The organism is Pedobacter terrae (genome assembly GCF_900100705.1).
GTDB classification, from domain to species: domain Bacteria; phylum Bacteroidota; class Bacteroidia; order Sphingobacteriales; family Sphingobacteriaceae; genus Pedobacter; species Pedobacter terrae.
In genome coordinates this window covers 115,344-230,686 of sequence record NZ_FNCH01000007.1, presented here as the reverse complement: position 1 = coordinate 230,686, position 115,343 = coordinate 115,344, and the positions used below count along the sequence as shown (strand labels likewise).

Genomic DNA, 115,343 nt, shown 5'->3' with positions numbered 1-115,343 from the left:
ACTAACGCCTGATTAGCCAATAAATTTTTGTGGTTTAATATGTTATGAAAAATTTCTGCTTTTGGCTGCCCCAGTTCTTCAACAAAGTAAACGGTAAGATATTGCTCCAGTCCGTTCCACTCGGTTTGCTTAATTTTGTTAAGTTGTTGCTCGGGATTACCAGCGGTTACAATTACAATTTTTTTACGGTCTACCACCAGTGTCTGCATAAATTCGAGCATATTTTTATAAAGCAAAAGCTTTAAGGGCAAACGGGCATTTTGATGCAGGAGGTTGAAATTATATTCATACTTAGTATCGATACCGAACTGGTTCGCTGTTTTTTCAAACAGCTTCTTTGCGCCATTATTTTCGTATTCGTTACGCATAAACTCCAGAATGGGCTGTGCGTTTTTTTGCTCGGTATACTCTATAAACTGGGCAAACAGATAATAAACCTGCAGCAGATAATCTTTCTCTGGAAATAAAACATCATCCAGCTCAAAAATTACCAGCTGTTTATCTTTAATGTATTCACTTGCATCCATATTAAATCGTAAAAAGTTTGAGGTCATCATCGGCAATGTTATACCCGAACACACCGTTTAATTTTTCATCAGTTCTGACAAAAATTTCCTTTCCGCTGGCAAATACACATTCGCCTGCCACAAAAACAGCAAAATTTTGATAAGTATTTTGTTCGGTGGGCAGATATCCGGCTATTAAACTGGCATCTGGCAATAAAACCTGGATGCCATATTCGCCAAAAAGCACAGCCGATTTAGCGATTGGCTCTACTTCATATTGGTGAAGCGGGACAATGCAATCGATGCCCTCTGTAATGCTAAAATTTAATAAAATATGGGCTATGCTATCTTTACTGAGCGGCCCGAGCGATGAAAAGGCATAATTTTCAGTAACTATCCCCGGTACATCACCATAATCGGCCAACAGCACAAAATGAGTAGGAAACGCTTTCATCAGCTTTAAAGCTTTCGCATTATTGCCGCCTGTAATGAGTATTTTCAAAACTTAATAATTGAATGAATGAATTAGTGAATGATGGAGTTATTGAATGTCTGGATTATTGAATGACTGAATGAAGGAATGGTTATAATTTTATACAATCAAACCATCTTTCATGCTCACCACCCTGTCGCTGGTTTTGGCAAGGTGTTCGTTGTGCGTAACAATTACAAACGTTTGGTGAAAATTATCGCGCAAACTCACAAACAGTTGGTGTAATCCGGCCGCATTTTCAGAATCTAAATTTCCCGAAGGTTCATCAGCCAAGATAATAGAAGGGTTATTGATTAATGCCCTTGCAATGGATACGCGTTGTTGTTCACCGCCAGACAACTGATTGGGTTTATGCTGCGCCCTATCTTTAAGTCCGAAGAGATCTAATAGTTCAAGCGCTCTTGTTTCAGCCTGTTTTTTACTGGTTTTCGCTATAAATGCAGGGATACAAATATTTTCGATGGCACTAAATTCGGGCAATAAATGATGGAATTGAAACACAAAACCTATATTCTGATTCCTGAAAGTACTCAGCAAATCGCCATTTAACTTGTTTATCACGGTACTTTTTAACTCTACAGATCCCTGATCAGGCTTATCCAATGTGCCTAAGATATGTAACAAAGTACTTTTACCTGCACCAGATGGCCCAATAATACTTACAATCTCCCCTTTTTGCACTTCAAAATTTACACCTTTTAAAATTTGCAGATTTCCGTACGATTTTCTTATTCCAGTGGCTTTTAGCATGGTTCAAATTTAATAAAAAAGCGGAAAGACCAAAGCAGAAAGACTAATGACTAAAGCGGAAAGAGGAAAGACTAAAGCGGAAAGACCAAAGCAGAAAGGCCAAAGCACAAAAGAAAAAACTAAAGTGGGATGATTACGACCAAGGCAAAAAGCTGAAGGCATAGCAGAAATCAGAAACCAATCCCAAAAGTTAAAAATTTAAATCTGTGCAATCCCCCCGGAGGAAAAAACAAAAAAGATTTGGAGGAATCAATTTTATATTTAACTTTGAAAAACAAAGCACTTTTAAAATGAACACTCCAGAAGAACAATTAAATACCTTAAAAGATATCAGAAATATGATGGATAGGTCATCGAGATTTATTTCTTTGAGTGGTTTATCGGGTATTTTTGCGGGTGCGATTGCCTTAATAGGTGCTTATTTTGCAAACGATGAAATTGACAAATTCATCAATAAAAGGGGTTATGGTTATGGTGTAGATGGAGAAATGGACCTTGAATTTAACCTGATCAAACTGGGCATCATTGTTTTGGTGATTGCTTTGGCTGGCGGTGTTTTATTTACTTACAGAAAGAGTCAGAAAAACAATCTTCCCATCTGGGATAAAACTTCCAAATCACTTCTAATTAACTTATTTATTCCTTTGTTTGCCGGAGGATTATTTATTATCGCTTTATTGATTAATCATCCAAATACCTATAGTATTATTGCGCCCAGCTGCCTGATTTTTTATGGTTTAGCACTAATTAACGCCAGCAAATTTACCTATAGTGATATCCGTTATTTAGGCTTTTGCGAAGTAATATTAGGCCTAATCTGTATGTTTTACGTGGGTTATGGATTAATTTTCTGGGCTTTGGGCTTTGGCTTGCTACACATTGTTTATGGTCTTTTGATGTATTTTAAATATGAGAGAGGCCAGTAAGGATGAAAAACCCGATAGCAGATTTAAACAAAATATTCGATAGCCGGATCAGGTTAGGCGTTATGTCTGTCCTGGTGGTAAACAACGAAATTGGTTTTAACGATCTCAAACAAATGCTCGAATTAACTGATGGCAACCTGGCCTCACACCTGAATACTTTGGAGCAGGCTGAATTTATTAAAGTACACAAAGGCTTTATCGGCCGCAAAACCAGCACCACCTATTCCATTACGGCGTTGGGCAAACAAGCCTTTAAGGCACATTTAGATGCACTCGAAAAAATGATCAGGAAGCTCTAAGCATTTTTTTTAGACTATTACTTTGAAATTCAAAGCACTTTTAAAAACATGAAAACGGAAATATACCAGAACCTCAGATGAATTACGTAGGCAAAACACTCGCTTACTATTCTGCGCTTATTGGCACATTGATATTTATAACCTACCTGATATCAGGATCTTTTTTCCTATTAATCACCGGAGCTGTTTTTACGCTAAGTGCAGCACTTATAAATATCACGGTAATCGCATTAATCATAATAGAACTGATTAGTTACCAAAAACATTGGAGAAACGCCGTGGTCACGATTATCTGGATGCTCTTAAACATCCCTTTAGCCATTAGCTACATGCTTATATTAAGTTATTTCCACGCTTAAATTTAAATCAAATGAAAAATAAATCGAACCTTTTGCTACTATCTGTCCTACTGGGCGGCCTGCTGTTTACTTTTCTCTTTTGGAAAGAAAGATTAGCAATCAATCTGCTTATTTACAGTATATATCTGTTGGCAATTACTTTTATTAACCCTGATGTGGTTAAGAGTACCAAGCTGAAAATTTACGGTTTGGCTCATCTGCTCGCAGCAGTACTGGTGGTGATTAATAATTCCGATTTATCTTTGGCAACTTATTACATCAGCTTACTGCTATTTATTGGTTTTGGTCATCAGCAACAAATCAGGACCATTTTTACCGCATTTTTAGCAGCCATTCTACAGATGGTCACCGTGCCCTTTAATGCCATTAAACAACTGAGCCAAATCAGTATTGGTAACGTCAGCCTTAAACCGTTTTTTAGGCTGATTAAATATCTCTTCATACCCATTATCATTGTTACTTTGTTTTCATGCCTGTATGCAGCCGCAAGTAGTGTTTTTGCGCATTATGCAGAAACCATCTTGACCAACATTGGCAACTTTTTAGATAATGTACTGCACTTCTTTTTTAAAGACTTGAGTTTTGAGCGCATCATGCATTTTTGCTTTGGATTGGTTTTAACAGGCGGTTTATTACTGGCATTTTTTGATAAAAGCCTTGAAAAAGCAGAGCTGAAAGGTAAAGAACAATTGGTAAGGATCAGAAGAAGTATAGGACAGAAAACGATATGGTATAATATCGCAGAAACATTTACCGGTAACCTGTTAACACGGAAAATGGCCTTAAAAACAGAATACATTGTGGGCATTATTTCTTTCGCTGCACTTAACCTGTTATTACTCATGTTAAATGCCATTGATATTACTACGCTTTGGTTTGGCTACGAACCTTCGGGCAATTTTTCAGGAGAACTGCACCAGGGTACAAATTCATTGATTTTTAGTATTATAATGGCCATGGCCGTCATCCTCTATTATTTTAGGGGGAACTTAAACTTTTACCACAAAAGCAAAACGTTAAGGGCGTTGGCTTATGCCTGGATGATTCAAAATTTCATCCTGATTATATCAGTATTGATCCGCGATGGCTATTACATCGAATTTCATGGTTTAACCCATAAAAGAATCGGCGTGTTGGTATTTGCCACCCTTTGCATTATTGGTTTGGCAACGGTTTATGTTAAAGTGGCCAAACAGAAAACCATATTTTATCTTTTTAAAGTGAACGGCAATATCTGGTTTGCCCTCCTGCTTACGTTTACCCTTATCAATTGGGATGTTTTGATTGTGAAATATAACCTCAATCACGTCGATGCTGTTTCTATCGATCCTTACTACCTCACTTCTCTATCAGAAAAGACATTACCTATTTTAGATAAAAACAGGTCAAAAATACATCCTTCAACCAATAACGATTCGGAAATTGCCAAGGTATACCGGCCAGAAGAAGATTTAATGCGGAAACTGGATCAACGGATAGGTTATTTTAAAGAACGTTATGAACAGGAAAGCTGGTTATCGTGGAATTTACAGGACTGGAACACGGCAAAATATTTTGGGGTTAATAAATAAAAAATGGAAAAGAATCGTAGCGCGATGTATTATTTATTTGGCATCTTATTATTTGCGTGTTTTAAGTTAGCCTATACTACAATGGATGCTGAAAGGTTATCATTTTTACTTAGTCCAACTGATTACCTTGTTTCAAAATTAAATAACTCTAATGGCAGGTTGATTGAGCATTTAGGTTATTATCATCAGGATCTTAACATTACAATAGAGAAATCGTGTTCAGGCTTTAATTTCTTTTCGCTAAGTTTTTTAATTACTTATTGCCTATCTATCAGCTATTTGAAATGTTTAAAATTAAAATGGATCGCATTAACCAGTTCCCTGCTATTCAGCTGGATATTAACCATATTCGTTAACACCTCGCGGATAAGCTCTTCCATTTTTATAGCTAATAGCATTAATATTCCAAAACAGCATCAAGCGCTTGTTCATCAGGCAGAAGGCACATTTATCTACCTATTCTTTTTGATATTATCCTACAAACTAATCGATCATTTACTAAAAACATACGCTGTTCAATATGAAAACCCTGCTTAATCCGAGATGGCTTATCGTAATTAGCATTATTCCATCAATAATACTGCTGCTGCTTTTCTACGGCCAATTCAGTATTATTAAAAGTTTGCTAAAAACAGAAACCGCAGAAATATGGTTAAATTTTTCATTAATACTTACACTGTTGACCTCTGCACAGTTGGCTTACATCCTACTTGGTATATACAAAAAGTACAACATATCTATATTTTATGCTTTTTTTAGTTTATTGGTCTATACCATTTTTCTATACGCTTATGCGCAATATGCCGATATATTAATTCCGTTCTCAATTCCGCAATGGATGATTAATGTGGATGTAATTTTATATCCAGGTAGCTTTTTAATGCCCACATTAATTCATGCACTTTTCATCCTGGTTGTGTTTTCAAGCCAGAAAAGCAGATTATCTTCGGCATGGCTAAGTTTTTATATGGAATTTCGATACCGATACTAGGGTACGCATTTTTACAGATTGTTCTTCCCTTATGGAAAAAAACCGAAAGTAGTTTTGATACGAACGCATTAGTGATATTATTAATTATTGCCGCTATACTATTTCTCTTCTTTATTTGTCGTGGTTTTTATATTGTTACCCAATTAAACACTCAGAAATTCTCTAAATACAGCATTTACCTCAAAATATTAATTGCCATTATTTTGCCCATTATCGGATTATTAATGAATAACGGGGGACTTCGGCTTACAAGTGGTTTTAGTTCATCGATATTTGGAAATTTTAGCAGTATTTGGTTTTATATCATTGCTTTAATAAATGGCATATTGGTATGTCTGCCCAATTTTAAAAATCCACGTTTACGCCTGCTCCGTTTTTTGGGCCTCGTGATCTGTTTTCCTTATACCCTTTACTTTTTTCTGGTATTCCTACCCTATCTACCTTTGTCTGTGGTGGCGGTTATTGCTATTGGCGCAGGGTTTCTGATGCTATCACCTTTATTCCTATTCATTTTACAGATTAACGGGCTACACAAAGATTTTACAGCGCTCCGCACAGCCTATTCCACTTTCAGACTAAGTATCTTTGCTGGCTTAGCCCTAATGCTTATACCTGCTTTGATTACGGTGTCCTACCTACGCGATAAATACATATTGCATGAGGCATTGGCATATGTGTACAGCCCTGATTATGGGAAAGATTATAATATCGACAGGAAGTCATTAGCTAAAACATTAGCAGTAGTACAACAAAATAAGGGTAGAAATAACTTTTTCGAGAAAGAGAAATCGCCATTCTTAACACCGTATTATAATTGGCTGGTACTTGATAACCTGGTTTTATCCGGAAGCAAGATTAATACTTTAAGGAGCATTTTTTTTGGTGAAAGTAACGATGAGAAAGAACCTGTTCCTATTATTCAAACCACCGGTAAAGTAAAAATATCAAAAATTGGTAGTATCAGTAAATTTGATCAGGCTCAAAAGGCATGGATCAGTACCATCGATCTTGAACTCACAAACCCCGAACATACAGATTTAGAAAGCTACGAAACAGCATTTACTTTACCCGAGGGCTGCTGGATCAGCAACTTCTATTTAAATATTGGCAATAGAAAAGAGTATGGAATATTGGCGGAGAAAAAAGCAGCCCTTTGGGTTTTTTCTCAGATCATAAACGAAAACCGCGATCCTGGCATTTTATATTACTTAACCGGAAACAAAATTGCATTTAAGATATTTCCTTTTTCGGCTAAAGAAACCCGGAAAAGTGGGATAACATTTATCCATAAAGCTCCTGTAAATCTTAAAATAGATGGCAAAACCATTTTGCTTGGCGACAGCATAAACCACAACGATAAAATCGAATCCATTAATGAAACAATTTACCTACCGGTGGCCGAGAAAGCAAAGCTAAAACTGATTAAAAGAAAACCAGAATATCATTTTATTATTGATGTTTCCAAAGGTAACTCAACAGAAAAAGCCGAATATGTTAGTCGCATCAATAATTTTGTAAGCAAAAATCAAATCAATCCGCATAACATCAGATTAAATTTTGTAAGTACTTTTAATGAGGAAATTGCCTATACAACTGATTGGAAAACTAAACTCTATCAACACAGCTTCGATGGCGGTTTTTATCTGGAAGGGGCTATCAAAAAAATATTAATAAAGAATTATACCACCAATAGTAATGCTTACCCGATTATGGTAGTGGTGAGCGACACTTTAGCGAATAGCATATTACAGAATGATTTTGCCAATTTTAAAATAACTTATCCAGAAAGTGATGATTTTTATGAGCTCGATCGGTTGGGCAAACTGTATAGCCATTCGCTAGTGAATGCCCCCCAACAGCGGTTGGATATCGTACAAACCATAAAAAACCAAGGGGTTTATTGCTGGCCCAATCCAATAAAACCTAAAGCCTATCTGGCAAATAATGGCCAGCCTTCCATCATCATCGATCGCACGATGAAAGCCAGTAACCTAGGTGTTGCTGATAAAAGGAATTGGTTATCGGGCCTAAATCTGCATGGAATGTGGCTCAAAAGTCTGGCAAATGGAGATCGATATAACCAGTCACAACTTAATCTTATCAAAAAGAGCATGTTAACTGGCATTTTATCCCAATCAACATCCTACATAGTTGTAGAAAATGAAGCTCAGAAACAGATATTAAAGAAAAAACAAGATCAAATTTTATCCGGCAATAAAAACTTAGATCCCGATGAAGAAACGCAAAGGATGGACGAACCAAATTTATATATTCTCATTACCTTATTAATAATGCTTTCCTTTTACCGTTTCAGAAATAAACTGAGTTTTCTTCAAAAATCAACAAAATCAGATCACCCTCATAATTAAGCGCTCCACTCTACCAACTTCAGTTGGAATTTTCCCCTGATGCAAATGACATCGGGGGAAACAAAAAACTAATTAATCGGTATTAAAACTTTAAAAATCATGAAAAATCTACAATCAACATTTAGCTCGCCAACAACCCGGATTGCAATTATACTTGGTGTTGCGGCATTAATTTTAAGCATTCCGCTTATCGCCATGCAATTTACTACTGAAGTAAAGTGGGATTTAACCGATTTTATGGTAGCTGGTGCCTTATTATTCAGTACCGGCCTGGCCATAGAACTCGTTATTAGAAACCTAAAAACCGGCACATTAAGAACCATCATTTTAGTGGTTATTTTATTAGCCTTATTCCTGATCTGGGCAGAACTGGCCGTTGGTATATTTGGAACTCCATTTGAAGGAAGTTAAAAAAAACGATCAACAGTTTTGTATCCGCAGATTTAAGATAATCAACACAGAGGAAGATATTTTTTGCATTTGTTAGGAACCAAATTGTTTTTAAGCCTGATTAGAGCGGAAAGCCCGGAACGCAGTGAGGACTTATAGCGGAAAGCAGGGCCTCCAGCCGCCATGAAGAACTGCCCGCTCACTTTCAAATAAAAAATCTCTGCTTGTATCTGCAAAATCAGCAGCACACCATAAACTAGCGCACATTACAGGCGCTGATTTCATGATTAACATAAAACGTTCATTTTCTGAAAAAATCGGTAATTGCTATTTGTTTAAAGGGTTTGAAATTGTAGCTTTGGGCAAATTTTGTAGCAAATGAACCCGCTGCTGTTAAAATGATTATTTTAATGACAAAAGGCCCATCTGACAGATAAAGACAAAAATATAAACAGATGAATATTCACGAATACCAGGGTAAACAAATATTAAAAAGTTTCGGTGTTAACGTTCAAGAAGGAATAGTTGCCGACACTCCTGAGCAAGCTGTTGAGGCTGCTAAGCAACTGAAAACTGATTATAATTCTGACTGGGTTGTAATTAAAGCGCAGATCCACGCTGGTGGTCGTGGTAAAGGTGGTGGTGTTAAATTGGCCAAAAACCTTGACGAGGTTAAACAGCGTGCTACCGATATCATCGGCATGCAATTGGTAACCCCTCAAACCGGACCAGAAGGTAAAAAAGTGAACAAGATTTTAGTGGCCCAGGATGTATACTATCCAGGTGCTTCTGAAACAAAAGAATTTTACATCTCTGTATTGTTAGATCGTGCAAAAGGCCGTAATATCATCATGTACAGTACCGAAGGCGGTATGGATATCGAAGAAGTTGCGGAACATACCCCACACTTAATCTTTAAAGAAGAAATAGATCCTAAAGTTGGCTTGCAAGGCTTCCAGGCACGCAAAATTGCTTTCAACTTAGGTGTTAGCGGTAACGCTTTCAAAGAAATGGTAAAATTCGTTACTGCTTTATACAAAGCTTACGAAGCCACCGATTCTTCCATGTTCGAAATTAACCCGGTATTAAAAACTTCTGATGATAAAGTAATTGCCGTAGATGCTAAAGTAAATCTGGACGAGAACGGTTTATTCCGTCACCCTGATTATGCTGCCATGCGCGATGTTACCGAAGAAGATCCAATGGAAGTTGAAGCGAGTGCAAGTAACCTGAACTTCGTTAACCTTGATGGTAACGTAGGTTGTATGGTTAACGGTGCCGGTTTAGCAATGGCTACCATGGATATCATTAAATTAGCCGGTGGTGAGCCTGCTAACTTCCTTGACGTAGGTGGAACTGCAAATGCACAAACCGTTAAAGCGGCTTTCAACATTATCTTGAAAGATCCAAACGTTAAAGCGATCCTGATCAACATTTTCGGTGGTATTGTTCGTTGCGACCGTGTTGCTCAGGGTGTAATTGATGCCTACAAAGAAATCGGAAACATTCCTGTGCCAATTATCTGCCGTTTACAAGGTACAAATGCTGAAGAAGCTAAAAAATTAATCGATGAGTCTGGCTTACAGGTTTACTCGGCAATCGCTTTAAAAGAAGCCGCTGATCTGGTAACTAAAGTATTGGCTGAACAAGCGTAATAAACTTAAAGCAAAAAGACTAAAGCTTAAAGCGAAACATATTTTAAAACCTTTCAGTGTAAACTGGAAGGTTTTTTTATTACCATCTTTCCCAAAACCATCGGAAAAATCGTCATCTCGACTGTAGCGCAGCGGACAGGAGAGATCTATCTGGACAGTTTTTTTTGAAAATCAAGGTTCTGTTCTTTTCGGCACCGTAAGTCCTGCTATCTCCTCAAGCCCTTCTATCAGGAGGTTTACTTAACATCGGTTCGCCGTATTTCGGAAAAAGAATCAACGTTAAACTTCCGAAGTCTAGCTCCTTGCTGCCACGTTAGACTTCAGAAGTTACTCTACGCGGAATTCCAAAATGTCGCCTGGCTGGCAATCCAGAACGGCACAAATCGCTTCTAAAGTCTCTAAACGGATTGCCTTCGCCTTACCGGTTTTTAATATCGATAAATTAGACATCGTAATGCCCACACGTTCACTCAATTCGGTTAGCGACATTTTGCGACGGGCAAGCATGACATCTAAGTTGATTATTATTGGCATTTTGGATCGGTAAAGTTAAAATGTTAAACGGGAATTTGTTTATATTGTTAAATTATTTTCCTTTTGAATTTCTATCCCTTTTTTTATAAGCTGTGTAATTAAAAAAAGTATAACTGCCATAAATAACCATACATCAGCTCCGTCAATATTTAACGATTGGAGATTAGCTGTAATAAGTCCTTTTTCTGTTAACCAGGTAATATACCTATAGCCTAAATGAGCAAAAAAACCTATCCCCAAAGCTAAAACAGCCTGCTTTGAAATAAAATTCTTTAATTCTATACCGAAAGGCTGAGAAATACTGATCTTTTTTTCGGCAAACAATTTTATAATTAAATAGAACATGATGGCTTTTAGTATCGCTACAATAATCACGACTACATCAATAACCAGAAAATATCCATGATCTAATCTGTAAACACTAGTTAAATACGCTGCACCATCCCAAAAATTCCGTACATCATGTGCATTGATAAACAAGGTAATAATTGTATTCACCAGCACTCCACCCGCTTCAACACATAGGCCAACAAAAATGATCCAACAAAGTATTTGTAATACTTTTAAAAGCTGATTGGTAGTTATTTTAATTTCCATAATTACATTTTTTTTAAAACGTTTGCTATGAGATTCAATTTATGAATCAATTAATTTAAGTCTATTACTATTTTATTTTAAATTGACAATGATTCACATTCATTAGATTTCGCAAACTATTGTGAATTTCAGTAAAGTCATATTTATTTAATTATTTATAATGCAAACATAAAAATTAAATTATTACAAATCAAAATATATTTATTGGTTGACAATAAATAATAGTCGAAATACAACTATAACCAGATGAGTTGATCAAAACATGTCAAAAACTTTATTGGAATGATTTTTGTTGTAAGTAAAAGTATAAAAAACGTGTGCAAACGGTAACATTTTCAGCATTTTATCCTTTTGGATTGCCGTACAATTTCGTAACTTTGCACACTTCAATAATTAAAGAGCACACAAAACGTATAAATGAGACAACTCAAGATAACGCAATCCATAACCAACCGTGAAAGTCAGTCGTTAGATAAATACTTACACGAAATTGGTAAAGTAGATTTAATAACAGCAGAAGAGGAAGTAATTTTAGCAAGGAAGATTCGTGAAGGCGATCAGGCTGCATTAGAGCGCTTAACTAAAACCAACTTGCGTTTTGTTGTGTCTGTTGCAAAACAATATCAAAATCAAGGTTTAACTTTAGGAGACTTAATTAATGAGGGTAACTTAGGTTTAATTAAAGCGGCAAAACGTTTTGATGAGACCAAAGGTTTCAAATTCATTTCATATGCCGTTTGGTGGATCCGTCAGTCTATCTTGCAGGCTATTGCCGAGCAAAGCCGTATTGTACGTTTGCCTTTAAACCAGGTAGGTTCGTTGAGTAAAATCAGCAAAGCTTTCTCTAAACTAGAGCAAGAATACGAACGTGAGCCTTCTCCTGAAGAATTAGCAGATATTTTAGAAACTACGGTTGATAAAATCTCTGATACATTAAGTAATTCTGGCCGTCACGTATCGATGGATGCACCTTTTGTTCAAGGTGAAGAAAATACATTACTGGATGTATTGGAAAACCATGAGCCAAATACAGATAGCTCATTAATCAATGAATCTTTATCGGAAGAAATTAAACGTTCTTTATCTACTTTAACTGAAAGAGAAAGAGAGATTATTGTTTTATTCTTCGGCTTGGGTTCTAACCATCCACTTTCTTTAGAGGAAATTGGTGAGAAATTTAATTTAACACGTGAGCGTGTTCGTCAGATTAAAGATAAAGCGCTACAACGTTTACGTCACACTTCAAGAAGTAAAATCTTAAAATCTTATTTAGGATAAGGAATTAGATTCAAACAGATACAAAAAGATCGGCAAACGCCGGTCTTTTTTTGCTTATAGATTTCTCCCCACCTGTACGGGCAGGCGCTACGGTCAAAATGACGATACCCTTGCCAATCTTTTTTGTTTACTACAACTAATTTTATCGTTATGATTTTATATCTTTAAATCATGTCGATTGCCTTACTCAAAAAATCCATCACTATATATAAACCCATCTTTTTATGGAATATACTCGTTAGTCTTTTAACCGTGGTATTCTTCATTTTAAACGGTTTCTCGCAATCTGGCATTTATTCTTTCGCCATATTCATCAAACTTATCGGCTGGTCATTCTCTGCCGGCATATACTTTATGTTTTATCAATCTACCGCCTACTTTTTCAAAAATCAAGGCATAGGCTTTAAAAAAATCATGGCAAACATGGTTTTATATGATTTAATCATCTTAATCGGAATCTTAATGATATCAACAATATGCAGGGACTTTTTATCGACAGTGTTAATCAATCTTTTGCAGATAGAGAAGTATTAAGCAGCGTTTATCTAAACTGCAATGTTGGAGAAGTAGTGGGCTTGTTAGGCAGAAATGGTTCAGGTAAATCTACACTGTTAAAAATTATTTTTGGAAGTATAAAAGCTAAATTTAAATACCTTAATATTAACAATAAGGTTTACAGTAAAGGCTACTTATCAAAAAACCTCTCTTACCTGCCGCAAGATAAGTTTATCCCGGATCAGATTAACGTTTTGCAGGCAATCAATATTTTCTGCAAGAAACACGCTACTGAATTGCACCGGATTGAATTTGTTGCTAAACATTTAAAATCAAAGTTTTATGATTTATCAGGCAGCGAGTGTAGATTTTTAGAATGCCTGCTCATGATTTACAGTGACGCTGATTATGTACTGCTCGATGAGCCATTTTCGCAACTCTCACCGTTGTTGGTTGACGAAATTAAAAGACATGTAAATTTAGCGAAAGTCTATAAAGGCTTTATTATTACCGATCATTATTACAAGTCTATTTTAGCTGTTTCTGACCGTATTGTATTGCTGCATAATAAGTGCAACTATACAATAAATAATGAAGATGACCTGGTGACGTATGGCTACCTTCCAGGCTTTACAGCATAAATTAAAAGACTACGCCATGCTGATCCGATGGATATAGGATTTATCCAGCATCTATCTTATCTTTCAATAACTCAAATTAAAAGATCCTGAAACAAGTTCAGGATGACGATCACACTAATCCAATGGGTGATGCTGAACCGATGGATATCAGATTTATCCAGCATCTATCTTATCTTTCAATAACTCAAATTAAAAGATCCTGAAACAAGTTCGGGATGATAAAAACACATTCAATGCATGATCTGATCAGATAGCTTCTTCCATCCTTTAAATAGAATAAAGATCCTGAAACAAGTTCAGGGTGGCGATCACACTAATCCAATGCGTGATGCTGAACCGATGGATATCAGATTTAGTTCCGCATCTGATACGCAAACTCAAGTTGAAAGATCCCAAACAAGTTAGGGATGATAAAACACATTCAATACATGATCTGATCAGATAGCTTCTTCCATCCTTAAAATAGAATAAAGACCCTGAAACAAGTTCAGGGTGACGATCATTCCGGATAACGATTTTTTAATGTTTAAAACAACAGGTGTTTAACGGTTAATCCGTTATTGATCAGTTGTTTTAATGAATCAATACCAATACGCAGATGCGTTTCTACATATTTTTCGGTTACAGAGCTGTCACTTTCTGCTGTTTTAACACCTTCAGGGATCATTGGTTGATCGGAAACTAAAAGTAATGCGCCAGCGGGAATTTTATTCGCAAAGGCCGTAGTAAAAATCGTTGCTGTTTCCATATCTACAGCCATTGCCCTTAAGGTTTTCAAGTACTTTTTAAATTCCTTGTCATGCTCCCAAACCCTGCGATTGGTGGTATAACAGGTCCCGGTCCAATAATCACGACCATGATCACGGATAGTTGTAGAAATTGCTTTCTGTAAGGCGAAAGCCGGCAAGGCAGGCACTTCTGCAGGCAGATAATCATTTGAGGTACCTTCTCCCCTAATGGCTGCAATTGGTAAAATTAAATCACCCAGTTGGTTTTTCTTTTTTAAACCACCACATTTACCCAAAAACAGTACTGCTTTAGGTTTAATGGCCGTTAGTAAATCCATCATGGTTGCTGCCAACGGACTTCCCATACCAAAGTTGATAATGGTGATGCCATTTGCAGTAACACTTTGCATAGGCTTATCCAAACCCATAATCGGCGCATTATCATTCCACTCCGAAAACATGCTCACATATTTACTGAAATTGGTTAACAGGATATAATCGCCGAATTGATCTAATGGTCTGCCCGTATAACGCGGCAACCAGTTTTTAACAATTTCATCTTTCGATTTTAATCCTGACTTAACAGGACTTTCTACCTCTTTTACTTTTTTCGATTTCTCTACAATTCCCTCGTCTTTTTTTACGTCTTTTTCTTCGTTCATAACAATTAGTTTAGCGCTATGCGCCATGCGCTAAGCGCATTACAAAAAATCCCTCCCGATGCTCGGGAAGGATTTGAATTTTTATGCGGCTTGCAGCTTTTTAAAGTCAGCCTTTTCAAACTTCTCAATCGCATAATCGAGGTTGATGTGCAATTCCCTGACATCCGTCTGTGTGGGTGTATCAAACATCGCATCCAACATGATCGCTTCGCAAATTGACCTTAAGCCCCTGGCACCAAGTTTATACTCCATTGCTTTATCCACAATAAAATCCAAAACTTCATCATCGAAAGCCAAATTTACATCTTCATAAGCAAAAAGCTTCACATACTGTTTAATCAATGAGTTTTTAGGCGCTGTTAAAATGTTTCTTAACGATGCTTTATCCAATGGATTTAAATGAGAAAGAACTGGTATACGACCAATCAATTCCGGAATTAATCCAAAAGATTTTAAATCCTGAGGGGTAATATACTTATAAAGATTTTTAAGATCTAAAACAACCTCATCTTTCTTTACTTTATAACCTACGGCCTGGGTACGTAAACGATTGGCAATTTTACGTTCAATACCATCGAATGCACCACCACAGATAAATAGAATATTATTGGTGTTTACCGGAATCATTTTCTGATCTGGATGTTTACGTCCGCCCTGAGGTGGAACGTTTACCACCGTACCTTCTAAAATTTTAAGCAAAGCCTGCTGAACACCTTCGCCTGACACATCACGTGTAATAGAAGGATTATCACTTTTACGCGCTACCTTATCTACCTCGTCAATATAAACAATACCGCGTTCGGCAGCAGTAACATCATAATCTGCAGCCTGGAGCAGTCGTGTTAAAATACTTTCAACGTCTTCACCAACATAACCTGCCTCAGTTAAAACTGTAGCATCGCAGATACAAAATGGCACATGCAAAATTTTAGCAATGGTTTTAGCCAGTAAGGTTTTTCCGGTACCTGTTTCGCCAACCAACATGATATTCGATTTCTCGATCTCAATCTCGTCTTTATCAACCTTTTGGTTTAAACGTTTATAGTGGTTGTAAACAGCAACAGATAATACTTTTTTTGCATCATCCTGACCAATAACATATTGATCCAGATGTTGTTTAATCTCAAGAGGCTTTAACAAGTTTATTGCCTCTTGAATATTTTTTGTGCCCTTAGTACCTAATTCCTGCGCAAGCAATTGATTGGCCTGGGTAACGCATTTATCGCAGATAAATGCATCCATACCTTCAATCAACATCAACGTTTCATGCTTGCCAGAATGGCAGAATGAGCAACGGGATTCTTTATTTTGTTTCGCCATCTTTTTTTGCGTTTCTCGATAACACTTCATCAACCATACCAAATCCTTTTGCCTCATCGGCTGTCATCCAGTAATCGCGGTCTGAAGCTTTCTCTACCCAATCATAAGTTTGGCCAGAGTGCTGTGAAATAATATCATATAATTCTTTTTTCAATTTCAACATCTCTCTTAAGTTGATCTCCATATCAGATGCCACACCTTGTGCGCCTCCTGATGGTTGGTGAATCATTACTCTGGAGTGAGGTAATGCAGCACGTTTACCTTTGGCACCAGCTACCAACAAAACAGCGCCCATTGATGCTGCCATACCGGTACAAATTGTAGCTACATCTGGCTGGATATATTGCATGGTATCATAAATACCTAAACCTGCATAAACTGAACCACCTGGCGAGTTAATGTAGATCTGAATATCTCTGTCAGCATCTGTTGATTGCAAAAACAACAACTGCGCCTGGATAATATTTGCATTCTGATCATAAATTGCATCACCTAAAAAGATAATACGGTCCATCATCAATCTTGAAAAAACATCCATTTGTGCTACATTCAGCTGGCGTTCTTCAATAATATATGGCGTCATGTTCTGAGGGTTCAGATTAGCCTGTGCAATAAATTTATCTACGTGTAAACCGCCAATTCCCTGATGTTTAACGGCAAATTTCCTGAATTCTTGTGAGTCTATGTTCATGATTATAGAGTTTGGCGTTTTGCGGTGAGAGTTAAACCCCTCCAAAAACGCTTGTTACTTTAATAAATATTTTCTGAAGTTGGTTAATTTCCGTGCCAATTTATCTAATTCTTCCAGATAATCATTCAACTCTGTGTCAGAAATATATTTTCTCCGCGCTAAAACTACTAAAATATTTGCATTCTCAAACGCAGAACGATGCGCAACATTCAGATAATGAGCAAATTCCTTATTTGAAACCGATCCAGAGCCTTCGGCAATATTGTTAGATATGCTAAGAGCAGCCCCATTGAGCTGCTCTGCAAATCTATATTTTTTATCAACTGACAATCGGTCAGCTATATCCAATAATTTATCAGTTAATACAATCGATAACTGCCAAACTTCGAGCGATTGAAATTTAAATTGAGCCATAAATAAATATAGTAACAGCACAATTATTTTCAAAACGTTTTAAGCATTATGGCAACGCTTGGCGCCATACGCCAGTCGCTTTTACTTTTTCTCCTCTAAAGCCACAAACTTATCGTAATCAATATCTTTTTGCTCTAACGTAACAACAGATTTAATTTGTTCAAAAGTTTTCAATGCTTTTACCTCTTCGAAAACACGGTTTGCATTTTCTTTTTCCTGTAAAAATTGAACTGCATACTGAGCCAATTGATCTTCAGGAAGTGGGCTTGGACTGTACATTCTGAACTGTGCATCTAATTTAGCTTTAGCCGCTTGTACTACATCCTCGTATTTAATTTCGATGCTGTTATCTTTAATGATTTTATTTTCGATTAAAGTCCATTTAAGATTTTTCGCAAAATCGTCATAACCTTCAGCTAATTCTTCGTCTGTTAATTTTTCGTTTGTAGCTTTTAACCAACGACGTAAAAATTCATCAGGCAATTCAAAAGTGTGTTTAGCTAAAAGTGCTTCATAAATATCGTTCGATAATTTACGCTCTGAATCCTGCTTAAACATACCTTCTACTTCTTCGGTAATTTTAGCTCTGAAACCTGCTTCGTCAGTTACGGTACCGTCACCAAATAATTTATCAAAAAACTCCTGGTTTAAGTCTGATTCTTCTAAACGGTTTACATTTTTAACATGAAGTTTGAAATTTGCTTTCAATTCAGCTGCTTCTTCTTCCGGAATGTTTAAAGCTTTAGCAATTACAGCAGCATCTTCAAACGCTTTTTGGATATCGATGGTTACTTCATCGTCTTTCTTTACACCAATTAGCGATTTAAGGATTTTTTTATCTTTAATCTGATCTAAACGAACACTGGCAGTACTGGTAATACCACCTTCAACAGCAGAACCATCTTCAGTTACCTGTGTTAACTCAGCATAAAGCACATCTCCATCAGCAGAAACTTCAGGATTAGTCATTTTACCGTAGCTGCGACGGATATTTTTGATACGGGTTTCTAATGTTTCCTGATCAGCTTTGATTACGTATTCTGTAAATTTATCTTTAGATGAAAGATTTACGTCAAAAGCCGGTGCTAAACCTAACTCGTAGTCAAACTCAAAATCATCTGTATTATCCCATTTAAATTCGCGCTCATCATCTGTTTTAGGAAGTGGTTGACCTAAAATTTCTAATTTTTGCTCAGCAATATAGTTAGATAGGGTATCATTTAACAAATTGTTTACCTCTTCTACCAAGATACTTTTGCCATACATTTTTTTAATGTGGGCAGCAGGAACCATTCCTTTACGGAAACCAGGTAATTGTGCTTTTTTAGCTTGATCTTTAATGGCTTTCTCTACTTTTCCAGTGTAATCAGCAGGGGCAATCTTGATTTTTACAACAGCATTTAAGTTGCCGGTTTTTTCCTGTGTAATATTCATTTTTTCTGAGATATGAGTATTCAGATGTGCGATTAGATTTGAGTGTCGAGATATGAGATTTGAGACAAACAGCACATATCGCTTCAATTAAAACAGCACATCAATTTTTATTAATCAATGTTTTTAAAAACAAAACCGTTCCGATGTTTAAATCGGAACGGCCTTTATCTTGTTGTGCGGAAGAAGGGACTCGAACCCCCACGCCGTGAAGCGCCAGATCCTAAGTCTGGTGCGGCTACCAATTACGCCACTTCCGCAGTTAGGATGTTGTAAGGACTGCAAAGATAGAAACAAGATTGGATAATCAAAAGGTATTGACCATATTTTGGCTATTATTATTTAAAACAATTGCTAACTCATTAATTTTTAAGGAGAAAATTTTACGAGTAGAAGCATTTTCCAGCCGATAGGAAAATAACTTTTTAATTTTGACCTAAATATTGGTGTCCCACCAACCACCTTTCACATACATGGAATATCAGCGTTCCTACGGAACGAAACGCCAATTTTGCAATTGGCTACCAAGGAGTCGTCCCTCTGGGACGGAAAGGAAGTATTATTTATCCTCCAGCATATCAAGGCAGGAGTAAAACATCAATGACTAGTGATAAAAAGAATGCACACAGATATAAATTCTGTGTTTATCTGCCTGCATCTGTGGTTAAAAACAGCTAAGGTAATACTGATTACAAAAACTGATGTGCTCTGAAATAAAAAAACCGTTCTGATTTTTAAATCGGAACGGTTGAACTTATGGTGCGGAAGAAGGGACTCGAACCCCCACGCCGTGAAGCGCCAGATCCTAAGTCTGGTGCGGCTACCAATTACGCCACTTCCGCAGTTAGGATGTTTTAAGGATTGCAAAGATAGGAACTAAATTGAAAAATCAAATTTTATGACTTATAAAAATTTGATTTAGATGATCTGTGAGACACAGCCCGTGTGGTGGAGAAAAAAATCGTCATTGTAAGATGAGCCTGTATCAGAAATGATTTTGGAGATTTTTGGCAGAATAATATTTTGAAATGGCGTCATTCCCGTGAAAACGGGAATCTTAATGCGATAGAACGGCAACCAAATAAGTCCATGCCAAAGCATTAAGATGCCCAGTCAAGCTGAGCATGACGACCATCGCCAAATTTAATTCTCTTGCTATTACTGAATCTGTTATTTCGAGACAGGCTTGGCTTCATCCAATCAAAAATTGGCTTCGCAATGACGACTTCTTTTGTCATGCGATCTCACCTAAAGCTTTACCGATGTTACATCAACCAGTTCCGGACCGCCATCAACTGGATAACCTGCAACCTTTTTCCCTTTAATCGTAACCTTTTTATCTACATACGTATCAAGATTTATGGTTTCACTTTTTAAGGCATATGTTTTATTGTCTGCTTTTAATAAATGAGTTCCATATTGGAAAGTGGTCATCCCTAACTTTTCAATTGTTCCGCTTGCAGTCAGCGTACCGGTTTTTTCTGCATTTTTCATTGAGCTGCAGCCAGAAACTGCCGCTACAAATAAGGCCAACACTACTATTTTTTTCATCAGATTATGTTTTATTGTTAATCAGACATCAAGGCTATTTAAAAATGATGTTTTGTAACATGATAACGGATTAACTTAAAGATATGCTACAATTATCAAAAATTTCCGCTTAAAGGTTCACAATCTGCTTTTGGAACTCAAAGAAATACTGAACTGCTTTGACCAAACGACTTCCATACCAGCTAAACATTTCGCCGTCAACCAAACTGATTTTAGCATGTGGAATTGCGGCCTTGATTTCTGCTATATGTTTTTCTCTAAAAGGATAAGGTTCTGATGAAAGTAGAATCAGTTCGCAATTTAAAGTTTTCAGTTCCTCGAGTGTTATTTCCGGGTAGCGTTCCTGATTGATCATGTTAGTCATACCGTTGGTTAGCAAAACATCATTAATAAATGTATTTTTTCCGGCCGCCATATAAGGCTTTCGCCAGATGAGATAGGCGACCTTTTTATCAATTTTGTTTTGAAGCGCAAGTGTTCTGAGGTCATTAAATCCAGCTGATATTAAGTGGTTGAGATAACTGGCTTCTGGCTGGCGGTTTACCAGCTCCCCTATCTGCCCGATTGTTTTCATGGCATCATCCAAAGTAAAGATATCACTCATCCATACCGGAAAATATTCAGCTAATTCTTCTATATCGCTTTGCGTATTTTCTTCTTTATTGCCAATAATAAGATCAGGCTTTAAATCTTTAATTAAATCAATATTCAGTTTTTTTGTTCCGCCTACTTTGATACGTGCAGCAAACTTTTCTATCGGATGAATGCAAAATTTAGTTAAACCGATAATTTCTGCGTCAAGACCCAGATCAAACAGCAGCTCGGTCTGCGAAGGAACAACAGAAATGATCCGTTTGGGTGGAAAATTAATGACAATTTCCCTGCCCATTTGATCGGTAAACGTTTTTTGCATAACGCAAAGGTAATTAACCACAGCTAAAAAGGATTAATACCTGTGCAAATAATGTTAAGCTACAACCGCCATATCTTCCTTTATAAGCCCATCGGCAATGTGTAATATACGGCTGCCATATTGTGCATTCTTTTCTGAATGGGTAACCTGGATAATGGTAATCCCCTCTTCTTCATTGAGTTTTTTAAACAGGCTCATAATTTCTTCGGCCTGGGCCGACTGCAGATTTCCCGTTGGCTCATCAGCCAAAATAATAGAAGGCTGTGCTGCTAAAGCCCTGGCGATGCCCACCAACTGCTGCTGACCGCCTGATAATTGATTCGGGAACAGATCTTTTTTAGCCACCATGTTAAAACGGTCTAACAGATCGGCAATTCTACTGGCGCGCTCGGCGCTGCCCACTTTTTTATACAAAAGCGGTGCTTCGATGTTTTCGTAAACCGTCATTTCATCAATTAAGTGGTAGGCCTGAAACACAAAACCAATGTGGTTACGATATAATTCTATCCTTTTGCGCTCGTTCAAATTGGTTACATCTTCTCCCAGAAAATTATAAATACCATAAGTCGGTTCTTCCAGCATACCAATAATATTAAGCAAGGTCGATTTTCCGGCACCTGAAGGTCCCATAATGGAGACAAATTCGCCCTGGTTGATGGTCGTGGTGACTAAGCGCAACACATAATTTTTAACACCCTTATTGGCGTAGTACTTTTCGATATTGGTGAGTTGTATCATGTTTAAGGTTTAGGGTATGAGATTTAAGGTGTAGGGTTAGCGATAAGTTAGAAAGTTACGCTATACGCCAGTATTATTCATATTTAAGTGCATTTACCGGATCAGTTACAGCGGCTTTCCTTGCCTGTATGCTTACCGTAAGTACGGCGATAATCAGAGAAATCAACGTAGCAGTAACAAAAGGTACCAAAGGCATTTCTATGCGATAAGCAAAGCCCTCGAGCCACTTTTTTATAATAATATATGCGATAGGCCAACTGACTAAGTTTGCTATGATAACCAGGATTAAAAATGATTTATTGAGCAGGCTTACAATCTGGATGTTTGATGCACCAAGTACTTTTCTTACCGCAATCTCCCTGGTTTTCCGCTTAGCAACAAATGTAGACAGGGCAAATAAACCAAGTAATGAAAGGGAAACAGAAACCAGGCTGAACAGGATAATCATATTCATAAATCGCCTGTTCTCTTCCAGGCTTTTTGAAAAAGCATCTTCAAGGGAAGTGTACGCCATTGGGAAGTTCGGATACATCATTTTCCATTCCTTTTCAATTTTGCTGATGATCTCTTTATATTGAGCTGTATTGAAACGTACCAGTAAATTGTTAGTATTGGAAGTCCCGCCAAGTTTAGTCACCTTATAAACCGTCGGCAACACCGTTTTGTCAAAACCTTCGTTATGGTAGTTTTTAATAATACCTACCACCTGAAAAATATTGTTTTTGCCTTGCCAATCGGTTTTTTGGTAGGTCTGCCCGATAAGATTTTTTCCAAATAAATTTGCCGCTGCCTCATTTAAGACCACAGTATTAACGGTATCGCGTTTATATTCTTTTGAAAAAATCCTGCCTTGCAATACTTTCACACCAAGCGCAGGCAATGCATCCATTGTAACAGTTACGGTATTTAATTTTATGGGCTTCCCCTGGTATTGAATTTCTTCAGGCACATTAAAACTATTTCCCAATACCTGGGTAGTCGTCGCGACATATTGAACCCCGGGAATTTTTTTCAGCCTCTCGGCAAATTTATCTTCATAACCGGTTTCTATATTGATTAGATTTCCTCTTTCAAAGCCTAAATCTTTATTGCTCATAAACCTGGACTGCATTTCCATTACACCTATGGATATAATGAAAGTTACGGAAATGACGAACTGAAAAACAACCAACACATTCCGAAGTGCTATACCACGCAAACCATTTTCATAATTCCCTTTTAACACAGCTACAGGATTATAGTTAGATAAAATCCAGGCCGGGTATAAACCAGCAAGTAATGTTACCAAGATAAACAGGCCTAATAGCTGAGCAATCAGGACAAATAATTCGGCATTGTGCCAAAAACTTAAGGTCACATTAAACTGCTGGTTGAAAGTGGGTAATACCATTTCGATTAAAACGATACAGAGGAAAAGTGAAATCAGGCTCTGCAACCCGGATTCGATTAGAAATTGAGCGGTCAACTGCCTTTTGTAAGAACCAAGTACTTTCTTAACGCCTACTTCCTTGGCCCGCTGAACAGACTGTGCCGTGGCCAGGTTGATGAAGTTAATGATGGAAACCAGGAGCAAAAATGCCGATATGGCCATTACTGGTTTCAACTTTTCGAACCAGCTAAGGGTATACGGCGGATTGGAATGCACATTTTCTAACGGGATAACTTTTAAGCCAGGTACTTTTTCAGGTTTGTGGATATCTTCATCATCCTGTTTCTGCCCTTTTAATAAGTTTTTCTTGAAATCAACATATAATTTCTGCAGCGTCTGGTTTAACACCAATGTATCGCTGGCTTTGTTAAGTTTTGCATACATTTGACAGTAATTATTATTTGTCGGTTCATCTGGATCTTTATCTTTATTTCCAGTTCGCACAATAGCGCTAAAACCGACACTTTGCGGCGATTTGGGTTCACTTACTATACCAGTAACGGTTAATAAATTGCCCTTGTCATCCCTCCAGCGTATCATTCTGATTGTTTTACCCAAAGCTCTTGTGGTACCGAAAAGCTTTAAGGCCAGGTCTTCCTTCAGAACGATAGTATTCTTATTTTCAAGCGCTTTATCAGCACTGCCCTGCACGAACTGATAGTCGAAAACCTTAAAGAAACTGCTATCTGAATCTTTTATGTTGTTAACCATTACCGGATCGGCGTTGTCCGTTTTAACCGAGTAGCCACTGCCAAAATCCCAGTCGTTATCTACTTTGGTTACTGCAACTGCCTGTGGTAATTTGGTTCTGATCAGATTCGCAATGCGGCTATTCGAAACTTCATTCCAGTGCTCCATATTATCAGGAGTAAAAAAATCGTGTTTTTCCCTTATTTGATAGACATTTTTTAACTCCGGAGACCATTTATCATAACTTTCTTCATGATTGATATACAAAATCATGAGTACAAAAGCAGTTAGGCCAAGTGCCAGTCCGACAATATTAATGGCGGCATAAACCTTGTTTTTCCAAAGGTTGCGCCAGGCTATTTTGAGGTTAAGTTTAAACATTGTTTTAAGGTTTAGGGCAAAGCGTTTGGAGGTTAGCGAGAATTTATCGCCTGGCGCCAAACGCTAACCGCATTTCGTTATTCATATTTAAGTGCATCAACAGCATTAGCTTTAGCTACTTTAAAAGTTTGCATGCTTACGGTAACAAGTGCAATTAGTACCGACGTGAAAAGCGCCAGCAAAAAAGGCCATGGGTTTATTGAAATTTTATAATCATATTTTTCGAGCCATTTAGCCACAAGAATATAGGCAATGGGGATAGCGATCACATTAGAAATGACTACCAGTTTCATAAAATCCTTGTTCAAAAGAACCAGGATATCAGAAAGATTGGCGCCTAATACTTTACGGATACTGATTTCTTTGCTACGCTGTTCAGCAGTATACAAAGCCAGGCCAAGCAGACCCAGGCAGGATATAAAAATTGCAAAACTGCCAAACAGGTTAGAAAGCACACTGAGTAATTTTTCGCTCTGGAGTTTTTCGGCCATTCCCTGACTAATCATTTTTACTTCCACCGGATAAGCAGGGTTTAACCGAGTGCTTACCGATTTGATCGCTTCAACCGAAGTACTTAATGATTGGGCGGGACTTAATTTCAGTAATAAAACCCGACTGGTTTTGATGTTGTAATAGTAAACGGTGGGCTGTATTTTTGACGCGAGCGACTCATTCGAATAATCCTGCACCACCCCTATCACTTTAAGCGGCGGATTATCCCCCCAATGAATTACGGTACCTACCGGATTTTTTAAGCCCATGGCTTTAACAGCTGTTTGGTTGAGCAAAAGCGAGGTAGCAGTATCTGCAGGAAACCTGGGGTCCAAATCCCTGCCAGCTACAATTTTCACGCCTGTAGTTTTGGCGAAATCGAAACCGGTGCTTCTATAATGAATGATAGAAACATCGTTTTTTGGCTTGCCTGGCCAGGAAATGTCACTGGTAATAGAGCCGCCACCGGTAAAAGAACCGGCGTATTCGGTAGCGGCCATAATGGCTCCTGACCGTTGTAATTCATTTTTAAACAATGCCAGTTTTTCTGGCTTAGTCCATTCGCCTTCCAGATCGATCTGAGCCAGTGCAGTTTGATCGAAACCTAACGGCTTATTTTTGAGGTGCTGGATCTGGCTGTAAATTACAATGGCAGAAATAATCATACAAATGGAAAGACTAAATTGTAGCACCACCAATGTTTTACGGATAGATAGAGAGCCCGTTGAACTTTTAAAACCTTTAAGCACTTTTACCGGAATAAAAGAAGAAAGGTAAAATGCCGGGTAGCTTCCGGCAAGCAAGCCTGTAATCAATATCATCGATAGCAACAGCACCCAAAATGGGTAAGAACTGTAATCAATCTTAATGGAAATATTAAGCAGGTTATTAAAATAGGGCAATGAAAGTTCGAGTGTGATGAAAGCAATGGCCATAGCTATAACTGACAATAATAGCGATTCGATCATAAACTGCCCCATAATGGTGTTTCGGGTAGAGCCCAAAGCTTTGCGCACACCAACCTCCCTGGCCCGTTTTTCTGATTTGGCAGTAGAGAGGTTCATGTAATTGATGCAGGCAATAAATAATACGCAAATAGCCAGAAAAACGAATAACCGTAATTGATCTATTTTACCTCCAGCCGATTTCCCATTCTCAAAATGATCGTATAAATGGAATTTAGCTAAAGGAAAAAGAAAAAGCTGGTAAGTCATCTCTTTCAGATCAGATTCTTTATTAACAATAAAGTTTTTAATGGCTGCGTTAGTTGCTGTAAAATCGGCATTATCTTTTAGCTGTAATAAAGTTAAACAGGTAATAGCGCCCCATCCATATCCTTTCTCGGCCGGGTTCTCCTGCTCATAAAATGCCCATGGCTGCAGCACATCAAACCTGATGGTCTGGTTTTTAGGGAGGTCTTCAATTACTGCACTTACCTTCAAACTAACTTTATTATCGTAAGTAATAAGCTGGCCCAGCGGATTTTGATTGCCAAACAACTTTTTAGCTGTAGAGGCATTGATCAACACATTATTCGGTTCAGCCAGTGCTGTTTCTGGATTACCATAAATAAATTTCTGACCAAGTATTTGCAGAAAGCTGGGATCCGCACTCAATGCTTCCAGTTTAAAATGATTCTGATCATGACTAAAAAGCCTGAAGTTACCAGGCATACTGATGCGTGCAGCATTTTTAATCCCTGGCAGTTCTATCATGGCAGCATTGGCCAATTTATTCGGCACCGCCATGGTTGTAGCCAGTTTGCCGTTATATTTTAGGTTTAAAGTTGCGAAATAAACCTTATCTGCATTTTTATACTGTTTATCGAAACTCCATTCGTAATTTACATATAGCAACAACATTAAGCAACAAGCCATACCAATGGCTAGGCCGCCAACATTAATTAATGTAAAGCCTTTGTGTTTCCAGAGGTTGCGTAAAGCGATTTTTAGATTTAATTTGAACATATTTTTGAGGTTGAGGGTAAAAAGGTTGAGGGTTGAGGATTGGGCGTTTAAACCTTCCACCTTATTACCTTGTACCTTTCCACCTTATATTATTCGTATTTTAATGCATCAACAGGGTTAGCCTTAGCCGTTTTGTAAGCCTGAAAGCTCACCGTAATTAATGCCATCATCAAAGTTCCAAATCCGGCCAGCGGCATAATCCACCACGATATTTCGGTATGAAATTCGAATTTAATCAGCCATTTATTCATTAAAAAATAACTTAAAGGAATAGCAATAATCATGGATACCACAATCATTTTCATGAAAGAGAGCGACAACAACTGCATCAGATTGAACAGTGAAGCACCCAATACTTTGCGCACGCCAAATTCTTTTGTTCGTTGCTCGGCACTATAAGTAACCAGTCCAAACAATCCTAAACACGAAACGAAAATGGCCAGTCCGCCAAAAAGGTTAGATAAGATACCCAAAGTTTTTTCGGCATTGTACTTTTCAGCATATACATTATTTAAAAAATTAATTTCTAAAGGGTAAGCCGGGTTTAAAGCCTTTGTAATCCTGCTGATGGTTTCTATATTACTTTGAAGGCTGTTACTTTCATTCAGGCGCATCGTGATATTTCCGGTTTGTTTCTGATCAAAAAATACCACCATAGGGTTATTCGATTTATATGGCGAATCCCAAACATAATCATCGAAAACACCTATAATGTTAAATTTATCACCAAAAATGGTAATTGTTTTCCCCACCGGGTTTTTATAACCAAAAATTTTAACAGCAGAGGCACTTACCATCACCGCACTGGTATCTGAAGCAAAGTTTTCTGAAAAATCTCTTCCATCGGTTAATTTGATGCCATTTGTTTTGATAAAATCGTAAGTGGTAATTACCCGGTTGAACAATTGGTTGTTTGTGGCTTTTAACATTCCTTCCCATGCGATACCCGAAAAATTGCGGCCATGATGCGATAAACTTACGGACGATTGAAACATTGATGTAACTGCTCCGGATTTTAACAACTCCGACCGCAGCAAATCATATTTTGTTTTTAGTTCGCCATCTTGCGGCATTTCTACCAGGGCGTTTACATCAAAACCTACAGGCCTGTTTTTAATGTACTGGATCTGTTTGTAAATCACCAATGTGGAAATAATAAGAATAATGGCAAAACAAAACTGTCCGACCACCAAAACCTGTCTTAAACTCACCGAAAAAAAACCTTTTGATTTAATTTTTCTCTTTAACGTTTGGATTGGGTTAAAAGAGGAAAGATAAAATGCCGGATAACTCCCTGCAATTAGACCTGTTACGATTACGATACCTAAAATACCAAACCAACTGCTGCTGTTAAAATAAGATATATCCAATTTTATGCTTAGTAGGTTGTTAAAGGTGGGTAAAAAGAGCTCGAGAAGGGCGATGGAGAAAACAACTGCAATAAAAGTGAGCATCATCGATTCAGTTAAGAACTGTATAATCAGCGAAGACCTGTTGGCACCAATGGTTTTTTTGATGCCCACCTCTTTTGCACGCTTTTCTGATTTGGCTGTAGCCATGTTCATAAAATTGATACAGGCAATCAATAAGATGCCAAAGGCCAGGCCTACAAATAAATAAATCTGCTCTATTGCACCGCCCACACTTTTGCCATCATCAAACTGGCCGTATAAATGTAATTTTGCCAATGGAAACAATACCTGCGATTGTTGATTATCAGTATTATTTTTTTTCTCTATCTGCGCTATTTTCTGATTCACCAAATCTAAATTTGCGCCATTTTTTAACATTATAAGTGTAATAAAGCTGTAATTGCTCCAGTTAAGGTCTTTGGCACTTTCGTCGACCGTTTCATATAAACTCCAAGGCATTAAATAATCAAATTTGTTTGAGCTGTTATCCGGCTGATCTTTAATTACTCCTGTAATGTTCAGGTCAAACTGATCTTTGAAACGCACAATTTTATTCAGCACATCGGTCGTCCCGAATAATAGTTTAGCAGTTGATTCGGTCACAATAACCGAATTTGGAGAATTTAAGGCGGTGTTGGGATTGCCCTGAATAAATTGATAATCATACATTTTAAGGATGTCCGGCTCAGCAAATTTAGATTTACACTTAAAGGCATTTTGGCCGTTGGCAATTAAATTTTTGCCGCCGTAATCCATTCTGGCTACGTACTTCAGTTTGGGCAGGCCCTGCTTAATTGCAGGACCGAAAGCGGTGGTAGAACCTTCGAAAGTCACTGCAGTTTTACCGTTGTCGCCAAAAATATTAGTCATGGTGGTAAAAACGTTAGCTGATTCTTTTCCTTGCTTATCAAAGTTCCATTCATAGGTAACATACAGGAGCAACATTAAACAGGCAGCAAGGCCAATAGCTAAACCAATTACGTTGATAAAGGAAGAAGTTTTATTCTTCCAAAGGTTCCGCAACGCGATTTTTAGATTTAATTTGAACATATTTTTGAGGTTGAGGGTAAAAAGGTTGAGGGTTGAGGGATTGGGCGTTTAAACCTTCCACCTTATTACCTTGTACCTTTCCACCTTGTATTATTCATATTTTAAAGCATCAACAGGATTTGCTTTGACAGCTTTTCTAGCTTGAATGCTCACGGTAATTACCGTTAATAAAATGGTTATTAAAGCGCTGCTTATAAATGGTAAAATTGGCAGATCAATTCTGTAGGCGAAGGTTTCAAGCCACCTTTTTGTGATGACATATGCTAAAGGCCAAGAGATTACATTAGCTATGAGCACCATTATAAAAAATGAACTATTAATTAAACTGAAAATCTGAATATCGCTGGCACCTAAAATTTTGCGCACTGCGATCTCTTTGATACGTCCATTGGTGATGTATTTTGCGAAGGCAAACAAGCCCAGAACAGCAATAAAAATGGTGAGTAAAGCTGCTCCAAAAAACACCGACTGTAATTGCTCTTGTTTTTTGAAAAGCTTGCCATAAAGATCATCTAAAAATTCGTACCTGAAATCTTCCCCATCTTTCGGGTTTATCTGAAGCCATTGCGCTTTCAAAGCAGCTAGCGCGGAAGACATTTTGTTACCCTCAATTTTTACCATTATTTGCGTTTTATAATTGCCGCAAGGGTTTTTAATCGAGTAAATGGTTGGCTTAACGGCACTTTCAAATCCCTGAGCCTTAAAATCTTTAACTACACCAACAATTTTGTAATCAATATTACAGCCTCTGATTGTTTTACCAACAGGGTTTTTCATGCCATATTTAGCAACTGTACTTTCATTTACCACGGCACCATTCGTCGTATCAGCAGGGAATGACTTTGAGAAAAAACGCCCCTCTTTTAATTTGATATCCAGCGTTTCAAAGTAATCAAAATCTACATCTATAAAATCCAGGCTGGATTTTACACCTTCGAAAGTGTAACCATTAGCTCCACCTTCTGCACCGTCCGGAATATCTGTGGCTACGGTGGCCGATTTTATTCCAGGAATTTTTAGAATTTTATCTCTAACGGGAGCGAATGTTTCTGGCTTATTAAACATGCTGATGTTCTTAATGTACACAACCTGATTTGCCGTAAAACCTAAATCCTCACTTCGCATATATTTAAGCTGTGAGTTAATAATAAACAAACCAATAATAAAAATTACGGCGATACTGAACTGAAAAACCAATAATCCATTTCTCAACCAGGAACTTTGTTTACTTGTAGAAAAATTACCCTTTAGTACCAACGCTGGCTTAAAACCGGATAATACTAAAGCCGGATAAGTGCCGGCAATTAAGGTAATCACACATAAAATCAAGGGTAATTGCCAACATAGATCATTTTCAGTAGTCCAGATGGATAAATTAACTTGAAAAAGATTGTTGAAGTATGGTAATGACAGCTCAGCCAGCGTTAGACCTAAAATTGTAGCTACAAAACACTGAATAAATATTTCAACAAGAAATTGAGCGGTTAACTGAAAACGGTAAGCACCCATTACTTTTTTGATACCGACTTCTTTGGCTCTTTTGGTTGCTTGTGCTATGCTTAGATTAGTGAAATTAATACAAGCGATTACCAGAATTAAAATTCCCAGTATTGAAAGGGCTATTAATATTTTGTAGGGCGCATCATTACCTGCTTTCGGTCTTAAATGCAAATTGGCCAGTGGATCTAAAAACGTGGAAACACCTTTTATTTCGGCTATTGTTTTTTGGTCTGTTTCACCTTTCAATAATTCTTTTCGGTATAAGTCTGTAATTTTCTGTTCTAGGTTTGCAACATCAGTTCCTGGTTTTACCTGGATGTAGGTCGTGTAATTGTTATATCCATAATTTTCGCCCTTGCCTATTTCATTGCCGATTGAAATGCCGTCGAAAGTAATATTTGAATGCAAATTGTTGGTAATTGAACCATTAATTTTACTGGTAATGCCTGAATTGCTTGCGCCCATGCCCACTATTTCCGGTTTGTTATCCGTTTTGTCTGGAAAGAGTGCTCTCATATTTTCCTTACTCAGGTAAGAAAGCCTTTCAACATTTCCTGGAGGTTTTTCCAAACCACCTGTAGGTTTTAGATCGAGAATTTTAGCGGCATTGTAATCAGCCTGCATAAAGTTTTTGGCAAATAACGTGTTCTTGCCATTCTTCATGGAAAATTCAAAAAAACCACGTTTGGTAATTCCCGCATTTTCTACCTCCGGTAAATGCTGTTTTATTGCTTTTGCAAAAGGCGGTGAAGTATAGTTCGTTTTAAAATCAGGTTCAATCCGTCCAACCACATAAATGTTATTGTAATTTGGATTAGTTTTATCGAAACTGGTTTCGTAAGTAAAATAAAGTATCACCAAAATAAATGCAGCCAAAGCGATCGCTAATCCACCAACGTTAATTGAAGTGATGCCTCTATTTCGCCACAGGTTCCGCAATGCGATTTTTAAGTTTAATCTGAACATATTTTTTAGGTTTGAAGGTTGAAAGGTTAAAGGTTGGAAGGGTTAGGGTGCTTAGCCTTCTTACCCTCTTCCTTCCGACCTTTATTCATATTTCAATGCATCAATCGGATTGGCCTTCGCTACTTTTACCGATTGCAAACTGACCGTTAAAACTGCAATTAAAACGGATATTACGATGGCAAGTAAAAAGGGTATGAACGAGATAGACACACGATACTCAAAAGCAGAAAGCCATTTATTGATAATGATATAGGCTAAAGGAAATGCGATGATATTGGCAATGGCCACTAGCTTTATAAAATCTTTATTTAGCAATACGAGGATATTGCCCGTACTGGCGCCTAAAACCTTACGGATACTGATTTCCTTTTTGCGTTGCTCGGCCATAAAAAGTGCCAGGCCTAATAAGCCTAAACAGGAAATGAAAATGGCGAAACCGCCAAACCAGTTGGAAAGTGAGCCTAAAAGTTTTTCGTTTTTAAATTTAACTTCAAAAGATTCGTTTACAAATTTGCGGTTGACAGGATAATTAGGTTCCATTTGCTTTACTAATTCATCAATTTTAGACAGTGATGAACTGATGTTCTGATTTGGATTTAAACGTACAATGATCACCCTTGCATCATGATTTCCACTTTTTCTAAAAATCATCGGGGCTACTCTTTGGTAAGCACTTTCTACTACAAAATCTTTTACTATGCCAACAGTAGTTAGTTTGTTACCCCAAAAAGTAATTACCTTCCCAATTGGATTCTTTAACCCCATCATTCTCACAGCCGCCTCATTTAACAATACGCTAGCTGTGTCATTCGGAAATTTAGCAGAAAACTCCCTGCCACTAATCATTTTTGTACCAATGGTTTCAACGAAATCATATCCTATTGCCCTATGGTTAAAAGAAATATTCTCGTTCGGGTTTTTACCTTCCCAATCTATACTGGTAGTATTATCTCCACCTTCAGTAAAATCAGTGCTGAAAGAAGTAACATTGCTTACAGCGCCTGATGCCAGCAGCTGGGTTTTAAGCAACTCCAGTTTAGCGGCATCATTTATTTTACCTACAACAGCGATTTGAATTAAATTGGATTTATCGTAACCAACAGGCTTGTTTTTAACGTAGTTAAGCTGCTGATAAATAACTGCTGTACAAATAATTAAAGCTGCAGCAAAAACAAATTGACCAACCACTAATACTTTCCTCACCGAAGTGGATGAATCTGTTTTCAGGGTGAAGCCTTTTAAAACTTTAATAGGCTCAAAAGAAGAAAGATAAAGTGCCGGATAGCTACCAGCAATTAATCCTGTTAAAACCATTAGACCGAATAAGGTCAGCCAAAACAAGCTATTGTGATAATCTATTGATAGTTTAATATCCAGCAAACTGTTAAAATATGGCAAACTAACTTCAATTAAGATAAAAGCTAAAACTGTAGAGATAAATGTGATGAGGAGTGATTCTAAAAAGAACTGATTAATTAACGATTTACGTGTTGACCCAATTGCTTTACGAACGCCAACTTCTTTTGCCCTGCGCTCTGACCTTGCTGTAGATAAATTCATAAAATTTACACAGGCAATTAATAAAATGCAAAAGGCTAGCAATAAGAATATTCTAAGCTGATCTATTTTTCCACCTACCGATTTGCCGTTCACAAAGTCGTCGTACAGATGCCATTTGTTTAAGGGATGTAACAAAGCAACCGACAAATTATCTTTCTGATTACGTTTGTAAATACCATGCATCAAATTATTTGCAGCAGAGAAAAAGTTATTATCCTGTAATTGAACAAGTGTTAAACACATATTATTTCCCCAATTACCCTCCTTGGCCCAGGTTTCCCGTTTTTCGAACAATGCCCAAGGCATGATGCACTCAAAAGCCAAACTACTATTTGCAGGTACATCTTCTATTACAGCTTCAACCTTTAATACATCCTCATTTTCCAGCTTTACCATTTTGTTAATTGGATCTTCATTTCCAAATAACTTTTTTGCAAAAGATTCGGTCAGGATAATGGTATTTACATCTTTTAAAACCTGTGCCGGATTACCTTCAAGAAATTTGTAATCTAATATTTTAATGAAATTATGGTCGGCAAATATGGCACTACTATTTAGTTTATTATCGCCAACAGTAATTAACTGTTTTCTTGGATAGGTTGTGTGGGAGGCATACTTAACACCAGGGATTTTCTCCTGCACTTCTTTAGCCATCACATTAGGTGTCCACGCCCAGCTAAAAGTTTTACCACTTGCCTCCATGTTTTGATAAACCACATAAGTTTTATCGTGATTAGAAAATTGCTTATCATAACTCCATTCATAAGCTACATAAAGCAATAAAACCATACAACTGGCCAAACCAAGGGCTAAGCCACCTATATTGATCAGAGAGAAGCCTTTGTTTTTCCAAAGGTTGCGCAGGGCTATTTTCAGGTTTAATTTGAACATATTTGTTAAGGTTGAAGGTTGGATGGTTAAAAGTTTGGAAGGTTTGAGCGCATCAACTATACGCCATCTACCTTTAAGTCTTTTACCTGATGGTTGCCAATCCCAAATCTTCCCATCCGGGAAGATTTTTGGGCTGACTTATTATTAACTAAACTAAAATCTTTTCTTACCAGGTATAAGTTTTAGGGCTGAGGGTTTAAGGTGGACTAACCCCTACGCCTTAAACCTTTTACCTTAAGCCTCTATATCAGTTCTTCATTCCGGCTTTTGTTAATCTTTTCGGAAATCACATGTCCATCTTTGAGGTTGATGATTCTATTCGAAAAACTGGCATCATGACTGGAGTGTGTAACCATTACAATAGTAGTTCCGGTTTCATTCAGCTCGCAGAGCAACTCCATTACTTCGTTACCATGCGAGCTATCCAGGTTTCCGGTAGGCTCATCGGCCAGAACCAGTTTCGGTTTGGTTACCAGCGCTCTTGCTACCGCTACTCTTTGCTGCTGTCCGCCAGATAACTGTTGAGGAAAATGTCCGCTCCGGTTTACAATATTCATTCGCTCAATAATTTCGTTTACCAACTGTTTACGTTCTGCAGCAGGGATCTTATTATAAATCAAGGGCAGTTCAATGTTTTCAAAAACGGTTAATTCATCGATCAGATTGAAATTCTGAAAAACGAATCCCATATTTTTTTTACGGAAATTTGAACGTTCTCTGTCGTTAAGTGTCAAAAGCTCCGTATCTATAAATTTGTAACTTCCACTTTCGGGTTTATCTAATAAACCCATTACATTTAACAAGGTAGATTTCCCACAGCCTGATGGGCCCATGATGGAAACAAACTCTCCTGCTGCAACATGAAGGTTAATTCCGTTAAGTGCAGTAGTTTCTACTTCCTCCGTTTTGTAAACTTTTTCCAGATTTTCTATTTTTATCATAATTCTAGTATCAAGTATTTAGTATCAGGTATCAAGATCTGATTGTATTTTTGTTTAATTTTAACCCATTTTTTAAAAAGCTCCAAACTCCAAACTCCAAACTCCAAACTCCAAACGCCAAACCCCAAACCCCAAACGCTAATCCTATTTATTAATCTCCACCTGATCGTATTGGTTAAACTGATCATAGGATGAAGTAATTACCTCGTCGCCCTTCTGCAAACCATCTAATATTTCATAATAGAGATAATTTTTCCGACCGATTTTAACATTTTTCTTGGTTGCTTTCCTATTGTTTACCACAAAAACCCAGGAGCCACCTGTACTCTGGAAAAACTGCCCTTGAGCAAGAAGCAACGACTTGCTATTATCAGACAAAGTTAATTTTGTTTGCAATGATAATCCTCGGCGTAAACCTTCGGGTGCCGCACCTTTAAACACCATTTCTACCTGGAACTGCCCTGCTGTAACCTCAGGGATAACTTTACTTACGGTTAAGTTATAAGTTTTACCATTAAATTCACAGTTAGCTGTTTGTCCTTCTTTTACCCGATTAATGTAATATTCATCCACACCTGCCTGAAGTTTATAACCTTGCAATACGTCTATCTTTCCGATCATTTCATTAGAATTGTACGATTTACCGATTACCGGATCGTAAGAAGAGAGTTTCCCGGAAACGGGAGCTTTGATGGTCATATTTTCGATGTTCTTGCGGATCATCTCCAAACTTTCGTTCATCTGCCCCATCGATTGATCGATCTGAGCCAGTTGCATTTTACGGCTTTGGTTTTCCTGTTTAATGGCCTGACGTACAATTTTCAATTTGCCTTGATAATATTCATAATCCTGGTTCGATTTATTAAATTCCTGAAGCGTAATCACCTTTTTGGCAAAAAGTGCACTATCTAACCGATATTGACGGGTTGCCGTACGCAAATTATTCTCTACATCCAATACATCCTGATTCAGGATTCTTTGATTCTGTTCCAAATCTAACCTCGATTTACGCAATTGGTTAATTTGTTCGGTAGCGGCTGTTTGTTGTGAAGTATAGCCCAACATGGCATTTGAATTTGCGATCCGCAGTAACGGTGTACCTTTCACTACAGATGCCCCATTTTCAGTAAAAATCTCCGCAACTGTACCACCTTCTGATGAACTGACAATAACTGAGGTTAAGGGAACTACACTGGCATTTAACAGTACCACATCTTCAAAATCGCCATATTCTACTTTACTAATGGTTAATTTATCGGCATCGGCACTATAAACTTTTTTGAGGGATAAAGTATAGCCATAAATTACAACTGCTACAAAAGCAATTGCGCCACCTATTATTAATAAGGTTTTAGTGCTAAATCTTTTTTTCTCTATTTTCTTATCCATGTGTTCGGTTGTACTGTTTTGTTTGACTAATAACCAAGGCTATGCCAAAAGCAAAATAAACAAGTAATAAACTAATAATCAAATAGTTAATGTCTTAATTATTTTTTACATGTTCATTATCGTACACTCCGTGTGCGGGAGCGGACAGTTTTATTAAATTTGCCTCGCCTATCATCCATTCGTTGGAAATAGGATTCGCAAAAAGTATAAGTTTATATAAATGAATAGAGAGAGGTTATGCTAGACGCCACAGTTTTAATTATTGATGATGACGACGATATCTTGCTCAGTGCACGTTTGTTTTTAAAACAACAGGTAAAGCAGGTAATTACGTGCAAATCGCCTAAAGAAATCAATGTTTTATTGAGCAAAAATGAAATCGATATCATCCTGCTGGACATGAACTATCAGAAAGGTGCCAGCGATGGCAGAGAAGGGCTGTATTGGTTAGAACATATTTTATCAATTGATAAAGATTATGTAGTGATATTAATGACTGCTTTTGGTCATGTTGAACTGGCGGTAAAAGCCATCAAAAAAGGAGCTACCGATTTTATTCTTAAACCCTGGGAAAATGAAAAACTATTTGCTACCATTTCATCCGCATCTAAACTTCGCGAATCGACCAAAAAGGTAAAAAAGCTGGAAAAAATACATTCATCGCTCCAAAAAGACCTTACCAGAGGTTTCGAAAATATTGTTGGCCAGGCAAATGAAATAAAGCAATTACAACATACCCTCTTAAAAGTAGCCCCTACTGATGCCAATGTATTGATCCTTGGTGAAAACGGAACGGGGAAACAGGTTTTCGCCTATGAGATCCACGGAAACTCACATAGGAAAAACCAGGTGTTTATGCATGTTGATTTAGGCGCTTTAAATGAAAATTTATTTGAGAGCGAATTATTTGGTTATGCTAAAGGCGCTTTTACCGATGCCAAAGAAGATAAACCCGGCCGCTTTGAACTAGCCGATGGCGGAACAATTTTTTTAGATGAGATTGGAAATTTAACACTACCGCTCCAGGCCAAATTGTTAAGCGTTTTACAAAACCGTACGGTTACCCGTTTGGGTGAGAGTAAAGAGCGCAGGGTGAATGTACGTCTCATCACGGCAACAAACATGCCTTTGAATGAAATGGCGGCGAAAAACACATTCAGGCAGGATTTATTGTTCCGCATTAATACCGTAGAACTTTTATTGCCAGCCTTACGCCAACGTGGAACAGATATTTTACTATTAGCCAACCACTTTATGCAGGTTTTTAGTTCAAAATACCATAAAAATATACAAAAACTAAGTAATAAGGTCCAGGAAGCATTGTTGCAGTATAAATGGCCGGGCAATGTACGCGAGCTACAGCACGTTTTAGAAAGAGCAGTTATTATGAGCGACGGCGCTGATATTACGGAAGATGATCTGCAGTTAAGTCCGCAACGCTATGCACAGAATAACACTTTACCAGATGAAATGGCGCTGGAGGATATGGAAAAAATGATGGTGCAGAAAGCCATTGATAAACACAAAGGCAATATATCAAAAGCCGCAGCAGAACTGGGTTTAACCCGGGCGGCACTTTATAGAAGAATTGAAAAATTTGGAATCTAAGCTGAAAGCTAAAAGACCAAAGCTTAAAGCATTAGTCTTTCACCTTTAAGCTTTTAGCTTTAAAAATTATGTTCTACCAACGCTTTACCTTCCGTTTAATATTCCGCCTGCTGATCATTAATCTGCTGGGCTACCTATTGTTTTACCTCATCAAAAATACGGAGCTCTGGTTTACTATTATCGGGGTTGCACTGATATTAATGGGTACCATCATTTCACTTTACTACTATATCAATCAGATCCGATCGGATATTAACCGATTCATTTTGGCCGTAAAAACAAGAGATCATACCTTAAACTTCAAAAACAAGGCAACTAAAGGCAGTTTTCCGGAATTATATGAGTCATTTGGTGATATTTTACTGGTACATAAACAGATCAGGTTGGAACAGGAGGCCATGTTTCAGCTGATCAAAACCATTTTAGAGCAGGTTCCGGTTGGTGTGATAGTAGTAAGCAATACAACAGCAGAAAAAGATGATGAAATTGCCTTTTTTAATCAGGCGGCTTCTAACCTTTTAGGCGTACCTGCCTATAAATATTGGCATCGGTTAAAGCAGCATCTCCCCATATTCGGGACCGAAATAGAACAGATTTTAACCGGTGGAAAGCGGTTTCTGGAACTTAAAATCCAGGATAAGCTGATCCAGTTATCTACAGAAGTAATTCCCTTAAACCTTTACGGGAAGAACTATTTCATTATCAGTTTCCAGAATATTAAGGATGAAATTGAGCAAAAAGAAACAGAAGCCTGGAACAGGTTAGTTGGCGTTATTTCACACGAAATTTTAAATTCCATCACACCCATTAGCTCATTGTCGGATACGATCAATAAAATGGTTACCGATAAAGAGAATTTAACAGAAGATGAAATGGATGACCTTAGAACAGCGCTGCACACCATTCAAAGGCGTTCATCTGGTTTATTGGATTTTGTTAAAGATTACCGCTTAATTGCCGAACTCCCTACACCAAACCTCGAACCGCATACCATTGGCGAAATATTGAAACACATTAAGGTGCTAATGCAGCCATTTGCCAAAGTAAAAAATGTAGTGCTGGATGTGGAACAGACATCATCAAAAATCACCATTCAATTAGATCTGAAATTAATAGAACAAGTATTGATCAACCTCATCACCAACAGTATTTATGCAGTCGAAAATAAGGAAATGCCTTATATCAACGTCAATTACCGTTTAGAAAACACCAAACTGTATATAGATGTTACCGATAATGGAAGAGGCATAGATGCTACTGATCTGGAAAAAATATTTGTTCCATTTTACACCACCAGGAAAAATGGATCGGGCATAGGATTAACCATTAGCCGCAACATTATGAAGATGCACAGAGGCAGTATCGAAGTAGTTTCTACTCCTGAAAGTAGTACAACTTTTTCGCTGGTATTTAATTATGTTTAATCATTTAAATGTTTTTTTGAACTAAAAATTCAAACAAAACCAATTTGATATGCTTTTAAAGATGTAGATACATCAATACGAGCATGAAGACAGTTATAATATCGAACAGACTCCCCGTTAAAATCATTGAAGAGAACAACGAATATACGTTTATTCCCAGCGAGGGTGGCCTTGCCACCGGCCTTGGCGACGTATACAAATCAGGCAATTCCATATGGATCGGATGGCCGGGAATCGAGGTTCCTGAAGAACGCCAGGAAGAAGTTACACAAAAGCTTGCTGAACTAAACCTCTTTCCGGTTTTCCTCACCCAAAACGAAATTAACTTATATTACGAGGGCTTTTCCAATGAGGTATTATGGCCTGTATTTCATTATCTCGTTACCTATGCTCATTACGAACAAAGTTATTGGGACTGTTACCAATCTGTTAATGAGAAATTTGCAAAAAGCGCTATGCAGGTACTGGGCAGAAAAGATAAAATCTGGATTCAAGACTATCAACTGCTCCTTTTACCAGGTATTTTGAGAGAAAAACTCCCAAATGCGACCATTGGGTTTTTTCAGCATATCCCCTTTCCATCATACGAAATATTCAGGCTAATCCCTTGGCGGGAAGAATTGTTAAATGGCCTTATAGGTGCCGATTTAATCGGTTTTCACACTTACGATGATGTGCGTCACTTTATCAGCACAGCCACACGTTTGCTTCCCGTACAATCGTCATCTAACGTACTCAATAGCCACGAAAGGCAAATTGTAGTAGAAGCTTTTCCAATGGGGATTGATTTTGATAAATTTTCTGACTTACCAGCCACAGAAAAAGTAAAGAATGAAATCAATTATTTCAGGACAGGGAAAGAAGATATGAAAGTAATCCTTTCTATTGATCGTTTAGATTATAGTAAAGGCATACTCGAAAGATTGAAAGCCATGGAATTATTGCTTCAACATCATCCCGAATATATTGGCAAAATCGAACTTTTCATGATTGTGGTTCCTTCAAGGGATACTGTACCACAATATAGTGAACTAAGAGATCAGATTGATCAGTTTGTTGGAAATTTAAATGCAAGGTATCGTTCCATGAACTGGATTCCGGTAAATTATTTTTACCGCTCCTTTCCCATTGAAGTACTTTCTGCACTTTATTCAACTGCCGATATCTGCCTGGTAACGCCTATGCGTGATGGAATGAATCTGGTAAGTAAAGAATATGTGGCCAGCCGGAACCGAAATGATGGTGTATTGATTTTAAGCGAAATGGCCGGCGCTTCCAAAGAATTAACTGATGCTGTAATTGTTAACCCGAATAATATGGGCGACATTATGGAAGCCATTGTAACTGCACTAAAAATGCCTTTGGAAGAGCAGCAGCTACGCATGACAGCCATGCGGGCAATAGTAGAAAAATTTAACGTTAAACATTGGGTTAACAATTTTATTTTAAGATTAAACGAAGTGAAAGATTCTCAAAAGTCATTATTGACCAAACATGCAGTAAATTCAATTAATGAAGTAATTGCTGCGAAATATGCGAAAACAACCGATAGAGTTTTATTTTTGGATTACGACGGCACACTGGTAGATTTTACCGGAAATATTGATGATGCCTCACCTGATGACGAACTTTATGATTTAGTTGAAAACCTGACCATTGATCATGCCAACAAAGTAGTGATTATCAGCGGAAGGAGACATGAAACACTGGAACAATGGTTTGGCCATTTAAAGGTTGACCTCATTGCTGAGCATGGCGCATGGCAAAAATCTTACGGCGATAAATGGAACAGTCTGCCACTACTTACCGATCAATGGAAACTGGAAATAAAAGCTTTATTGGAAACCTATACCGATCGTACCCCAGGATCGTTTATTGAAGAAAAAAGTTATTCATTGGTATGGCATTACCGAAAAGCAGAAGAGGGATTAGGTGATTTAAGGGCCAATGAAATTGTTAGCCATATGAAAATCCTTGCTGCTGATAAAGGCCTGCAGTTAATGCCAGGCAATAAAGTAATTGAGTTTAAGAATATAGAAGTTAATAAAGGAAAAGCTGCATTAAACTGGTTATACGATAAAAACCCTGATTTCATTCTGGCATTAGGCGACGACCATACCGACGAAGACATTTTCAAAGTATTGCCAGATGATGCCTTTACCATAAAAGTCGGTAATAACATTTCGGAAGCAAAGTATTACCTGAATGATTTTAAAGAGGTTAGAAAACTGCTTTGGAGTTTGGTTAAAGAAGAATTTGTAGAGCGGGGTTAATAAATATCTCGCCAATTCATATAACAATGCTAAGGTCTGTGTCCGCACAGACCTTTTTCTTACGAAAGAAATCGTCAACACTGAACTTCCGCCTGGCCAGTCGGACGGGTGTTTAAGGGTCTTTATTTATACTAAAGATCTCTCCATTCCACTGCGTTTCATCCGATAGCTATCGGATCGAGATGACGATTTTTTTATAGGAAATCCAATAGTAAGTTCAATATCCCTACAGACTCTTTTTTACCAAAATAAATCGTCATTTCGAGCGGACTGCAATTCGGTCGATATCTGAGATCGCCACCCTGAACTTCCGAACTGGTGTTCCAGGGTCTTGATTTACACTAAAGATCTCTCCATTCCACTGCGTTTCATCCGATAGCTATCGGATCGAGATGACGACTTTTTTATTATTATAAAAACTTTGACAACTTAATATGCGTGGTGCGTGTTAAAGTTGTCAAAGCTTTGGTGTTTTTAGCCGGTCGAGATTTGTAATCTCGACCACTAAGCTGTGGATTTGTAATCCACCTTCATTACAAAAATATCGGCCTGTCCAGTTTAATGGCAATACGATAAGCCGCGTTCATTAAACCTACATGGCTATAAGCTTGCGGGAAATTACCCCATTGGCTGCCGGTTTTAGCATCAACGTCTTCACTAAATAACAGCAGGTGGTTACAGTATTTAATGATGTTTTCAAATTCCTTAATGGCTTCATCAGTACGACCCACACAAGCCAAGGCTTCCACGTACCAAAAAGCACAGATTAAAAACGTGGTTTTTGGTTTACCGAAATCATCAGCATGTAAGTAGCGATAGAAAAGTCCATCTTCGGTTTTCAATTCTTTTTCCAATGCGATTAAATGGTCCTTTGCCCGGTCAGAAGCCGGATCTAAGTAATTCATCATAATCAGTTGCAAAGTGCTGGCATCCAAATGTGGACTTCCTACTGCATTGGTATATACTTTCCGGTCAGGATCATAACAAGCTTCTATATGCGCTGCCGCCTTTTCAATTAGAATTTCTGCCCGCCTTTCGAAATCTTCATTACCGATGGTTTTGGCCATTTTTAGCGCGGCTTGTGCGCCCGCCCATTGAAACAGGTTACTATAACAATGTACATTGGCAATATTTCTAAACTCCCATATTCCGGCATCCTTTTCGTCAATGGTGCGTTCAATTTTAGAAAGTACACTTTCAATCCATTTTACCGAATCTCCACGTTCAGAAAAAACAAAACGGTGGTCGGTATAAAGGGGTAACATAGAGATTAAAACCTGACCATAAATATCATTTTGAATATGTTCGTAGGCTTGGTTTCCTATCCTGATCGGCTTTTCGCCTTTGTAACCTTCCAAATGATCTAACGTACGTTCGGTAATTTGTCTTTCGCCTGCAATACCATACAAAGGCTGGTAACGTACATCTTCAGCCTGAGAAATATCAGACAGGTAATTAAAATGCCGTTCCATTTCTTCAAAATGCCCAATATGATTTAAAGATGTGAGCACATAATGCGAATCGCGGAGCCAACAATAGCGGTAATCCCAGTTTCGTGTACTACCTGGCGATTCTGGCAAACTGGTTGTACTTGCAGCTATAATAGCTCCTGTATCTTCGTATTGATGGATTTTTAGAACCAAAGCCGATCTGATTACAAATGGCTGGTAAAAACCTGCTATCGATGAATGTTTAATCCATAAACGCCAATAAGAAACGGTTTCTCTTAAAAAATTCTCTGCTGTACTAACTATGGGAGCCTCTAAATTTTGCCCATAAGTCATGATAAGATATTTAGGCTCATTCAGTACAAATGCTTTTTCGTCAAAAATATACGTTAGCGATACATTGGTACTTAAGCGGATATTTTCATCGCAACCCAGATAATCAATGTGATTGCTGCCCCTGCTTGAGCGCATTTTATTTTTTCCATAGTCGCAAACCGGCTCACACTTAATGGTAATACGTGGATTGCCCTCCAAAGGTTCGATCTTTCTGATAAACATCAGCGGCTTAAAATAGCGATCGTATAAATGAAAACGTGGTGCAAAATCTGTTATGCGGTATTTTCCATCTTCAGCGGTAATCTCTGTCCTTAAAACATTGGTGTTTTCGATGTAATATTGATCAGAGGTGAATTCGCCCTGAGGCAAGATTGAAAATTCGCCTCCTTTTTTCTCATCCAATAAACTGCCAAATACAAAAGGGCTATCAAAGCGCGGCCAGCAAAGCCAAGATATATTAGTATTTTTATTTACGTGAGCAATGAAAGCGCAATTTCCTATAATTCCTGTTTGATAAAGGTGCTTTTCGGTCATAAACTATTTTTTGTTTATGTACTAACAAGCTTATGGGGAAAATGTTGGTAGAAAAAGAAAAAGACCTTGTAACTTCTAAATCTCGCAGGTTTTCGAAAACGCGAAGTCTATTTAATATAACGAAAGGCCAGTTTTTTTTGAAAAAGTATGGTTTGTGCTGATGGCGGCCAGCAGTCCTGCTACCGCTGCAAGTTCTTACTCGTACCTCGCTCCGGGCTCGCTTGATCAGGTTTGTGAACAAAGGGGTCTGCAACTGGAGAGAAGTATGGATTAAAACTGAAAAGACCTTACAGGTTTAGAAACCTGTAAGGTCTGGAAAGATTCTTCGTTTCACGAGAATAACAATATTGCTAAATCACTGTACCGCTGGGCACCACTGCTCCCTTTTTAATGACCACTATCCCATCTTTAACAGCGTAAAGTTCAAAATCTCCATCTTCTAAATGGTCGCCGCCATTAATTTTCACATCATTTCCGATGCGACAATTTTTATCGATGATGGCATTGTTAATGAAACAACGGTCGCCGATACCGATCAAGGAATTCCCTTTATCGTTTTCTTCCTGTATCTCTTCCAAAGTCTGGTACCTGTCGCTACCCATAATATAAGCATTGGTAATTACCGTATCCTTTCCAATTCTCGAACGGATTCCTAAAACAGCATGTTCTACCCTGCTGGCCTGAATAATACAGCCTTCGGCAATAATGGTTTTATCTAAAGTAGTACCTGAAATTTTTGATGGCGGTAACATCCTTGCTCTGGTGAAAATAGCATGGTTACTATCAAACATGTTAAATTTAGGTATTTCATCCGTCAGGCCTAAATTGGCTTCAAAGAAAGATGAAATGTTACCGATGTCAGTCCAATACCCTTCATACTGATAACTTAAAACCCTACTTTCAGTAATGGCTCTCGGCAAAATTTCCTTACCGAAATCCTTTTCCTCTTCGTTATCATTTAAGATATTGATCAGGTAATCGCGGTTAAAAACGTAGATACCCATCGATGCCAGAAAGTTACGTCCTTCGCCCTGCATGTCTTCACCCGTATCAGAAACCCAAGCCTCCAAGCCTGTTTTGGGTTTTTCGATAAAAGAGGTGATCATGTTTTCCTCATCAGCCTTTAAAATACCAAAATCAGTTGCATCTTTTGCCGTTACCGGAATAGTAGCAATGGTAATTTCTGCATTGGCTTCGATGTGTTTCTCAATCATATCTTTAAAATCCATCTGGTAAAGCTGATCGCCAGATAGGATTAAGATATAATCAAACTCATGAGAAACAATGTGATGCATACACTGACGGACAGCATCTGCTGTACCCTGGAACCAGCCAGAGTTTTGCACCGTTTGTTCAGCAGCCAAAATATCAACAAAAGCCGTACTGAAATGACTAAAATGATAGGTATTTTTAATGTGTTTGTTAAGTGACGCCGAATTAAACTGCGTTAACACAAACATGCGATGGATACCCGAGTTGAGACAGTTCGAGATTGGAATGTCTACCAAACGATATTTACCAGCTATCGGAACTGCCGGTTTAGAACGTGTTTGTGTTAGTGGCGATAATCTAGAGCCCTGGCCACCGCCAAGGATAACGCCTAAAACTTTGTCAGTCATGCTTAAGCTTATTTTAAATTTTGGTATAATTCTATATAATTCAAGGCTGCCCTATCCCATGAATGATCAATTTTCATCATGGTTTTTCTTACAGCTTTAAAGGCTTTTTTATCATTGTAAAATGCAACTGCACGGTTAATGGAATGCGTAACATCCCAAATGCTCGTTTGATCGTGGCAGATCCCGAAACCATTGTCGCCAATATCGATTACGGTATCTCTCAGCCCACCTACCCTACGTACAATCGGAACAGTGCCATAACGTAAGGCATATAACTGGTTCAATCCACAAGGCTCCACTCTTGATGGCATGATCAGGAAGTCTGCACCAGCATACATTTGATGCGAAACCTGTTCGTTATAACCGATATAAGCATTGTATCTACCGCCAAAGAAATCCTTCAACTGGTTTAACCTTCCTTCCACCCAACTATCTCCCGAGCCTAAAACTAAAACATTAATGTTATCGCCATGCTGTTGCAAAGCGGTATAAAAAATGTCGGGTAAAATATCGGCACCTTTTTCATCAACCAACCTTCCGATAAAAGTAAAAAGTGGTTTAGATGAATCTAATTGAAAAACATCACAGAGTGCTTTTTTGTTTGCCAATTTTCCAGCTTCAACCGTTTTTAAATTGTAACCTTTGCTCAGCATCGGATCTGTCTCTGGATTCCAGACCTCGTTATCAATTCCATTTAATATTCCAACTGATTTCCACAGCTCCTGTCTCAACAAACTTTCCAGTCCGCGGGCCTGTCCCATCATTTCTTCCAGGTAAGTCGGCGATACCGTGGTTACTTTCCAGGCACACTTAATAGCCGAAGCCAAAGGGTTTATCGCATCATCCCAGCCAAGTAAACCGCCCTTCCATAAATCGAATGCCGGTAAATAGTATAATTTATCCCAGCCAAACTGTCCCTGGTATTGTGCGTTATGAATGGTTAAAACCGTTGGCACACTACTAATTGGCTTATATTTTACACTATTTGAAACCATAAAAGGAATTAAACCAGTATGGTGATCGTGACAATGAATTACGTCAGGACGATGTTCCCATTGTACAATCCAATCTAGTGTAGCAATTTGGAAAGCAACGAATCTTTCGGTATCATCGCCATAGCCATAAACATTTGGGCGGTCGGTTAAACCCTGTATATGAACCAGGTATAAATCGAATCCGAGTTTGTTGGTCTTTTCTTTTAAAATGCGGTACTGGAAGTGGTTATTCCCATAGTTTGCCCATGCATCGTACGTCACTTCAAATTCGCTTTCGCGGATGAATTTGGTATCGTAGGCAGGCACAACCACTTTGGCAATGTGGCCTAGTTTATTCTGATATTTTGGTAAAGCCCCTACTACATCGGCTAAACCACCAACTTTTGCAACAGGGTAACACTCGGCGCTTATATGTATAATTTCCATCAACTATTTGGTGTAGATAACCCAAGTAAGTTACTAATTGTTTTAAGCTTTGCAAATAATGTAAATTATAATTTTAGTTGATTATTTTAAAGGAAAAAACCTCATCTCGACTAAAGCAAAGTGGAATGGAGAGATAAAAGTCAGATATTTTTTTGATTAAAAAGTGAATGTTTGGTTCTTTGTGGCGGCCTGTAGCCCTGCTTTACGCTATAAGTCCTCGCTGCGCTCCGGGCTTCCGCTCCAATCAGGCTTAAAAACAAAGTTGGTTCCTGTCAAACGTAGGAAACATAAATTTCAGCGATGATCATCTTAAATCTGCGGGGGATAAAAAACAAAAAAAAACCGCTTAAATCCATAAGCGGTTTTTAACAACAAAACAAATATATTTTTTGGTTTAATATCTAATATTCTTCGGCGATAATCTCGTAAAAATCGCGGATGGGTTGAAATTGAGGATGTAACGATACTACATCGCCAAAAACCAATAAAGCCGGAGCCGTTATTTTTTTATCTTCAACAACCTCAGCTATGGTATCAACAATACCTACTGCAATTTTTTCTTCTGGTGTAGAACCATTTTGAATTACCGCTACTGGCAACAAATTTTTATTTTCTGCCTGAAAAATAGCCGCAATCTCTTTAACCTTTTCAATCCCGTTTAAAACAACAATGGTGGCTTTCGTTTTCGCAGCAATGTATAAATCTTCAGAAATTTCTCCTTTGGCATTTGTTCCGGTTACCGCCCAGAAACTTTCGCTCAGATCTTTATAAATCATTGGGATCTTCTGCAAACTTGGTGCCCCAGTAGCACTCGAAATACCCGGAATAATTTCAGTTGGAATACTGTAAGATTCTGCTACATCTATTTCTTCATATCCTTTTGCAAAGAAAAACGGATCACCACTTTTTAAACGTACAACATGGCCATAGTTTAAAGCATAATCAACAATGAGCTTGTTCACCGCATCCTGAGAGAATGATTCATCATCAGAACGTTTGCCCACATAAACCTTCGGGATACCATCTGGCGCATGACACAATAAAGCCTCGTTCACATTTGCATCATACAAAACAACATCAGCTGTTTTTAATGCTTTAACCCCTTTTAAACTAAATAAATCCGGGTCACCAGGACCTGCACCTATTAAAGTAATTCTTGGTTCAATGTTCGCTTTTTCTACTTTATTCAAAATCATAACAGATAATTTAAGCTTGTTATACGTTTGTCAACAAAACAAATATATAAAGTCTATAGGAATTATAGTAATTTATTGTAAAATAATTTTCTTTGTCATTCTGGACGAAGTGAAGAATCTTTATAAAAGTGGTTTTTAGCTTAATAAGATCCTTCGATTCCGCTACCATTGACAGCCCAATAGAAAGATCGTCATTGCGAGGCACGAAGCAATCTTAAAGCGCTCGCTACTAGCGATAGTTGTAAGATTGCCTGCCTGCAGCAGGAAAACGGCAGATAAAAATTAGATCTTAGCGAGACGCTAAGACCAGATATGAACGGGAAATAAAATTATGTCTTAGCGAGACGCTAAGACCAGATATGAGATATTAACACGGTAGACCCTGAAATAAATTCAGGGTGACGGGTCGCGATAGAAAATATCTCCGTGCCTTTGTACCTCCGTGGCAAAAAAACTGAACAAGGTCTTAGCGGGACACTAAGACCAGACACTATATTGAGATATTAACAAGGTAGACCCTGAAATAAATTAGGGTGACGGGTCACGATAGAAAATATCTCCGTGCTTTTATGCTTCCAAAGAAAAAAAGCTAAACAAGGTCGTAGCGGGACGCTAAGACCAGAGTCTTTGGAATGAAAGATCCTTCGCTGCGCTACCATTGACAGAGTCCACTAGTTCGATCGTCATTCTCGCGCATGTGGAGATTCCCAATCAAGTTGGGAATGACGATTTCTTGATGGATATTACCTAATTAAATTTTATCTGTCAATAATATTAATTTTTATATCATAAATTATTCCTAAGGATGACAAATTAGGTTTATTTACAATTCACTTCTGAAAAGGTAAACTTCCCTGCTTCATAATTAATGGGTTTCCCTTTTACGAAATACGATCTACCCAACGTGGTTTCAATCTGCGCAACCCCCATAATGAGTTTACCATCTTTCTTTAAAAATGCCAATGGATTGGTAAATGCCTTTGTAGTATCGTTACCCGTGTTAAACCGATAATCGACCAGTAAAGTATCACCATTAAATTTACCGTTTATCTTCCCGTTATTTTGAGGCTTGTCAGCATACTTTACCAGTAATGAACCGGTTACTTTACCAGATGCCATAGTTTTCACGATCATAGCTGCACTGTCTTTTTCAAAAAGAGCAGCATAACAGGTTTGATTGATTACCGAATCCTTTTTTGCGGTATCAGCCTTTTTATCTGATTGGTTACAGGCAAAAACAAATGGAACAGTTGCAAAAACGAAGTACAAAAGATTTCTTTTCATATGGTTTGGGATTTGGATTTCCTTTTATAATATAATAAAGAGATGAAAAATTTGAATCATTTCCATAAGTTAAATATACAAAAACCCTTTTACGAAAAACGGGACTACCATTTGGTGCCCCGTTGAAATTGCTTTCACTTTAAGTCTTACCTAAAGCTTTCCATGATTATATTTGGTTGTGGTTCTCTACATCAGGATTTCCAGGATCGCAGGATTTTAGGATCAATGAGTTGAATTAAAAATTTGACTTTTTCTATCATCCATTCGCCATCCTCCATCTCACATTCTCCCTCTTACATCTTACATTTTTCCATCTTACATCTTATACCCTACTCCACCGCAGCCCTGAACATCAGTGCGCCTACAGTTAAGTTAGTACGCGTATCCACTAAAATTGCTGAACCATTTGCGCGGTTATCATCATATAAATCAAAAGCTAAAGCATCAGCGGTTTTCACAATCACACGGCCGATATCATTCAGTTTAAATACTTCTGCGGCATGTTTCTCTAGGGTATTGATATCTACCTTATGCAGAATTTCGCTAATTTTACATTTAGTAACCTTGCTGTTATGTTGAATGTTATACATAATCGAGGTATCCAATGCACGGGTATCCATCCAGCAGAGATCGGCCTCAATCAGTTTTGTTTCCTGTGGCAAGGCCGATGCATTTACAATGGTATCGCCACGGCTGATATCTACGTCATCTTTTAAGTGGATAATAACCGATTGACCAGCGTGTGCTGCATCAAGGGTTTCATCAAAAAACTCAATCTTTTCTACAACAGAGCTTGCTCCTGAAGGAAGGACAGTAACTTTATCATTTACATTAAAGGTTCCACTTAATATGCGACCGGCATAACCGCGGTAATCGTGCAGCTCTTCTGTTTGAGGTCGAACCACCCATTGTACAGGCATACGCGCCAGTTGTGATCGGTCTAAATGATCAGTATCTACCTTTTCTAAAAAATGTAACAGACTTTCACCTTCATACCACTGCATGGTTTCGGATGCCTGCACCACATTATCGCCTTTTAAGGCACTCACCGGGATATAAGTGACATCAGCCAGTTTTAACTGTTGTGCAAGGATTTTGTATTTACCGATGATTGAACTGTAAACGGTTTCACTATAATCAACCATATCCATTTTATTAATGCAGACCACCACATGTTTAATGCCCAGTAAGGAAACAATATAAGAGTGACGGATGGTCTGTTCTACCACACCGTTACGGGCATCGATTAATATAATGGCTAAATTAGCGGTGGAAGCACCCGTAACCATATTTCTGGTATATTGAATATGACCCGGGGTATCGGCTATAATAAATTTACGCTTTTCCGTTTGAAAGTATTTGTAAGCTACATCGATGGTGATACCCTGCTCGCGTTCTGCCCTTAAACCATCTGTCAAAATAGCTAAATCTATTGTTCCATCATCATTTTTGCGGTTAGAGCGCTGCAAAGCCTCTAATTGATCGGCTAAAATAGAATCTGTATCGTATAACAAACGGCCGATTAAGGTACTTTTACCATCATCAACACTGCCTGCTGTGAAAAATTTTAATATGTTCATTTTTTTTAGATTTGAGATATGAGATAATAGATATGAGACGGATGCAAGATTCTCAAAATCTCACGTCACCCTTAAAATAATAGATATGAGATTAGACAGATGCAAGGTTCTCAAATCTCACATCTAAAATCTCACGTCTCTCCTTAAAAATATCCTCCCTTTTTTCTATCTTCCATTGCGGCTTCAGAAACTTTATCATCTAAACGTGCACCACGTTCTGAAATTTTGGAAGCGCTGATTTCTGAAATAATATCATCAATTAGAAAGGCATCCGATTCTACCGCGGCGGTGCAAGACATATCGCCAACTGTGCGGAAACGAACCTGTTTGCGTTCGACAACGTCCTCATCATCCATATTTAAAAACGGAGAAGCCGCCATCAATTGTCCATTGCGGGTAATGCAATCGCGTTCGTGAGAGAAATAAATACTTGGCAAATCTATTTTCTCCCTGCGGATATAATTCCAAACATCTAATTCTGTCCAGTTACTGATCGGAAATACACGGATATTTTCTCCTTTGTGGATTTTACCGTTGTAAATGTTCCAAAGTTCAGGACGTTGGCGTTTCGGGTCCCATTGACCAAATTCATCACGAACAGAGAAAATACGCTCTTTTGCTCTGGCCTTTTCTTCGTCTCTGCGTGCTCCACCAATACAGGCATCAAACTGGTATTTAGCAATCGTATCAAGTAAAGTTACCGTCTGCAAGGCATTTCTACTGGCATTCTTACCAGTCTGCTCTACTACTTTTGCCTGATCTATAGATTCCTGAACCGACCCAATAATGAGTTTTTCTCCAATCCGCTCTACCATTTGATCACGGTATGTAATGGTTTCTTCGAAATTATGGCCGGTATCTATGTGCACCAAAGGAAAAGGAAATTTCCCCGGACGGAAAGCTTTTTCTGCCAAACGAACCAAAGTAATTGAATCCTTACCACCTGAAAATAACAGCGCCGGTTTTTCAAACTGACCTGCTACTTCACGTAAAATGTGAATAGCCTCAGCCTCTAGTTCATCTAAATAATCAAAATTATATGTACTCATTATTAAGTGTTGTCTTTGTTGTTGTTAATTGTTGGAAGGTTTGAAAGTTGAAAGGTTACATCCATTTTCCATCTTCCATTTCACTTCTTCCATCACGAAGCGGCATGTAAACCACATTCTTTTTTGCTCTGGTCTTCCCACCACCATCTTCCAGCCCTAAAATCCTCCCCTGGCTGCACGGCTCTTGTACACGGCGCACATCCTATGCTGGGAAAACCCTTATCGTGCAAAGTATTGTACACAATGTTGTTCTCTTGAATATAAGTTTTTACATCATCCAGCGTCCAATCGAAAATAGGATGGAATTTAATCAACTGATTGCCTTCGTCCCATTCTAAATCGTGCATATCTTCGCGGTTGGCACTCTGATCTGCCCTAATGCCTGTTATCCAGATTTCGTTCCCTTCCAATGCTCTTTTTAAAGGTTCTATTTTACGGATGTAACAGCATTCTTTTCTGTTTTCGACCGATTCGTAAAAGCTATTGGGGCCTTTTGTATTTACCATATCCTGTAACAGTTCGTTTTGTGGATAATAGGCATGAATGGGTTTGTTGTAAATTTCTAATGTACGGTTCCAAACGTAATAGGTTTCCGGAAATAAACGTCCGGTTTCTAAAGTAAAAACCTTAATCGGAATATTATTGGCAAAAATTAAGTGGGTAATGACCTGGTCTTCCCAGCCAAAACTGGTCGAAAATATAATACGGCCGGCATATTGCTCTGCCAAAAATTTCAGTTTATCAATTGTACTTAAACCTACTAGAGTTGTTTTGATCTCCTCTAAGTTCCCCATCACTAAATTAATTTTAAAATAAACATAATTACACTCCGTAAGCTTACAATCATCACAATAATCCCCACAGCAACCATAATGGTTTTTGCAGAAATTTTGTTGGATACTTTTGCGGCTATTGGCGATGCAATTGCACTACCGATTATTAAACCCACAACAGCTTCCCAGTGTTTGCCACCCAACATCGTAAAAAAGGTAAGCGAACTTAACGTGGCAATAAAAAAGCGGCTGATTTTTACCGTACCCAAAGAAAATAATGGGTGCCTGCCACCGGCAATTAAACTGGATAATACGATCGATCCCCAGCCACCGCCAAATGCTGCATCGATAAAACCACCAACAAAACCCAATAAACCAATTTTTTTGATTTTTTGATCGGCTTTTTTTCTTTTGATGTTAAAAGCTTTCATTAAAATAACAGCCCCCAGAAATAGCGTGTAAACAGCAACAACCGGTTTAACATAACTGCTGTAATGTTCTAATGAGGAGAGAATGTAGGCACCTAAAACAGCCCCGATTATGGCAGGAAGAATTAAAATTTTAAATAATTTCCAATTTACATTGCCCATGCGGTAATGCATCCATCCTGCAATTCCGTTACTCATCACTTCCGAAATGTGGATAGCCATGCTGGCTGATGCGGGAGGTAAACCCATCGCCAGCGAAAACGATGCCGTGGTAACCCCGTACGACATCCCAATGGCTCCATCTATTAATGCAAATACAAATCCAGCGCCTAAAAACCAATAAAACAATGGATCTATATTGATTAAAAAATGCTGAAATTCTGGCTCGGTATTCCACAAAGAAAATCCGATAGCCCCAATCAATAAAACCGATGCTACCCAGATTAACCATTTGATATTCTGCTCGGCAAAACTTTTCTTTGGGTTAATTAAACTTTTGGTAACCTTATTCAGTTTTTTAACCTTTGCAGAAAAATCGCCGTTTAAGGTTTGGCGTAAGGCACTCATATTTTGTAAGGTTTCATCCAGCTCTGCTGGTAAACCTTCGTTTAAAATCTGCTTTAACCGTTTGGCGATGGTTGGCGATTTACCATTTGTAGAAATGGCAATCTTTAAATCGCCTTTTTGAACGATAGATCCCAAATAGAAATCGCACAGTTCCGGCTTGTCAGCCACGTTGATCAACAAACCACGCTCGTGCGTAACCTTTCTGATTTCCTCATTTAAAATGTAGTTATTGGTTGCAGCAAAAACGATATCAATATCGTTCAGGTCATCTACGTCAAAACTTTTTTGCTTAACTTTTATCAGCGGATAATTTGCAACAAGTGCATAAACCTCAGGCGAAACCTGCTCTGCCACAATAGTAATGGTAGCACTATGACTATTATTTACAATTGCCGTTAATTTCTCTAAGCCGATATTACCAGCACCAATTAATAATGTACGCAGCTTGTTCAGCTTTATAAAAACCGGGAAAAGCTGGTTGCCTTTTTCTTCTTCAGAAAAAGACGTTGCATTATTAATTTGGCTAGGCAATACTTGCATATTGTTTAATTAGTTTCTTGAATGATGGATGTAATGATACAACTTCTCCAAAAATTAATAAAGCAGGTGCTTTAATATTTTCTTGCTGCACCAAACCTGCTATGGTTTCAACTACACCAACAATTAATTTTTCATCCGTCGCAGATCCATTTTGCACCACCGCAGCCGGTAAATTATGTTTGCCTGCAGCTTTAAAAATCTCTACAATTTTTGCAAGTTTTTTAAGTCCCATCAGCACTAAAACAGTAGCTTTTGATTGTGCGGCCTGATAAATATCGGCCGAAACTTCGCCGGAAGTGGTGGTTCCGGTAATGACCCAAAAACTTTCGCTCATGCCGCGGTGCGTAACCGGTATCTGTTGTAAACCCGGCACACCGATCGAACTCGAAATGCCCGGAATTACACTTACAGGAATACTATAGGATGCAGCGTAATCCAACTCTTCATATCCCCTACCAAATACAAATGGATCGCCACCCTTTAAACGCACTACGTGACCATAGTTTAAGGCATAATCAATCATTAATTTATTGATGGTATCCTGTGGATAGGAATGTTCACCTGAACGTTTTCCTACATAAACTTTAATGGCGGCTGCCGGAGCATGCGCTAATAAAGCTTCGTTAGTTAAAGCATCATACAACACCACATCAGCAGTTTGCAAAGCCTTCACCCCTTTTAACGTTAATAGATCCGGATCGCCAGGACCTGCGCCTAGCAGGGTAATTCTTGATTCTATATTTTGATTAACCATGTTTCTTTTTAATTATTGAATTTGAAAACCGGATAAAGAGCTGTTCGGCGCATGGCATCTGCAGTTCTCAAATCTCATATCTTTTGTCTCAGATCTATTATCTCAAATCTATTGTCTCAAATCTATTGTCTCAAATCTCATTTCGCTAATGCCGCTCTTTTTTCTTTAATCTGATTTAAAAATTGATTGGCTTCTTCAAAATATTTCTTTGCAAATTCAGCCGTTGGTTCATTTTTATTGATTTGTAAAACCAGGTCAGAGAAATTGGTTGGTAAATTAAATTCGCCTGTTTCTACATAATGGCTATCAAATTCACGGATTACGCCAACTTGTGTACTGCTGTTTACACCTTTATCCAACAATAATGATTTTGCAGCGCTTACAAAAGTTGCATAGGTATGGTAAATCGCATCCGCATAAGCACCATTATCTAAATTTTGCTTTGCCCAGCCGAATTTCTCATTTGCTTCTAATAATAAAGTAGCCACTAAATCGATCACCACACCTGCACATTCTCCAACACCAATAGCGGTTACAAATTCTTCAACATGCCCCCAGTCTACAAATTCTTCTGTTTGCAGGTTCGTTAAATCGGCTAGCGGTTTTAACAATTGATAAAAATGATCTTTACCTTTTCGATCATAATATTGGTGGAAGCTTTCTTCAGTCAGGTTATTGGCTTTAAAATCGTTTAAAATATAATGTAAAACACTTGTTGCTCTTTTTGATGGCACTTTAATCACACGTTCAGCAACACGGCCAACACCGTTACCAACCGTACCGCCACCCAACATTACCTGCACAGCCGGCACAACTTTGCCTTCGGCTTTTACCGAACTTCCGTGAAAACCAATTTCAGCAAGGCCATGCTGACCGCAAGAGTTCATGCAACCACTGATTTTGATTTTGATGTTTTTCTCGTAAATAAACTCCGGAAAATCGGTATAAATTACCTCTTCCAAAACTTCAGCAAGTGTCATTGAGTTCGAAATACCTAAATTACAGGTATCCGTTCCAGGGCAAGTGGTAATATCGGCTAAGCTATCAAAACCGGCTGTGGTAAAACCGATTTTATTTAAAGCGGTATATAGAGACGGTAATGCTTCCTTACGTACAAACTTTAACAGCAAGCCTTGGTTTTGCGTAATCCTGATTTCATCAGCCACATATAATCTGATGGCATCAACAAATGCTCTTGCTTTATCTGTTTTGATGTCACCTACCTGAACTTTAATATAAACGCCATAAAACCCGACTTGCTTTTGTTCGATTACATTGGTGGCTAGCCAGTGTTTATAATGGGCTTCATTCAATATTTCCACCTCCGGATAATCCTGGGCTAATGGCAATAGTGGCTGTGGAACAGCATTAGTATCTATTTTAAAGGTTTTTACTTTGTTCGCGATACGCTCTTCGCCTACCAAACGCAGCACTTCTTCCAAGCCTAGTTTTTGAACCAGGTATTTTAAACGTGCTTTGTTACGGTTGGTCCGCTCGCCATAACGGTCGAAAACACGAAGAACAGATTCGGTAAAAGGGATTAACTGATCTTCAGGTAAAAATTCGTGAACAGCATTGGCCAGGAAAGGTTGTGCACCTAAACCACCAGCAAACAGAACCTTAAAGCCACGTTCGCCATTTTCATTTAATTTAGGGATAAAACCTAAATCGTGAATGTAGCTAAATGCTGTATCTCTATCGCTCGAAGAAAAGGATATTTTAATCTTACGACCCATTTCCTGACAAATTGGGTTACGCAAAAAGTATGCAAATACTGCTTGGGCATAAGGCGAAACATCAAAAGGTTCTTCTGCATCTATTCCCGCATTTGGAGAAGCAGTTACATTACGTACCGTGTTTCCACAGGCCTCGCGAAGCGTAATATCATCTTGCTCCAGTTTGGCCCAAAGCTCTGGTGTGCGGTCTAAACTCACATAATGAATCTGAATATCCTGACGCGTTGTTAGGTGTAAATTGCCACTTCCGTATTCATCCGCAATATCAGCAATGCGCAACAACTGTTTAAAAGTTACCTTCCCAAAAGGCAATTTAATGCGCACCATTTGTACACCAGGCTGTCTTTGTCCGTAAACACCGCGCGCCAAACGTAGGCTTCTAAACTTTTCGTCGTGAATGGTTCCATCTCTGAAAGCTTTAATCTTATTCTCTAAATCGATAATGTCCTGCTCGACAATCGGATTTTCGAGTTCGGTTCTGAAACTTTGCATATGCGTTGTTAGCTTTATTCTTAAAATGCCTCCACGTTACCGAGAAGCATTCCATATTTTATACTTCAGATCTGTAGTCCGCTAATGTCGTGTTTAGAACAGCTAATCATTGTAATAGCGGATAAATCACCAGGTATAAAACTGAAATTTATATGCCAAATATATAAAGTATATAGGAATAGTAGTAATTTATTATGAAAAATTTATATCCTGTTTTTAAATTCCTAGATACTTTACCTCAAAGCGTCTTCCTGAACTCGTTTCAGGATCTTTATAAAATGCTATTTTTTTAAAACGGCGAGCTACAAATTGCTAACTGCCAATTGATAACAGCCAACTGATAACCGCCAACTGCTAACTGCCAACTGATAACCGCCAACTGATAACTGCCAACTGATTTGGGCGTCACCTAAGCTACGCAAAGGTCGGGCTTTACAGGGCTCCGCTTCGCTCCGGTACCGATGAAGGATCGGACTGAACCCTTACAATCCCTGATGCGGATGATCGCGTTATTCGACTATCGATTTAGCCTCTACTTATGCCAACTTGAAACTTAGGAAGGATATTATATATGTACCCTGAAGATGTAGATATTAGCTAAACGCTAAAAATAAGGGTCAAGAAAGAAAGTTTTTACTTCGATTTTGATATACTGAAAACTTTATTTTTAGTAGTTTTGTATATATCTCATCATAATATTTCAGCATGGAACTTATTTTAAAATCAAATAACGAAGAAAGTCTCGCTAAGATTATTGCTTTAGCTAAGAAGTTAAATGTGATTATTGAAAAGAAAAATATTGATTTTAATAATTCAGCCAAGGTTAATCTTAAAAACCGTATTCTTAATTTTAAAGCTACGACATCTTCGTCTTTTGACGATGCGGCTGAATGGCAACAACATCAACGTTCTGACCGTGAATTGCCTTTTTCATAGGTATGGCTTTTCTTTTAGATAGTAATTTAATTATTTATTCATATTCAAATGAGTACGAATATTTAAGGGAGTTAATTATTGACGAATCCTGCATGGTATCAGAAATATCTCGTGTAGAAGTCCTCGGTTATCATGCATTGAAAAAAGAGGAAGAAAAGTACTTTAAGGATATTTTTGAATATGCACCAATCATTCTTCCTGATCAAGACATATTTGATAAGGCTATTGAAATTCGGAAAAAGTATAATCTTAAACTTGGTGATAGTCTTATTGCAGCTACTGCTTTAGTACATAACCTCGAAATCTATACCCGCAATTTAAGCGACTTTGAACGAGTTAAAAAATTAAAATGTATTAATCCCATTCGTTAAATCTTTGGTAGTCATCTTAATTTGAGAATCATTATAAAAACCAGAATGGTGCTACCATCTCTGTTAAATAAACCCGATTGAAGTGGACATTCCGATCCTTCATCGGAATAAAACGGAAAGCGGGACTGAAACCTCTATGAGAAACTGAACTTCCATTTCCAAAAAAAATCCGGATAGTCTAAACCACATCGTAATAGATGCTGAAATGAGTTCAGCATGATAGATTATATTACAGAAAAGACTATAAATTAACGATACCGATTTTCAGATTATCCTCACGGCCAATTACATCTGCAATGCTGGTTTCGGTTAAAACCTTAAGCGTAGCATCTCTTACATCAATAAAAGCACTTCTGATTCCGCATGTTTTCTCATCTACACATTCATCACACTTGTGGTAAAAGTTTAAACTTGCACATGGAACCATGGCAATCGGGCCATCAGTTACACGCATTACATGCACCAATAAAATATCTTCCGGTTTTTTGTTGAGGCTATAACCACCTCCGGCACCTTTTTTACTGTATAAAAAGCCTGCATTACGCAGATCAAGCAGTATTTGCTCTAAGAATTTTTTGGGAATATGCTCCTCCTCTGCAATTTTCGAAATCTGCATTGGCGGTTTATCTAAATTTTTACCCAGCGCAACAAGCGCTTTTATGGCATATTTTGTTTTTTTGGATAGCATATTTGTACAAAGCTAATAAAAGAAAGTAAATTATAAAATCTGCAACAGGAAGTTGATTACACAATAAATTGTATAAACAGTCGCCATCGTGAATTTATTTCAGGATCTTCCCTACTCATAAAAGATGCTGAACAAGTTCAGCAGGACACGGCGCTGAACTATCGACATTAATCAAAGAAGCGTAAAAATAACCAGCCATCGTAACAGTAGATGATTCTCTGCGTTTAAATTCTATTTTTGCCCCCTATTCTGAATTACAGATTTTAATAATGAAAAGAAAACTCAATCTATTGCCGCTTCTGATAGTTGCAATTATATTTTTTGCCCTCAACGCTTATGTGTTATCTGGCCTGGGTACCATCAATCAATCTAGTTTATTAAGTCCAATTTTTTGGGTATTTATTATCGGTTTAACTTTTGCCTTATTTTTTGCCATTCAGCAAATGCGGATTCAGGGCATCAATAAGTTTTTCCAGATCGTCAGTCACGCTTTTCTGATTATTTTCGCCGCAGAGATTGTATTTGCCTTTTTTCTGCTGCTCGGCGATATCTTCCGTTTATTAATGGCGTTAGCTACAAATTTTGAACCTGGCGGATTCCATATGACTGCCCGTAACAATTATTGGGTAGATTTTGCCTTTATAATGTTTTGTCTAACCATTGCCCTGTTTGCTTACGGCATTACTCAGGGAAAATACGCTTACCGGGTGATTAAGCACACTTTATATTTTGATGATCTGCCTGCAAGCTTTGATGGTTTTACCTTAACGCAAATCTCTGATGTGCATGCCGGAAGTTTTACCAACCCAAAAGCGGTCCAAAAAGGGATAGATATGATCAACGCGCAAAAAAGCGACATATTTGTTTTTACCGGTGATTTGGTGAACAATGCAGCTGCTGAGATTGTGCCCTATATCGGGCATTTTTCACAGATTAAAGCACCATTCGGACAATTTTCAGTTCTAGGAAACCATGATTATGGCGATTACATCAAATGGTCTTCTGAAGCAGATAAAATCCAAAATCTAAACCAGTTAAAAGCTTATCATAAAGAACTTGGCTTTAAACTTTTATTAGATGAACATATAGAGCTCCATAAGAATGGCGAAAAAATCATATTGGCAGGAATAGAAAACTGGGGAATTGGTTTTGGAGAACGAGGCGACTTAAACAAAGCGTTGCAAAATACAAATGTCGATGATTTTAAAATCCTGTTATCGCATGATCCTTCTCATTGGGATGCACAGGTAAAAAATTACCCATCCAAAATCCAATTGTCGCTAGCCGGACACACCCACGGCATGCAGTTCGGCATAGAAGCTTTTGGAATTAAATGGAGTCCGGTAAAATACCGTTACAAACATTGGGCAGGTATTAAAACCGAAAATGGCAGGTATTTAAATGTAAACAGAGGTTTCGGTTTTCTTGGCTTTTCGGGCCGGATTGGGATCTGGCCAGAGATTACGGTGATTGAGTTGAAGCGGAAATAAGATAATCCTCATCGCCTACAATTTTTTCTAACGAAAAGGTCGTCATCTCGACTGGAGCACAGTCCCGAACGTTCGGGAGAGAGATCTATTTAGATAGATTTCTCGACTTCGTTGCACTTCGCTCGAAATGACGACCGAAAAAATCTAACCTAATAATTAAGCGTATATGTTAAATTATACGTACGGCCGCGGCCAGCATAATAAAACGTTTCAGGTTTAGCCAAAGCCTGGTACAAAAATACCGAGCGCTGGCTCCAAAGGGTCTGATAGTTTTTGTTCAACAGGTTTTGTACACCAAATGATAAACTTCCGGTAAATAACTTCACCAATCCGAGTAAATCAACAGTGGTAAAACCCTTTAGCTCATTTTGTACCACAACATTTGCAACTGTAGCATAACCTTTCGAATCAAATGAATGAAAAGCCTGGGCTTTTATACCAAAAACTTTTCCGTTATAACCCAAATAACCTGCAATTTTTGATGGACTTGCAACAGTTACATCCTGCAATGACCAGGTACCATCGGCATTTTGTTTTTGTGTTTTGATGTACAAACCGTTTACGCCAGCTTCGAAACCATTTTTCAGGTTTAATGATAATGAACCTTCAACACCTAAATTTCTTACATTTTCATCGAAAACTTCAATATTAAATGTACTGTTGGTTTTTACGTTTTTATCAGATAAGGCATAAAAACCAGCTACCTGTGCATTAAATACACCTGTGCGGTAACGGTAACCTGCTTCGTACTGTGCTGTTTTAATACCAGTTAAAGGAGAACTTCCAACGTTGATCGAGTTGCCTAAATTATAGTTATTACCCACTAAAGTATACGTACCCTGTCCGTAATATTTAGCCGGATCTGCTAAGTTAAACCCTTGCGAGAAATTAACCCATGCTTGTTGTGCTGCATTAATTTTAAATACCAAACCTCCATTTAATAAGTTTACATCGTAATGGTTTTCACCACCAGCAATGGCTGTAGCAGTTCTGCCGACGCCATAAGCTAAGGGTACAGAAGCAGTAGTACCTACAAAATCGCCAACTTTAACAAACATACGTTGCTGACGTACACCTCCCGACAGGCTTAAAAAGTCGGTTACTTTAACCTGCGCCTGTACAAAACCAGATAAACCATTTACCCTAAAGTTTGGGTAACGTGCAATAGTAGCCACTGTAGAATTGGTTAAACCACCAGAAGCAAATGCTTTAGCTCTATCGAACAAGGCTTGCTGTGCATTAAAATTCTCGTTATCTGCATCAATACCATAAGTAAGATTCAGTCTGTTCCAATCTTTATTCAATACGAGTTTTAAAGCACTGTAGTTGGTATTCTGGATAGATGATCCACTGTAAAGGCGCTGTGGTATAGCTGCTTGCCCCGGGAATGGGTGAAAGCTGAACTGCTCATTCCTTGCAGCTGCCTGTACATACAATGTTTGTCCGCCCAAAATATCGCTTGCCTGATAATTCACATTAATGTTGGCTCTGCTTGTTTTTGGATCAACATCTGATGAATAACCATTTCTCATTTCTAAGAGTGCTGGATTGGATAATAATCCCCCATAATTTGCGCCCAGGAAAAGGTCTTTGTCTCCACGGTAACCCGAATTGTAATATTGGGCATTCACCGATAGTTTTTGATAATCCGTCAATTTAAATTCGGTACTTCCGAAAAAATCGAACGATTGGTTATACTGTAAATCGGTTTGGGTAATATCAGTAAAAATCTGTTTTCCATCTGCACCATAGGCTGCATTGTTTTTTTGGAAAGCCATGCCAATACGCCCGTTCCAATCTTTGCTACCGCCGGAAATGGCCTGTGCTACGCGTACATCATGATCGCTTTTTTCTTTTAAACCACTGCGTACACCAACCTGTGTGGTAAAACTGGGCTGACTATCCTGCCCTTTTTTAGTAATGATATTGATGATACCGCCTGTTGCACCGCCGCCATAAACAGCACTTGCACCAGATAAAACTTCAATTCTTTCGATATTAAACGGATCGATTGATTCGAACTGACGGCTTACCCCACGGGTGCTGTTTAACGAAACGCCATCAATCATCACCAATGCATCTCTGCCACGCTGGTTCTGTCCGTAATTGGTACGCCCTTCGGGCCCGGCATCCAAACTCGGAATCAATTGCGCCAAAGATTGTTTAAGTGGGATTCCGGCTCTGGCCTGTTCCTGAATTTTTGCACCATCAACTACCCAAACGGTACCCGGTATCTCACTTATTTTGGTTGGTTTACGCGATGAAACCACCACAACCTCTTGCATGTTAGCGGTAGGACTTAAATAAAGTGTTAGGTTAACAGTCTGATCTTTATTCAAACTCACTTTCTGTAGTATGGTGGTATACCCTACATAACTAACCTGTAATTGAAAGGAACCTTCGGTTAACTTTAGGTCGAAACTACCATCAGCAGCCGTGGTTGCTGAAGCATTTTTACCTTCAACTTTAATATTTGCTCCCGCAAGTGGAGCCGTTTCGCCCATTACCTTTCCGGTAACCGTTTGCGCTTTACCGGTGAAAATAAATCCACCGATGAGGATTGCGATTAAGTATAGATTTTTCATTCTTATTTATTTGGCGTGTATAGTAATTATTTTTTGCGCAAAGCAATAACTTATTTAGATTAAATCCAAATAAAAAATTTACTTTTTTAAATTTTATTAAACTAAAACGGTTAAGCGCGATGTAATTAGCCAGTTACCAAAGATTGATCAAAAATAATATTAAAATTATTTTTAATCAATCTAAATAAAAATATACCTTAGTGGTCAGATTAAAATTGAAACGCCGTTTTGTTTTAGCCGATCCAACCAGATATTATTTCAAAAATAGGGCTTGCTATGCCCTATAATTTTATTGCCTTTTAAACTTAACTTTTTGAAAAAATTGAAAACCTAATGTTCACATCAGACCTAGAAAAACATGAATTCGTTGATTTCCTTACGGAAAGTCCGACCAAGGAAATCTTTCATCACGAAAATGAGGCAGAATACCTGCATGCTGTAGGAAAAGTTACCCATGCGGTAAAAAAATTCCTCAACAACAATCAGCAACCTTTTAGTGGAGTATCGCCGTCGAAATTAAAACCGCTGTTTGATTCGATCGAATTTGAAAAAACGCACGACAACTACGATGCTTTGCTTAAAGAGGTTGAACAACTTTACACCAGTCATGCGGTTGCCTTTCACCACCCTGCTTATATCGCCCATTTAAACTGCCCAATTGTGATTCCAGCTGTCGCTGCAGAAGTGATGATTTCTGCCATTAATTCCTCTATTGATACCTGGGATCAAAGTGCAGGCGGTACTTTAATTGAGCAAAAGCTCATCGAATGGACCTGCGATCAGATTGGTTACAGCAAAAAAGCTGATGGTATTTTTACAAGTGGTGGTACACAAAGCAATTTAATGGGGCTTTTACTGGCCCGCGATCATTATTCCATTACTGCATTAAACCACAATATTAAAGTGGAAGGATTACCGCAGGAAGCCTCCCGTTTCCGGATATTTGTTTCTGAAAAAGCGCATTTCAGCATCCAGAAAAATGCCTCGCTTTTAGGTCTGGGCGAAAAATCAGTGATCAAGATCAAAACCGACCGCGGTTTCAGGATGAATACGGTTTTATTGGAAGATGCCCTTAAGCGGGAAATTGCTCAGGGCAATATTCCTATTGCCATTGTAGGTACGGCAGGCACTACCGACTTCGGAAATATTGATCCGCTGAAAGAAATTGCTGGTATAAGTAAAAAATACAATACCTGGTTCCATATCGATGCCGCTTATGGCTGCGGGTTATTGCTGACAGACAGGTATAGAAGCTTGCTCAATGGAATCGAATGTGCACATTCGGTTACCGTCGATTATCATAAATCCTTCTTCCAGCCGGTAAGCAGCAGCGGTTTCCTGGTACAGGATAAAAACTTTTTTAACCTGATTACACACCATGCTGACTACTTGAATCCAAAAGACCATGATGAAGATGGTTTGCCAAACCAGGTGAACAAATCGATACAAACCACCCGCAGATTTGATGCCTTAAAACTTTGGTTTACACTCCGGATGATGGGTAGGAAGAAACTTGGCGGCTATTTCGATACGATTATTGAAACCGCAGCAAAAATTGCGGATTTGTTAAATTCAGATCTTGATTTCGAGCTAATGAACGAATCAGACATCAGTGCATTGGTTTTTCGCTACCGGCCAAAAAATCTGCGCTTAGACGTTTGCGCCATGAACCAATACATCAAAAAAGCGATGTTCAATCAAGGAAAAGCTTTGGTGGCCGGCACTAAGATTAACCAACAGTTCTACCTCAAATTTACCCTACTTAACCCGCTAACTACCATCAGCGATATCGAAAACATTATTAAAATCATTAAAAAACATGGAAACGAATACGTTAGACTCAACCAAGTTTCAGCAGATTTCAGAAGAAACTAATTTTAATGCGCTGCTAAACAGCTATTGTCGTGAATTTACCAATTGGAGCCGTTATATAGGGATCCCTAAATATGACGAACCATTAGCCAATTACCTGGTTACAACAAACGATCGTTTGCATATCAGATTTGACTTTACGGCCATTGGTTTTGAAGTATATGCACCTTTAAAATTTTACGCCGATAGTGGCCGCCACGTATTTAACTTTCCCATAATCGAAAGGAATATTGATACAGATGCCATCAATCCGCTCACTATATACAGGTTTATGGAACTGGCCATTCAATTTAGTACTCAGGAATTTGGTGCTGTTGATGCGAACCTGGTAAAACAACGTTTGACCAATAGCGTAGAAAACCTCGAAGCATTTTTATCATTCTTTAAACAAAATGGCAAACCTGTAAATTTTGCTAAAATGAGCTTTATAGAAGCAGAGCAATCTTTGTTTTTAGGACACAATGCGCATCCCTTTCCTAAAGGGAGATCTGGTTTTAACAGTAAAGAAGAACTTTTTAAATATTCGCCAGAAACACAAGGTCATTTTCAGCTGGCCTATTTCCTGATTTCAGCAGAAAATATCGTGGAAAAAAATGCTGAAGGTTTCGACATGACCGATCTTTTCAGAATAGAACTGTTAGATAGCAATAATACAGAAATTATCAGCTTGCTCGATCAGCATCCGGATTATAAAGTTGTACCTATGCACCCCTGGGAAGCCCAACACCTGCTTACCCTTCCTCAGGTAAAGGCGATGGAGCAAGAAAAGTTGCTGATCTTTTTGGGTCATTTTGGAGAATTGTACACCCCAACATCTTCCGTTAGAACGGTTTATAATGCATCAAGCGATTGGATGCTTAAATTTTCATTACATGTAAAAATAACCAACTCAGAAAGGGTTAACCTCGTCCGGGAACTTCATCGTGGTTATGATGTAAGCAAATTGTTAAAAACGGGATATGGCAAGGCCGCAAAAGCAGAATTCCCGGAAATTGAATTCATTACCGACCCTGCCTTTATTACTGTAAATTATAAAAATGAAACGATTGATGGCTTTAACATCAGCATCAGGCACAATCCTTTTAAAGGAGAAGGAACGGAAAAAAATGTAACTTTATTAGCGGCACTTTGCCAGGATGGCTTATTAGGCCAAAAGCCAAGAATTGTAAACCTGATCGAAGAAGCTTCAATCAGCAAAAACAAAACAGTTGCACATACTGCTGTAAGCTGGTTTAAACAGTACCTACATCTTTGTGTGGCACCAATTGTTGGCCTTTACAATAATTTTGGGATGGCTTTTGAATTCCATCAGCAAAATGTGATGGTTGAACTGGATAAAAATTACTATCCTGCCAAACTTTATTTCAGAGATAATCAGGGCTTTTTCTTTAGTGATGCCAAGGCTGAAGCATTGGAAAAGGCATCTCCAGGCATTGCTACAGAAAGCGGTTCTATTGTTCCAAATGCATACATCTTGCCAAAACTTACTTATTATCTGCTCATCAACAATATTTTGGGTGTGGCAAATGCCATTGCCAGCAATGGTTTGGCCGATGAAAAAAACCTGATTGACCTGGTCTACCTCGAATTTAAACAATTCGAAAACAGTGACAAAACTGGTTTAATAGATTATATCATCAACCGCCGCAGCTGGGAAGTTAAAGGAAACCTGCTGACCAATTTATGCAATATAGACGAAGCAAGCGCACCTATCGATAACCCTGCCATTTACCGTGAATTTCCGAATCCATTGACTAAATATTTCTTCTCCGAAAACCTGATCAAACCAAAAACAAATGAGGTATTGTACAGCAGGTTTTTCCCTAAAGAAAATGTAACGATCAACATCCGTCCATTTAATATCGAGCGTGACCTGGAAATGGTTCACGATTGGTTTAACCAGGAACATGCGAAACCAATCTGGAAAATGGATGGTCCGATCAGGGGTTTGGAGTTATTCTATAGAACTTTATTGCCCAACGATTCATCGCACAGTTTTATTGGCGAAATAAATGGTGAACCAACATTTACCATAGAACCTTATTGGCCTATGCGGGATGGTGTGGGTGCCTGCTATGAAGCTTTAACGACAGATTATGGTGCACATTTATTAATTGCCCCTACCGATAAGGACAAAAAATTCAGTTTCGAAACCGGCCAGGCCTTAATGGATTTCATTTTTGAACAACCCGAAGTAGGTAAATGCATCGGTGAAGCCGCAGTGGAAAGTCGTGCCATGCACATTTTTGTAACCAGACTAGGCTTTAAATTGGAAAAAGTGATCCAAATGCCTTATAAAATGGCCAATCTAACATTCTGTTACCGCGATTGGTACTGGGATAAATTTCCTGAAGCCAAAGCTTATGCCATGCTGAAAACAGCACAATTTGAAACGGAGGAAATATAATGCAGGAACAAAAAATATACGACATTGTTGGGATCGGAATCGGTCCTTTCAATTTAGGTTTGGCAGCTTTATGTGAGCCTATCAACAGTTTATCTACCTTATTTTTAGATCAGGCGGATGAGTTTAACTGGCACCCAGGCATGATGTTGAGCGATGCCACTTTGCAGGTTCCTTTTATGGCAGATCTGGTTACCATGGCCGATCCAACCAGTCCATACAGTTTTTTAAACTACTTAAAGCAAACCGATAGACTTTATAAATTTTACATTAGGGAAGATTTTTTTGTATTGCGCAAAGAATATAATGCCTATTGTAAATGGGCAATCAACCGACTGCACAACTGCCATTTCGGACAGAAAGTAAGCCAGATCAATTACGCTGACGGTATATATCAGGTAGAAAAAGTTGATCAGACGACAGGAGCGACAGAAATCATTCTGACTAAAAAAATCGTACTGGGAACAGGTACAGGACCAAAAGTACCTGGTTTTATTCGTCCGACTGAACACAAAAATGCGATACATTCTTCAGCATATTTAAAGTTCAAGCCTACGTTACTGAAACAAAAAACGGTAGCGATTATCGGATCAGGACAAAGTGCCGCAGAAATTTTCTACGATCTTTTGCCCGAAACTGAAAATGGATTGCAGCTGAAATGGTTTACAAGACCAGACCGCTTTTTCCCGATGGAATATTCGAAACTGACATTGGAACTTACCTCACCGGAATATGTAGACCATTTTTATCATTTAAATGATGACAAACGCAAACAACTGTTAGGCAAACAAAATTCTTTATTTAAGGGTATAAATTTCGAACTGATTAACCAGATTTTCGATAAACTCTACGAATTGAGTGTTGATGGCGAAAAAGTTAATGCACAGCTAATGCCTAACTGCCAGTTGAACAACTTAACCATAGGTACCGACGGTAAATACCAGCTCGGGTTTTATCATACCGAAAGCGAAAAAGACTTTGCTGTTGACACGGATTTTGTGGTGCTGGCAACCGGTTACCAATATAATGAACCAGGTTTTCTGTCTGATATTAATGATAGGATAATGCGTAATGCCGATGGGCTTTTCCAGGTACACCGAAACTATGCTATTGATGTAGACGGAAACGAAATTTTTGTTCAAAATGCCGAATTGCATACCCATGGATTTGTAACGCCGGATCTGGGAATGGGTGCCTATCGCAATGCATCCATTATTAACGCCATTTTGGGTTTTGAGATTTATAAAGTAGAAAAACGGATCGCTTTCCAGCAGTTTAGTGTAAATGATGAGTTGCAGGGAGCTGAGTTTGCTGAAGCAGATTTACAACTGGCTGGTCGGGATTTTTAATCCCGACTTTGAAAAGGATACAAACCATTCCGGATTACAAATCCGGACTAACGATAAAAAAAACACCATGAATTACAACAATTTCAATCACATAAAACCTTTAAAAAAAGAAGTTTGGGATAAGGTAAACCTCAACTATATTGCAAAATCTATCGTGGAGTTGATGCACGAGAAATTAGCTGAACCAAAGCTGATCAATACTGATGAACAGGGAAATTCTGATTTCCATCTTGATACAGATGCTGATGATATTTATTATACTTTCTCTGGTCAACTGCGTGCGCTAGATTATCTCCATATTGATAAACTTAGTATCAAAAAATTTGTAAACGGTAAAAGTTTAGCCGTAAACAATGCCCCTGCTTTTTACACCGAATTACAGCAAACCTTCGGGATTAAACCCTTTACCATGGCACATTTTATTGAGGAAACATTAAACACCTTATATGCCGATGCTTATATCCACGAAAAAGGCCGTTTAACTGCTGATGAACTGGCTAGTTCCGATTACCAGACCATTGAACACCAGATGGATGGACATCCCTGGGCTACAATTAACAAAGGACGGATCGGTTTTAACCATAGTGATCAAGGCAAATATGCGCCAGAAGCTGCACAAAAAACACAACTGGCCTGGTTAGCCGTGCACAAATCAAGGGCATTCTTTAAAAGTATCGAAAGTATTTCTCCATTTTCTTTTTATAATGAAGAACTAAGTTTAAAGCAGGTTCACGATTTTAATCGGGTATTGATTCAGCAGGAATTAAACCCAGAGGATTATTTTTTTATCCCTGTGCACGAATGGCAATGGAACAATAAAATCGTATTGCAGCTAGCACATGATATTGCCCATCAGTTGGTTGTACCGGTTGGTGTGGGACATGATGAATACATGTGTCAAAACAGCATCCGCACTTTCTTTAATGTGAGTGAGCCTAAAAAGCATTATGTAAAAACGGCCATTTCGATCTTAAATACTTCCATTTTCAGGGGATTATCGCCTAAAAAACTGGCTATTGCACCAAAAGTAACCCAATGGGCAAAAGATATGTTGCAAGGTGACGAGTATTTAAAACAGACCCGTGTGGTGCTTTTAGGGGAGGTAGCAACTGTAGCCTATACCCATCCACAATATAGCGAAATACCTGGTTCACCATATCAATATCAGGAGTTTTTAGGTGCAATCTGGCGGGAAAGTGCCGAAAATTATCTTTTAGAAGGCGAAAACATCATGACGATGGCAAGCCTGCTTTATGTAGATGACAATGGGAAAAGCATGGTGGATGCCTTGATCGAAAAGTCGGGTTTAACTGCCGAAGCGTGGTTAAATACCTATTTATCAGCCTATCTAAAACCAATATTAAGGATTTTTTACAAACATGCTTTTTTCTTTAGCCCACATGGCGAAAACACCATTTTGGTAATTAAAAATGGCATACCACAACGCATTATCATTAAAGATTTTGTAGAGGAAATTGTGTTAACAGAAGAATCAAAAGCAAAATTACCAAATGATCTGGTAGATGTTTTAAGAGAAATTAACGACGAACTGGCGCCTTTATTTATCCTATCGGGGATATTTGATGCCGTTTTCAGATACCTCAGCAATATTTTCCACAGTTATGTTGGCCTGGATGAAAAGCAATTCTGGCGCCAGGTGGCAGATGTAATTTTAGCATTCCAAGAGGAAAACCCGGAGCTTGCACCTAAATTTCAACAATTCGATCTGTTCGTACCAGAATTCATCAGGGTATGCATTAACCGTGTCAGGCTGTTAACCCATGGCTATAGCGAAAGCACCGACGTACCGGTACCTGAATTGATCGGTACATTAGTTAACCCAGCGGCAGAAGCCTTGAAAGAAGATGTTTTGGCGTAAGGTGCAGTCAGATGATACCATCTGAACTGAGTAAATCAGATGATTTTATAAAAATCAAATAAGTTCTTACCCTTGGCAGATGGAAACATCTGCCAACACAAGAAAATGATTACGATTTTAAACTATAACAATAGTTTATTTTGATAAAATCATTACCTTGCCTTAAATTATGCTATGCCATGAGAACATTATTATTTCTCTTTTTATCTACGCTATTATTTGAAACGCCAACTATTGAGAAAGACCGTGACCGATGGAAACCTTATTATACCGATACGGCCCCTGCAAAAACAGCCGATCAATGGTTTTTACCCTTTGACGTGGCTAACCGTAAAAAGGTAAATAACATTAAAATCATCAGCATTTTCGGCGATCATCGGGATAGTTATGTTAAAGGCCATATCCACACAGCTATTGATATTAATCCTGCTCAGCCAAAAGCAAAACTGGTTAACGTTTACGCTATGGCTAACGGAATAGTTTGCTCTGTACATTTGGGCGAAAATCAACGTACCGTGGTGGTTAAACATAAACTTCCTAACGGCCAAACGATGTTTACTTCTTATAAACACCTGAAAGAGGTTTATGTAAGCAACGGTCAGCAGGTGGATCAGAATACCAAACTGGCCAGGTTATTTACACCGAAGGAAAGTAAAAAGTACGGAGGCGATTATCACCACCTCCATTTAGAAATCAGGAAAAAATTTGATGACTATGGCTGTGCGAGCTGGTTAACCTTTAATAATAAACAACTTAACGAAAGATTTTATAATCCTCAGGTATTTATAAAAGAACACATCAGATAGATCAGTTTTTTTAGCTCAAGATACAATCCAGCACCACTTCAGAAGCAGCTTCACAAAAATCGATTCCGGAATAATCTGGATTATAACCACCAATGTAAGGAACAGCCATAATGTAAATTCTGTTATTTGCCTGTCCGGCTTCATCAACTACCTGGAAATGATCGTTTATGGTAATACCAGGAACAGTTAACAGGTAATCATCGCCTTTTTTACTTACCAAATCGTTCTGTTTCATTTCTTCCTCCCCTATTTTAGCAGACTGGAATTTTAATTTCGCCGGACTAATAGTCTTATTGGTAATTAAGCTTTTAAACGGAAAATCATCAAAAGAAAGATGTGGTTGGCCAATACAATCAATAAAGGTATCAAAATGAACAGATACCTTTTTATCATCCAACTCGTAATGATAATCTGCCCCACCTGTTTCTAAAGGTTCAACTTTTGCATGATCGCCAACGGCAACAATGCTTAGTACGCCAGCATCATGCAGAGCCAGCAATTCCCTGCAAGAACTTTGAGGCACAAATGCAATTACAATGGAAATGAGTGGCATTAATACTTTTTGCAAGCGCTCCATATCCTCTGCCGAAAGGTATTTTGCAGGATAGTTCATTGCGAAGCTTAAAATGGCTAGCGCTTCTTTCCAGTAGATAGATTTCCTTTTCTCGATCGACTTTTCTGCTTCATCATATTCTTTCTTGAAAAGATCGAATGGTTCCATTTTTTCGCGATAATCCATCATGGCACCGACGAACGCCTCAAGGTTCATGTTTTTGATCTTTTCATAAAAAACAGGATCTTTTTCAATAAACATCTCTTTAAAATTCTTTTCAAACACCAAATCCAAAGGCAAAAAACCTCCATTTATTTTGATGCTTTCCTGGATTTCGGCTTTGCTCAGTGTTTCTTGCTTGCCCAAATGAGAATCTTCCAGATGAAACCTAACCGCCGGCAACAGCCCACTACGCGAATGCATCACGATTTTAAAACCCTTGTTCTCTACCTGATAAGCATAGGTACCATCTTCATTATCTGTAAACTTTCCGTTTTGTCGCGCAAGGGTTCTCAAGGCATCAATGGCAGTTAATGAAGAGCCCATTATACCAACTGGGTGGTTTACCTGTAATGCAACCTTTTTTGGTGGATATGGTGAATCGAAATAATTAGGGATTTTACCTTCATATTTTTTCGGCCAATTATGCCCTGTACAGATAATTACCTGTTCAAAACAGACTTTACCCTGTCCCTTAACAATTACCGCAACCTGATTGTCTTCGGGCAAATCAATAATATCATCTACTATACAATTTAAATGCACCTGGGTTTTTATGCCTTTATTTTCTGCAAACTCTTTTAATAAATTAAACTGGGCAGAAAGATATTCGCCGAAGAACAATCTTGGCAGTACCTTGTACTCATTAAATTTGTCGGAATCAATATCAAACTTTTTTAAAACCTCTTGTGGTGCAATTTTCACCCAGTCTTCAATGGAGTTGAATATAATCGGAATTTCATTGTCAGATACGTTAGTAATGTGTTCTACATTTGCTCCTTCAGCGCTATAAGGCATGCCTGCCCCTAAGTAATCTTTGCGTTCGAATATTTCTATTTCGAAGTTGGGATCTTTAGATTCAACTAATCTTTTATACATGAACAAACCACTCGGGCCGCCACCAATGATGGCAATTTTCTTTTTTGCTGTTTTTGTATCCATTTGTAACTCATACAATCTTAAAAAAAGAAAATTGTTTTGGAATGATGGAAAATTAAAATGAGATGATTAATAAAATAACATACTTGTTCCAGTTCGCCCTCGTTGCTGCGGGTAATGCTTCAGCAGCCCGCCTGCAATCGGGCGGGCTAAACGACTTCAGCAATATTTCATATTAGCGGTGGCAGGGCGTATAAACCTTTGTTCCTAAACCCGACAACAGCGGCAGCCTCCGATTTTTTCTATCGGAGCTATAGCGAATGGCGGGACTGCATTCCCCTAAGAACCACATCCGCTCATTTTCTAAATAAGCTGTTTATTTCTGTCGAAGAGACACTAACCATTAAGATATAATATTGGACGCTTTAAATAGCGTAAGAGCCGAAAGATCAGACTATAAAGATATTGTTAGACAGCGAAACCTTAACTTTTCCATTGTTATGGTGCGCTGCCTTTCTTAGCATCCGCTATGGTAAAAACGAGAAAATCATAAAATATAAGAACCTATTTGCCTTAATGCTGTTAAAAGAAAAGAGTTTTTGTTAATGATTGAATTTTTGAAGATAAAAAGCCGGAAGGTATCAATGAACTAATATAGTAATGAACGATTTAAAATTATTTATGATTTTACTGGGCTCAAAGGCCCCAAAACGAAATGTAGAGCAGCACGATTATTTTTTCGGCATCGCCAATTCATTAAAGGACCTTGTGCCCGAGATTAAAGCATTTTGGCCGGGAACGGGTACAAGTTTGCATATTGACGGTTGGCGGGAAGTAAACAAAGTTGATGGTTATGAAATCAATATCGGGTTGCGAGGCGAGCATACCATTCCATCATTGCATAAATTGTTCTTTATTAACCTTGGCGGCTATTTAACTAATCAGTTATATGAACAGCACCATATTGTGCTATCGGTACATGATGAGAGGGCCAAAGCCATACAGGATGCGAAGAAAACGGTATTCTTTAAAACCAACTCCATTAAAGGGGCCAATTCTCACATCGATGAAAAATACGGCATTGATGTAGACGATATTTATAAGATTGAGGATATTTTAAGTGATGAATCGAAGCAAAAATACCATATCGAGATCAAACCAGCCTCAGGCGATTTACCTGAAGATGAGATCCATTTAGGCTATTTTAAGCTGGATAAGCTGTAATCTGAGGTTCTTATTAAAGATTTCTTTCTCTCCCACAGATTAAGATAATCAACGCAGTGCTTTGGGAATTTATTAATTGTTGTGTTTTTGCGCAAGGGCTTTTAACCACCTTACCAGATCTACAGCAGCTTTATCGTTGTCAAAGCCCATTTCTTTTGGCAAACGGCCATTAACATATTCATCGTACAACCAAGGGTCGGCAATGGCTACCACATTACCCCTACCATAGTTAGCGAGTGCAATAACCGTTGCACCAGCTTTATTTTTTAATATGGGTTTAGCAGCTCCCTTGGTTTCAATAGCACAAACATCTTTCATAAATATTTTTTGTGCCGTTTTAAATACTGGATTGTTTTTGATAGAAATTGCGCCATCTTCAAAATGGTTGTCATCAACAACATGATTTTGCATGTCATCGGTGAACTGCATACCAAATGCATTTGCCAGTTTATTAAAGTGCTGCAATTCTACGTTAGCGCTGTCATTGGCAAACATCACCAATACACCACCCTTTTTTACCCATGCCGCAATTGCTGTAATATCTGCAGCTTGTATATAGTTTGGGTTTGGATTTTCTTTAGGCCGATCGGGATCTACAATCAGATATACATCGGTTCCTTTTAACCTGGAAGTGGTTGGTGCGGCTTCAAGCGAATCCAATTTAAATCCTTCTTTTTTAAATATACTGCCTAAGATAGAAAAGCCACTCATTGCCCGCTCACTCCACAGATAGTGAAAACGAACGTCTTTACCATTTTTATCTTTACGGGTTTCTCGATTAAAAAAGTAATCTAAAGTAACGGTTTGTGCACTTGCCCAAATAGAAGAACAGATTAATACAGAAAGTGTGCAAGCCCTTAAAAGCATTTTCATAAACATATCGGGTTAATGGTAATCACCCAAAAGTATAAAATTTAACGATAATGAAACGGCAATAATGAACCCAAAAGATAACTTAAACCATAAAAACCTACCTGCCCGCTAAATAAGTTGATTTAACACAAAAAAAGATACCGATCAAGGTTAATTGGCCATGGTTCATTTGCCATTGGTTAAGCATGGCGGCACACGGCATATCCATTCTGGAATTGCAATAGCAACTCCACTGTCAATGGTAGCGGAGTTATAGGGCGTCATCCAATATTTAAAGTTGCCCTCGACTAATTGCAGCGGAACGGAAAGATCCATTAGTTGAATTAAACTTAATAGATTTCTCCATTCCGCTACTGATGAAAATCAGTAGCTACAGTCGAAATGACGACCTTTTTTAGTAATTAAAAAATTGAGAAGAAGAGATTTCCTATACATGACAGGTGTTGGAGTTGGCGCCAGTATAATGCCCCAACATCCCTGCTTTTGGCAAATAATTTCTGTTGAAGAATCGTTAACGCCCTTTGATGTTGCTTTAAAGAAAAAAATGGCAGATGTTCGGATAAATGCAGCAAAAGCAAAATGTGCTACGTTAAAGCAATTAATACCAGCAGGAAGTTGCGGTAATTATTGATAGATATAGGTGTTCCTTGGCACAATAGCCTCCCTACTGTCATGCTGAACGCAGTGAAGAATCTTTATAAGGTAATTACAATAAAAAAATCCTTCGTTGCAATCAGCCTGACAATTTAGAAGAGTACATACAGTATAAAAATACCTACTGTGTTTTATTTGATTCCTTTCGATTATCTATTGCGGTACTAAAGGTCTTATTAAACTCACCCTTTACCCATTGCACCTTACCAAAGTCTCTTATCTCTGGTGCAATGATGTAGTTTCCGGTCTCGCTATCAAGGATGACAACCGTATTAGTGGCATTTACTTCGGTGCGGTATCTCCCACCTGCCTGATCCTGACCATTTTTAAAACTGATGGCGGTGAACATTAAGCCAGCGCCCAAAAATCCCAATAAAAGGGACTTGGAATCCAATGTGATTTTCATATTCTTAAGATTTATTTGTGTGTAAAATCAAATTAAGAATTTTAATTCACGCATTTTAATTCTATCAGAAATATTGCATCATTTTTCACTAAATTTTAAACATAAAGTAGGTTAAAGCTGCTGCAACCAAAATAATGATGAGCAGTTTTATCAAAAAATTTCCGCGTGGATTCTGGTTATTTCTTGCATTTTCAGCAATGATATTTTTAATATCGGTATCCCTGCTTTGCTTCGCCATATTGCCGCTAACCTTTAACTGCAGCAGCTTTTCAACATAGTCTTTACTTTCTGCCAGCCCTAAACCTGTAGCATCCTTATAATGTTTAATGGCATTTAACTTATTGCCCTGATTTAAAATAACCAATAGTTCTGCGTCCAAATCTGCTGTTTTGGTTACAGGTTGCTGTACTCCTTCTTCTAAGCCATCGACATAATCTTTAGCTTCTTTTAAACCGCATCCACTTAGGTCTTTAATTACTTTAACCGCTGCTAATTTCTGGTTTTTTGAGAGAAACAACAACGCTTTTTGCTTTGCTTCGAGACTAACATTAATCATAACTGTAAGTTAGCAAAATATGAACCAAATCTTATAAGATTACGGGGTTTCAATTATAAGTTTATTTAAAACTAAAAAATCGATAACGAGTCGGAGACTCTTTTCCATTAATGATCTTTAGAGCCTTTGAGAACGCTACGGACAAATATGAATGCAGTGAAGAATCTTTATAAGTTTAGTTCGGTTGAAAGATCCTTCTACTCCGCTGCCATTGACAGAATCCACTAGAAAAATCGTTATTGCGAGGAACGAAGCATTTTAATGCCCACGCTAGCAGTGATCGTTGTAAGATTGCCTGCCTGCAGCAGGCAGGCTTCGTCAGCTGAAAAAGCCTTCTCGCAATGAGGATGCCTCTTGGCCTTTCAATTGCTAAATTATCTGTCATTCCTATGATTTTTATATCATAAATTATTCTTCAGGATGATAATTAAAAATCATATTGCTTTTTAAATTTCTTTCGCCGCTTAAACCAAAGTAAAGCCCCCGTAATAGAAAGGAATCCTGGCAATAAACCAAGTAGCACATAGAATAATTTAAGTACAACGCCGCCAAAAGCACCAATATGCAACTGGTACATCCAGACATCAAACCTCGCAGCAAAGGGTTGTTTTTCGATGATGTTGGTCTTCATTAACCTTCCTGTATTTTGATCGAAAGTAAATCCGCTTGCCTTGCCTCTATAAAGCAGACTTCCACTACTGGGCATATGGCCGCGAACCAGTACCGGAATTCCAGGTGTTGTGGGTATGTTTACCGCGATAGGTTCAAAACCTTTTACCAGCTTCCGCGAGGCGGCAACAAGCGAGTCGATATTTACTTTTACCAAAATATTGTCAACCGATGGATTTATTTTCCATGTTTCTGGACTAAAATGCTCCCTGTTCAACCAAAAACCAGAAAAAAACAACAATGCGGTAAATAGCATTGCCCATACCCCAATAATGCGGTGCAGTGAGGAAATAGCCGTCCTCGAATTTTTAAAATTAAGGCCTGCTTTAAAGCGAAGTGCATCCCAGAAATGTTTCCGGTAAATGATGATGCCGGTAATTAACGAAAGCAGCATAACTAAACCGATTACAGCTGAAAAAAGCTTGCCCGGCATACCTAACTGCAGACTATAATGCAACGCATAGAGCCAACGGAAAAACGAAGGCTGAAGATCGGCATAACTACCTTCTTTCAATATCTTGCCTGAATAAGGGTTAACACTGATGTAGTAAAGATAATTTTCTGTTATCTGCTGCTGGTTCCGGAATAACATAAACTCATAGCTATCGAAAGCATTAACCGGAAAATCATGCAGCACAATTTTCTTTAGGTTAGGATGAGAACGAACCAGATCCCTGTAAATAACATCAGCACCCAGAACCTTACCATGTGGCGTAAGATGATGAAGTTCTGGATTGAAATACCGGTCTAATTCACCACGGAACATCAGCATCGAACCGGTTATCCCGTAAAAGAGAAAGAACAGCCCGGCCATGAGACCGAGCCATCCATGCAGATTGAATGCCCATTTGGTAAAGCTGTTCTTTCTTTTCATCTCCTTAAAAATTATAACCAACTGTTAACCTGAATTCTCTTGGTGCAAAAGGTACATAGGCATTTAACCCAATCGGATTTGAAGATACAGGGGTAACCCAGGCACTGCCATAGTTGTTGCGGTTAAGTATATTGTTTACAATGGCGTTCACGCTAACATGGTTATTGGTCCAACCAATGCCCCCATCTAACCTGAAGATTGGTTTGATAGCTAAATTATTTTCCACAGCATAACGGCCAGAACGACCAGACTGAAGCTGATAGCCTCCGGAAACCGTAAATAAGCCTGGTAATCCCAACGGGAGTCTGTAATTTAACCAGGTATTCTGGATGTGTTTGGTCAGGTAAGGAGTGGGAAGTCCAACCATTGCCACATTAGCATCTTTTGAAATAATGGCATCGGTATAAGCATAATTGATCACCGCATTTAATCCTTTAATGATTTCTCCTTTCAGGTCGAACTCAATTCCTTTAGCTTTAGTCTGTCCAATCTGCGATTGCAATAAAGTTGAAGGATCGGTTACAATGATATTATCCCGCGTTAACCTGTAGAAAGATAAAGTTGTATTCCACTTGCCATTGGACCAGTCTTTTTTTAGCCCGAATTCAAAATTTTCTCCTTTTAAAGGTTTAAAAACTGTACCTGCATTACTTAAACCACTTTGAGGCGTATAGGTATTATCATAAACGGCGTAAGCGGCAAAATCGCCCAGAATTGAGTAACTCATACCAGCCCTTGGCGTAACCACCCAATCTTTTACCTCGCTTACGGTTGGAACTGTAATAGCACTTTTTGATCCGGTTAACCTTGCTGCTATAGTAATCCTCAATTTATCATTCAAATTCAGTTCATCCTGAATATATCCGGCATAATATTCAACCGACTGTTTATTGGTGGCAATATCTTTTAAAACACCTCCTCTTTTGTTCGGATCGAAATTGATCCCATAAACCGGATTGTTGATATCCAGATAATATAAAGTTGGGTTAGCAGTTTTATCATTATAACCAGAATAAGCCAACAGATTTTTACGGTTGGCATCTATGCCGCCCAAAAGTTTATGTATAATATTTCCTGTTTTAACTTCACCATTTACAAAGGCCTGAAAAGCATATACATCAGTGTTAAACCGTTCGTAAGTAACCCGCCTCGGTAATAAATTTGGAGCAGCCTTATTATAACTGGAAACAAAAAAGTAGTTTCCATCCAAACGGCTGCCAGCAAAAACAGCTTTTGCCGTTAAATGCCAGTTTTTTGCCAGCTGATTTTCATAAGTCAGGAAAGCATTGTTTTCTGATCCCTTTACAGGCTCTTTATTAGGGTCGGAGATACTAAAATCTCTCGGCAGCGAAGCAAATCCATCAGGTGTAAATACAGTAAGCAGGTATTGTAGAAACTTCTGTTTTTGGTAAATGTATTCGGCGGTAATAGACGAATGACTGTTGATATTGTATTTCAATACCGGATCGATGACAAACTTATCGTTGAAGGCAAATTTTTGGAAAGATTTGGCTTTTTGTCCAACAACATTTAAACGGTATTGCCATTTTTTATTTTTATCCAGGTTTCCATCAAAATCGCCACTTAACCTAAAAAGATCGAAACTTCCCGCAGTAAAACTGATGTTATTATTGGTTGTTCCGGTCGGATTTTTGGTTACGATATTAAACGAACCTGCCGGGTCGCCAATGGCATTCATAAAACCGGCCGGGCCTTTAATAAATTCCATACGATCAATAATGCTAGCATCCTCCGGCATGGGACCATAATAGATCATTGATAGATCTACACCGTTGCGGAGCGTATTTATCCCAGCGCCACGCATAAAAATGAATGGCCCATAAAAATCCGCCGTATTGTTCCGGATTGCACCACTTACGTTGCGCGTTACACTTTCGTTGATATTTATGGCCTGTTGATCCAAAAGAATACTTTTATCAATCTCCTGGATGTTCTGTGGCAATTGCAGTAAAGGTGTAGTCTGCTTTAGTGTTGCAGATGATTTACCAATGTTATATCTGCGGTAATATCGCGAATTAACCTCAACGGTATGCAGGTGTTTAACACTATCCGTTTTTACGGTATCTGTATTTTTTGTTTTGCCGTTCTGCGCCAGCACACCAAAAGGCATAGCCAGAAAAGCAAATAGAATAAATCTGTTTGTCATATTATTTGAGACAATTGTCCCTGAAAATTCTGTTAATGCAGCATTTTCCTGTTTTCTATATGAAGGCTATCCAGATAACGGTCTGAACGGCTAATTACCGCCTTAAACTGTTTATCCAGATCATTTATCTTTTTCAATTCGGATTTGAAATAGCGCAAAGCCTCTTCATTACTTTTGCCCGAAACATCAGGTTCAAAACGGTTCATCCAATTTTCCATCTGCTGGTTGGCCCCGTCTACTTTTCTGATTGTTTCAGCAAGTTTAACTGTATCTACGCCAGAAACTTTAAATGAGCGATAAATGGAATCGAGTACCGATTTCTGACTATTCGCCAGGTCGGCATCACTCATCACCTTATCATGTATGGCAACCACTTCCGATCTAATGTCTTTATAATCCTGCTCCTGTTTGCAGGAAAACCATAAACACACCATTACCATGGCTAGCAGAGAAGAAAAGATAAATTTCATAAGAATTTACAAACGCTGGTTAATATTATTATTTTTCTGATATTAAGGTTACGGGATAATTAAATCTGTAACAAGATCAGAATTCAGGCGTATAAGTAAATTATTCGCCTAAGATTAATATACTCATTCGGTTAGTAATCCATTTTTAGCATGCCATGTAAATATTCATGCTCAAATTCCATAATTAAATTTTGCGCAGAAAAATGAAATGTATATTACTAATTAAACGAGGTTAACAGCTTTGCTTTGGTGGCTGAAATATGGAGAAATGACAGCTAATTGGATTTTCGACCTTAGCTGGAGAATAATGGCGTTCTGAAAGTAAAGGAGTAAAGCGGAATGCAACTGGAGAACAAGGCATGGCTAACTGAAATGCGGCACGCTGACTTTCGCGTTCCTGTTTCTTCTCCTTCTCTTCTGCCTGTTTCAGCTTTTTCATCAGGTAACACTTCCCATTACAATGCATCCAAGGTCTGTTTTTATTCACACAGAATTTCTCGGCCAGCTGCGTCTGATTCACTTCAAATCCGGCATAAATAAAATATGTAGACATATTCGATCCAAACAGGGAAGCTAATAGCAGAATAACAACAAACCTTTTATACATTGCGTGCCAAAGATAAGCACTATAACTCCTAAAAGTTTACATCCCAGGTAAAATATATAAAATTGTATTATCGCTTTGGCATTTCAAAATCTATTCTTTGCGATAATAGCGTAAACTATTCCAACTATAAGGGTGAGTAAATTGTACGATACCGGAACAAGAGTGCTTCTTAAGAATAATGCTATTTTACTGTAATTCAAGACAGAAAAGAACTGATAATAAAACCAGATACTATAGACTATGCCTAAAATACTCATCACACCGAAATACAAAAACAGGAGTACCTGGGTATTATGGTAGAAAATAGTCAGGGCTGAAACAAGCAATCCGATAATCAGTTCGACAATAACACGGTATGAGTTTAACACCAGGTGTTCTGAAAAATTAAGTTTCGCTTTGCGAAACCACATCAAGCTGAAGCATGAATAAACAGGAATAGCGATGATGAGTATCAGTTTTGGATAATGAGAGATAAATTTTTCAAGATCGTTCATCATTATTTTGCTCTCCTTAGGCATCAGATCGGACATGCCGCCATGTGCGTATGGCGCTATGAGACCTGATACCGTCAGAATGAGCAGGATGAGCGTAATAAAACTAAAAAATGGAACCCTTTTGCCCTGGATATACTCGCGCACGCTATGGCCCGGTCGTGTAAAAAGCGCCTTTAGGGTAAATAATATACCTTTATCAACATGCCATACCCCATGAACAAAATCATGGACTATAAAATGTTTGACAGAATAACGATGTGTAGAAGATTTTTGTCCGCAATTAGCGCAGTAATTATTTGTAACGGGAGCTGTACAATTTAGACAATCTGTTGACATGGTTAACTATGGTTTGGGTTTTCTGTTTTTAAGTTCAGCATTAATCTGAGATAAGCTGATGAAAGCTGGCAAAAGTGTTAGCGAACTGCAAATCGGAACCATAATAAGCACTTTTGGCATTTTAGATGTAAAAGCCAGATAGATTATGATTGCACTCGCACTGAGCAAAACCACTCCAAGTCCGATTAGTGAACCTAGTAAAATTTTTTTCTTTTTATGCAATTCTGCTACGGATATTGCTGCAACGGAAGCTTCCTTTCTCATATTGTTTACTTAGATTAATGTAGTTTTGCTCTTATGAAGGGCGTCGTCATCATTTATATTTATGCCCCGATTATACAAATATACAATATATCACCAATTGGTGATAAAAATATTTAAATTCGATTGTGTAATTTTCCAGCACGATTATTTTTTATGGATATGGAACAGGAAACAGGGGTTAAATCGTTAAGAAACAAAGAAAAAAGCAAACAGAAATTTTTAGATGCTGTAGAAAAAATACTTCATACAAAAGGTTTCTCAGGGCTAAAGGTCAACGACATTGCACATACTGCAGGTTTGGACAAAAAATTAATCTATAATTATTTTGGTGGGAAGGACGGTCTCATTGATGAATATATCCGCTCGCAGGATTTCTGGAGCAATATAAAAGATAATTCGGCAGAGACTTTAGTAAACGATGGAGGAAAAACATTTTGCAAAACCATGCTTCTCTCCCAATTTGATTATATTTTCAAGAATAAAAATACCCAGAAAATTCTCCTCTGGGGATTGATAGAGAACCGTAAATCGTTAAAAAAACTCGCAAATGACCGTGAAGAAAATGGGGCACGCTTATTTGAAGGTTTGACTGATCCATATTTTAAGGAAAATGCCAAACGATACAGGGCCATTATTGCGTTGCTGATATCAGGAATTTACTACCTGGACATTTACGCCACTACAAACGACGCTACTTTCTGTGGATTAGACCTTAAAAGTGCAGCCGGACGAACGGAAATTGAAAATGCCATTTCGTTTTTGATTGATAAAAGTTATGAATAAGAAAAAACAGAAGAATTTTCAGAGACAATCTTCCATTTTTTCTCGCAGCTACCTGTTTTTTGTTTCCGCTATAAAGGGTTTACAATAAAATTATCCGGAAAATTATTAGCGTTATTTATTTAGCAACCACCTTTGCGAGGCAAACGTTTAAAAATTATTTTACCATCCCGTTCTACATATTCAGCCGATACTATTGGATATGAATACTTAGGTGCGTATGATAGATGACGGCTTTTTATCATTATTTTATCGTTAACTTTTAGGCTGTGTAATTGTTCGAGTTGAGACTTTTCCGCCTCAAAATTTACAATGTAATCGGCACCATTAATTTTGGCCATTACACCGAAACCTAATCTTGATCCGGGCGGAAGAGATAAAGCAGTGATCTCAGCCTCCATAGTGGTAAACGCGCCGATATCCTCCCTTATTTTAGCAGCACTGGCCTGTACATTTTTACCTGCTGTAGAGGTTTCCCATTCTTTGAACTTTACACCATCAGGACTAGCCTCCCATTTTTTCTTTTCGGCATCTCTTTGTGCAGCAGAAAGCGGTTTTGTACCTGGGCTTTGAGTAGTTTTAGTTTCTTGATTAGCAAATACTAATCCGCTTACCACAACCAGCAGTAAGATCAACACATACATCATTTTATTCATCTTTTTTGTAGGTTTGATTAACATTGATCTATCTGATGATAAATCGGATTCGTTTAGGGAATTTTGTTTATTTTTCATATCTTTTTAATGTTGGTGCAACAAAATTACCTGGATATCTTTCTGCATGAAGAAGCAGCATTGTAAATAAAAATGTAAACTTTGTAAATAAAAACTTGACAATATGTTTGATCGCCTAAATCGCTTCTCCGGGAAAGTTAAATGCCTTTTTGGATTCCTGCTGGTTTTGTTTATCGCTGTTATTTGTGCAGCATGAATGGTGGGGAGGACTTTGATTTGGCCAGAAGGGAAATTTTGTTCCGCAGGATCGGACATGAACTGCTGTTACAATCGGGCGACAGTACATCCAGGGTGCTCCCCATAAAAAAGGTTGCAGAAAATGAGTATCAAATCGGGTTTGAGCATGAGTTCACTTTTAACTCCATTTCGCTGGTGAATACAACTAAACGTTTGTTGGTGAAAGACCCTATGGCGAATGATTATGTGGTTAAAGTATTGAACGTAAAGGATTCCAGCGTTGCCTATGGGTACGCGGTATCTCGCCATAAAAAGGATGAAATTATAGGTTGCATAGGCAGAAAACAGCCAAAAGCAGATTACATGATCGACATTAAATTGAAACCGACGGGCATCATCACCAAAAAGAATGGATACCTGCTGGGCAGTCTGCCATTTTTAGCATTTGTCGGTTTTATTTTTCTTAGGTCGTTTAAACCGCGAAACGCTTTACCCAATGATGATCTACATCAAGACCTGATTACTTTAGGTTCAGTTGTGTTTGATACTAAAAACCGCAAACTCAATATCAATGAGAAGGTGATAGAATTAACCGGTACTGAAACGAGGTTACTGCTCATTTTCGCACAATCTCCTAATGAAACTATACAGAGAAGCCGGTTGCAGAAAGAGATTTGGGAAGATGAAGGCGTTATTGTAGGGCGTAGCCTGGATATGTTTATATCAAAACTTAGAAAAAAATTAGAACCTGATCCCAATATCAATATTGTTGTGATCAGGGCTATGGGATATAAGCTTGAAATAATCTAAGAGGGTGCTTTAAGATTAGCTGCGTACGCATCATACTAATGAATTTTATCTTCGTTAGGAAAATGGACTAAATAAGCAGCCATCTTAAATATCTTTTGAAGTAAGATTATAAAAAACAGGACCAAATATGAAATAAAAATTTAATCCTGCTCTTTAAATTGATGATCATTCTTTTTTAGAACTACATGAAAGGGCATTATTCATCGAAACTGATCAATGCTTTGATCAGCGATTCATTAGCATTTAGCAAATGATTAAATTTTTCCTTTACCTCCGAAAATGGGACATTATGAGTAATAAAATCAGTTGGCTTAATTACGCCTTTTCTAATGCAATCAATCACATAGGCAAAGTCATCCGGTAAAGCGTTTCTACTACTCATCAGTACCGCTTCCCGCTTATGAAACTCAGGATGAACCACCTCAATAGTACCTTTTTGAAGGCCTATCATAATAAATCTGCCTGTATGTGCCAAAAACGTGAAAGCATTGTTAATGGCTTTTAAATTTCCTGTACAATCAATTACCACCTTAGCCATTTCTCCGTTGGTAATTTGTGATAGCTGCGCTAAAGCATCTGTTTTTAATGGATTGATGGTGTGCGCAATTCCAAAACGCTCACTGCAAAAAGATAGCCTGTTATCATTTACATCAATAACGGTTACTTCAGCTCCACTTATTTTGGCAAAAGCAATAGTACCCAAACCAATTGGTCCGGCACCGAGTATAACCACGTTATCTCCTTTGTTCAACTGTGCCAGACCAACGCCATGCGCACCAATGGCCAATGGCTCTATCAGTGCCAGTTCATCTACAGTTAATCCTTCTCCACTAACAATTGCAGATGCAGGAACCGTAATGTACTCTTGCATGGCACCATCTATATGAACGCCGAAAACTTTTATCTTTACGCAGCAATTTGTTCTGCCGCTCCGGCACGCAATGCAGGTGCCGCAATAAAAATATGGACTAATGGTAACCAGATCACCGGTTTTAAAGTTTAAGCCTGCTCCTGCCTCTATTACTTCGGCAGCAATTTCGTGTCCTAAGATTCTTGGATATTCGAAAAATGGTTGTGTTCCTTCAAATGCATGGTAATCGGTACCGCAAATCCCCAATCTTCTCATTTTAAGCAATATCATACCCTCTTCAACTGATGGCATTTCTTTATTGATATAGCTAAATTCTCCTGGTGTATTACAAACTAATGCTTTCATTGTCAATTTTTAAATTAAATCAATCCCTGCGTCTTCATTTCCTGCCAAAATCCGGCAGGAATTTCTTTTTGGGCCAGCGCAGCATTAATAGCCACTTTCTCTGGCCTGGTGGTATTTAAGGCAATACTTTTTACGCCGGTAAAACCTGCGGAAAAGCTAAAACAGGCCTCGGCAGGAAGTACGTCAAACGTTTTACAAACCTGATAAAATTTATCTCTCCAGTGTAAAAGTGCTTTCCCATTTATACTATCTCCATCAACCGGCTGGTAATTATAAAAATCTCCACCCGTTAAAAAGCCGCCGTTAAATATGGCCGAGTTAATAACTTTAATATTTTTTTGGTTAAGTTCCGTTATAAATGCAATCAGATCAGCAGGATGCGATTTGATGGTTAAACTGTTGGCAATCATTACCCAATCAAGATCAACATCAGCTACAATGGTCTGGATAATTTTCCAGTCTTTTGCACCTACCCCAATGGAAGACACCAAACCAGCGGCTTTTAGTTCGGCCAATGCCATGTAGGCATCAAGGATTTGTTGGTAACGTTCTTTATAATCCGCCTCACTACTGCTTGCAAAAAGATATTCATCAGGATCATGTACCGATACCATCTGTGCCTGGTAATTGCCCAGCAGCTCATTACCTTGTTCAAAACACTTTAATATCCCATCGTAACTGATCATCTGCACCGCATCATGTTCAATATCCTTCCAAATACCTGCTTCAAATGTAGGTTCCGGAGTTAAAAGCGGTGTTCTGTACCAGCCCAGCTTATTACTGATTACGACCTGCTGCGGATCTACATTTAAATCTGCCAAACATTTACCCAGCGATTCTAACGCCAGGCCTGCCCCATATTTACCGGCAGAATCAAAAAACGCAACGGGTTTTGATGAGGCTACACATGCTTCAACAACTTCCAGTTTAACACCATAATCTACTGCCTGATAGAGATTTCCCAAGCTGCTGGTTCCGAAGATAACCGGAGGCAGGTTTTGGGCAGAATCTTTCTGTTTATTGTCGCTAACCATTTAATTGAAATATATTTTTCATTAATACCCACTTTTCTCCTGGTTTTGCAAAGGGTAGTGCCTGCTGATATTTCCACATTAAAGTTTCCCATTCCGCTACCTTCGGATTGGAAGCATCCATAAGCGCCTTTTTTTCGAAACTGAAATTGTCTTCTGTTTCCATCACCATAAACAAGCGGTTAGCAATACGATAGATTTCCATATCCAATATGCCTGAGTCGATTATGCTGCGTTTAATTTCAGGCCATACATTAACATGGTAAGCTTCATATGCTGCAATAAGTTTTTCATCATCAACAAGATCAAGAGCCAAACAGTATCTTTTCATTTTTAACTACAAAATTTCATTAGGTTGATTAATGATGTCTTTTCTGGCCAGTATCAACAAAACAGTCCCTAACACTAAATAAGACCCTGTACAGAGCTTGCTTCTGATGCCAATACCGATTTTCTGGTGGCCAGATTCATTTAATAACTGTTTTATATTTTGGTTACTACAGTCAAAAATAAACATGTTATCCGATCTATTTTTAAATAAAATAGACTATTTATTGTAAAAATCCGACATTTAAAAAATGATTAAGCGAGTACTGCAAAATACCTTTTCACTACTCAATGTAGATTATGTGAAATTAACGGAAAAATGGAACTACCTGAATGTGATTAGTCCTTATTACCGGATTTACTATATGGATGAAGGCAGCGGTGAAATTTCTGACCAGTCAGGCTCCTTAAAACTTGAACCCGGATACCTATATATCATACCCAGTTTTACCCTCTGTAATTTACATTGCAATGGGTATTTAAGCCAGTATTTTGTGCAGTTTTTTGAAGAATCTGTAGATGGTTCCTCTCTGTTTGCCAGAAACCGTAATGTTTCAAAAGTTAAGGCGAAGCAGATGGACATTGATATTTTTAAGCGGTTGCTTGAAATCAATCCTGGCCGTGGCATTAACCGATCTGATGATCCGAAGATTTACGAGAAAAACATATACTATAAAGAGTATCAGGAACTGAACAATATGCAGAGTTTGCCCAGTTACCTGGAAACGCAGGGTATACTGCTTCAACTGATGGGCCGCCTGATCCAACCACAGTTACATCGCAAACAGGAAGAGCAGCATGCACCAGCTAAAATAGTGGAAACTGTTGGTTATATCCTGGTAAATTTACACCAGGAATTATCTGTAACCAGTTTAGCTTCGCGTGTTAATCAGCATCCCGATTATTTCTCCCGGTTATTCAAAACCTTTACCGGCCAGCGCCCTGTGAGTTATATCCTTGAAAAACGGATTGAGCGGGCGCAATATTTACTCGCTACCAGCAGGCTTGCCTATTCGGATATTGCCACACAAACCGGATTTGACAACCTCTCTTACTTTTCAAAATCTTTTAAAAAACTTACCGGTATGTCGCCCAGTGCCTATAAAAAACAGGTTTATACAGTAGGCTTTACTTTATAAATACCTGTTTAAATGATCAATACACTCCCCATTTATTTCAAGCCCAACTATTTTAGGCTAATGGTAAAGTGAAATTAAAGGTAGCACCGTTACCAGGTTCGCTTTCTACCCAAATCTGGCCACCATGACGTTCAATAATATCTTTTGAGATAAAAAGACCCAGGCCTAATCCTGATGAACCATCTTTATTTTCTTTGGCCTGGTAAAACTGACTGAAGATATGACGCTGGTTTTCTTTAGTAATGCCAGGCCCAAAATCCTTAACCGAAGTAAGTACCGCTTTATCTATATATTGAACCTTTAATTCGATTGTTTTTTGTTGAGGTGCATATTTAACCGCATTGTTTAGTAAATTTGTGAGTACCTGTTCCAACCGGGTGCGGTCAGCATTAACAAAGCTTTCTTCAGGCATCTCAACAGACAAGATATGTCCCGGATGTGCTTGCAAAAAAGATTCCTTCATTTCCTGAACAAGTACGGCCAGGTTTAGATATTCTATATTCAGCTGTAGTTTTCCAGACTGGATTTTGGAAACGTCAAATAGATCACTAACCAAAACGATCATTTTTTGCAATTGTCTGATCGACTTTTCAACCAGATTTTTTGCAATACCTTCCTCTATTTTGCGGTTGGCCAGCTGCAAAAAACCAAAAAGTGAAGTCATAGGTGTTTTTAGCTCATGAGAAGCCATGGCGATAAATTCATCTTTTTTAGCGCTTAGCTCCTTTACCTCTTTAAAAAGTCTGGAATTTTCTATGGCAATAGCCGCTTGCGAAGCTACTGTGAACACCAGTTCCTCATGTTCCTCTTTAAAAACAGCCTGATCTGGATGACCGAAAAACAACCCGCCTATTACTTCGCCTGATTTGGTTTTGACCGGAACCGCCAGATAGCTGATTACGGGTAAATATTCCGAAGATTTTCCAAAAAAGGGAGCGTTTTTTCCGTACTGATCATCTTGAGTGATGTCATCAGACCGTAATACACCCTCTACGCTGAAAGCAGGATGAAACAATGTGGTATTACGTGGTATCGGAAAATTGGCAAAGGCCTCTCCTGGAGCACCAGATTGGGTATATAACTTATAGGGTTCTCCTTGCTGGTTAACCTGATTATAAAAAAAAGCGCCAAAGGCTGCGCCGGTAAGCTTTGTAGTTGAATCTGTTACCTGTTGCAATATCTGTTGAAGGTCTAGCGATTCGTTGATGCTCCTCCCTACCACATTCAGCAGCTCCAGGCGCTCCACATGCTTGGCAATTAGTTTCTCAGACTCCTTTTGTGAAGTAATATTACGGGCAACTTTAGATGCGCCAATAACAACTCCATCACGATTTTTAATTGGGGATACCGCTAATGAAATATTTAATAAACGTCCGTCTTTTGTTTTTCTGATGGTTTGAATGTGGTCTACCTTTTCGCCACGGCGCAAACTTGCAATTATAGCTTCTTCTTCACTCAAACGATCAGCAGGAAGAAGTATGGTAATGGGTTGGCCAACAGCTTCGCTCTCCGTATAACCAAAAATATGCTCCGCTCCTTTATTCCAGGTCGTAATGATTCCATCAAGCGTTTTACTAATAATGGCATCTTCGGAACTTTCGATAATAGCGGCAAGCATCGCTTGTTTTTCTTCTGCCTGATGCTCAAAAGAAATATCATGAGCAATCTGAGATATGCCAATAATTTTTCCATCCTGATCTTTGATGGGCGAAAAGGTTAAGGAAACAGGTATTTTCTTACCCGAACGAGTTAGTCGGACGGTTCGGTACTGGTTGATACGCCCATCGCTTAAAACCTCCTGCATCAGCTCTTTTTTCTCCGAATACTTGTCATCAGGAATCAGCAGAAAAATAGATTGCCCCAGTACCTCTGTTGCAGTATAGCCAAACATGCGCTCCGCAGCAGGGCTCCAATTGGTTATTCTAAATTCAAGGTCATGACAATATATGGCATCCTGAATACCTTCAAAAATGGATTGAAGCGTGAAGAGATCAGGCAAATGAGCTGACTTTATCATAATGATTAGGAATTTGATCCATTAAAAAGACCCATCAAATCTATTGAAGATATTTTAAACAACAATTTCTTCTTAAATATTTTTTTCGGCGCAAAATAGCTTGACCTCAGAAAACATGATATTATAAGGAACATTTATATCGGTTATATTAATCATACCAAGTAAACCAAATGCTTTGATTTTAGGCTAAAAATCGTAACAATCGTATAGATATAAGCGATTGGTTAAGTTAACATATTTATGATTCTGATTTTACAAAAATGTTCTATTTAGCTGTACAGCAATGCATAAACGATCTGCTTTGGGTATGAAGCATCATCTAATCTGGTAGATGACTATACTCCTGTTCCAAGATTGATCAAAACTTAATTCAATTTAAGCTGTTTTTTAATGACCTATTTATCCAATTGAAAAACTATGAATCAAAATGAATTTAGCAGGGCTGCTGATGGACATTCTGTTGCTCTCTTCACCCATGCGATGCGGTTTACCCATGATGAAGATGACGCGAAAGACCTGGTGCAGGATACACTCATTAAAGGAATCAGATTTTGTGCAAAGTTTGACAAAGGCACAAATTTACGTGGCTGGCTTTACGTAATTATGCGGAATACCTTTATAAATGACTATCGCAAAGCTCAGAAAAGACATTCAGTAATCAGTAGAGATGAAGATTTATCCAGTCCTAACCTGCTGAAGAGTTCAACAAAAATTTCATCCGAAGGAAAATTTGTAATGGATGATATCCAAAAAGCACTGGATAGTTTGCCAGAGCAATACCGGATTCCTTTTCAGCGGTATTTTGAAGGGTATAAATATGAAGAAATTGCTGAAGAGCGGGGCCTTCCGTTAGGAACAGTAAAAACCCATATCCACCAAGCGAGACAGATTCTTAAAACGTATTTGAAACAGTATAGGATAGCATAGTGTCCAAATTTTGTTGATAAGCACGTTAATACTATTAGCCGGACCAAAATTGATCCGGCTATGCAATTTTATTTTCTTTCGTTAAATACGCCTAGTTCAGCAATAGCAGGCGCAATGTCAAAATCGGTAATGGTAACTTTAATTCTTTCACACCAGATTCGTTTGAACCTGAAAATGTTGACCCTTTTCTCCCCGTCATTGCTTACTGGCAATGCAATCCACTTGCCATCTGCATAGTATTGTAAACGATATGTTGCCTTTTGGTTATTGCCTGCGGTAAGTACAACCATATTACAAGGCACGGCCTTTTCAAAATTTAGCTCATACCATGGCAATTTTACAGTAGGGTTGGATGACCAGCTTGAGCCAAAATTATCATCGTTAGCAAAATCCATAATATTCATATCATCACTCCAGCTACTATTGCTTTTTACATGTTTGGCAATGTTACTGGAAATAATCGGAGTAGCATGTGGTGGAATACGTGGGAGGTCTGCAGGTTTTTGATAAAGCTGCCCCATTTCTTTCAGTGCTGTTAAGGCATTATCATCTATCAAACCATTTTTGCCAGGCGCTACATTGAGGATAAAATTACAATATGCACCGTTATATGGAACAATATATTTGTTTACCAGTTCGGAAACATTTTTTACCGCCGTAGTAGGGAAAGATGTTTTCCAGAACCAGTTGGCCTGGAGCGGAAGACAGGCAAGCGCAGGAAGTTTGTTATTTTCTTTTGAAATAAACTGACCTGCACCTTGTTCGTAAGATTTAATATCGGTATAAAAAAGTGCTTGTGTAGGATATTTTGCTGCATTAAGATCCATTACCAGGCAGTTTGGCTGTAAAGATTTAATCAGGTAATAAATGTCTTCAAAAGGTACCTGATCATAAGAAATCCTCGACCATGGTGCATCCCATCCGTCAATAATCAGCGCGGTGATCTCGCCATAATTTGTGAGCAGTTCGGTAATCTGATCTTTAATCATTTGCACATTTGCCGGTTTGATCTGATTTGGGCGGATGCTATGGTGGGTATCCAGTATTGAATAATAAAGCATGACCTTTAAACCGTTTTTGCGAAAAGCATCTGCATACTCTTTTACCACATCGCGTTTTAATGGCGTATTCATGACGTTGTAAGCGGTTGTTTTGGTATTCCAGATCGGGAAACCGCTGTGGTGTTTGGTGGTTAAGCAACCGTAAGTCATATTGGCTGATTTTGCAGCTTTGGCCCATTGATCGGCATCAAGTTTTGGCGACCGGAACAAGGAAAGATCTGCATCCGGATCCGACCAGTCCTGATCCATAAAAGTTGGCATACCATAATGAATAAACATGCCCAATCCGAGGTCAACAAAATCCTGTTGCAGTTCGGCTAAAGGTTTGTTAGGAGATTTTTGCTGCGCCCCTGCCTGGGATGTTATAGCAAAAGCAATAAGTAATAGTAATAAAATCCTTCTAAAGGCCATTTCTTTTTGGTTTAATATGATAGTGAATGTCTTGGATAATAGATTTGCTTGCAGTTATTGACCTGAATTTGATTGTCGACGATCTATATCCATTGTTCAAAGCTACCGCCCAAATGGCAACAATTTACCGAACAAAAGCGTAACAGAAGCCTAACAAAAGCTTAACGCTATGCCATTTATGGAATAATACGTCTATTTTTAAAGGATAAAATGAAAAACCGGATATATAAATCAGTCGTATTGCTCAGCTTTCTGATATTGCTTCTCGTGCAATTTAGGTTAACTTATAATTCTTATGTACTTAGAGACCGGGATTATAGCGTAAAAGAGAAAACACTGATTAATGATGAATATGGGCATAGTATATCTGAAGATAAAGTTTACAAGGGCGGGGGAAAAATTATCGATTCGATCCTTTCCAAAAATATGCCTGCCCTTAAAAAGGCTTACCTCAGCAACCGGAAAGATTTTGTTAAACTTTCGCAAAACGTTAGCAATACCTTATTGAAAACCCTTCGAAAGGAAAGCACCATGGATAGTGTTTTCCAATCGATAGTAAAGAAAAATGGGCTGGACAGCAACTTACAATACCTGCTTACCTTTCAACAGATAGATATCAACTTTGATAACATAATCGGGGATATTACCATATTCGACAGCCATACTGATACCAATTTTGATGCGGGCCAAATAACACCTTTCGGCGTTATCATTGATGGTAAGTTATCTCCCCCAAATATGCAGAACCGGGTTACCAATCTTTCTGTTAGCGGTAAACTGGTCTATAATTATAGGGTAACCTTTAACCTTTTTGTTGATTCGCCGGGCCGTACGCTCAAAGTGGCGTATCAGATGCTGCCTACCTTTTTGCTGGTTGCACTTTGCATCATCATCATTGTAGGCATTAATTATTACACCTACATCAGCTGGATGCGGCAGAAAAAAGAAACAGATGTTAAATCCGATTTTCTAAACAGCATTAAACACGAATTTAACACCCCTGTTACCACCATTTTAGTGGCAAGCAAAAGCCTGCATGAGGATGAGGTACTCAACGACCGGAATCGTGTAAATACGCTTATAAATATTGTGGAAAGACAGGCCAGACGGCTTCACGCCCACATCAACCAAATGCTGGAGGTCTCGGAAATGAACAACAATATCAATTTAGAGGAAACAGATCTTAACTATGCTGTTCTTACCCTGGTAAACGATTATAAAATAAAAATTCACGAACCCAATAGCCTTACGTTTGATCCCCACGATTCGGAAATACTGGTGATGATGGATCCTTTTGTGTTTACCACTATGCTACAGAATATAATTGACAATTCTTTTAAACATAACCAAAGCGAAGTTAAAATAACCATGCTCTTTATCACTAAAAACAAGGATGGTTATATCCTGCATATTAAGGATAACGGAAACGGAATGGAAAACGATATGAAAGAAAAAATATTTGATAAATTCTTCCGTGGAGGTAAAGACAGTACAGTTTCAGGCCTGGGGCTTGGCTTATATTACGTTAAACAATGCCTTGATATTCATGGCTGGAAAATCAGTATAAACACAACGCCTGAAAAAGGAACTGAATTTCTGGTGTTTATACCTATGGGGCAGATTACGAATAGTACAAATGATTAATTAAATTGCAACCTATGCCTTATGACATCATAATAATTGAGGATGAAACTGATCTGGGCAATGTCATCACAGCATACCTAAAGTTGCGTGGTTTTAGCGTACTGTGGTTTCAAAATGCTACAGAAACTTTAGATTACTATTCTGCAAATCCGCTAGATAATAAGCTAATCATTGTGGATGTGCAATTACCCGATCTTAATGGTTTCGACCTGGCTGCTGAACTGGTGAAAATTAACCCCGGCCAACCCTTTTTTTTCCTTACGGCACACAATGAAAAGCAAGACCGGCTGAGAGGGCTTAAAATAGGCGCCATAGATTATATATCCAAACCTTTTGAAATTGAAGAACTGGTGTTGAGGATTGCAAACATCATCAATAAGTTTTCACCTAACCCAGCAACACCTTTCCGGGCCAAACCAGGCTACATCACCATGGGTGATATCCGTTACCAAAAGGATCAGTTATTTGTTTTGATGCCAGATGGCAAGGAAGTTTCGCTAACAGTCAGAGAATCAGAGGTATTGGATCAGCTGGCAGACCATATTAATCAGGTAGTCAAAAAAAAGGATCTGCTTTTATCCTTATGGGGAAACGACGACTATTTTAATGGAAAAAGTCTTGAAGTATTCATTTCAAGACTTCGGCGACTTTTCAAATCTTCAGATCAGGTCAGTATAGAAAATGTATACGGTTTGGGCTACATTTTGAAGGTAAATAAGCAAGGTGGAAATTTACCTTTTGGGCAATAGTAAAATATAGCTTAAGCTATAGAGTGGACACATCGTTTGTATAACTTGCAAGGTCCTGTGAGGCTTCCATTCTTTTTAAAATTACCTTTCTCAGCCTGTTTTCATGTTCATCGCCCCAAAATCCTAATGCAGAAATTACCGGAACTAAGGTTTTACCAAAATCTGTAAGGTAATATTCAACTTTTGGTGGTACCTGAGCATAGATTTTCTTTGTCACCAGCTCATGATCTTCCAGTTCTTTCAATTGGATATTTAAAACACGTCTTGATGCATCAGGGATTTTACGCTGTAATTCGCTTGGCCGCAAATGCCCCTGATGGATAAACCATAACAAACGGATTTTCCATTTGCCGTAAATTACTTCGCCGATCAGGTCGAGGCCGCAGTTTAAATTCAAAGGTATTTTTCTTTCGTGCATATACAAATTTAATCCAATGTACCAATTTGTACAATAGGGGAAAAATTTATCCCTATGCAATTCGGTTTTCCGTTATTGCCAGAAAAAGTGATACTTCTCAAATTTGTATCAAAGAATTCGACAAATGGAAAATCAATTTAACTACAACAATGAACTTCAAGGCAAAATTGCCCTGGTAACCGGTGGAACAAAAGGAGCCGGAAAAGCAATTGCAGAAAGGCTGCTGCAAGCCGGCGCAACAGTGATCGTTAGTGCAAGAAATACTCCTGAAAGTGAAAACGATAACTTGCATTTTATTTCGGCTGATTTAAGTAAAGCTGAAGGAACAGAAAAATTAATTAGCGAAGTGCTATCAACTTATGGAAAGCTGGATATCCTGGTGAACAATCTTGGTTCTTCAACAACACCAGCCGGTGGATTCTCTGTGTTATCAGATGAAGATTGGGAATTAACCCTGCAAGCTAATTTGCTTGCTCCGGTGAGGCTCGACAGAGGATTTTTACCACAGATGGTGGATAGAAAAAGCGGCGTTATTATTCATATCGCATCCATTCAGGGTAAATTACCGCTTTACGACTCTACTTTGCCTTATGCCGCTTCAAAAGCCGCATTAAGAAACTACAGTAAAAGTTTATCGAATGAAGTTACCCCTAAGGGCGTTCGGGTACTCACGGTTTCTCCAGGTTGGATCAATACAACAGCATCAGAAGCCTGGCTCGGCGAAATTGCAAGAAACGCAAATAGTACCATAGCAGACGCGCAGCAAAGTGTAATGGATGCCTTAGGTGGAATACCTTTCGGAAGACCATCCGAGCCTGAAGAAGTGGCTGAGTTGGTTGGCTTTCTGGTTTCGCCAAGAGCTGGCTACTTAACAGGAACTGAATTTGTAATCGATGGCGGTACAGTGCCAACCATTTAATAATCATAAAAATATAATGCAATGAATTTACCACACATTATCTCCGAATTAGTAAAAGCACAAAACGATTTTGACAGTGCAGCCTATGCTAATTGTTTTGCTGAACATGCAGTAGTATTTGATGAAGGCAAAACCCATAACGGAAAAGCAGAAATTGAAAGCTGGATTGATAAGGCCAACAAAGAATATCATGCCACTATGGAGCCTGTAGATTATGACGAAAAGGAAAATATGCTGTCGTCCAAAACTTCAGGAAACTTTCCGGGTAGTCCGATCGTTTTAAAATACCACTTTGAATTATCTGAGGGATATATTCAATCGCTGAAAGTTACGAGTTAATACCTAAAATAAGCTGAACGAAACCAACCAGCCTGTGTTGATGATCGGTAAGCAATAATGCATTAAACAATTCTTAGATTGCTTAAGGTTTAATATGAAGGAGTAAAAAGAGGCTGTATCATAGATATAAAGTTGTCAATTCTGAGCTTGTCGAAGAATCTCCATCAATATACTAAAAGCGTTTCGACAGGCTCAACGTGACAAGTTAGATGTGATGTTACGAATATGATACGGCCTCTTTTTTTTTTGCAAATTACTAATAAATAGTGAGTTAAGGACTTACTACCGGAGCGGTTCAGTCATTACCCTGGCTACTGTTTTTCAAATACTTTAAAATTGCGTCATAAACGCCCGACGAATTTTCTTCGAACATATAATGACCGGTATTTTCCAGATTCACCAGTTGATAATTTTCGGCTATCATTGGTAAACTATACTGATAAAAACCGGAAGATACGTTACTGGCTATACCTAAAACAGGCATATTTAGCTTCGAATAATTTTTGGCATCGGCTATATCCTGGTTAAACGCCTGGTACCAGCCATTGGAAGCACGTATACGCTCTGGTTGATTGTAAACGGATGCATATACATCTCTTTCAAAATCAGGCATCTTCGAACTGTCTACCATTACATAATCGAAAAGCCAGTCGAGCAGGTAGCGATAACGTCCCTCCAGTAATTTTTCAGGCAGTTCTTTGACCTGATTAAAACTCATCCACCAGGTATAAGGCTGTTGGTGATCTATTTTTTCACCAAAAGTTTCCGGCGGCGGCATCAGTTTCATTTGCATCATTCCTTCGTTAGGATGTAGACCGTCCGCCAGGATCAGGCGTTCTACCACATCCGGGTAATTATGCGCCAGGCTGGCTGCTACCATACCACCTATATCATGGCCTAATACGTGCGCTTTACTGATACCCAATAGCGCCATTAACCTGTACACATCAGTAGCCATTGTTTTTTTGTCATAGCCAGATGGTGGTGTTGCCGAACTGCCCATGCCACGAATATCTACTACGATAACCCTAAAGTGATCGGCCAATGGCAGCGCGACAGAACGATACGAATACCAGGTTTGCGGCCAGCCGGGCAGACAGATCAATACCTGGCCTTCGCCACCACTATCTACAAAATGCAGTTGTGTTCCGTTAGCTTCCATTACATGATTGGTAAAGCCTGGCCAATGTTTTATAAGCTGCGCATCGCTATATACCTGTTCCATTTTGTGCTATTTTGTTGTTGTTTATTTCGTTAAGTATTGTTTCTGCCGCTTGCCAGCTTAAGCCAGTATACCGGTCGTTGTCAAGTGTATGATGATGTGCCGCAAACATACTGTAGAGATATTGCATCTGCTGCCATTGCGGGTATAGCTGGTTTTCTCCATCGGGATTTTCCGTCCTTAACTTTTGAATGTAAGCCGAAAAGTGTTCCAGCGTACCTTGTTCTTTTAATTCAAAATGTTCACCAAAAACATGTCCGGTGAGCGCTGCCAGTTCATTCGGACTAATCTGGAAGCCTGCAATACGGAGAAATCGCGGCGCAGTATCATCTAATGCAGCGTACGCAGTAAAAGCAGCCGTATCTTCTACTGTGGTGAAGTCGATCTGCCAATCTGCTTTTCCTGAATAGTAGGTAATGGTCTTCGCTTTTGTATCCAGGAGCGGAATATTATACTGCAAAACATAGGCAAAAGCACCGTTGAATACGGAAGTAGCCCGGATATTACTGGTCTCCAGGACGGACTGAAACTCCTTACGCAGGTCAAAATTCCTGTTCTCGCCTTGTTGTAATTGAGTAAAATCTGTACAAAAATCGGATGGAATAAAGCGTGGAACGCCCGCTTGTACCGCAGCCTGAAGCAATTGGCTTTGTGCCGTTACAATCACCTCGCGCAAGCCTGCAAGTACCGATACCACACAAGAAACACCTTTACACGCCGATACCAAGCCAGCTTCATCTTCAAAACGAACCGCTATAACCTCCACTCCTAATTCACGCAGTTCATTTATTTTCTCCTGATCACTTTCTTCTCTCACCAAGGCCCGTACACCAGCGCCATTTTTGATTAAGTGTTTGCATAATCTGCCACCCAGGTCGCCGGTCGCGCCTGCAACTAAAATCATATTATTCATTGTTCTTTCTTATTGAGTTCACAAAGCTATGCCGCTGAGAAGTCAATCGAACTACCATTTGGTAGATAATGCAATTAGCGAAGATTTTTACGGATACGACTTAGGGCATTTGGTGTAATGCCGAGGTAAGAAGCCAGTTGCTTTACAGAAATAAATTGCATGAAGCCCGGCTTTTGTAGAAATGCCAGGTAACGTTCCTCTACAGTCATGGTTTGGAAGCTGATGATCTCGCTGATCATGCGCACCGCCATACCTTCCCAGAGTTTTCGGCCAAACTCCTGCCAGGCTGGAATTTGTTTGTAAAGCAAATCCATATCATTTTTATGGATAGAGTATAGTTCAGTATCTACAACTGCCTCAATATTGAACCGTGAAGGCAATCCCGGACTCAGGCTGGAAATTTCAGCGAAAAACTCTCCCGGCTGCACAATCCAGGCTGTAAGTTCCTGATCATCGTTATAGAAAAAGCGAAGCGCTCCTTTGTTTAAAAAATAATAGTGTGAAGCGATTTGGCCGCGTTTTAGTAATAATTGACTTTTTTGCAGTGTTTTTAAAGTGAAATGCCCTAAAATCTTCTGAAGATCTTCTTCCTCCAACCCAACGCTGGAACGTATCAAATTTTTAAGTTCCTGCATATCTGATTCGGCATTAAATGTACTTAATAATTTCTTAAAGATATTTGTTTAATTGGTCTGGATTTATCATAAACCGGAATAAAAGATTGTAAAGGTAATCGAATTGACTTGCGTCAGCAAACAAAATAAAAGAATGTAACAGTCAATAACTACATTGAAGTTTTTATGCGCTTTGTTGTGTGTATAGGTATGGGCACATCAGCATGATAAATAAATTATGTAATATCTTTAAACTTTTAAACAGCTTATGGTGCCTTTTTTAAAAAACGATGTTGACATGTTCACAAAACTGACGGAGGCTGAATTTAATGAACTTAAAAGTGTTTTTTTCTATCAGAAATATTTGAAAAAGGAGTTTATTATAAAAGAAGATGCTGCAGTTCGGTACATTTATTTTATCTCGTCGGGCTTAGTAAAACTATCTTATTTCGATAATGATGCTAATGAATTTATTTTGTCATTTGCTTTTGAAAACTGGTGGGAAACAGACTTCTCTGCCTTTTATCATCAAACTAAAGCTACGTTAAGACTACAATGCCTTGAAGATACAGCGGTATACGGTTTGAGTTTTGATGATTACTTTCTGATTTTGAATAAATACAGACTCTCAGACTATTTTTTAGACAAATCAATAAGGGGACATATTGCCAGTCAGAAAAGGATTTTATCACTGCTCACACTAAATCCAAAACAGCGCTATGAACAATTTCTACAGGTATATCCATTGCTTGGGCAAAGAGTTCCAAAATCCATACTTGCACTGTACCTTGGGGTTTCGAGAGAGACATTGAGCAGGCTGTATAAAGCTAAAAGATAAAAGTGATCCCGGTCACAGCCGAATTAAAAAAAGTAGTGGGAATTTTGCAGGTAAGAAATTTATCAAATAGTTTTATTATGCAAAAAAACATTATCAATCCCTGGACCTGGCAAGATGCCAGAAGTTATGCACAAGCGGTAGAAGTAAAAAATGCAGCAGGTACGCTATATGTTTCCGGTCAAACTGCGATAAGTGATCAAGGCGTATCAAGCGATGAAGATATGCGTTCGCAAATCATCCATACCATTCAAAATTTAGAAAAAGTTATTCATGAAGCAGATTATGAATTGAAGAACGTGGTCAGGTTAAATATTTATACCACTTCAAGCTCAGAATTATTCGAAAATTTCGACGTCATTCAAAATTGGATAAATAAAAATAATATCAAACAAGCTTCTACTGTACTGGAGGTAAAAAGTCTTTTTGAAACACTAAAAATTGAACTTGAAGCAACAGTGGTAAAATAGTTTTTGAAAATCTGTCGCCATGCTCTTTTACGTTTTAAAGTTTTCTGGATGAGACAATGAAGCTACAAAATTTGGGAGTATTGGGTCTTTTAGTAATTAGTTCTAAAAACTGAATAAATTCAAAGCTAAAATTACTGGTCAAATTTTAATACCTCAAGCATAATTGTCCGATGTTTTATAGCCCATTCGCGGAGCTGCAAGATCAATGGCGCGAAACTACTCCCGTGTTCAGAATGGGAATAGCATACCGCATTTTTGGCCTGGCTTCCGCGAACAGCTATAATCAACCTGTTTTGCTCCAGATAACGGAGCTCCTTGGTCAGGGTTCGTGAAGTAATGGGCTCAAGGTCCTTTTTAAGTTCCGTGAAACGTTTCGGATCATTACATAAAGAAGCCATTATAGCACCCCGCCAACGCCCCCCAATCAGTTCCAACGCATCCTGTACATCCCGGTAAAGCAAATGTTTTTCTTTATTTTTCATGTTATAATTTTAATTGTGTATCTCTCTTTAGATTACAATTATAAACCAATTTGGTATCCTTAAAGATACTAATTTTTAACAGGTTTTGAAAGCGCTTTTTCCATGCGAGCAGTAACTTTGCGATATGAATGATTCTATTGAAATAGTACAGGTGTACAATGCTCCTTTGGCAGCGGTTTGGAAAGCATTAACTGATATAAAACTAATGAAGGAATGGTATTTCCCGCAAATCCAATACTTCCAACCAAAAATCGGTACAGCATTTAGGTTTACCGATGACGGTTCGGCCTACCAGAAGGAATGGGAAGTAACCAATTTGAGAAACAATCATTTGATCGCACACAGTTGGAAATATAAAGGTTATCCTGGCAACTCGGAAGTTACCTTCGAATTATCCGTTAGCAGCGAGGGCACCATCCTTAAGCTTACGCATACGGGCCTGGCCAGTTTTCCGGCTGCCCCGCAGTTTTCTTATCATCGATTCGAGCAGGGGTGGAAAATGATATTGGGCCAAAATCTTCGTCATTGCCTGGAATAACCATTTAAATAATGTTCTATGGCTAGCCTGGCCTTAATGTTTATTAGCAAGGGCTAAAATGAGCAAATGCACAATTGAAAGTTGTATGGCTTTACGCTATCACCTAGCGTTGGTATATACACCACACCATACATTTGATTTCTATACCATCTAATAGCAATACACTTACATAATCTGTGTTTAAAGAGTTGCTGAAGCGGCTCAACCTACAATAAAGCACGCGCTAAAGTCAGTAAATTACGCTGTCATGATTTAGCAATTATACCCTTATATCTAATCCCGCTACGGATCGCTTCATTCCGGGCTAATCTGGTGCATCTGCTTAGATAGAAAGCGATACATCTAAAACAGTTTTTCTAAAGCAACATCTTTATCAAAACCATTATGCCTTTTTAGCGTTAACGTATACAAAGGTTTCCATATCATAAAACAAAATTAACAGCGCTATTGTATGAAACATGTATATCTAATTTTCGCCTCCATCCTATTGTTATCTGCCTGTAATAACACACCCAAAAAAGCGGAAGATAAGCTGGTTTCGCAAACCAAAATCTCTGACAGTGTCAATATTATCCCACCAAAAGAAAACGATGTTGAAGTAAAGAATTGGTTAGATGACTTCAAAAATTTTAGGGAAACCCTGCATTTAAAGGATCTCAAAAAACTGAAGACTTATTTTGATTTCCCCGTTTCTGACGATGGCGCCGCCATTTGGAGCTTATGCAATTTAACCGAAGCAGAAATACAGGCAAGAAAAAGCAAATTCAAAAATGCAGATCTATTTTACGAGCAAGATCTGGAACAATATTATAACAGGATTTTCAATGCCGATTTTGTTAAAATGTTATTGAAAATTAAATCTGATAAGTTGTATGCAACACACTATAATGAAACGACAGAAGTTACAACAGCCGATCATATATATAAACTGATTGCAGAATACAATGCGACCAGTAAGGTATTAAGTTTCAATCTGGCTTATGCCAATAATGGCACAGACGAGGAAGGCAATCGTGTAAGTGAGGGTGAATATAATATTATTTACAGTTTCACTGTTATCGATGGTAAATATCTAAAGTTTAAGAGAATAGATATTGCCGGGTAAAGCAAAATCATGAAAACCCTTTCTCGAATGGGTTTAATATCAGCGCAATTATTTGATTATTAAGGTGGCAAAAGCTAATTTATGATCAAAAGCTAAATCAATAAATGGTTTTTGATTGAATTTTAAACAAAGGGATTTCAATTTTTAAGCAAGTGTAAATTTGGCAAAGGCTAAATTTCGTTAAACCAAATAAGGGGAAATATGTTAATAACATATCTTAATTAATGTTTTCAGCTCATGACAAAAATCGGTAAATATTTACTGGCAGTTCTATCGGTATTAACTTATTCTTGTAATAATCAGCAAACTACCGAAAAAGCGGTTGAAGTTGGTCGTACAGATAGCACAGCAACAGCTGTGATTGACACCTCCAATAATTTAGCACCATCAGTTGAGCTGCCAAAGGTCCAGCAAGAAGAAGTCCACATCAATTATCAGGATAGCATTGATTTTGCGCGGTACCAGATAGATGCTGAAAAAGTAACTAAATATGCACCTATAGACTGGACAAGTTATCCCGAAGCTAAAGATTTTAAAACACGAATTACCGAAGCCTATAAAACTAATGAGATTGATTTTGCGGGATATTATGTGGTTTCCGTATTTGGTTGTGGAGCAAGCTGTATTATGGGTTTTATGGTTGATGTTCGCGACGGCAAAATTTACGATTTACCATTAGGTGAAGAGAACTCATGTCTTTTCGCAGAAGACAGAGCAATGGGCAACCTGAAAAGCAGGCTTTTTATTGCCGGAGTTTGTAAAGAAAACCAGGATGATAAAAAAGTTTATTACAAAGCTTATTTATGGGACGAGGATAAAAAAGAATTTGGAAAAGTGGAGGCCGATGCATTTTTAAAAAACAAGCTAAATTAATTTTCAGATCGTATGGTAAAACATTTTAAACATAGCTTTTGCACTTTTCTGCTATCTACAGCAATTACTGGCTGTATGGGACAGGTGAAACCTATCGGGCAAGCACCTTTAAATTTAATAGACATAAACTTTAACACCCCGGTAACGAGTTTATATCCTGAAAAATATAAAAGTGAACAATGGGACAATTATTTTAATATACCTGTAGGTGATGAAACCAGGATGGTGCAACGGGATACTACTTTTATCAATGAGTTTTCCAAAGACCAAAGGGCAATTGGTGTAGAGTATAGACAAAAAAGTTCGTCAAGTGGCGACACCTTAGCCATAGCAAATAAACAATCATTCAGCTCGTTAAGTATAGCAGCATCCCTAGATGGAAAAATAAAAGCCATTGGTGCCGAAGTTGATGATATTACCGATAAAGACGCGAAGGATTTTATTGCAGCACTGACTAATAACTATGGTAAATCTAAGAAATTAGAAGGCAGTTTTATCAGCAAGTTTACCATTTATGAGTGGGAAGCAAAGGATAGAATTTTTCGTTATTCGACCATTTTCAAAGATGAAAAGAACACGCTAAAGCTTAGCATAGATAAAGAAGCAGGAACCATTGAAAGCATGGACCGAATACCTCATCACGATGGGTATTTTTTTGTGATCAACAAAGCCTTCATCAATGATTTAAAAACATTACGAACTGGTCTTTTTGTCTACATTAAATAAAAACAGCATAAACAATTGCTATGACAGATTTATTTCTTTACCAATAAAGACTTCTTAAATTTTATTGAATGCGTTACAAAGGTTAATCTGTAATTTAAAAATACGCATAATCAACCCGGGCCAATAACAAATGAAAAAAGTATTTAAAATCATTGGGATATTGATTGCTGTGTTCATCGCAATTGTTCTTTTGTTTTTCGGTTTCATTTGGGGGAGCATAGCATGGAACCGCTACAGTAAAAAGAAAGAAGCCATTCGTTACCAAAAAGAAGTTTGCGACACGATAAAAACAGTACAGGGAAATTTTGACATTATGGTTAATGGTTTTACAAACAAAGAATTAAAAAAGATTAACTTTTATCTGCAGCGCGACAAACGCATTGTTAAAGATACCACTATAAATTTTGTAGGTAAAGATGACCGGGAAATTCAAACGCTTATCATGCCTTTTAAAGAATTGGACATTAACGATCGGATTATCCTTGTGATTAAAAACAGAACTTATTTACTTTCAGGATTTAGCTTCATGGCAGTATACAATTACGGTATGTTTGGACCGGTTGGTCCATGCCATTGCGCAACAAGTGGTTACGAAAAGGTAAACGGTAAGCCCAGAGGCTCGGGCTTATTGCTTAAAAAAGAAGGCTTAGTGAATTATCAGTTACCATAAATAAGGCATTAATAAACCAACCAGATAAAAGGAAAATCCATATTAATTTAAGCTTATGTTTTTGGTATTGATTTATAAAATAAAGACACATGCGGATCCTTAAAAAAGATAGTGCAATGCTTAAAGAAAAACGTCTAAAATAAGTACTAATCAAAACATCATGATGAAATCGCTTCAAAAAGTAACACTGTTTTTTGGTATAACGCTAACAATTACTGCATGTCAAAACAAAGAAAGCAGAAAAAAAACACTTCCTGTTGATACAGTGGTACACCAAACGGAAGTTTCTCCACAAGTACAACCCACAAACTCAGATCCTGTTTTTCCGGGCACCGGTAATACCATAAAAGATTTTGTTCCGGCCAATTACAAAATGGATTTAGAAGCAGCAGGAGATCTGAACAATGATGGAGTAAAAGATGCAGTTATTGTACTTATTAACACCAGAGATACCACAGCGCTTCGCCCTACATTAGTACTCTTTAAACAAGGTACAAAATATAACCTCTACAGTAAATCCTTTTCAGCAGTGGAGCCTAAATATCGCGGGGATGGCTATCCGGTCTACGATCACGAAGATGTTGGTATTGATAGCGGGAAGCTGGTTATTTCGATGCAGGCTACTGGTCCGGCAGGAAGCATAGAAAGCACTTACAAATACATCAATAAAGCTTTAGTGTTAACGCAGATTAATGCTTTTAGCATGGGCGCTGGCGGACAAACTGATCAAAAAATCGATTTGCTAAAAGGCACTTATACCCAAACCGATATTAATACGATGAAAGAAGATATGCCAAGTACAACTAACACCAAATCATACAAAATACCAACAGTGCTTTTTAAAGATAGCGATCCAAGCGAACTGATGACGAAAGCTTTTGATCAATTGGGGAATTAGATTATTTGATAGGGAAAAGATTATCATAAGAAGCTAAATAAAAACGCAAATTGGATGCGATCTGGTTATGCCTGCCAGTTTAGGTACCGGAAAAATGAAAAGCGCATGAGGTTAATTGGGATGAGCGAGTACGCTTTTGGCAACGCTACACACGATGGCAGTGGCGAAGCAAGCATAAATTTACTTACTGGCGACTACGTGGGCGACTGGCATTATTTCGATTATTCTGCCAATAATTAGAAAGGCGACTTGATTAAAATCCCGACCATTAAGGCGAAGATACAAATCAAAAAAATCTATCTCGAGGATTTTGATGGGGAACAATATGATGCGATATCAGAAAAATTTATTGCATTGATAGAGAAGCATAAAAATTTAGAAATAAAACGAAGAAAAAAGCATTAAACCGATGAAAAAAACATGACCTTTTGGAATGTCTGTTAACTAGATTTGATTAATAATGAGAAAAATCCTGCTCTTTCTACCTTTATTTTTAACCACTCTAGGTTGCTTTGCTGGTGGACTATCTGCCTGGCAAGAGGAAACACCTTATGGACATACTATTGACCATGATGGCAGTGCCGGTGGTTGGGTTTGTTTATCTATAGATACGAATTCAATCTGCTTTCAGCATTTCTATTTCTACAAAGGGCACACGGTTACGTATAGCGACAGCTTGTATTTTATCATCGACGAACGTAAAGAAACAATCCAAGAGTTTAACAATGAGCAACAATGGTTACAAGCCATTCAACAACAACATTTAAAACCAATTTTTAAAAGGGAGTACAATGCTGACTATAGTTCCATTTTCGGCGATGGAATTTTCTTTTTCCTCGTGTTTTTTCCAGTTCCACTGCTCATGCCAATTTTGTGGCTGTGTTGCCTCATCAGCCTGACCTTTTCCTGGCAATGGGCAAAAGGTTTCCGTAAGTATTATGCATGGATTTATCCCAGCATCGTATTAGTATTAATCATATACAGCATTTTCCCTCAAAGTTTGTAGTATGAAAAAAATGATTTACATCCTGTTCTTGATATCGACGGTGGTTTATGGTCAATCAAAATCTGCTAACAATAACTGTCCTTGCAGCATTTCTTCTGAAATTAGCAATTGGAAACCACAATTAGCAAAAGGTTTTGATACAAAAGCTACTGCTGACAACTTCGCTCATAGCCTAAACGGGATGTATCTTTCCGAAGACCGTGATTCGCTATACCAGATCAAAATCATTATTGATGCAAAAGCCTATGGCACATTTGTACATTTTCAACACCTTAGTTTCAGTAAAGCAAAGCTATTGAGCAAACAGGTAACTACTTGCGAGCAACTACCTAATGTGCATGACGGAGGTTGGATCAACGCAAGTATTTTTTCACCAGTAAAAGCCATTAACAAAAAATTTGCAGCTTCTACATTTTTTTTAGGAGAAAGTAACTTTAGAATTAACAAAACCAGTTCTTATCGCTTGTACAAATGTGATAAGGAAACTAAATTCGGTATATTCGACCTAAATAAGCAACGTTACTATCGAAAAGTTCATTGGGAACCCGAGGGAAGCTTTACCGAAATCTCACTAGTAGGTTTTATACAAAATGATCTAAAGAGATACAGTAAGCAACAACTAGCAGAAATGAAAAATGCCGTATATGCCCGCTACAATTATGCTTTTAAGGGAAACGGAAAGTGGTATGCTCACTTCAATAAAAAGCCAGGTTACCGTTGGAACTATTTTAAAGATATAACGCCTTTCATTACCACATTAGAAAAGGATAATATTGAATATATTACTGGTTTCGAAGGAGCTGAATACTATGATAACCAAAAGAGCAACGATTTCTTAGATTTTTGGGAGAAACTAAGAACCATGGTACCAGAAAATGATACTGATAAACTAAATGATTTAATTGAATTTCCATTTACGATTAAAGGAGTAGAAGATGGGATACCAGAATTGAAAGTGAGTAAGCAGCAGTTTGCAAGCGTATGGCCAATGCTCCTGGAACAAGAAAACTTCGGTATTAATGGATCAAACAAACCGGTATCATCGCTTTCTAAAAGTGTTTTCAACAAGGCTGATGCTTTTGCAGCGCAGATGCTCCATACCAAATCCAACAACATTGCTAACCTGGTCTTTCAAAAAATGAATGGCCTTTGGAAGGTGAGTCGTGCTTATGCAGACCCCGATTTATATCCAAAATTACAAAGGATGTTGACAGCAAAAAAGGTTAAACCGTTTACAAAGAAAAACCAATAATTCAAGTAAATGACATAGCCAGCATTAATCCTGTTCAGTTCAGCATAAATGGCGATAATCAAACATATTAAAAACAAAAATAGCTGCAAGCCCAAGGGCTGCAGCTATTCATATATTATTGTTTAACTACTATTTGAAGATACTTTCCAGGGTTTTGTTCAGTTCCTCTCCTCTTAAATCTTTACCTACAACCTTACCTTCGGGATCAAGCAGAAAACTAGCCGGCACAGATTTTACGCCATAAGCTTTAACTGCTGAGTTAGACCAGGCTTGCAAATCCGAAACATGCGTCCAGGTTAATCCATCAGCTGCGATGGCTTTTAACCATGCGTCCTTTCTGGAGTCAAGAGATACGCCCAAAATTTCAAAGCCTTTGTCATGATACTTTTTGTAAGCGGCTACAACATTTGGATTTTCTCTCCTGCAGGGGCCACACCAGCTTGCCCAGAAATCAACCAATACGTATTTGCCTTTAAAGTCAGATAACTTTACGATTTTACCATCTTTATCAGGCATCGCAATTGCCGGAGCTACTTTCCCTTTGGCTGTTTTCGCATTAGTTTTTAATGCGGTGCTGATTTGTTCGCCAATATCTGATTGCCTTGCTTCTTTATTGAGCAGCGCAAATAATTCTTCCGCTACCGGAAAATTAGGATAACTGATAAAGCGTTCATAAATGATTGCTGCAGATCCGGCCGATGTTGGATTCTTGAGAATATACTGCTTTACAGCTGCAATGTTCATGGTATCCAGTACCTTGAATTCCCGGTTGAGACCTGCACGGATAGTTGTATCCATTTTGCCAGCTTTCTCTGCCTGATCAAGCCTTGCGTAAATACTTCCGGCTTTAGCAGTAATTGTTTTCCATGGGCCATTGTAAAAGCCCATGTATACATCCTGCGCAGCAGAACCACTAATGACCACAGGAGATATACTGTCAGTTTTAGAAATATTGATCGCAGTATTTTCTAATATAAATTGTATTGGGTTTTTGAGGTGCTTACTTTCTAATTTATAAAAGCCCGGTTGTTTTACCGTTCCTTTAAACATAAAGGCGCCATTAACAACCTTGGTTGAATCTGTAACTACATACTTATCCCCAACTTCGTGCCCAAGATAAACCTTGTCAGTAACGGCAGGCAACTTACCGGTCAATACATATTTCCCGTTCTGGGCATATAGCGAACCTCCGCAACACATCAGTGCCGCAGGTACCAGGGTTAATATGCGCTTAAATAAAATGTTCATGTTATATTGATTTTAACTTGGTAATTACTTCTTCAAGACTCGTGTTTTCCAACACAACTTTTCCCTGCTCATCTAAAAGGAACATAGCCGGTATAGCCTGTACTTTCCAGGCATTGGCCGTCGCTCCGTGGTCCAGAAAACTCGGCCATGGCAGTTTTTCTTCCTGCTGTGCCTTTAACCAGTCTCCCTCTTTTTTATCAATCGAAATACTAACGATCTGCAGGCCTTTATCTTTATAATCTGCATATACTTTTTTCAAATCAGGAATCGACTTACGGCACGGAACACACCATGAAGCCCAAAAATCGACCAGCACGTATTTATGTCCTTTTTTTAATATCCCTAACTCCGCAGACTGCCCTTCCTCGTTTTTCGCAACCAGCAAAGGTGCTTTCTGGCCTTTAAAACCAGCCGGGTTAATCAGATCGCCCATGATTTTACCATAATAACTTTTTTGGGCCGCGGGCGAAAGTTCTGCATACAAACTTTTGTCTTCCGGTGTAAAATAACTGTAGATATCAAGTGCCAGCAGTGGTCCCCAGAAAGAATCTCTATTGTCAGTCACAATTTTTCGCAGATTTGTCTGCGCCTGCTTAAAGAATTGGGATTCATCAGCCATTGCTTTTTTCCAGGCCGGGCCAGCCGTTATCGATTTCACCAGTGCGGTATCTTTTGCTGCGATTGCTTCATTTCGCTTATTTATTACCTCTTTATTCGCTTCCTGATTAGTTAGGTAAAGTGCATTAAGTGCATTCTTTGGTGCAATTTTTTGCATATACAGCACATGTGATTCGCTTCCTTTCACCACTACGTCGGTAAACTCATAATATTTACGATCGCCATTGCCCAAAATCTTAGCTGTAGCTGTTACCACAACTTTCCCTGGTTGAAGCATCAATGAGGTTTGTCCGCCAACGCCTTCGATCCGTAAATAATACAGCCTTGGTTCTTCGGATATTTTTCCTTCGAGCAAAAAGTGCCCACTGCTAATCACAGCCGTTGCTACAGGCTGCTCATTTGCATGTGTAGCACCCGGAACGAGATTGATATGCGCGCCATCTGGCAGCCCTTTAACAGTCCCGTTGATGGTGACTGGTAAAGGCGCTGCTTTCGCCTGTCTGGAGAAGACGGTAAAAAGTAACAAAAGCAGTAAATGTTCTATTTTTAGTTTCATAGGTGTACGTGATTTACTTATCTACATTCTGTTTGATGGTTCCATTACCCGGATTTTTTGAGGCACCCAGTGGAAATGGCATTGTCCACATACGAGCGTTTGGTGCAAGTGTTAAAGCCTGTCCAGCTTCTGTTTTGCTCAGTGTAACAGCGTAATTAGGATCTTTATTCAGACGGCGTGTATCAGCAAAAGGCGTAATCCCTAAAATAAGTTCGTTTCTTTTAGTACGCTGAATTAACTTTACTGCATCTATAGTGTTAGATGCACTTAATGGTGCATAATTTGCAGCAAAGATTCTTTTTACTCTTATCGCATTCAAGGTAGACATTGCGCCAGGAATATCGTTAAGGCGTGCCTGACATTCGGCTTTAATCAGATATACTTCAGTAGTGGTTAAACCACCTACATTAAAATAACCCGTAGTAATACTCGTGTAATAAGTATCTGCACCAACGGTCCGGAGTTTCCAGCGGGAAGCGAATCTTGCATCTCCCTGTTCAAAACGAGTTGCGCGGTCAACGCGGATCGCCTGTTCCCGTCCGGCATTACTAGATGCACCGTGACGGAAATAATAATTTTCCACGTAATTGAAACCCATTGGCGAAGGCGCATTATTATATACATTAACTGCCTCTATTTGCGTTTTGTAGGTATTATAGAATGTTGTCCAGTCGAACAGTTTATCGTTGTACTTCAGCGCTTCGTTTGCTGCAGCCAGTGCATCAGCATATCTTCCCATTTGCAGCAGTATTCTTGCTTTCAGCGCATTTGCTGATCCGAGGTTGGGATGTAGCACGGTTGCACTGGTAGCACCCAAAGCCGGAATGGCTTCATTGATATCCTTTAGCATAAAATCATACAGTTCTTTGATCGATACCTGGGTATAGGCAGCGCCAATATCAGCACTGAGGATCAGCGGCACCGATAATTTGGTACTTGCGTTGGCTTCTTCATAAGTATCTGCGTAATAATTAGCCAGGATATCATAATCAAAAGCCCTCAGTACTTTTGCCTGTCCAATCAGCTCAGCTTTTTGTGCTTCGGTACCACCGGTAGTACCGGCTGCCTTTTCGATAATCAGGTTGCTGGTGTTTATTCCGGTATACATGTTATAATAAGTACTTTCATCGGCATTGTTCAAGGCAATTCTGTCGGCTGATTCATTCCAGTTATAATTTGCCTTGTACAGGGGGTAATAATTCAGGTTCGCGGTGGTTTCAAATTTATCGTTCAGTAAAAGCACTGCCTGGGTAATATCTGTCCGGTGGTTACTATACTCATCGCGGAGCAGGGCTTCATAGTCTGACAGTGTAGTAGGAATCTGACCGCCTCCTACAGGAAGTATATCAATAAATTTTTTGCAGCTGCTAAAGCTCAGCACAGAAACCAGAGCGGCTAATTTTATGGTGTTTGAAAGTATATTTTTCATCACTTTATATCTTTAAATGTTCTTTCGCTGCTAAATGCAGCATAAACGGTTTTCTAGAAATTCAGATAAGCACCTAGTACATAATTAGGTGTGAGGTATCCATTAAGCAAATATTTCGCAGTTTTGGATTTGGCCAATGTAAATGCGTTCTCTACATTAAACTGGAAACGTATATTGCTCATCCCTGCCTTTTTAGCCACCAGTTGTGGTACTTTGTATGCAAGTGAAATATTTCTCAAACGCATATTACTCGCATCAATCACATTGATATCTGCATAGCCGTACATACTGGCACTCTGGCTGTTATACGCAGGATCTTCAGCAAAAACTACTTTAGGTACATTAGTTGTTAGCTCATCACCAGGATTTCTCCACCTGTTTACAATGTCTTTATTTACCGTGCCAATTTGTGTTACATAGCCATTAAGGGCACTATTATAGCCCGATCCAAGCGTAGGTAAAAATGTATTCCTCATTTTATGTCCGCCCTCGAAAGTGAGCAGGAAAGATAAAGTGAAGTTCTTATAATCCAGCGTACTGTTAAATGACCCACTGTATTTTGGAACGGTCGTTCCGCTGTACACAATAGATTGTAGATTAGTCGGCGAAGCCAGTACCTTCTCTCCTTTTTCATTGTAAACCTGTGGCAATCCTTGATTACTCAAACCAGCCCATTGATAACTGTAAATGGCATTGTATGGATTTCCGATACGCGGAAAGGATTGTGGATAATCGAGCTGAAGAACATAGAAAGGCGCCTCAACATTTACATAGGTAACTTTATTCTTATTGTAAGCATACTGGATACTTAAATTCCAGTTCAGGTCTTTATCGCGTATAACATCACCTGACAGGGTCAGTTCAACTCCCTGGTTCAGCATCTTTCCGTTATTGATGACATAGGTTGAATAACCAAATCCCTCAGTCGGTACACCTTGCGTATTAGCCAGCAAATCAGTACCTCTTTTACGATAATAATCAATTGAGCCTGATAAACGGTTGTTCAACACAGCAAAGTCAAGACCGCCATTGGTGGTCGTAGTTTTTTCCCATGACAACAACGGGTTTGGTCTGGTGCCTACGGTTGCCTGTAAGCCGCCTACATTGTAATTGGGATTAAAATTGAAAGTGGTAAATGGTGCAGTATTGGTGTATACGTTACCACCGATACCATGAGAAACACGCAGTTTCAATCGGTTTACCCAATCTGCGTTAAAAAATGATTCCTTGTTGATATTCCAGCCTGCACCCATTGACCAGATAGGGGTATGCTGATATTTAGAGCTCGTACCCCAGAGGTTAGACCTATCCCAGCGAATACTGCCCGTTAGCAGGTATTTTTCATCATAGGTGTAGCCAACATTACTGTAAAAAGAAACAAAACGCTGTGTATCATTTTTTAATAAACGCCCATCCGCTATTGAAAAACTTCCGCTACCGAGAGCATTTCCAGGAGAACTGCTTAACAATGTCTGGTTCACCAAGCTGTAGGTAAGCGTGTTTGGATTGTAATTATACAGTGTCTGATTTTC

At 38.4% G+C, this 115,343-nt stretch carries 101 protein-coding genes and 2 tRNA genes (2 of these 103 cut by a window edge); 43 read left to right on the top strand and 60 right to left on the bottom strand.

The genetic code is table 11. The features are described 5' to 3' along the window. The 3 genes from BLR60_RS11355 to BLR60_RS11345 form a co-directional block, all read right to left on the bottom strand. Positions 1 to 527, bottom strand: partial view of an HAD family hydrolase gene (locus BLR60_RS11355; RefSeq protein ID WP_090499815.1) — the 5' portion only. Its footprint begins 82 nt before the window's first position; only the first 527 of its 609 coding nucleotides appear in the window; its start codon is at positions 525 to 527; the stop codon falls past the left edge of the window. 1 nt (position 528) lies between these two features. After that, positions 529 to 1,008 (bottom strand): ATP-grasp domain-containing protein, encoded by a 480-nt coding sequence (locus BLR60_RS11350; protein ID WP_090499813.1) that lies wholly within the window; start codon positions 1,006 to 1,008, stop codon positions 529 to 531. 90 nt (positions 1,009 to 1,098) lie between these two features. Beyond that, positions 1,099 to 1,749, bottom strand: coding sequence for an ABC transporter ATP-binding protein (locus tag BLR60_RS11345; RefSeq protein WP_090499812.1), 651 nt, complete (start codon positions 1,747 to 1,749; stop codon positions 1,099 to 1,101). Between the two features lie 290 nt (positions 1,750 to 2,039). On the opposite strand from BLR60_RS11345, the gene BLR60_RS11340 reads away from it, so the two are divergent. The 9 genes from BLR60_RS11340 (at position 2,040) to sucC (ending at position 10,309) form a co-directional block, all read left to right on the top strand. Continuing rightward, a complete protein-coding gene (locus tag BLR60_RS11340) occupies positions 2,040 to 2,675 on the top strand; it encodes a hypothetical protein (RefSeq protein ID WP_090499811.1) in 636 nt (211 codons plus the stop codon). A gap of 2 nt (positions 2,676 to 2,677) precedes the next feature. After that, complete coding sequence (locus BLR60_RS11335; RefSeq protein ID WP_090499809.1) at positions 2,678 to 2,974, top strand: winged helix-turn-helix domain-containing protein; 297 nt, start codon at positions 2,678 to 2,680, stop codon at positions 2,972 to 2,974. Positions 2,975 to 3,051: 77 nt separating this feature from the next. Next, positions 3,052 to 3,333, top strand: a complete 282-nt coding sequence (locus BLR60_RS11330; RefSeq protein ID WP_090499807.1) for a hypothetical protein — start codon at positions 3,052 to 3,054, stop codon at positions 3,331 to 3,333. 11 nt (positions 3,334 to 3,344) lie between these two features. Continuing rightward, positions 3,345 to 4,904, top strand: a complete 1,560-nt coding sequence (locus tag BLR60_RS11325) for a DUF4153 domain-containing protein (RefSeq protein ID WP_090499806.1) — start codon at positions 3,345 to 3,347, stop codon at positions 4,902 to 4,904. Between the two features lie 3 nt (positions 4,905 to 4,907). Next, complete coding sequence (gene xrtK, locus BLR60_RS11320) at positions 4,908 to 5,441, top strand: exosortase K (protein ID WP_090499804.1); 534 nt, start codon at positions 4,908 to 4,910, stop codon at positions 5,439 to 5,441. Next, positions 5,425 to 5,895 carry a hypothetical protein gene (locus tag BLR60_RS11315; protein ID WP_090499802.1) on the top strand — a complete coding sequence of 157 codons (471 nt, stop codon included), beginning with the start codon at positions 5,425 to 5,427 and terminating at the stop codon, positions 5,893 to 5,895. Before xrtK ends, BLR60_RS11315 begins: the two co-directional genes overlap by 17 nt. Next, positions 5,856 to 8,264 carry an MSEP-CTERM sorting domain-containing protein gene (locus BLR60_RS11310; protein WP_090499800.1) on the top strand — a complete coding sequence of 803 codons (2,409 nt, stop codon included), beginning with the start codon at positions 5,856 to 5,858 and terminating at the stop codon, positions 8,262 to 8,264. The genes BLR60_RS11315 and BLR60_RS11310 overlap by 40 nt, the downstream gene beginning before the upstream one ends. 99 nt (positions 8,265 to 8,363) lie before the next feature. Further along, positions 8,364 to 8,675 (top strand): hypothetical protein, encoded by a 312-nt coding sequence (locus BLR60_RS11305; RefSeq protein WP_090499798.1) that lies wholly within the window; start codon positions 8,364 to 8,366, stop codon positions 8,673 to 8,675. Between the two features lie 434 nt (positions 8,676 to 9,109). Beyond that, positions 9,110 to 10,309: an ADP-forming succinate--CoA ligase subunit beta gene (sucC, locus tag BLR60_RS11300; protein ID WP_090499796.1), complete on the top strand. Its 1,200-nt coding sequence runs from the start codon at positions 9,110 to 9,112 to the stop codon at positions 10,307 to 10,309. Positions 10,310 to 10,636: 327 nt separating this feature from the next. Here the strand turns inward: sucC and BLR60_RS11295 are convergent, their stop codons facing one another. Both BLR60_RS11295 and BLR60_RS11290 read right to left on the bottom strand, forming a co-directional pair. Next, a complete protein-coding gene (locus tag BLR60_RS11295; RefSeq protein ID WP_090499795.1) occupies positions 10,637 to 10,843 on the bottom strand; it encodes a helix-turn-helix domain-containing protein in 207 nt (68 codons plus the stop codon). Between the two features lie 39 nt (positions 10,844 to 10,882). Beyond that, complete coding sequence (locus BLR60_RS11290) at positions 10,883 to 11,440, bottom strand: hypothetical protein (protein WP_090499793.1); 558 nt, start codon at positions 11,438 to 11,440, stop codon at positions 10,883 to 10,885. 417 nt (positions 11,441 to 11,857) lie between these two features. Here BLR60_RS11290 and BLR60_RS11285 point away from each other — a divergent pair, with 417 nt between their 5' ends. Together BLR60_RS11285 and BLR60_RS11280 are read left to right on the top strand one after the other, a co-directional pair. Beyond that, positions 11,858 to 12,718, top strand: a complete 861-nt coding sequence (locus tag BLR60_RS11285) for a sigma-70 family RNA polymerase sigma factor (RefSeq protein WP_010601359.1) — start codon at positions 11,858 to 11,860, stop codon at positions 12,716 to 12,718. Between the two features lie 476 nt (positions 12,719 to 13,194). Next, positions 13,195 to 13,854, top strand: coding sequence for an ATP-binding cassette domain-containing protein (locus BLR60_RS11280; protein WP_090499791.1), 660 nt, complete (start codon positions 13,195 to 13,197; stop codon positions 13,852 to 13,854). A 526-nt stretch (positions 13,855 to 14,380) separates the two neighbouring features. On the opposite strand, the gene BLR60_RS11275 is transcribed toward BLR60_RS11280, so the two are convergent. The 17 genes from BLR60_RS11275 to BLR60_RS11190 all read right to left on the bottom strand — a co-directional run bounded on the left by BLR60_RS11275 (position 14,381) and on the right by BLR60_RS11190 (position 36,970). Beyond that, entirely contained in the window at positions 14,381 to 15,244 is an 864-nt protein-coding gene (locus tag BLR60_RS11275) for an AMP nucleosidase (RefSeq protein ID WP_208600624.1), read from the bottom strand. 81 nt (positions 15,245 to 15,325) lie between these two features. Then, entirely contained in the window at positions 15,326 to 16,564 is a 1,239-nt protein-coding gene (gene clpX, locus BLR60_RS11270) for an ATP-dependent Clp protease ATP-binding subunit ClpX (RefSeq protein WP_090499789.1), read from the bottom strand. Next, on the bottom strand, positions 16,548 to 17,255 hold the full coding sequence (gene clpP, locus BLR60_RS11265) for an ATP-dependent Clp endopeptidase proteolytic subunit ClpP (protein ID WP_090499788.1): 708 nt from the start codon (positions 17,253 to 17,255) through the stop codon (positions 16,548 to 16,550). The genes clpX and clpP overlap by 17 nt, the downstream gene beginning before the upstream one ends. 54 nt (positions 17,256 to 17,309) lie before the next feature. Beyond that, positions 17,310 to 17,669, bottom strand: coding sequence for a four helix bundle protein (locus BLR60_RS11260; RefSeq protein WP_090499786.1), 360 nt, complete (start codon positions 17,667 to 17,669; stop codon positions 17,310 to 17,312). Between the two features lie 81 nt (positions 17,670 to 17,750). Beyond that, positions 17,751 to 19,103, bottom strand: coding sequence for a trigger factor (tig, locus tag BLR60_RS11255; RefSeq protein ID WP_090499784.1), 1,353 nt, complete (start codon positions 19,101 to 19,103; stop codon positions 17,751 to 17,753). A 175-nt stretch (positions 19,104 to 19,278) separates the two neighbouring features. Beyond that, positions 19,279 to 19,360 (bottom strand) — tRNA-Leu (locus BLR60_RS11250). Positions 19,361 to 19,857: 497 nt separating this feature from the next. Then, positions 19,858 to 19,942 (bottom strand) — tRNA-Leu (locus tag BLR60_RS11245). A gap of 406 nt (positions 19,943 to 20,348) precedes the next feature. Next, positions 20,349 to 20,651 carry a lipoprotein gene (locus tag BLR60_RS11240; RefSeq protein WP_090499782.1) on the bottom strand — a complete coding sequence of 101 codons (303 nt, stop codon included), beginning with the start codon at positions 20,649 to 20,651 and terminating at the stop codon, positions 20,349 to 20,351. A gap of 109 nt (positions 20,652 to 20,760) precedes the next feature. After that, positions 20,761 to 21,564, bottom strand: a complete 804-nt coding sequence (locus BLR60_RS11235) for a helical backbone metal receptor (RefSeq protein ID WP_090499781.1) — start codon at positions 21,562 to 21,564, stop codon at positions 20,761 to 20,763. A gap of 54 nt (positions 21,565 to 21,618) precedes the next feature. Continuing rightward, positions 21,619 to 22,302 carry an ABC transporter ATP-binding protein gene (locus BLR60_RS11230; RefSeq protein ID WP_090499779.1) on the bottom strand — a complete coding sequence of 228 codons (684 nt, stop codon included), beginning with the start codon at positions 22,300 to 22,302 and terminating at the stop codon, positions 21,619 to 21,621. 73 nt (positions 22,303 to 22,375) lie between these two features. After that, positions 22,376 to 24,802, bottom strand: a complete 2,427-nt coding sequence (locus BLR60_RS11225) for an ABC transporter permease (RefSeq protein WP_090499776.1) — start codon at positions 24,800 to 24,802, stop codon at positions 22,376 to 22,378. Positions 24,803 to 24,879: 77 nt separating this feature from the next. Continuing rightward, positions 24,880 to 27,261, bottom strand: a complete 2,382-nt coding sequence (locus BLR60_RS11220) for an ABC transporter permease (protein WP_090499774.1) — start codon at positions 27,259 to 27,261, stop codon at positions 24,880 to 24,882. A gap of 89 nt (positions 27,262 to 27,350) precedes the next feature. Beyond that, on the bottom strand, positions 27,351 to 29,723 hold the full coding sequence (locus tag BLR60_RS11215) for an ABC transporter permease (protein WP_090499771.1): 2,373 nt from the start codon (positions 29,721 to 29,723) through the stop codon (positions 27,351 to 27,353). A 90-nt stretch (positions 29,724 to 29,813) separates the two neighbouring features. After that, positions 29,814 to 32,189, bottom strand: a complete 2,376-nt coding sequence (locus BLR60_RS11210) for an ABC transporter permease (protein WP_090499769.1) — start codon at positions 32,187 to 32,189, stop codon at positions 29,814 to 29,816. An 81-nt stretch (positions 32,190 to 32,270) separates the two neighbouring features. Beyond that, entirely contained in the window at positions 32,271 to 34,640 is a 2,370-nt protein-coding gene (locus BLR60_RS11205; RefSeq protein ID WP_090499766.1) for an ABC transporter permease, read from the bottom strand. Positions 34,641 to 34,882: 242 nt separating this feature from the next. Further along, positions 34,883 to 35,581, bottom strand: coding sequence for an ABC transporter ATP-binding protein (locus BLR60_RS11200; RefSeq protein ID WP_090499764.1), 699 nt, complete (start codon positions 35,579 to 35,581; stop codon positions 34,883 to 34,885). A 144-nt stretch (positions 35,582 to 35,725) separates the two neighbouring features. Further along, a complete protein-coding gene (locus BLR60_RS11190) occupies positions 35,726 to 36,970 on the bottom strand; it encodes an efflux RND transporter periplasmic adaptor subunit (protein ID WP_090499760.1) in 1,245 nt (414 codons plus the stop codon). A 237-nt stretch (positions 36,971 to 37,207) separates the two neighbouring features. Between BLR60_RS11190 and BLR60_RS11185 the strand changes: the two genes are divergently transcribed. The 3 genes from BLR60_RS11185 to BLR60_RS11175 all read left to right on the top strand — a co-directional run bounded on the left by BLR60_RS11185 (position 37,208) and on the right by BLR60_RS11175 (position 42,275). Continuing rightward, positions 37,208 to 38,578, top strand: coding sequence for a sigma-54-dependent transcriptional regulator (locus tag BLR60_RS11185; RefSeq protein ID WP_090499757.1), 1,371 nt, complete (start codon positions 37,208 to 37,210; stop codon positions 38,576 to 38,578). A 68-nt stretch (positions 38,579 to 38,646) separates the two neighbouring features. After that, positions 38,647 to 40,002: a sensor histidine kinase gene (locus tag BLR60_RS11180; RefSeq protein WP_090499755.1), complete on the top strand. Its 1,356-nt coding sequence runs from the start codon at positions 38,647 to 38,649 to the stop codon at positions 40,000 to 40,002. A gap of 83 nt (positions 40,003 to 40,085) precedes the next feature. Next, positions 40,086 to 42,275 (top strand): bifunctional alpha,alpha-trehalose-phosphate synthase (UDP-forming)/trehalose-phosphatase, encoded by a 2,190-nt coding sequence (locus BLR60_RS11175; protein ID WP_090499753.1) that lies wholly within the window; start codon positions 40,086 to 40,088, stop codon positions 42,273 to 42,275. 533 nt (positions 42,276 to 42,808) lie between these two features. On the opposite strand, the gene BLR60_RS11170 is transcribed toward BLR60_RS11175, so the two are convergent. The 11 genes from BLR60_RS11170 to BLR60_RS11120 all read right to left on the bottom strand — a co-directional run bounded on the left by BLR60_RS11170 (position 42,809) and on the right by BLR60_RS11120 (position 58,032). Beyond that, positions 42,809 to 44,593, bottom strand: a complete 1,785-nt coding sequence (locus BLR60_RS11170) for a glycoside hydrolase family 15 protein (RefSeq protein WP_090499751.1) — start codon at positions 44,591 to 44,593, stop codon at positions 42,809 to 42,811. A 350-nt stretch (positions 44,594 to 44,943) separates the two neighbouring features. Then, positions 44,944 to 46,212 (bottom strand): glucose-1-phosphate adenylyltransferase, encoded by a 1,269-nt coding sequence (locus BLR60_RS11165; RefSeq protein WP_090499749.1) that lies wholly within the window; start codon positions 46,210 to 46,212, stop codon positions 44,944 to 44,946. 8 nt (positions 46,213 to 46,220) lie between these two features. Next, the gene (locus BLR60_RS11160) at positions 46,221 to 47,633 is read right to left on the bottom strand and encodes a glycogen synthase (protein ID WP_090499746.1); all 1,413 of its coding nucleotides are present in this window, start codon (positions 47,631 to 47,633) and stop codon (positions 46,221 to 46,223) included. Positions 47,634 to 48,034: 401 nt separating this feature from the next. Continuing rightward, a complete protein-coding gene (cobA, locus tag BLR60_RS11155; protein WP_090499744.1) occupies positions 48,035 to 48,829 on the bottom strand; it encodes a uroporphyrinogen-III C-methyltransferase in 795 nt (264 codons plus the stop codon). Positions 48,830 to 49,648: 819 nt separating this feature from the next. Continuing rightward, positions 49,649 to 50,113 carry a hypothetical protein gene (locus BLR60_RS11150; RefSeq protein ID WP_090499742.1) on the bottom strand — a complete coding sequence of 155 codons (465 nt, stop codon included), beginning with the start codon at positions 50,111 to 50,113 and terminating at the stop codon, positions 49,649 to 49,651. A 329-nt stretch (positions 50,114 to 50,442) separates the two neighbouring features. Then, positions 50,443 to 51,693: a sulfate adenylyltransferase subunit 1 gene (locus BLR60_RS11145; protein ID WP_090499740.1), complete on the bottom strand. Its 1,251-nt coding sequence runs from the start codon at positions 51,691 to 51,693 to the stop codon at positions 50,443 to 50,445. A gap of 143 nt (positions 51,694 to 51,836) precedes the next feature. Then, positions 51,837 to 52,742, bottom strand: a complete 906-nt coding sequence (gene cysD / locus BLR60_RS11140; RefSeq protein ID WP_090499738.1) for a sulfate adenylyltransferase subunit CysD — start codon at positions 52,740 to 52,742, stop codon at positions 51,837 to 51,839. Positions 52,743 to 52,834: 92 nt separating this feature from the next. Further along, on the bottom strand, positions 52,835 to 53,536 hold the full coding sequence (locus tag BLR60_RS11135; protein ID WP_090499735.1) for a phosphoadenylyl-sulfate reductase: 702 nt from the start codon (positions 53,534 to 53,536) through the stop codon (positions 52,835 to 52,837). A gap of 2 nt (positions 53,537 to 53,538) precedes the next feature. Further along, positions 53,539 to 55,050, bottom strand: a complete 1,512-nt coding sequence (locus BLR60_RS11130) for a TSUP family transporter (RefSeq protein WP_090499733.1) — start codon at positions 55,048 to 55,050, stop codon at positions 53,539 to 53,541. After that, positions 55,034 to 55,804: a uroporphyrinogen-III C-methyltransferase gene (cobA, locus tag BLR60_RS11125; RefSeq protein WP_090499732.1), complete on the bottom strand. Its 771-nt coding sequence runs from the start codon at positions 55,802 to 55,804 to the stop codon at positions 55,034 to 55,036. The genes BLR60_RS11130 and cobA (BLR60_RS11125) overlap by 17 nt, the downstream gene beginning before the upstream one ends. Positions 55,805 to 55,941: 137 nt before the next feature. Next, a complete protein-coding gene (locus BLR60_RS11120; protein WP_090499730.1) occupies positions 55,942 to 58,032 on the bottom strand; it encodes a HEPN domain-containing protein in 2,091 nt (696 codons plus the stop codon). A 705-nt stretch (positions 58,033 to 58,737) separates the two neighbouring features. Between BLR60_RS11120 and BLR60_RS11115 the strand changes: the two genes are divergently transcribed. Next, positions 58,738 to 58,968, top strand: a complete 231-nt coding sequence (locus BLR60_RS11115) for a hypothetical protein (protein WP_090499728.1) — start codon at positions 58,738 to 58,740, stop codon at positions 58,966 to 58,968. Between the two features lie 2 nt (positions 58,969 to 58,970). Beyond that, positions 58,971 to 59,339 (top strand): type II toxin-antitoxin system VapC family toxin, encoded by a 369-nt coding sequence (locus BLR60_RS11110; RefSeq protein ID WP_090499726.1) that lies wholly within the window; start codon positions 58,971 to 58,973, stop codon positions 59,337 to 59,339. Between the two features lie 241 nt (positions 59,340 to 59,580). On the opposite strand, the gene BLR60_RS11105 is transcribed toward BLR60_RS11110, so the two are convergent. Further along, complete coding sequence (locus tag BLR60_RS11105; protein ID WP_090499724.1) at positions 59,581 to 60,027, bottom strand: RrF2 family transcriptional regulator; 447 nt, start codon at positions 60,025 to 60,027, stop codon at positions 59,581 to 59,583. A 269-nt stretch (positions 60,028 to 60,296) separates the two neighbouring features. Between BLR60_RS11105 and BLR60_RS11100 the strand changes: the two genes are divergently transcribed. Beyond that, positions 60,297 to 61,517 carry a metallophosphoesterase gene (locus BLR60_RS11100; RefSeq protein ID WP_167354722.1) on the top strand — a complete coding sequence of 407 codons (1,221 nt, stop codon included), beginning with the start codon at positions 60,297 to 60,299 and terminating at the stop codon, positions 61,515 to 61,517. 149 nt (positions 61,518 to 61,666) lie between these two features. Here the strand turns inward: BLR60_RS11100 and BLR60_RS11095 are convergent, their stop codons facing one another. Beyond that, complete coding sequence (locus BLR60_RS11095) at positions 61,667 to 64,102, bottom strand: TonB-dependent receptor (protein WP_090499722.1); 2,436 nt, start codon at positions 64,100 to 64,102, stop codon at positions 61,667 to 61,669. A gap of 333 nt (positions 64,103 to 64,435) precedes the next feature. Between BLR60_RS11095 and BLR60_RS11090 the strand changes: the two genes are divergently transcribed. From BLR60_RS11090 to BLR60_RS11070, 5 genes are all read left to right on the top strand, one after another. Continuing rightward, a complete protein-coding gene (locus tag BLR60_RS11090) occupies positions 64,436 to 65,977 on the top strand; it encodes a pyridoxal phosphate-dependent decarboxylase family protein (RefSeq protein WP_090499720.1) in 1,542 nt (513 codons plus the stop codon). Then, positions 65,922 to 68,381 (top strand): GNAT family N-acetyltransferase, encoded by a 2,460-nt coding sequence (locus BLR60_RS11085; RefSeq protein ID WP_090499718.1) that lies wholly within the window; start codon positions 65,922 to 65,924, stop codon positions 68,379 to 68,381. The genes BLR60_RS11090 and BLR60_RS11085 overlap by 56 nt, the downstream gene beginning before the upstream one ends. Next, complete coding sequence (locus tag BLR60_RS11080; RefSeq protein WP_090499716.1) at positions 68,381 to 69,727, top strand: lysine N(6)-hydroxylase/L-ornithine N(5)-oxygenase family protein; 1,347 nt, start codon at positions 68,381 to 68,383, stop codon at positions 69,725 to 69,727. The genes BLR60_RS11085 and BLR60_RS11080 overlap by 1 nt, the downstream gene beginning before the upstream one ends. 67 nt (positions 69,728 to 69,794) lie before the next feature. Beyond that, complete coding sequence (locus tag BLR60_RS11075; protein ID WP_090499895.1) at positions 69,795 to 71,606, top strand: IucA/IucC family protein; 1,812 nt, start codon at positions 69,795 to 69,797, stop codon at positions 71,604 to 71,606. Positions 71,607 to 71,785: 179 nt separating this feature from the next. Further along, complete coding sequence (locus BLR60_RS11070; RefSeq protein WP_090499715.1) at positions 71,786 to 72,412, top strand: M23 family metallopeptidase; 627 nt, start codon at positions 71,786 to 71,788, stop codon at positions 72,410 to 72,412. Between the two features lie 10 nt (positions 72,413 to 72,422). Here the strand turns inward: BLR60_RS11070 and BLR60_RS11065 are convergent, their stop codons facing one another. After that, positions 72,423 to 74,126 carry an FAD/NAD(P)-binding protein gene (locus tag BLR60_RS11065; RefSeq protein ID WP_090499713.1) on the bottom strand — a complete coding sequence of 568 codons (1,704 nt, stop codon included), beginning with the start codon at positions 74,124 to 74,126 and terminating at the stop codon, positions 72,423 to 72,425. A gap of 597 nt (positions 74,127 to 74,723) precedes the next feature. On the opposite strand from BLR60_RS11065, the gene BLR60_RS11060 reads away from it, so the two are divergent. Then, positions 74,724 to 75,287, top strand: a complete 564-nt coding sequence (locus BLR60_RS11060; RefSeq protein ID WP_090499711.1) for a DUF1543 domain-containing protein — start codon at positions 74,724 to 74,726, stop codon at positions 75,285 to 75,287. 72 nt (positions 75,288 to 75,359) lie between these two features. On the opposite strand, the gene BLR60_RS11055 is transcribed toward BLR60_RS11060, so the two are convergent. Further along, positions 75,360 to 76,160 (bottom strand): DUF4350 domain-containing protein, encoded by an 801-nt coding sequence (locus tag BLR60_RS11055; protein ID WP_244155639.1) that lies wholly within the window; start codon positions 76,158 to 76,160, stop codon positions 75,360 to 75,362. Positions 76,161 to 76,569: 409 nt separating this feature from the next. Here BLR60_RS11055 and BLR60_RS11050 point away from each other — a divergent pair, with 409 nt between their 5' ends. After that, on the top strand, positions 76,570 to 76,791 hold the full coding sequence (locus BLR60_RS11050; RefSeq protein ID WP_143009066.1) for a hypothetical protein: 222 nt from the start codon (positions 76,570 to 76,572) through the stop codon (positions 76,789 to 76,791). Between the two features lie 144 nt (positions 76,792 to 76,935). Here BLR60_RS11050 and BLR60_RS11045 read toward each other — a convergent pair whose 3' ends face one another. The 8 genes from BLR60_RS11045 to BLR60_RS11010 form a co-directional block, all read right to left on the bottom strand. Beyond that, positions 76,936 to 77,220 carry a hypothetical protein gene (locus tag BLR60_RS11045; protein WP_090499707.1) on the bottom strand — a complete coding sequence of 95 codons (285 nt, stop codon included), beginning with the start codon at positions 77,218 to 77,220 and terminating at the stop codon, positions 76,936 to 76,938. 88 nt (positions 77,221 to 77,308) lie between these two features. Further along, a complete protein-coding gene (locus BLR60_RS11040) occupies positions 77,309 to 77,776 on the bottom strand; it encodes a ribosomal protein L7/L12 (protein WP_090499705.1) in 468 nt (155 codons plus the stop codon). Positions 77,777 to 78,203: 427 nt separating this feature from the next. Continuing rightward, positions 78,204 to 79,319, bottom strand: a complete 1,116-nt coding sequence (locus BLR60_RS11035; RefSeq protein ID WP_143009065.1) for a PepSY-associated TM helix domain-containing protein — start codon at positions 79,317 to 79,319, stop codon at positions 78,204 to 78,206. Positions 79,320 to 79,323: 4 nt separating this feature from the next. Further along, positions 79,324 to 81,486: a TonB-dependent siderophore receptor gene (locus tag BLR60_RS11030; protein WP_090499701.1), complete on the bottom strand. Its 2,163-nt coding sequence runs from the start codon at positions 81,484 to 81,486 to the stop codon at positions 79,324 to 79,326. A gap of 32 nt (positions 81,487 to 81,518) precedes the next feature. After that, on the bottom strand, positions 81,519 to 81,956 hold the full coding sequence (locus tag BLR60_RS11025; protein ID WP_090499700.1) for a hypothetical protein: 438 nt from the start codon (positions 81,954 to 81,956) through the stop codon (positions 81,519 to 81,521). A 232-nt stretch (positions 81,957 to 82,188) separates the two neighbouring features. Further along, positions 82,189 to 82,509, bottom strand: coding sequence for a hypothetical protein (locus BLR60_RS11020; protein WP_090499698.1), 321 nt, complete (start codon positions 82,507 to 82,509; stop codon positions 82,189 to 82,191). Positions 82,510 to 82,646: 137 nt separating this feature from the next. Then, the gene (locus BLR60_RS11015) at positions 82,647 to 83,393 is read right to left on the bottom strand and encodes a DUF3667 domain-containing protein (RefSeq protein ID WP_090499696.1); all 747 of its coding nucleotides are present in this window, start codon (positions 83,391 to 83,393) and stop codon (positions 82,647 to 82,649) included. Positions 83,394 to 83,399: 6 nt separating this feature from the next. Beyond that, positions 83,400 to 83,657 (bottom strand): hypothetical protein, encoded by a 258-nt coding sequence (locus BLR60_RS11010; protein ID WP_090499694.1) that lies wholly within the window; start codon positions 83,655 to 83,657, stop codon positions 83,400 to 83,402. 159 nt (positions 83,658 to 83,816) lie between these two features. Here BLR60_RS11010 and BLR60_RS11005 point away from each other — a divergent pair, with 159 nt between their 5' ends. After that, the gene (locus BLR60_RS11005) at positions 83,817 to 84,440 is read left to right on the top strand and encodes a TetR/AcrR family transcriptional regulator (protein WP_090499892.1); all 624 of its coding nucleotides are present in this window, start codon (positions 83,817 to 83,819) and stop codon (positions 84,438 to 84,440) included. Between the two features lie 119 nt (positions 84,441 to 84,559). Here the strand turns inward: BLR60_RS11005 and BLR60_RS11000 are convergent, their stop codons facing one another. Beyond that, positions 84,560 to 85,171: a hypothetical protein gene (locus tag BLR60_RS11000; RefSeq protein WP_244155638.1), complete on the bottom strand. Its 612-nt coding sequence runs from the start codon at positions 85,169 to 85,171 to the stop codon at positions 84,560 to 84,562. A gap of 192 nt (positions 85,172 to 85,363) precedes the next feature. Between BLR60_RS11000 and BLR60_RS10995 the strand changes: the two genes are divergently transcribed. Next, positions 85,364 to 86,158, top strand: a complete 795-nt coding sequence (locus BLR60_RS10995) for a winged helix-turn-helix domain-containing protein (protein WP_167354721.1) — start codon at positions 85,364 to 85,366, stop codon at positions 86,156 to 86,158. Between the two features lie 196 nt (positions 86,159 to 86,354). Here BLR60_RS10995 and BLR60_RS10990 read toward each other — a convergent pair whose 3' ends face one another. From BLR60_RS10990 to BLR60_RS10980, 3 genes are read right to left on the bottom strand one after another with little or no spacing between them, the layout of a single operon-like run. Then, entirely contained in the window at positions 86,355 to 87,374 is a 1,020-nt protein-coding gene (locus tag BLR60_RS10990; RefSeq protein WP_090499692.1) for a zinc-binding alcohol dehydrogenase family protein, read from the bottom strand. 14 nt (positions 87,375 to 87,388) lie between these two features. Further along, positions 87,389 to 88,408 (bottom strand): aldo/keto reductase, encoded by a 1,020-nt coding sequence (locus BLR60_RS10985; protein ID WP_090499690.1) that lies wholly within the window; start codon positions 88,406 to 88,408, stop codon positions 87,389 to 87,391. Next, entirely contained in the window at positions 88,401 to 88,736 is a 336-nt protein-coding gene (locus BLR60_RS10980) for an L-rhamnose mutarotase (RefSeq protein WP_090499688.1), read from the bottom strand. Before BLR60_RS10980 ends, BLR60_RS10985 begins: the two co-directional genes overlap by 8 nt. 247 nt (positions 88,737 to 88,983) lie before the next feature. Here BLR60_RS10980 and BLR60_RS10970 point away from each other — a divergent pair, with 247 nt between their 5' ends. Next, on the top strand, positions 88,984 to 89,871 hold the full coding sequence (locus tag BLR60_RS10970; protein ID WP_090499684.1) for a helix-turn-helix domain-containing protein: 888 nt from the start codon (positions 88,984 to 88,986) through the stop codon (positions 89,869 to 89,871). Positions 89,872 to 89,923: 52 nt separating this feature from the next. Here BLR60_RS10970 and BLR60_RS10965 read toward each other — a convergent pair whose 3' ends face one another. After that, positions 89,924 to 91,888, bottom strand: a complete 1,965-nt coding sequence (locus tag BLR60_RS10965; RefSeq protein WP_090499683.1) for a sensor histidine kinase — start codon at positions 91,886 to 91,888, stop codon at positions 89,924 to 89,926. Positions 91,889 to 92,305: 417 nt separating this feature from the next. Between BLR60_RS10965 and BLR60_RS10960 the strand changes: the two genes are divergently transcribed. Continuing rightward, positions 92,306 to 92,815 (top strand): RNA polymerase sigma factor, encoded by a 510-nt coding sequence (locus tag BLR60_RS10960; RefSeq protein ID WP_090499681.1) that lies wholly within the window; start codon positions 92,306 to 92,308, stop codon positions 92,813 to 92,815. A gap of 68 nt (positions 92,816 to 92,883) precedes the next feature. On the opposite strand, the gene BLR60_RS10955 is transcribed toward BLR60_RS10960, so the two are convergent. Continuing rightward, positions 92,884 to 94,287, bottom strand: a complete 1,404-nt coding sequence (locus BLR60_RS10955; protein ID WP_090499679.1) for an alpha-L-fucosidase — start codon at positions 94,285 to 94,287, stop codon at positions 92,884 to 92,886. A 210-nt stretch (positions 94,288 to 94,497) separates the two neighbouring features. Between BLR60_RS10955 and BLR60_RS10950 the strand changes: the two genes are divergently transcribed. Both BLR60_RS10950 and BLR60_RS10945 read left to right on the top strand, forming a co-directional pair. Then, the gene (locus BLR60_RS10950; RefSeq protein ID WP_090499677.1) at positions 94,498 to 95,931 is read left to right on the top strand and encodes a sensor histidine kinase; all 1,434 of its coding nucleotides are present in this window, start codon (positions 94,498 to 94,500) and stop codon (positions 95,929 to 95,931) included. 14 nt (positions 95,932 to 95,945) lie between these two features. Next, on the top strand, positions 95,946 to 96,680 hold the full coding sequence (locus BLR60_RS10945; protein WP_090499675.1) for a response regulator transcription factor: 735 nt from the start codon (positions 95,946 to 95,948) through the stop codon (positions 96,678 to 96,680). 16 nt (positions 96,681 to 96,696) lie between these two features. Here BLR60_RS10945 and BLR60_RS10940 read toward each other — a convergent pair whose 3' ends face one another. Beyond that, positions 96,697 to 97,098, bottom strand: a complete 402-nt coding sequence (locus tag BLR60_RS10940) for a winged helix-turn-helix transcriptional regulator (RefSeq protein ID WP_090499674.1) — start codon at positions 97,096 to 97,098, stop codon at positions 96,697 to 96,699. A gap of 124 nt (positions 97,099 to 97,222) precedes the next feature. Here BLR60_RS10940 and BLR60_RS10935 point away from each other — a divergent pair, with 124 nt between their 5' ends. Both BLR60_RS10935 and BLR60_RS10930 read left to right on the top strand, forming a co-directional pair. Then, the gene (locus tag BLR60_RS10935) at positions 97,223 to 98,017 is read left to right on the top strand and encodes an SDR family oxidoreductase (RefSeq protein WP_090499672.1); all 795 of its coding nucleotides are present in this window, start codon (positions 97,223 to 97,225) and stop codon (positions 98,015 to 98,017) included. A gap of 21 nt (positions 98,018 to 98,038) precedes the next feature. Then, positions 98,039 to 98,356: a hypothetical protein gene (locus BLR60_RS10930; protein ID WP_090499670.1), complete on the top strand. Its 318-nt coding sequence runs from the start codon at positions 98,039 to 98,041 to the stop codon at positions 98,354 to 98,356. Between the two features lie 295 nt (positions 98,357 to 98,651). On the opposite strand, the gene BLR60_RS10925 is transcribed toward BLR60_RS10930, so the two are convergent. The 3 genes from BLR60_RS10925 to BLR60_RS10915 form a co-directional block, all read right to left on the bottom strand. After that, entirely contained in the window at positions 98,652 to 99,581 is a 930-nt protein-coding gene (locus BLR60_RS10925; RefSeq protein ID WP_090499668.1) for an alpha/beta fold hydrolase, read from the bottom strand. Beyond that, positions 99,565 to 100,491 carry an NmrA family NAD(P)-binding protein gene (locus BLR60_RS10920; protein WP_090499667.1) on the bottom strand — a complete coding sequence of 309 codons (927 nt, stop codon included), beginning with the start codon at positions 100,489 to 100,491 and terminating at the stop codon, positions 99,565 to 99,567. Before BLR60_RS10920 ends, BLR60_RS10925 begins: the two co-directional genes overlap by 17 nt. Positions 100,492 to 100,565: 74 nt before the next feature. Further along, complete coding sequence (locus tag BLR60_RS10915; RefSeq protein ID WP_090499665.1) at positions 100,566 to 101,126, bottom strand: Crp/Fnr family transcriptional regulator; 561 nt, start codon at positions 101,124 to 101,126, stop codon at positions 100,566 to 100,568. A gap of 277 nt (positions 101,127 to 101,403) precedes the next feature. On the opposite strand from BLR60_RS10915, the gene BLR60_RS10910 reads away from it, so the two are divergent. Together BLR60_RS10910 and BLR60_RS10905 are read left to right on the top strand one after the other, a co-directional pair. Next, complete coding sequence (locus BLR60_RS10910; RefSeq protein ID WP_244155637.1) at positions 101,404 to 101,943, top strand: Crp/Fnr family transcriptional regulator; 540 nt, start codon at positions 101,404 to 101,406, stop codon at positions 101,941 to 101,943. A gap of 77 nt (positions 101,944 to 102,020) precedes the next feature. Further along, a complete protein-coding gene (locus BLR60_RS10905; RefSeq protein ID WP_090499886.1) occupies positions 102,021 to 102,410 on the top strand; it encodes a RidA family protein in 390 nt (129 codons plus the stop codon). A gap of 131 nt (positions 102,411 to 102,541) precedes the next feature. Here BLR60_RS10905 and BLR60_RS10900 read toward each other — a convergent pair whose 3' ends face one another. Beyond that, complete coding sequence (locus BLR60_RS10900) at positions 102,542 to 102,892, bottom strand: winged helix-turn-helix transcriptional regulator (protein WP_090499661.1); 351 nt, start codon at positions 102,890 to 102,892, stop codon at positions 102,542 to 102,544. 124 nt (positions 102,893 to 103,016) lie between these two features. On the opposite strand from BLR60_RS10900, the gene BLR60_RS10895 reads away from it, so the two are divergent. The 9 genes from BLR60_RS10895 (at position 103,017) to BLR60_RS10855 (ending at position 109,960) form a co-directional block, all read left to right on the top strand. Then, complete coding sequence (locus BLR60_RS10895; RefSeq protein ID WP_090499659.1) at positions 103,017 to 103,430, top strand: SRPBCC family protein; 414 nt, start codon at positions 103,017 to 103,019, stop codon at positions 103,428 to 103,430. Between the two features lie 451 nt (positions 103,431 to 103,881). Beyond that, on the top strand, positions 103,882 to 104,535 hold the full coding sequence (locus tag BLR60_RS10890) for a hypothetical protein (protein WP_090499657.1): 654 nt from the start codon (positions 103,882 to 103,884) through the stop codon (positions 104,533 to 104,535). A 237-nt stretch (positions 104,536 to 104,772) separates the two neighbouring features. Next, positions 104,773 to 105,408: a hypothetical protein gene (locus BLR60_RS10885; RefSeq protein ID WP_090499656.1), complete on the top strand. Its 636-nt coding sequence runs from the start codon at positions 104,773 to 104,775 to the stop codon at positions 105,406 to 105,408. Positions 105,409 to 105,420: 12 nt separating this feature from the next. Then, a complete protein-coding gene (locus BLR60_RS10880; RefSeq protein WP_143009064.1) occupies positions 105,421 to 106,134 on the top strand; it encodes a hypothetical protein in 714 nt (237 codons plus the stop codon). A gap of 130 nt (positions 106,135 to 106,264) precedes the next feature. Then, positions 106,265 to 106,804 (top strand): hypothetical protein, encoded by a 540-nt coding sequence (locus tag BLR60_RS10875; protein WP_090499652.1) that lies wholly within the window; start codon positions 106,265 to 106,267, stop codon positions 106,802 to 106,804. A 160-nt stretch (positions 106,805 to 106,964) separates the two neighbouring features. Further along, a complete protein-coding gene (locus BLR60_RS10870; RefSeq protein ID WP_143009063.1) occupies positions 106,965 to 107,702 on the top strand; it encodes a hypothetical protein in 738 nt (245 codons plus the stop codon). Between the two features lie 54 nt (positions 107,703 to 107,756). Beyond that, the gene (locus BLR60_RS10865) at positions 107,757 to 107,942 is read left to right on the top strand and encodes a hypothetical protein (RefSeq protein WP_090499648.1); all 186 of its coding nucleotides are present in this window, start codon (positions 107,757 to 107,759) and stop codon (positions 107,940 to 107,942) included. Between the two features lie 220 nt (positions 107,943 to 108,162). After that, positions 108,163 to 108,708 carry a hypothetical protein gene (locus BLR60_RS10860; protein WP_090499647.1) on the top strand — a complete coding sequence of 182 codons (546 nt, stop codon included), beginning with the start codon at positions 108,163 to 108,165 and terminating at the stop codon, positions 108,706 to 108,708. A gap of 1 nt (position 108,709) precedes the next feature. Then, positions 108,710 to 109,960, top strand: a complete 1,251-nt coding sequence (locus tag BLR60_RS10855) for a YARHG domain-containing protein (RefSeq protein ID WP_090499645.1) — start codon at positions 108,710 to 108,712, stop codon at positions 109,958 to 109,960. Positions 109,961 to 110,089: 129 nt separating this feature from the next. On the opposite strand, the gene BLR60_RS10850 is transcribed toward BLR60_RS10855, so the two are convergent. The 4 genes in view from BLR60_RS10850 to BLR60_RS10835 are tightly spaced (at most 53 nt apart) and all read right to left on the bottom strand, a layout consistent with a single transcriptional unit that may run on beyond the window. Beyond that, the gene (locus BLR60_RS10850) at positions 110,090 to 111,208 is read right to left on the bottom strand and encodes a TlpA disulfide reductase family protein (protein ID WP_090499643.1); all 1,119 of its coding nucleotides are present in this window, start codon (positions 111,206 to 111,208) and stop codon (positions 110,090 to 110,092) included. Position 111,209: 1 nt separating this feature from the next. Then, a complete protein-coding gene (locus BLR60_RS10845; RefSeq protein WP_090499641.1) occupies positions 111,210 to 112,382 on the bottom strand; it encodes a redoxin domain-containing protein in 1,173 nt (390 codons plus the stop codon). Positions 112,383 to 112,395: 13 nt separating this feature from the next. Beyond that, a complete protein-coding gene (locus BLR60_RS10840; protein WP_090499639.1) occupies positions 112,396 to 113,811 on the bottom strand; it encodes a RagB/SusD family nutrient uptake outer membrane protein in 1,416 nt (471 codons plus the stop codon). A 53-nt stretch (positions 113,812 to 113,864) separates the two neighbouring features. After that, positions 113,865 to 115,343, bottom strand: the 3' portion of a protein-coding gene (locus tag BLR60_RS10835) for a SusC/RagA family TonB-linked outer membrane protein (protein WP_090499637.1). 2,025 nt of this gene lie beyond the right edge of the window; the window shows 1,479 of its 3,504 coding nt (coding positions 2,026-3,504); its start codon lies off the right edge, out of view; it ends in the stop codon at positions 113,865 to 113,867.

What these genes read in the sequence shown, in the direction of transcription:
- BLR60_RS11345 (WP_090499812.1), bottom strand. Translation starts at nt 1,749, where the DNA reads ATGCTAAAAGCCACTGGAATAAGAAAATCGTACGGAAATCTGCAAATT.
- BLR60_RS11340 (WP_090499811.1), top strand. Translation starts at nt 2,040, where the DNA reads ATGAACACTCCAGAAGAACAATTAAATACCTTAAAAGATATCAGAAAT.
- BLR60_RS11335 (WP_090499809.1), top strand. Translation starts at nt 2,678, where the DNA reads ATGAAAAACCCGATAGCAGATTTAAACAAAATATTCGATAGCCGGATC.
- BLR60_RS11330 (WP_090499807.1), top strand. Translation starts at nt 3,052, where the DNA reads ATGAATTACGTAGGCAAAACACTCGCTTACTATTCTGCGCTTATTGGC.
- BLR60_RS11325 (WP_090499806.1), top strand. Translation starts at nt 3,345, where the DNA reads ATGAAAAATAAATCGAACCTTTTGCTACTATCTGTCCTACTGGGCGGC.
- xrtK (WP_090499804.1), top strand. Translation starts at nt 4,908, where the DNA reads ATGGAAAAGAATCGTAGCGCGATGTATTATTTATTTGGCATCTTATTA.
- BLR60_RS11315 (WP_090499802.1), top strand. Translation starts at nt 5,425, where the DNA reads ATGAAAACCCTGCTTAATCCGAGATGGCTTATCGTAATTAGCATTATT.
- BLR60_RS11310 (WP_090499800.1), top strand. Translation starts at nt 5,856, where the DNA reads ATGGCTAAGTTTTTATATGGAATTTCGATACCGATACTAGGGTACGCA.
- BLR60_RS11305 (WP_090499798.1), top strand. Translation starts at nt 8,364, where the DNA reads ATGAAAAATCTACAATCAACATTTAGCTCGCCAACAACCCGGATTGCA.
- sucC (WP_090499796.1), top strand. Translation starts at nt 9,110, where the DNA reads ATGAATATTCACGAATACCAGGGTAAACAAATATTAAAAAGTTTCGGT.
- BLR60_RS11295 (WP_090499795.1), bottom strand. Translation starts at nt 10,843, where the DNA reads ATGCCAATAATAATCAACTTAGATGTCATGCTTGCCCGTCGCAAAATG.
- BLR60_RS11290 (WP_090499793.1), bottom strand. Translation starts at nt 11,440, where the DNA reads ATGGAAATTAAAATAACTACCAATCAGCTTTTAAAAGTATTACAAATA.
- BLR60_RS11285 (WP_010601359.1), top strand. Translation starts at nt 11,858, where the DNA reads ATGAGACAACTCAAGATAACGCAATCCATAACCAACCGTGAAAGTCAG.
- BLR60_RS11280 (WP_090499791.1), top strand. Translation starts at nt 13,195, where the DNA reads ATGCAGGGACTTTTTATCGACAGTGTTAATCAATCTTTTGCAGATAGA.
- BLR60_RS11275 (WP_208600624.1), bottom strand. Translation starts at nt 15,244, where the DNA reads ATGAACGAAGAAAAAGACGTAAAAAAAGACGAGGGAATTGTAGAGAAA.
- clpX (WP_090499789.1), bottom strand. Translation starts at nt 16,564, where the DNA reads ATGGCGAAACAAAATAAAGAATCCCGTTGCTCATTCTGCCATTCTGGC.
- clpP (WP_090499788.1), bottom strand. Translation starts at nt 17,255, where the DNA reads ATGAACATAGACTCACAAGAATTCAGGAAATTTGCCGTTAAACATCAG.
- BLR60_RS11260 (WP_090499786.1), bottom strand. Translation starts at nt 17,669, where the DNA reads ATGGCTCAATTTAAATTTCAATCGCTCGAAGTTTGGCAGTTATCGATT.
- tig (WP_090499784.1), bottom strand. Translation starts at nt 19,103, where the DNA reads ATGAATATTACACAGGAAAAAACCGGCAACTTAAATGCTGTTGTAAAA.
- BLR60_RS11240 (WP_090499782.1), bottom strand. Translation starts at nt 20,651, where the DNA reads ATGAAAAAAATAGTAGTGTTGGCCTTATTTGTAGCGGCAGTTTCTGGC.
- BLR60_RS11235 (WP_090499781.1), bottom strand. Translation starts at nt 21,564, where the DNA reads ATGCAAAAAACGTTTACCGATCAAATGGGCAGGGAAATTGTCATTAAT.
- BLR60_RS11230 (WP_090499779.1), bottom strand. Translation starts at nt 22,302, where the DNA reads ATGATACAACTCACCAATATCGAAAAGTACTACGCCAATAAGGGTGTT.
- BLR60_RS11225 (WP_090499776.1), bottom strand. Translation starts at nt 24,802, where the DNA reads ATGTTTAAACTTAACCTCAAAATAGCCTGGCGCAACCTTTGGAAAAAC.
- BLR60_RS11220 (WP_090499774.1), bottom strand. Translation starts at nt 27,261, where the DNA reads ATGTTCAAATTAAATCTAAAAATCGCTTTACGCAACCTCTGGAAACAC.
- BLR60_RS11215 (WP_090499771.1), bottom strand. Translation starts at nt 29,723, where the DNA reads ATGTTCAAATTAAATCTAAAAATCGCGTTGCGGAACCTTTGGAAGAAT.
- BLR60_RS11210 (WP_090499769.1), bottom strand. Translation starts at nt 32,189, where the DNA reads ATGTTCAGATTAAACTTAAAAATCGCATTGCGGAACCTGTGGCGAAAT.
- BLR60_RS11205 (WP_090499766.1), bottom strand. Translation starts at nt 34,640, where the DNA reads ATGTTCAAATTAAACCTGAAAATAGCCCTGCGCAACCTTTGGAAAAAC.
- BLR60_RS11200 (WP_090499764.1), bottom strand. Translation starts at nt 35,581, where the DNA reads ATGATAAAAATAGAAAATCTGGAAAAAGTTTACAAAACGGAGGAAGTA.
- BLR60_RS11190 (WP_090499760.1), bottom strand. Translation starts at nt 36,970, where the DNA reads ATGGATAAGAAAATAGAGAAAAAAAGATTTAGCACTAAAACCTTATTA.
- BLR60_RS11185 (WP_090499757.1), top strand. Translation starts at nt 37,208, where the DNA reads ATGCTAGACGCCACAGTTTTAATTATTGATGATGACGACGATATCTTG.
- BLR60_RS11180 (WP_090499755.1), top strand. Translation starts at nt 38,647, where the DNA reads ATGTTCTACCAACGCTTTACCTTCCGTTTAATATTCCGCCTGCTGATC.
- BLR60_RS11175 (WP_090499753.1), top strand. Translation starts at nt 40,086, where the DNA reads ATGAAGACAGTTATAATATCGAACAGACTCCCCGTTAAAATCATTGAA.
- BLR60_RS11170 (WP_090499751.1), bottom strand. Translation starts at nt 44,593, where the DNA reads ATGACCGAAAAGCACCTTTATCAAACAGGAATTATAGGAAATTGCGCT.
- BLR60_RS11165 (WP_090499749.1), bottom strand. Translation starts at nt 46,212, where the DNA reads ATGACTGACAAAGTTTTAGGCGTTATCCTTGGCGGTGGCCAGGGCTCT.
- BLR60_RS11160 (WP_090499746.1), bottom strand. Translation starts at nt 47,633, where the DNA reads ATGGAAATTATACATATAAGCGCCGAGTGTTACCCTGTTGCAAAAGTT.
- cobA (WP_090499744.1), bottom strand. Translation starts at nt 48,829, where the DNA reads ATGATTTTGAATAAAGTAGAAAAAGCGAACATTGAACCAAGAATTACT.
- BLR60_RS11150 (WP_090499742.1), bottom strand. Translation starts at nt 50,113, where the DNA reads ATGAAAAGAAATCTTTTGTACTTCGTTTTTGCAACTGTTCCATTTGTT.
- BLR60_RS11145 (WP_090499740.1), bottom strand. Translation starts at nt 51,693, where the DNA reads ATGAACATATTAAAATTTTTCACAGCAGGCAGTGTTGATGATGGTAAA.
- cysD (WP_090499738.1), bottom strand. Translation starts at nt 52,742, where the DNA reads ATGAGTACATATAATTTTGATTATTTAGATGAACTAGAGGCTGAGGCT.
- BLR60_RS11135 (WP_090499735.1), bottom strand. Translation starts at nt 53,536, where the DNA reads ATGGGGAACTTAGAGGAGATCAAAACAACTCTAGTAGGTTTAAGTACA.
- BLR60_RS11130 (WP_090499733.1), bottom strand. Translation starts at nt 55,050, where the DNA reads ATGCAAGTATTGCCTAGCCAAATTAATAATGCAACGTCTTTTTCTGAA.
- cobA (WP_090499732.1), bottom strand. Translation starts at nt 55,804, where the DNA reads ATGGTTAATCAAAATATAGAATCAAGAATTACCCTGCTAGGCGCAGGT.
- BLR60_RS11120 (WP_090499730.1), bottom strand. Translation starts at nt 58,032, where the DNA reads ATGCAAAGTTTCAGAACCGAACTCGAAAATCCGATTGTCGAGCAGGAC.
- BLR60_RS11115 (WP_090499728.1), top strand. Translation starts at nt 58,738, where the DNA reads ATGGAACTTATTTTAAAATCAAATAACGAAGAAAGTCTCGCTAAGATT.
- BLR60_RS11110 (WP_090499726.1), top strand. Translation starts at nt 58,971, where the DNA reads ATGGCTTTTCTTTTAGATAGTAATTTAATTATTTATTCATATTCAAAT.
- BLR60_RS11105 (WP_090499724.1), bottom strand. Translation starts at nt 60,027, where the DNA reads ATGCTATCCAAAAAAACAAAATATGCCATAAAAGCGCTTGTTGCGCTG.
- BLR60_RS11100 (WP_167354722.1), top strand. Translation starts at nt 60,297, where the DNA reads ATGAAAAGAAAACTCAATCTATTGCCGCTTCTGATAGTTGCAATTATA.
- BLR60_RS11095 (WP_090499722.1), bottom strand. Translation starts at nt 64,102, where the DNA reads ATGAAAAATCTATACTTAATCGCAATCCTCATCGGTGGATTTATTTTC.
- BLR60_RS11090 (WP_090499720.1), top strand. Translation starts at nt 64,436, where the DNA reads ATGTTCACATCAGACCTAGAAAAACATGAATTCGTTGATTTCCTTACG.
- BLR60_RS11085 (WP_090499718.1), top strand. Translation starts at nt 65,922, where the DNA reads ATGGAAACGAATACGTTAGACTCAACCAAGTTTCAGCAGATTTCAGAA.
- BLR60_RS11080 (WP_090499716.1), top strand. Translation starts at nt 68,381, where the DNA reads ATGCAGGAACAAAAAATATACGACATTGTTGGGATCGGAATCGGTCCT.
- BLR60_RS11075 (WP_090499895.1), top strand. Translation starts at nt 69,795, where the DNA reads ATGAATTACAACAATTTCAATCACATAAAACCTTTAAAAAAAGAAGTT.
- BLR60_RS11070 (WP_090499715.1), top strand. Translation starts at nt 71,786, where the DNA reads ATGAGAACATTATTATTTCTCTTTTTATCTACGCTATTATTTGAAACG.
- BLR60_RS11065 (WP_090499713.1), bottom strand. Translation starts at nt 74,126, where the DNA reads ATGGATACAAAAACAGCAAAAAAGAAAATTGCCATCATTGGTGGCGGC.
- BLR60_RS11060 (WP_090499711.1), top strand. Translation starts at nt 74,724, where the DNA reads ATGAACGATTTAAAATTATTTATGATTTTACTGGGCTCAAAGGCCCCA.
- BLR60_RS11055 (WP_244155639.1), bottom strand. Translation starts at nt 76,160, where the DNA reads ATGAAAATGCTTTTAAGGGCTTGCACACTTTCTGTATTAATCTGTTCT.
- BLR60_RS11045 (WP_090499707.1), bottom strand. Translation starts at nt 77,220, where the DNA reads ATGAAAATCACATTGGATTCCAAGTCCCTTTTATTGGGATTTTTGGGC.
- BLR60_RS11040 (WP_090499705.1), bottom strand. Translation starts at nt 77,776, where the DNA reads ATGATTAATGTTAGTCTCGAAGCAAAGCAAAAAGCGTTGTTGTTTCTC.
- BLR60_RS11035 (WP_143009065.1), bottom strand. Translation starts at nt 79,319, where the DNA reads ATGAAAAGAAAGAACAGCTTTACCAAATGGGCATTCAATCTGCATGGA.
- BLR60_RS11030 (WP_090499701.1), bottom strand. Translation starts at nt 81,486, where the DNA reads ATGACAAACAGATTTATTCTATTTGCTTTTCTGGCTATGCCTTTTGGT.
- BLR60_RS11025 (WP_090499700.1), bottom strand. Translation starts at nt 81,956, where the DNA reads ATGAAATTTATCTTTTCTTCTCTGCTAGCCATGGTAATGGTGTGTTTA.
- BLR60_RS11020 (WP_090499698.1), bottom strand. Translation starts at nt 82,509, where the DNA reads ATGTCTACATATTTTATTTATGCCGGATTTGAAGTGAATCAGACGCAG.
- BLR60_RS11015 (WP_090499696.1), bottom strand. Translation starts at nt 83,393, where the DNA reads ATGTCAACAGATTGTCTAAATTGTACAGCTCCCGTTACAAATAATTAC.
- BLR60_RS11010 (WP_090499694.1), bottom strand. Translation starts at nt 83,657, where the DNA reads ATGAGAAAGGAAGCTTCCGTTGCAGCAATATCCGTAGCAGAATTGCAT.
- BLR60_RS11005 (WP_090499892.1), top strand. Translation starts at nt 83,817, where the DNA reads ATGGAACAGGAAACAGGGGTTAAATCGTTAAGAAACAAAGAAAAAAGC.
- BLR60_RS11000 (WP_244155638.1), bottom strand. Translation starts at nt 85,171, where the DNA reads ATGAAAAATAAACAAAATTCCCTAAACGAATCCGATTTATCATCAGAT.
- BLR60_RS10995 (WP_167354721.1), top strand. Translation starts at nt 85,364, where the DNA reads ATGAATGGTGGGGAGGACTTTGATTTGGCCAGAAGGGAAATTTTGTTC.
- BLR60_RS10990 (WP_090499692.1), bottom strand. Translation starts at nt 87,374, where the DNA reads ATGAAAGCATTAGTTTGTAATACACCAGGAGAATTTAGCTATATCAAT.
- BLR60_RS10985 (WP_090499690.1), bottom strand. Translation starts at nt 88,408, where the DNA reads ATGGTTAGCGACAATAAACAGAAAGATTCTGCCCAAAACCTGCCTCCG.
- BLR60_RS10980 (WP_090499688.1), bottom strand. Translation starts at nt 88,736, where the DNA reads ATGAAAAGATACTGTTTGGCTCTTGATCTTGTTGATGATGAAAAACTT.
- BLR60_RS10970 (WP_090499684.1), top strand. Translation starts at nt 88,984, where the DNA reads ATGATTAAGCGAGTACTGCAAAATACCTTTTCACTACTCAATGTAGAT.
- BLR60_RS10965 (WP_090499683.1), bottom strand. Translation starts at nt 91,888, where the DNA reads ATGATAAAGTCAGCTCATTTGCCTGATCTCTTCACGCTTCAATCCATT.
- BLR60_RS10960 (WP_090499681.1), top strand. Translation starts at nt 92,306, where the DNA reads ATGAATCAAAATGAATTTAGCAGGGCTGCTGATGGACATTCTGTTGCT.
- BLR60_RS10955 (WP_090499679.1), bottom strand. Translation starts at nt 94,287, where the DNA reads ATGGCCTTTAGAAGGATTTTATTACTATTACTTATTGCTTTTGCTATA.
- BLR60_RS10950 (WP_090499677.1), top strand. Translation starts at nt 94,498, where the DNA reads ATGAAAAACCGGATATATAAATCAGTCGTATTGCTCAGCTTTCTGATA.
- BLR60_RS10945 (WP_090499675.1), top strand. Translation starts at nt 95,946, where the DNA reads ATGCCTTATGACATCATAATAATTGAGGATGAAACTGATCTGGGCAAT.
- BLR60_RS10940 (WP_090499674.1), bottom strand. Translation starts at nt 97,098, where the DNA reads ATGCACGAAAGAAAAATACCTTTGAATTTAAACTGCGGCCTCGACCTG.
- BLR60_RS10935 (WP_090499672.1), top strand. Translation starts at nt 97,223, where the DNA reads ATGGAAAATCAATTTAACTACAACAATGAACTTCAAGGCAAAATTGCC.
- BLR60_RS10930 (WP_090499670.1), top strand. Translation starts at nt 98,039, where the DNA reads ATGAATTTACCACACATTATCTCCGAATTAGTAAAAGCACAAAACGAT.
- BLR60_RS10925 (WP_090499668.1), bottom strand. Translation starts at nt 99,581, where the DNA reads ATGGAACAGGTATATAGCGATGCGCAGCTTATAAAACATTGGCCAGGC.
- BLR60_RS10920 (WP_090499667.1), bottom strand. Translation starts at nt 100,491, where the DNA reads ATGAATAATATGATTTTAGTTGCAGGCGCGACCGGCGACCTGGGTGGC.
- BLR60_RS10915 (WP_090499665.1), bottom strand. Translation starts at nt 101,126, where the DNA reads ATGCAGGAACTTAAAAATTTGATACGTTCCAGCGTTGGGTTGGAGGAA.
- BLR60_RS10910 (WP_244155637.1), top strand. Translation starts at nt 101,404, where the DNA reads ATGTTCACAAAACTGACGGAGGCTGAATTTAATGAACTTAAAAGTGTT.
- BLR60_RS10905 (WP_090499886.1), top strand. Translation starts at nt 102,021, where the DNA reads ATGCAAAAAAACATTATCAATCCCTGGACCTGGCAAGATGCCAGAAGT.
- BLR60_RS10900 (WP_090499661.1), bottom strand. Translation starts at nt 102,892, where the DNA reads ATGAAAAATAAAGAAAAACATTTGCTTTACCGGGATGTACAGGATGCG.
- BLR60_RS10895 (WP_090499659.1), top strand. Translation starts at nt 103,017, where the DNA reads ATGAATGATTCTATTGAAATAGTACAGGTGTACAATGCTCCTTTGGCA.
- BLR60_RS10890 (WP_090499657.1), top strand. Translation starts at nt 103,882, where the DNA reads ATGAAACATGTATATCTAATTTTCGCCTCCATCCTATTGTTATCTGCC.
- BLR60_RS10885 (WP_090499656.1), top strand. Translation starts at nt 104,773, where the DNA reads ATGACAAAAATCGGTAAATATTTACTGGCAGTTCTATCGGTATTAACT.
- BLR60_RS10880 (WP_143009064.1), top strand. Translation starts at nt 105,421, where the DNA reads ATGGTAAAACATTTTAAACATAGCTTTTGCACTTTTCTGCTATCTACA.
- BLR60_RS10875 (WP_090499652.1), top strand. Translation starts at nt 106,265, where the DNA reads ATGAAAAAAGTATTTAAAATCATTGGGATATTGATTGCTGTGTTCATC.
- BLR60_RS10870 (WP_143009063.1), top strand. Translation starts at nt 106,965, where the DNA reads ATGATGAAATCGCTTCAAAAAGTAACACTGTTTTTTGGTATAACGCTA.
- BLR60_RS10865 (WP_090499648.1), top strand. Translation starts at nt 107,757, where the DNA reads ATGCGATCTGGTTATGCCTGCCAGTTTAGGTACCGGAAAAATGAAAAG.
- BLR60_RS10860 (WP_090499647.1), top strand. Translation starts at nt 108,163, where the DNA reads ATGAGAAAAATCCTGCTCTTTCTACCTTTATTTTTAACCACTCTAGGT.
- BLR60_RS10855 (WP_090499645.1), top strand. Translation starts at nt 108,710, where the DNA reads ATGAAAAAAATGATTTACATCCTGTTCTTGATATCGACGGTGGTTTAT.
- BLR60_RS10850 (WP_090499643.1), bottom strand. Translation starts at nt 111,208, where the DNA reads ATGAACATTTTATTTAAGCGCATATTAACCCTGGTACCTGCGGCACTG.
- BLR60_RS10845 (WP_090499641.1), bottom strand. Translation starts at nt 112,382, where the DNA reads ATGAAACTAAAAATAGAACATTTACTGCTTTTGTTACTTTTTACCGTC.
- BLR60_RS10840 (WP_090499639.1), bottom strand. Translation starts at nt 113,811, where the DNA reads ATGAAAAATATACTTTCAAACACCATAAAATTAGCCGCTCTGGTTTCT.